Source organism: Ktedonobacter racemifer DSM 44963 (assembly GCF_000178855.1).
Classification (GTDB): domain Bacteria; phylum Chloroflexota; class Ktedonobacteria; order Ktedonobacterales; family Ktedonobacteraceae; genus Ktedonobacter; species Ktedonobacter racemifer.
Genome location: NZ_ADVG01000003.1, coordinates 171,625 through 286,967, shown reverse-complemented (window position 1 = coordinate 286,967; position 115,343 = coordinate 171,625). Strand labels below are relative to the sequence as shown.

Sequence of the window (115,343 nt, the reverse complement as noted above, 5' to 3'; positions counted from 1 at the left end):
CCATTATCTACCTGCTCTCTTCATGGTACAATAATATCTTGTCAGCCCGCTTCTGCATCAAGCGGTTCTCTATCTACGCATGGACGGCGTGACAGATGCGTCCAGGGGAGGTGCCTATGAAGACCACAATAATATCCCTCATTTTGATGCGAATGCCTCCTGTCACGCCGTACGTTTTTTAGTCCATGCAAGCATGGACCCTACAGGTTGTGTACATACTTCATTGATGAGGCGTGATGGCGAGAGCTTTCGATCCTGTTGAATATACTCTACAACAAGATGGAGAGAGCTATCATGCCTCATATATTAGATACGCTGGCGGATAGGCCAGCTTTTAGTGTTCCTTTCCCCGTAACGCATTCTATCCTCGCGCCGGAGGCCCTGCTTGCCGAGGTGCTATCCCTGTATGGCCTGGATGAGCAGGTCAGTTGCCTCTTCCTGACTCGTGGTGTCAACGATACCTATCTGGTACAGTCAGGCACGACGAAGTATATCTTGCGTGTCTATCGCGCGGGCTGGCGCTCGCTCTCGGATGTGCTGTATGAGATTGATGTTGTGCGCTATCTCGACCAAAGGGGGATTCCAGTCTCCATGCCTGTGCCTCAGAGGGATGGCAGCTTTGTCTGTACGCTCCAGGCACCCGAGGGACTACGGCAGATAGTGTTATTCACGTACGCACCGGGCGTGGAGCTGGACCGGCATGGTGCCAGGGATAGTTATCTGCATGGTCGTATGATGGGAGCTATGCATAACGCCACCAATGAGTTTACAAGCGCCCAGCAACGTGCTTCCCTGGACCTCACGCTCCTCGCTGATCAATCGCTTCAGACGATTCAGCCGCTCTATACTGGTTCTGCCAGTGATTGGGCTTATCTGGAGGAACTGGTGGAGTGCCTGCGAGCGCTGATACAGCAACTTGCGGCACAGGGCTTAGACTGGGGTGTCTGTCATGGGGATAGCCATATACTGAATGAGCATATGGACGAAGACGGTACGATTACCCTCTTTGATTTCGATTGTTGCGCGCCGGGCTGGCGGGCCTATGATCTGGCTGTGGTACGCTGGTGCGAGGGCTTTTATAACATGGACCCCGACGATACACTCTGGCAGTCCTTCCTCAAGGGCTATACCGAAGTTCGTCCACTGGCTGAGGTGGACCTGGCGAGCATTCCCGCGTTTGTCGCGCTCCGCGAGGTCTGGCATACCGCGCTTGTGGCCTCGCTCCAGCCCTCTTCTGGGGCCAGGGGCTTTGAGCGTATGATACAGAGAACCCTGCGTCTCCTGCGCGAGTGGGAGGTGAAGCAGCTTTAGAGGCAGTACTACTGCTCGGCGCTACTGGTGTACGCGCCTACTTTCCGAAGTGAAAGTAGGCGCGTACACCAGTAGCACTTTTTTTAATTTTTCCTCGTCACAGTTTTGCGACAAAGATGTGATTTTCGTGCCATGTCTTTCTTGTACTCTAACAGTGAAGCTTGTTGGGAATGCGTGAACGCTAGTGAAAAGCGCTGGGGCATGAGTGCAACAGGCATGTTACGAGGAGGGAAGATATGGCACTTGATCAACTACGTTACGAACTCCGCTTGGTGGGGCGCTGGGCATTTTTGACGCCATTGCTCATCGTTGTGGGCCTGGCTGTAGTAGGTTTTTTGTTGGCGTTGATGCATGTTCTGCCGCTTAGAATAGCGCAGATCTTCACGGGTGGCCTGGAGATGTTACTGCCTATGGCGGCGGGTGTTATCGTCGCCTCGCTTGTAAGCTACGATCCGGCTGTTGAGTTGCAGTTGACGATGCCACGCAAGTATCGCTTCACGGTCAGTGCGCGCCTGGGCATGGTGATAGGCTGGGTCGGAATTGTCTCACTTGTGGCGAGCACCTTCATCTACCATTGGAAATATTGGCGCATTCCCGTGCAGGTGCGAACCTGGGGTGTTATCCCCCAGGTGCTCGCTGAACAATGTACCTGGCTGGCACCGTTGCTGTGGTTCTCTGCTGTTGGCCTCTGCCTGGCCTTACTCCTACGTAGCCGCATGGCGAGCGGCGCCATCCTGGCCGGTCTCTGGATTATCGAGGCCATCTTCTATGGTTACTTCATCTTTATTGATTGGCTGAAGCCTCTGTTCCTCTTCCCAACCACGCTGGCTCCTACGATTGATTTCTGGTTGCTCAATCGTGGAGAGGTCACGGCTACTGCTTTCATCCTGCTAATTGTTGGCTGGTTTCTTCTACACAATACCGAAGCACTGCTGATGGAGAGCGCGAGCGAAGAATAAGATTGGACAAGAAATTCTATAAGGAGTTATGGTTATGCGCATCGAAATCTCTGCTCTACATAAAGAGTATCGTGGTGGCGTAAAAGCATTACAGAACCTGCATTTGACGATCCCTGGTGGTATGTTTGGCCTGCTAGGACCTAATGGCGCGGGCAAGACAACCTTGATGCGGACCCTGGCTGGCATTCTGCGGCCAACGAGTGGCAGCATTCGTGTTGGCCCTTATGATGGTACAACAGAACGAGGACGCGACGAGATTAAGGGTACCCTGGGCTATCTACCTCAGGACCTGGGGATGTATCCTGACCTTTCAGCCCGTGAGTTTCTGGATTATGTAGCAATCCTGAAAGGAGTGCCTGATCGGCAGGCACGCAGGCAACAGGTGGAGGAGCTATTGGAAATGGTCGCCTTGAGCAATGTCGCGAACCGCAAGCTCAAGACATACTCTGGTGGTATGAAACGCCGCGTAGGCATTGCCCAGGCGCTGGTAAACAATCCAGAGTTTATCATCGTTGACGAGCCAACGGCGGGCCTTGACCCTGAGGAGCGCATCCGTTTTCGCAATTTGCTCTCGGATCTGGGCGGCCAGCGAACGGTGTTGCTTTCGACGCATATTGTTGAGGATATCGCGCAAACCTGCCAGAACCTGGCTGTGATGCGCGCCGGGCGCGTCGTGTTTCAAGGAACGCTCTCCCAGTTGCTTCAGCAAGCTCAGGGACGGGTATGGCAGATGTCGCTACCAACAGGGGAGAGGCCAGACAAGGCACTGACTGTTGTTTCGGCATTGCATAATGGTCCTTTGGTACTCTACCGCATTGTAAGCGAGGAGGCTCCTGCTCCCAACGCGCTTGCAGTGGAACCGAGCTTAGAGGATGGGTATATCTGGCTGATGCGCGAGCAACGCCCTGATGACCTGGTCGCGGGAAGACCTGCGTAGTAGTAAGTTTGTAGCAAAGGATTGAAAATGATGAACCAGCTTGATGTTTTCCTGGGAGCACTACGCTATGAGTTTCGTATGCAGGCGCGTCGGCCTGCCATCTGGATTACCTGCCTGGCGTTGGGATTGATTCTAAGCCAGTTTCACCAGCCATGGGGACGCCCAATCTCTTCATCAGTGGGAGAGGCGATTGTCTACTGGACGATGGAGATGCATTCGATCCTGGCTATCGCGGTCGGCATTTTGCTGGCGGACCGTCTCTCGCGGGATCGGCGCACACGCGTAGACGAACTGCTTACGACGTATCGCTCCCCCTCCTCCATGCGTTTGTTTGGCAAATATATAGGGAGCACGCTGGCAACGTTGCTGCCTGTTATTATTGTCTACAGCGTCGGTGTGGGCTACTTGCTGGGGCGCTGGCAAACACTGGCGGGTCTGCCCATCGCCCTGGTGGCCTTTGCCACCATTGTCCTGCCCGGAATTTTCTTTATAGCATCCTTCTCGCTTGCCTGTCCGGCGCTCATGTGGACGCCACTCTACCAGTTTCTCTTTGTCGGGTACTGGTTCTGGGGCAACCTGCTGCCTGGCTTTGGTATCCCATCGCTTAGTGAGACGCCACTGACGCCAGTTGGAAGCTACATGTGTACCGCTTTCTTTAATGCTGCGAAGCACGAGGGCGTCTGTAATCCAGGTATCGAGGGAGTTACAACCTTGCAGGGCATCGAAAGCATGCTGCTCTTGATCTGTGTCGCGTTCCTGGTTATGCTTTTGTTACCGTTGCTTTTGCGATGGCAACAGGGACGGAGATCATAGAGGCGTATGGCACGACGCGTGCTTTAGCACGCGTCGGTCAATTTTCTGCATCTTGCTATAAGGATCGGGGCGATGACAAGCATATTACTGGTAGAGGATGCGCCAGAATTGGCGCGGGCCATTAAACAGGAGTTGGAGGCGCAGGATTACTGGGTCTTCCATGTAGGCGATGGGAAGAGCGCCCTGTCTATGCACAACAAAGAGCGACCAGACCTGGTTATCCTGGATTGGATGCTCCCCGAACTAGATGGCCTGGAGGTCTTGCGGCGCATGCGGCAGGTGGCACCAACGCCAGTCTTAATGCTGACCGCGCGCAGCGAGGAGATTGACCGTGTGATCGGCCTGGAAGTTGGCGCAGACGACTATTTGACCAAGCCTTTTAGTATGCGTGAGTTGCTTGCACGCGTCCGCGCCATGCTGCGGCGCACTGAGCTGTTGGAGCAGATGTTGCGAGCCGATCGTACGTTAGCGGCGGCCCAGGTCCTGGTATATGAAGGATTGAGTTTGAATCTAGAGATACACCAGGCGATGTTAGAAGGGGTGGAGCTCGATCTCAGTCCGAATGAGTTTGCGCTCCTGCACCTGTTATTGCGTAATCCAGGGCGCGCGTTTCACCGGCCATACTTACTGGATCTTGTCTGGCAGAGCGAGGCTAATGTGACTGAGCGCGCAGTTGATACAACGGTCAAGCGTTTGCGGCAGAAGTTGGGTATGCTGGGAGACTGCATTGAGACCGTCTGGGGCATTGGCTATCGCTGGCGGGCCAGAAAGCAGGGAGCATGAAGTTGATGACATCTCTATGGCGTTCGCAGCGTGCGGCTTTATGGGCAGAACGATACTGGCGAGCGATGCTGGAAATGTTACTTCTGGCCGGGTGTGTCTGGGCGGGACTGGTGGTGCTGACCGTCCTGGTCGCACCTTCCGTATTGCGTTCGCTCTTCCTATTTATAGTGGGGCCATTATGCATGTTCCTCTATGGGCTGCGCTTCCCACTATTCAAGCAGAGACATTGGGGGCGGATGCTGGTCGAAGCCGGGTCAGGAATACTATGGAGCCTTGTCTTTGGCGGGATTACGTGGTCGCTAGACCTACTGCCGGGTGGCGGATTGGCTCCTGCCACGCATTGGAAGTTTACCGCAGAACAGGCGGTAGGCATCGCGAGCGTTTGTAATCTATGCGCCTTTGTCGTTACGCGAGGAGGAATGCGGCTCTGGCTGAACTGGAACCAGTTGCGGAGGAGGCGGCTGCTCTGGGCATTTACGCATGCGCATCTCTCTGGTGCGTTGTTTTTTATCGCCATATTTATAATTGCGGGTATATTATGGGCCTCTATTGTCACAGCCGATCTATCGCTGGTGATTCTGATAGTATTAGGTATGGCCCTGCTCGGCGGTTGCGTTTTACTTCTGATGCTGCCGCTCTCAATTATCATTGCCTACGTCATCGTGCGGCGCACCAAACCTCGTCTTAAAGCCCTGGCAATCGCTACAGGGGCGTTTCGTCAAGGCAACTATGCTATGCGCATCCAGGTGGAGGGCGAAGATGAGGTTGCTCAACTGCAAAGTGACTTCAACGCGATGGCTGAGACGTTGGAGGAGACTATGGACGATTTGCGGCGGGTCGTAGTAGAGCTACAGCAGGAACGTGATACTGTGACAAACCTACTGCAAGAGCGGCGTCAGCTCATGGCAAACGTCTCACATGAGTTGCGTACACCAATAGCAACGTTGCGTAGCTATCTTGAAATCACGCTTGGGCACTGGCAAGAGCAACCCATGCCAGCCTTACAGCGCAACCTCCAGGTCATGGAGGAAGAGATATTGCACCTGCAAACTCAAGTTGATGATCTGTTTACCCTCTCGCGTGAAGAGGTCGAACGACTTACCTTGCGCCAGGAATCCATAGATATTTTCTCCCTGGCGTCGCGTATTGTTGAAGCACGGGCGTCTCTAGTGAGGCAGACAAATCATATTGAGATGATCGTAGAACTTGCGCCCGAATTGCCGTCAGTCATGGGTGACGCCATGCGCCTGGAGCAGGCATTCCATAACCTTATTCATAACGCGTTACGGCACACGCCTCCAGGCGGAATGATCGCGGTCGCAGGTTATCAAGAAAGGGAATGGGTCGTGTTACAGGTAAAGGATACGGGCGAAGGGATTGCTGCTGAAGATATCCCTCATATCTGGGAGCGTTTCTACCAGGCAACGCATACTGGAAGTCATACACGCGGAGGCGCGGGCCTGGGCCTTGCGCTCTGTAAAGAGTGGATTGAGGCGATGGGTGGAGAGATCTCCGTCGAGAGTCGCCTGGGTGAAGGCAGTTGCTTTAGCATGCGCCTGCGCGTTGCCACCCCTGTCGTGGACTAAAAGCGTGGCCTATTAGCCCTTTTGGACAGTTGTTTCCTTCCCCTCCGTACAGTGTGGGTCGCTTGTGCTTCTGGTATGCTATATGCACCGCGAGTGGTTATCATCTAACACTCACTTCTCACATTGTATTGGAGGGCTGGTCAGTATGCGATTTACGCATTTAGAGCTTGCAACACATAAGCTCAAGGAATTGCGTTCCTTTTATATAGATACCTTTCGTCTACCCCTGGTAGAGGAGGATGCGAAGAGCTTTACCTTTGACGCGGGGGCGACACGTGTGACGTTTCGCGTGACGGAGCAGGCGGATAGCGTTTATCATTTCGCCTTTACCATTCCGCGCAATAAGTTTGAGGCTGCTTATGCCTGGATCAGTGCCTTGACAGAGCCAATAACGCAGAATGGTCAGAATCGCTTTCTCTTTGGGTCCTGGAATAACTCTTCGGTCTACTTTTATGATCCTGCCGGCAATAACGTCGAGTTTATTGCGTTACATGATCTGGAGAATGATGCGCCGGGAGCTTTTGAGCCGGCGCGGGACCTGCTACGTGTCAGCGAGATTGGTCTGCCGGTCCATTCTGTGCCAGCCGAGGTTGAGGTGTTGAAGCGCGACTTTGCGCAATCGGCTTTTCGTGGGAGCGAGGGTCCACAATTTGCCGCCATAGGCGACCTGGATGGACGCTTGATCGTGGTGGAGATTGGCCGATCCTGGTATCCAACGGAGGTGGGGGCGGTCGTGGCGCCAGTAACGGTGCGGATGCGGGGGCCACGCCAGGCTCACCAGCAGATAGAGGGCCTGCCCTACGTGCTGGAGCAGGTCTCAGAGTAAGCGTACTGCATTGGGACGAAAGGATTGCCGGGATGCAAGAAGTGTTACAGATGTATGTAAGCGAGAATTTTTGTTATCTCACGACGACGGGGCGTAAGAGCGGCAAGGCGCACACCATCGAGATCTGGTTCGCCCTGGTGGGTTCAACGCTCTACATGCTCTCTGGAGGTCGTGACAAGGCGGACTGGGTCAAGAACATTCAGCGCCAGCCCGAGGTGGAGGTGCGTATCAAGACCACACGTAAGCAGGGGCGAGGGCGGGTAGTGGCTGAGGGCAGCGAGGAGGATGCACGAGCGCGCCAGCTCGTCTTCTCCAAGTATGCCCCCCGCTCCAACGAGGACCTGCGTGACTGGTCGCGCCGCTCCCTGACTGTGGCAGTGGATATAGAGTAAGGAATGAGATGGTAGCCTGGCTGCGCCAGGCTACCATCTCATTCCTTACTCTATACAAGGTCCCAGAGGGTGGGAGTGTGGTGAGCTGGGGTGCCGCGCTTTTCGAGCTGGGAGACGGTGACGCCGAGGAGGCGTACATGGCCCTGGGGACCAACTTGATCAAGGAGGTCTTGAATATGCTGGAGCATGACCTCTTTCGCCTGGAAGGCTTGAGGGAGCGTGGCACGGCGCGTCATGAGCTGGAAGTCGCTCCAGCGGAGTTTGAGGACCACGGTTTTGGCCTGGAGATCGAGTTCGACCAGGCGGCGCTCGACCTTCTCGGCGAGGTCTGTGAGGATGCGTATGACTTCTGCATGCTCTGCCAGGGCGAGATCCTCCGCCAGAGTTGTCTCTTTACCGACCGATTTGCGCACGCGGATGGGTTCGACCGAGCGCTCGTCCTCTCCACGCACATAGCGATAGAACATGCTGCCGCGCTCCTGGAAGAGTTCGCGCAGGCGTTCCTCGCTCAAGCTCTTGAGATCCGCCCCGGTATGGATGCCATGCTCCTGGAAGCGCGAGGCGGTGACGCGCCCTACGCCAAAGAATTTTTGGATGGGGAGGCTTTCAAGGAAGCGTGAGGCCTGCTGGGGTGTGATGACCGTCAGACCATCGGGCTTCTTATAGTCAGAAGCTAATTTGGCAATAAACTTGTTATAGGAGACGCCGGCGGAGGCCGTGAGTTGGGTGTGTTCGTAGATGCGCTGCTTGATCTCGCGTGCGACGTGGGTGGCGGAGGGGATGTTGAATTTGTTGTGAGTCACATCCAGGAAGGCCTCATCGAGTGAGAGAGGCTCGACCAGTTCGGTGTAGTCGTGGAAGATCTGCATGATCTGCGTAGAGACGGCGCGGTAGACCTCGAAGCGTGGCGGGACAAAGATGGCGTGTGGGCAGCGCTTGAAGGCCGTGCGCGAGGGCATCGCGGAGTGGATGCCAAAGCGGCGTGCCTCATATGAGCAGGTCGCGACCACGCCACGGCGATTGGGGTCGCCGCCGACGATGACCGGTTTGCCACGTAGCTCCGGGCGGTCGCGCTGCTCAATGGAGGCGTAGAAGGCGTCCATATCGATATGAATGATCTTACGGCCTGGGTGTGGCATATTATGATTGCATACACCATGCCTGGATAAGGCGTTCAAGGCGCTCCTGGCCGGAGTGGAAGTGCTCAACTGGCAGGCTCTCGTTGGGCTGGTGGGCTTGCTCGATGAGGCCGGGGCCGCAGATGTAAGAATTGATGCCGATAGCCTGGAAGGGACCGCCATCGGTGGCGTAGGGCGCGCCGTGCTCGCTACGCTGCCCCATCACACGGCCCAGGACCTCGATGAAGGGATCATTGGCGGGCGAGTTCAGTGGAGGGACTGAGATGGCATCGCTGACCCAGGCGCCACACTCGGGCGCGGCCTTGCGCATCTCCTGTGAGATCTCACGCTCGATACGCTCGCGCAGAGTCGCGATGACCTGCTCGACGTTATCGCCGGGCGCGACACGCATGCTGGTCGTCAACTCGCAAGTCTCGGCGATCATATTCGCGGCGAGGCCACCCTGGATAACGCCATTATTGAAGGCCGTCGAGGGATTCTCAGGGAAGAGGCGCAGGTTTTCGGCCGTAACCTGCTGCTTTAGCTCAAGCCCGGTCTCCTTGATGATCTGAATGACGTCGCTCATGCGGTTAATGGCGTTCAGGCCACGGTCGGCGGCACTGCTGTGGCCTCCCTGGCCGCGAACGGAGATCTTGAAGGTCGCGTAACCCTTGTGGGCAGGGAAGATCTCAAAGTTCGTCGGCTCGCCGATGAGGGCGGTCCTGGGCAGGGGAAAGCCCTGGAGTATGCTTGGCAACTGCTTGACGAGGCGCTGCGAGCCCTGGCCCGCGACCTCCTCATCATATGTCAGGATAAACATCAGGGGGCGGCGCAGTTTGCTGAGGTCCTGCCGCTTCGCGGCCAGGATGGCCTGGGCGATAAAGACCTTCATATCTGTGACGCCACGGCCATACAACTTCTCGCCGTCCGTAATCAACTCCAGCGGGTCCGACTTCCAGCCGGGCTGGCCCTCGAAGGGAACGACATCGATATGGCCCGAGATAATCAGGCCGCCCTCGACCGCGGGACCAGCCCAGGCGATCACCGAGGCCTTGGTGACGCCCTCGATCTCGTCGCGAGCCACCTTCACCGTCAGGCCGCTCTCCTCAAGATAGCTGGCAAGATACTCGGCGGCCTCTAGATTGCTGAGCGCGCTAACGGTATTAAAGCCGATCAGGCGGCGCGAAAGCTCCCATAGCTCTCCCTGTTGCAGCGATGTCATAATAGTATCGTCTCTCCTCTGCATATTTGTCGCATAATGCTACTTTATCATAGCACGTCAGGGATGGGATAGCGGCTTTATTTATAGTGCGATAAATACAATTTACTTGATGTGTCATAAGTTTCTATCAAAATGCTCTCTTTCACGCTACTTTTTAAACTCTTGCATTAGTGCATGTATGTCGCTAAAAAGTGGTACCATCAGGCTACATTCTAAGCGGCGGGGTCAGAAACTATTTTGAGATAGGTATAATAGCCTTAGGTTTAAGAATGCCCATATTCTGGGGTGCTCTTGTGCGATTGTGAAAAGCTTGCCATTTATTCTTTAAAGATTGAAGAGCACGAGGAATTATAGTTGATCGCCAGGGGAAAGGCATTCGCTCGAAGCACTGTATGATGAGGTTTTACAGATGAACGAACAATTTCGTGGATATCGACTCGTCACCCAACTCGCGAAGAAAACGAAGAGTAGTCTCTATCTAGCCCGACCGATAACGGCACCTACAGAGAAAGTGACCATTAAGATCTTCGATTCTCTGGATTCAGGGATAGATCAAGAGTTTTTTTATAACGAAGTAGATCAATTAATACAACTGCGCCATCCCTTTCTTAATTCTCTTCTCGATGGAGGTATTGAGCATGGCAACCCGTATCTCATCAGTCGTTATGCGCCTAATGGCTCGTTACGTCAGCGCCTCAAGAGTGTCAGACCTCTCACATTGGAGAACTCTTTCCTGATCCTCATGCAGGTAGGACAGGCGCTCGCGTATACACATGGGTGGAACGTGGTACACACACACCTCAAACCAGAAAATGTGCTTTTTAATGCCCAGGATGAGGCTATGCTAGCGGACTTTATCCCGCCAAGCTTGCTCAAAAGTTATTTTTCCCACTCCCAACTTGAGCAAGAGGATAGCCAGTATCAGGCGCCTGAACAAAACAATGGCACTTCCCGTAGAGAGAGCGATCAATATGCCCTGGGATTTATGGCGTATGAACTGCTGACTGGTGAGCCTCCGCATGCGGCCACCACCTTCACCGAAGGCCAGTTTACCCAGATTTATCCTGTCCTACCGTCGCACATTGTTCCTGCATTGCCCCGTTATTTAGATGATGCATTACTTAAAGCCCTGGCAGATGATCCTTTGGAGCGTCACGAGAACGTTGCCGTCTTTATCGAGGCTCTTACCGCAGGTCACGTGAATGTAACAATGAACCCATCTCTAGAGATGCTCCTACCACTTTTAACTGGAGAAAAAGGGGCATCCACACCCGCTTCCCTGCTGACAAGCAAGAACAAGAAGAGTAGCCCTCTTTCACCCAGAGAGAGTATCGCTGTCGCTACGCCGCCCAGGCCGAAGGGCGGCAATGTTCGGCCGGAGGCTCAGGAGCGTGGGACGGACAAACCAGCGCCCCTTATACTCCCTCAGACAAGCAACGCGCCCATAATGGAAGCTCCAGAGAGCACCTTCCAGATTACCCAGAAAGAGCCTTCCCTGGTTCAGACAAAAACGCCGACTCAGCGTAGCAGAAAGGTCGTTCTCATAGGGAGCTTTCTGGCTCTCGCCTGTGTGCTGCTTCTTAGCATCGGCCTGCTGCTTCAATTCTTGTCATCAGGCAAACAGGAACAGAGACCTACCTTCCCCGCGACCGCGCCGTCTATGGCTGCGACAAAGACACAAACACAAGTACCGGTGGCGCAATCAACGATTACACCCTTGCCAACCGCCACGCAGAAAGCGCGAGTGACTCCATCCCCAACGGCCAATGTATTGCCTACGGCGACGGCAACTTCGCCAGGTCCCAGACCAACCCCCACCTCAGGTCCCAAACCAACTCCCACTCCTATATGTCAATGCCTGCTCCTATGTAAGTGCTAAACCTTGATGCTTATTTGCGGGATCCCAAAGACTTTAAAAGGAAAGCATAGATTATGCCTGGCCCCTACTTCTGGGGGAGGATTTCATAGTTTTGCTGGCGAGTGGTCGAAAGGGGATGGCAGGTGCTGAAATTGGAGGCTATTCACTCAGAAAACCAGAGGAGGCTAAGCGTGATCTGTTACCAGTGTATTTGTGAAGGTTCGACGGCTGCACATATGGCCTGCGCGGTCTGCTCGCGTTGTGGGGGTGGGGCCTGTGAGCGGCATGTGGTTGAGAGTGGACGCACGCATACCGGGTTGAGCGGGGCGGCGCAGACGTGGTTGATCTGTACACGTTGTTACTATGGCAATACCTCCGTGGCGGCTCAGGCAGAGAACGCCGCTTCTATGCAGGCGGAAGAGGGCGTGGCTCAGAGGATCTTTGCCCGCCTGCCCTGGAAGCGACAGCGCCAGGAGCCAGCACAGGAGCAGACATTGCCCAGCGCCGATGAGGCCGTTGAGACGGTCGAGGCCTTCTTGCGTATGATCAAAGTTGAGGCGCAAGACGTATTGGTGGAGGAGACAGAAGATGCTTCACGCGAACCAGGCGGGTCTGAGAGCTAAGGTGGGCGAGCGCAATAGCATAGGAAAAGCGAGATGGTTGGAGAAGGTCACTTCCTCAACCATCTCGCTTTCGTTTGCCTGTTTAAATGTAGGTGAAGCGCTATAGTCCACTTTGGGGCGGGGCAGTATGCTACCTCTAGTGACACTCAGCATCGGCTGAAGCCGAGCAGCTTCTGACACTGTGCCGTAGTCGGATGCGTGAGAGGTGTGGCCTGGCCACTACTCAAAGTGCATCCGTAGTTGGGACGCAATATCTAAGAGGGGCGCACCCATCCGGCGCCTTCCTCTCTGGGCGGTGCCATGCTCGTTGGCATGATCTCCACGCCTTGCCACAGGAAGAGATGGTCTCTGGTGGCGTTTGGCATCCTGGGAGATCCCAACACCTGAGCCTTTCGGCTCCCTCGTCGCACGTCGCGAACAAGCATGAGGCTTTTCCTTCAATGGGTCTTGCATGCGCTTGAGCAAGCGCTGCCCGATATTCAGACTGGCATTGCGATCCGCATGGCCGCGCATCTGGCACTGTGGGCACAGGCACAGGGGCGCCCCGGGTGTGTATCCCTCAACTGGTTCGCCCTCCTGGTAACGAATGACGAGCCCATGGCAGCGATGGCACTCCCGACTCGTATTGCGCGGATTGACGCGGCAGGTGATGATCCCGCCTGCGTTCCACGCCTTATACTTCGAGTACCTGAAGATGCGCCCTTTCATCCAGTAGGCGCGCTTGAGGTTGCCGCGGCGCGAATACCGCCCTTTGGCCGGGCGTAGGGAGCCCAGATGCTCGAACACCAGGATGCTGGCGTGCTGCTTCAGAGCAAACTGAACAATGCGGGCGCTTACCTGGTGCGCGATGTGCTCATCGAGGTGCCTGATCTTGCGCCAGAGCGCCACATTGTCCTGTTCCCCTTCGGCCAGGATGCCGGTCTGAGATCGGTTGCGTGCAATGCGTCCAAGCAGTTTCTTCCTACAGCCCGCTATCGCTGTGCCATTCCCAATGAAGGAGGTGGCCAGGATGGTGCCGTCAACGGTTTGGACGCTGCAGACGGCGAGATGCTGGTCGAGATTGAGATCCACCGCACAGATCCGCTTCTCGCCAGTGGTGAGTTGTTCTCTAACGTTTGCGGGAGCTTCAAATGTCTTCTCGATGGGGATATGGAGCCACCATCGAGCTCCCTTGCGGACGAGGTGCGGACTGCCCATCTCGAAGCCATCGGGAAGCTCACGAGAAAGCGTCCCGATTTTGAGCCAGGACCAGCGTGAGCCGGTCCAGACTTTGAGTGTGATGGAGTGACTCGTGCGTTCTTTCCACAAGCCGGCGTAGAAGGGAGCCGATTTGTTCCAGGTGCGCGGCGGGACTGGTGGCCGCTCTCTGAAGGGCTGCTTCTTCTTCCCCGTTGTGCCTGCTTTGGCCTCGTGCCTCTCTTTGCGTGCTCGCCATGTGTTGAGCGAGGAGAAAAAGGCGCGCGCGGAGCCAAGGGCCGCATTGATAGCGGCACGGCGAAACATAGCAGGGACATCGGGAGCGAGATCAGAGAGTGGCACGATGGGGCGGGGATTTTTCTCCGTCGCATGGGTGAGTCGCGCCAGGGTAGTGAGGGCCTCCTTGTTCTTGAGAGAGAGGATGCCTTCATGAGCCTGGATGACCTCAACATAAAAGGCCACGACACGGTTGAAGAGGAGCTGGTTTGCCGCGAAGTAGTCAGCATACTGCGGCGGATAGTGTAACGCCTGTCGAAGCGTTTTCAAGGCTTTTGCCATGCCCAGTACCTCCTCTCGCGAAGTAGATGGTATCGCTCTTTGATACTACCAGACTGATGCCACATTGTCAAACGGACGTTCTAGAAAGTACTCCTTTGAGAAGGGCTCAAGCCCAAGAACACGCCTCACCACGGTCTCAAGAACCGTGGCTTGCGGCGGGCTAAAGCCCATTTACGTCAGCGGGTTGTTATCTCAATAATTGTGAGCGAAAAGAATTGGGAGGCATATATGCAGTTTACGCAACAGCACAAGCAGCGTTTACAGGCCTGTGTGGGCGCGACTAGAGATCTCAGTAGCAATCTGGCGGTTGCAAGCACGCTCTGTTTCTATGAGGGTTCGGAGATGCTCAATGCGGGTATTCCCTTAGCTATTGGTTCAGTAGCCAGCGCTGTGCTCAGTAGCGAATATGCTCATCTCTCCGGTGATGTCCAACCTGGAGATATGTACGATGTCGCCTATACTGAGCCTCCTCCGCACGCAAGGGGACAGGTTGAGACCGCTTTTGAAGAGGTTTTTCGCGCGTTGGCACTCTGCCTTCTCCAACTTGAGGTCGTTTTACGTAATCTCCATTACTCCTACACGCGCCTGCATGCGACCGAGCAGCTACTAATGGCGCAGGCTAGCAATCCCAAGGGTGGTGAGTATCAGGATGCGCAAATGTTCTCGATCCTGCATCTACAGGCCCTCTGGCGCAACCTTGAGTTGAGCGAGCACCTGCATGCACTGCTTCTTTTAAACGCGCCTCGCGTGAATATGTACTGGTATCGGGCGAAGCAGCGGCTCCCCAACCAGCAGCACTTTACCTACCAAGAAATTGAGCAGGTCCTGACCTCCGCGTGGCAGAACCAGAGGCAGAGCATTGCGACCTACCAGCTTGCTGCCTTTGATATTAATGGACCTGAACTCGCTCTTCAACTACTCTCGCAGCAGGGTGAGTTCTCTTTTCCAGCCCTCCTGATTCAGCGTCAATTCCACGAAAGCGTGTACTACCTCAACCAGGCCTTACGTTCCTGTCGGGATCATTTCTATGACGATCTCAAGTAGACCGAGATAGCCCAGGAAGCGAGCTTCCTGGGCTATCTCGATTTTGTTTTCTCTACTTCTGCAAAAAGGTCCTTACGGGTTGCTTGCAGGTCCCTGTGGGGATTGCCAACCATCTGTGCGGGTACTACGACCCGGTCAAACTCGTCGGCGCTGATGTAGCCGCTGGCAAGCGCGGCCTCGCGCAGGGTGGTATGAGTGTCAAACGCCCTATGGGCGATGGCTGAGGCTTTATCATAGCCTATGACCGGACTCAGGGCTGTTACCAGCATCAGCGACTCATTGACGTAGGTATTGATCCTCTTTGCATCTAGCGTGATCCCCTCAATGCTGTACTGGCGCAGTTTCTCGCAGGCATCGCCCAGGATGCGTGCTGAGTGGAGCACATTATTGATGATGATGGGTCGCATGGCGTTTAGCTCGAAGTTTCCTTGAGAGCCAGCGATAGCGACCACATTATCATCGCCGATGACCTGAATACACACCATGACCATGGCCTCTTCTTGCGTGGGATTGACCTTGCCAGGCATAATGGAGGAGCCTGGCTCATTGGCCGGGATGTTCAGTTCGTGCAGGCCCGCGCGAGGACCACACCCAAGCCAGCGCAGATCGTTGGCAATCTTCATGAGTGCGACTACGAGGGCGCGCAGGGCCGCGCTGGCATTGACCATGGCGTCCAGCGATCCCTGGGCGGCAAATTTGTTGGGGGCGGTGATAAAGGGATGCCCTGTCAGGTGGGCAATTTCCGCGGCGATCCTGGGTCCAAAGTCTGGTAAGGTGTTAAGCCCTGTCCCCACGGCGGTTCCACCTGCGGCGAGTCTGTAGAGACCCTTCATGGATTGCTTAACGAGGTCGAGCGCATCCTTGAGTTGGGTGACATAGCCCGACCATTCCTGTCCGACGGTGAGAGGAGTGGCGTCTTGCAGGTGGGTGCGGCCAATCTTGACGACATCAACCCACTGCTGAGCCTTCTCCCACATTGCCTGGATGAGAGCCTCCACTTTGGGGATGAGATGCTCTGTGAACATGAACACGGTTGCTATATTCATCGCCGTAGGGAAGGTGTCATTGGAGGACTGCGACATGTTGACATCATCGTTGGGATGGATAGGCTTTTTGCTGCCTAATTTTCCTCCGGCGAGTTGAATTGCGCGGTTGGAGATGACCTCGTTCACGTTCATGTTTGACTGAGTACCCGAACCCGTTTGCCACACGTACAGAGGGAACTCACTATCAAGAGTACCCTTGATCACTTCATCGGCTACCTTGCAGATCAGGTCTGCTTTCTCCTGTGAGAGCTTGCCTGCTTCGGCGTTGACGATGGCTGCCGCCTTCTTCACATATCCATAGGCATGATAGACCTCCTTTGGCATGTGGTCATCGCCAATAGAGAAGTGGATAAGGGAGCGCTGGGTTTGCGCTCCCCAATAATGCTCTGCTGGAACATCAATGGCACCCATGGAATCAGTCTCCTGGCGAGTACCAGTTGCTCCAGTATCAACGGGTAGATCATGTTCAACGACGGTTTGCGTGCTCTTTTTCGGACTGCTCCTACGAGGCGTGCTCATACATGGACCTCCTGTCTGACGACAACCTGGGGATAGACAGGCTGCCACATCGCGTCCTGCACTTGCTGAATGATATTGGGAAGCTTGGCCCTGGCGAGTCCTTCGGCAGCGGCTGTTTTGGCGACTTCTACGGCGACAGTCGCAGAGACGGCGCGTAGGTTCTCCACATGTGGCAAGAGTGAGGCTCCAGGCTGATTCACCTCGACGAGGCTGGCTACTGCTCTGGCGGCCGTCATAAGCATGCCATCGCTGACACGCTGTGCTCGTGAAACAATCGTTCCCAACCCAAGCCCTGGATATACGAGGGCGTTATTGGCCTGGCCAATCGTGTAGGTTGTCCCCTTGAGCGTGATGGGATGCCAGGGGACGCCTGTCGCGACGAGCGCGCGTCCATCGGTCCAGGCGAGCAAGTTGGTCGGCGTAGCCTCCATCAGGGTTGTGGGATTGGAGAGGGGGAAGATGATGGGGCGCTCTGTATGGGCTGCCATCTCTTTGACTATGGCCTCGGTAAAGGTCCCTGGAGCCGTCGAGGTCCCAATCATAGCGGTGGGATGCACCTGGCGCACGACTTCGGCCAGGCTGATGCCTCCACCGGGCATATCGTGTTGCCATCCGGATACCTCGCTGGCTGGACGGGTATAGGCAACCTGGAAATCACGGAGCGCCTCGCCCATGTTATCGACGAGGAGGCCCTGGATATCGACGCACCAGAAGCGTCGTGTGGCCTCTTCTTGCGATAATCCCTCGCGCATCATGGCGGCGCGTATCTGGTCGGCATTGCCAATTCCGGCGGTGCCCGAGCCAAAGATGACGACCCGTTGATCGCGTAGAGGCTGCCCAGAGACCTTCATGGCTGAGAACAAGGCGGCCAGGGTGATCGCTCCGGTGCCTTGCATATCGTCATTGAAGGTGCAGATCTGTGAGCGGTACTTCTCCAGAATGCGGCGCCCGTTCCCAGGTCCAAAGTCTTCCCAGTGCAACATTGCATGAGGAAACAGCTTTGTTGCGGTCTTGATATAGGCTTTGATAAAGGCATCATAGCGTGCGCCGCGTACCCTGGCGTGTCGATTGCCCAGGTAGAAGGGATCATTGAGCAGGCTTTCGCGGTTGGTTCCTACATCGAGCATGACTGGAATGACGCGAGCCGGATCGATGCCAGCGGCGGCGGTGTAGACGGCGAGCTTGCCAACTGAGATCTCGATGCCGCCCACACCCCAGTCGCCGATACCAAGGATCTCCTCCGCATCGGTCGCCACAATCAGGTCAATCTCATCGGGTTGCGCCCCGAAGTTGCGAAATGCCGCCTCGATGTCTTCGGGGTGATCGATGGAGAGGTAGACCCCGCGTGGTCGCCGGTATTCATGGCTATAGTGTTCGATCGCGTGGGCGATGGTTGGGTCATAGACGATTGGTAACATCTCGTAGAGGTGTTCGGAGAGCAGGCGATAGAAGAGGACCTCGTTACGGTCCTGTAGGGCGGTTAGAAACAGATTTTTCTGTACATCGCCCCCTTGTTGTTGATACTGGGTGTAGGCGCGTTTGACCTGCTCATCGATGGTCGTCATCGCGGATGGCAGGAGACCGTCGAGGTGAAAGGTCTTGCGCTCCTGCGCTGTGAAGGCAGTTCCACGATTTAACATGGGATCGCTCAGGAGATCCAGGCCATACACTTCAGTCTCCAGGCGACGGTTTCCACCAGATGCGCTGGGGAGTAAGCGATAATTTCTCATAGTGGTATGCCCCATCCTTATTTTCTACACAGTACAACCTTCTAACTTTACTTTACGTCACCAATCAATCACGGCAGCATCAAAGGAAAGGCAAGATTGTGAGCCGAGATAGAGAGGTGATGAATTTTCTCATCCTCTTGACATTCTCCGTGAATGTAGGTATATTGCTTACATCCAGATGTAGTAAATATCATTACACCGGAGACCTTAGGAGTGAGGCCCACAGTAGAGTGGATTGAGGAAAAGAGTATGAGTGGCAATAGTCGCTTAACACTGGCGGTCCATACCCTGACCTGGATGGCGCGGAGAATGGCGAATTATGGCGATCAGTATGATTTCTCCACGTCGCGAGAAATTGCTGAGAGTGTCAATACCAATCCGGTCATACTGCGCGAATTGCTGGGAATGATGGAGAAACAACACCTGGTCAGAGTACAGCGCGGGAGTAACGCGGGCTGGAAGCTGGCGCGCAAACCAGAGGAGATTACGCTCCTTGAGGTATACCAGGTCGTTAAGCCGCATACCATGTTCACGCTCCATCACACGCCCCCCAATCCACAATGTCCTATAGGATGCGGCATAGGCTCCGCTTTGCAGGGAATCTACGCCAATGTCCAGGACGCCATGGAGCAAGAATTGGCGCGCACAACGATTGCCGATGTTTTGCGTGATACGCTTGCATCCACCGCTACCCTTTCTCGGCAGAATGAATGATTGATCTATTCGCCAGATTCCTCGCTGTGCCAATTATCACACTGTCAAGCTGACGCTGGCATAAAACTCTTTTTTTATGCCCTGGTGTAACAAAAATTATTACACCGCATTGAAAGGCTATTATTTTAATGTCGCAAATGACTCAACAACGCTCATTGGCTGGAGCCAGCCGGGCGACTCGTATAAATCCGCGTATTCTCTTGCTGGCGCTGGGCATGTTTGCGCTGGGGACTGATGCTTTTGTCGTAGCTGGAGTTCTGCCTGTGATCGCTCATGAAACGGGCGTTACGGTCAGCGTGGCCGGGCAATTGGTTACCGCCTTTTCGCTTACCTATGGGCTGGGGGCGCCGTTGTTGGCTGTACTCATCGGGCGCTGGTCGCCGCACCGCGTATTGATTGTCTCTCTCGGTCTTTTCTGTCTCGCAAACGTCGGGTCAGCCCTGGCGCCGACCTTTCCGCTCTTGATGCTGACGCGTATCTTGACTGGCTGTTTCGCCGCAATCTATGCGCCGCAGGCCTATACGATGGGAATCGCGCTTGCTCCGCCAGAGAAGCGTGGTCAGGCTCTAGCGCTGGTTGTTATCGGGCTTACCGTCGCGACTGCCCTTGGCTCTCCGCTGGGAACCTGGGTTGGTGAGCATTTTGGCTGGCGCCTCTCCTTTGGCCTGGTCGCGGGCCTGGCCGGAATAGGATTTCTGGCCTTTCTGCTCAGCGGCCTGCCCAGAATTGCGACGCCGCCAGCGGTATCGCTGAGGCAGCGCCTCGCACCCATAACTCAGCCTCGCCTGGTGTTGAGTTTGCTGCCCGCGTTCCTGTGGAACCTGGCAATTTACACTATCTATACCTATATCGGGCCGCTCTTGCAGCAAAATATGCATATTGTGGATCTCAGCGGTATGCTGGTTGTCTTTGGCCTGGGCGTGGTGGTTGGCAACTGGTCGGGTGGTATGATCGCAGACCGTGTCGGCTCACAGCGCCCGTTGCTTGTCTCCATGGTCCTATTATTGATTATGGAAATTGTTGTTCCGCTGGTAACGACAACGTGGCTGGGGGGGCTGCTGGCGCTCTTTGTCTGGGGGATATCGGGATCGTTGCTCTTCATTCCGCAGCAGCATCGCCTCCTGAGCGTGGCTCCTGAGCACGCGAACGTGATTCTGGCCCTGAATAACTCTATGTTCTATCTGGGCATTGCCGGGGGAGCGGTCATTGGAGGACTGTCTCTCCGCGCTGTCGCGGTGACACAACTTGGCTGGATTGGGATGGCCTGCGTTCTCCTGGCTCTGCTACTGTTCTTTGGGAGTATGCGGTTGAACAGGGATAAGCTGTGGGGACATAAGAAGCCCACTGAAGAACTAGTGGTTGTCCCTGAGTAAATAGAAGATGCAGAATATGTTGTGGGGTCCATGCCGGCATGGACCCCACAACATATTCGGTAGCCCCAGGCAATAATCCAGTCAAGCAACTTGCTATTTTCTTGCTGATTTAAGGGGTGGCGGAGGACGCGCCGAGGGCGCGTCCTCCGCCACCCCTTAAATCTTTCTTTATTTTGCAGAGGGGACGTCGCGAAAGCTGATGCCGAAGCGGTTCCAGGCGTTGATGGTGGCGATGAGCAGGGTCAGGTTCACCAGTTCTTCATCGGAGAAGTGGGGGCGGACCTGCTCGTAGACCTCATCGGGTACGCGATCGAGGGAGATCAGCGTGAGCTTCTCGGTCCAGAGGAGGGCGGCGCGCTCGCGGTCGCTGAAGAAAGGCGTCTCGTGCCAGACGGGTAGCGCGTAGAGGCGCTGCTCCGTGTCTCCACCCTCGCGGGCATCAAAGCTATGCATGTTGACGCAATATGCGCATCCATTGATCTGCGAGGCGCGCAGGCGTACCAGCTCCTTCAAAGAGGCCTCAAGCCCGCAGTTGTTGATATATGTCTCAAAGCCATTCATAGCCCTCATCGCTCCAGGCGCAGCTTTACCGTAGTTTAGTCTTGTTCCCATGATTGAAGCTCCTTTTAATATCATCAGATTGTTTCGTGTAGTTATCTTCTATCTGGTGGTAGTATACACCAATAATGGACTTGTTAAAAGAACCAATTTATATTATTATAGAGGTGCCATTTTTAAGCAAAAAAACTTTCAGAGCTTTCAGCAAAGGGAGATATGTACCAGGTATTGACAACGTGTGTGAAAGTGAACTAAAATTATTATATGTACTCAGTCGCACAGTTTGCCAAGCAGGTGGGTGTCAGCGTGAAAACGTTGCAGCGCTGGGACCGGGAAGGCAGGCTCAAAGCCAAACGAACGCTTTCTGGGCGTCGCTATTATACTGAGGCCGATCTGGCCACGGCGCTCAACCTTCCGAAGCCGCCAGCCGCTCGCCGAACGATCGCCTCTTGCCGGGTGTCCAGTCCTGCTCAACGACCGGACGTGCAGAACCAACGGGCAGCGCTCTCGAGCTACGCGGTCTCCAAGCAGCTTGTGGTGGACGACTGGATTGTGGAGATCGGTGGAGGTCTCAATGTTGAGCGCAAACGGTTTCTGGCTCTGGTGGATGCCATTGTGGCAGGAGAAGTGGAGCGTGTGCTCATTGCTCACCAGGATCGGCTGGCGCGCTTTGGCTTTGCTCTGATCAAGCACCTGTGCGAGACCCACCACACGGAATTGGTCGTGATGAACACGGAGACGCTCTCTCCAGAACACGAGCTTGTCCAGGATGTGATGAGCATTCTCCACTGTTTTTCATCGAGATTGTATGGTCTGCGGAATTACCGCAAAGCGTTAGAAAAGGCGCTGAAGGATGAAAACCGCGCACAAGATCCGGATGAACCCCACCCCTGAACAGGTGGAGTATCTCAAACGAGCCTGTGGCACCAGGCGATTTATCTACAACTGGGGACGGGAGCAGTGGGAAAAGCAGTATCAGGCGTATAAAGCTGAGCAGGAAATCGTTCCTGAAGAGCAGCGCGTGCTCAAACCGCCACATGCCCTCGCACTCAAGCAGCAATTCAACCAGATCCGGGAGCAGGAATATCCGTGGACCTATCACGTGACGAAGTGTGTGGTGGAAGGTGCGTTCGATGACCTCAAAAACGCCTACGACAACTTCTTTGCGGGCCGAGCGAACTACCCTCAGTACAAGAAAAAGGGGAAGTCGCACGAGTCGTTCTATCTCTCCAACGATAAATTCGTCTTGGGGACCCATTGGGTCTCCATTCCTGGCTTGGGTCGCTTCATCCTCGATCAACGCCAAACGAAGAAGGACCGAGGCAAGCTCTTACGCAGACTGGGAACGGTGAACGTCGCCGAAAAACTGCGCTTCGTCGAAAAGGGGAAAGCCACCACTCCCACGAAGAAGCGAAACACGCGCAAGCACGTCGTGTGCGAACGAGTCAAGATCCTGGGGGCGACGGTCTGCTGTGAAGCGGGCCACTGGTACGTCTCCATCCAGGGAGAAATCACACGGGAGCGCCCCACAACGCCCGAAGCAGTGGTGGGGGTAGATGTGGGTGTAAAGCAAGCAGCTGTGGTGAGCGATGGACGCAGGCTTGAGAACCAAAGGCCATTAGCGCTCCATCTCAAGAAACTCGGCAAGCTGCAACGCCAACTCAGTAAAAAACAGAAGACGAAAGACCCGGAAACCAAGCGAACCGTGTTCAGCAAGAATTATGAGAAACAACGGCTCAAGGTAGCGCGCAAGCATCAGCAAATTGCCACTCTTCGCCGAGATGTGCAGCACAAATTCACGACGGAGGTGGCGCGCACCTGTGGGGTCATTGGCATCGAAGACCTCAACATCCTGGGAATGATGGCCAATCGGAAGCTCGCCAGAGCCGTTGCCGATGCAGCGATGGGGCAACTGTTGCAATTCTTGAAGACCAAGGTCGCCACCGCAGGAGGAGAGCTCTTCATCGCCTCTCGCTGGTTTCCTTCGACCAAACGCTGTTCGTGTTGCCGGCATGTCAAGAAACGCATGCCGCTCAAACACCGCACCTATGAGTGCCAGATCTGTGAACTGGTGATCGACCGGGATGTGAACGCCGCTTTGAACCTGGCCTGGTTCGCCATGGAAATGCTTCGCCAACGAGCAGAGCCTCAAGTTGGCCGTCCTGGGTAGTGGCTACGACCGTGACGTTAAATGCCTGTGGAGCTGGTGTGAGACCGAAACGAGAGGGCTGATCCAAAGGTTCTCGTGCGATGGCAACTGGCTGAGAAACAGGAACAACTGACCGCTCGGGGGTGTTCCCACACGTTCGAGTATGAGAAAGGTAGCAGCAGTAACTTATGCCAAAGCGGGCGAGGCCGGTGGATAAACCGGAGATTATACTTGATCAGAACGCGCAGGCGCCACTTTATCGCCAGCTTTATGAGCGATTGCGGGCGCAAATCCTGGCGGGCCAGTTGGAGACGGGAGCGCGTCTTCCCTCGACGCGGATACTGGCTAGCCAGCTAGGGGTATCGCGTAATACGACGGCTCTGGCCTACGAACAGTTATTGCTGGAGGGATATCTGGAGAGCCGGGTGGGAGATGGGACGCGGGTGGCTCTTTTAGAGCCGGAGCAACTGGCGCAGGCAAGCGGGAAGGTGTTAAAACAAGGTCGGAAGGGGACGCCAGCGACTCAGCATGCTTTGCTGGCGAGGCGTGGGCAAATCCTACTCGACGAGTTTGCTGCGGGACATGAGGTAGAGGTAAGCCCAGGAAAAGATGTGTTCCTAGTGGGCGAGCCTGAAGTGGCGTACTTTCCCTATGAGATCTGGGCCAGGCTGATAGCCAAACATGCTCGGCAATCATTGCAAGCTTATGCACGTTACCAGGGCGTACAGGGCTACGCGCCCTTGCGCGAGGCCATTGCAGCCCACATTGGCATTACGCGTGGCGTACATTGTATGGCTGAACAGATCGTGCTCACAGCAGGTGCGCAAGGCGCACTCGACCTGGTGGCGCGTGTACTGCTTGATCCTGGCGAGCAGTCCTGGGTAGAAGATCCGGGCTACTTCGGGGCCAGGGGTGCGCTAATGGCCGCAGGAGCTGTTATGGTACCTGTGCCGGTAGATGGCGAGGGCATCGATGTGGCGGCTGGACGAAGGCTTAAAGGCGGAGCACGCCTGGCCGTGGTTACCCCCTCGCACCAGTTTCCTACCGGGGTCACCATGAGCCTGGGACGGCGCCTGGAGCTACTAGAATGGGCGAGAGAGGCGCAAGGCTGGATCGTAGAGGATGACTATGATAGCGAGTATCGCTATAGCGGGCGGCCGCTAGAGGCGCTGCATGGTCTCGATCGTGCTGGGCGCGTGATCTATATTGGCACCTTTAGCAAGGTGCTCTTTCCCTCGTTGCGCCTGGGATATATGGTTGTGCCACCGCAGTTGGTGGAGGGCTTTCTCGCCACCCGCCGTTTCGTCGATGTACACCTGCCGCTGCTGGAGCAGATGGCCCTGACCGATTTTATTACCGAGGGGCATTTCGCGCGCTACCTACGCAAGATGCGTGGACTCTACATGGAGCGGCGCGATGCCCTGGTGAAGGCCTTGAACCAGGAGCTGGGCAATATTCTGGACGTTACTATACCAGAGGCTGGCATCCACCTGGTTACCTGGTTGCCGGAGGGGGTAAGCGCCCAGGGAGTGGTCGAACTGGCTGCAAAACAAGGCTTGCGTATACTGCCCGTCTCGCGATTTAGCATGCAACCCCTCAAGCGCGACGGCTTCGTGCTTGGTTTCGCAAATGCGACCCCAGAGGCGCTACGAGCAGATGTGCACGCCCTGGCGCGTGTTTTGCGGAGTACGCTTACATAGGTGGCTACTTGAATCAAGCAAGCTAAGCCAGAACCTCGACCAGGAATCCGCCTGGCGCTTGAACATAAAACGTCCAGGCATGACTCCGTTCCGGGGGCTTCATTTCAAATCCGTCGTCTTTCAAGCGTTGATAGATCTCGTTAACGCACTCCTCGCTTTCTTGGACAAAGCCGATATGAAATGTGCCTGGATAGCTCACCTGACCAGCTTTCATCAAGGTGAGTACCAGATTATCGTCGTCGAAGAGCACAGTAAACCCTTTGTTGCCGCCCTGGTTGCGTAACCCGAAGTACGTTTCGAGAAAGTTGGCCGCCGCAGGAACATCAGTGACGGTCAGATTGATATGATTCAGTTTCATAGTCGCTAGATACTTCCTCACACAAGGTAGGGAGAGAAGATGTTTTCTCTCCGGTCGACACTTTCATTCGACAAATTTTCGCTTCTTATCTTAACATAAGTGCACGATCTAATCACGTATCGCTTCTCATCTTAACATATGCGTACGCTAGTAGCGCCGAGCCGCTCGTGCAGGGCGGCCCGGCGCTATGTTTAATAGCGGTTGGTGAGCTCGACAGCCTGGTGGCTGGGGAGCGTGAGGGTGATGCTGTTGCCCTGGAGCTGGTAGGCGGTGCCGGTCAGCTCATCGTGGAGCGTCTGGCTGCTGGCGAAGTTGTCCAGGTTGGGGATGGTGACGGTACGGGTGCACCAGCAGTTGTTGAGAGCGACAAGGACATTGCTGCCGCCGTTCTCGCGCTCGAAGGCGTAGAAGCTATCGTCAACCCACTTCTCATACTGCGCGCCGTTTTGCAAGGCGGCGTTGAGGTTGCGGGCGTAATTAAGCTTGGCGACATAATTGTAGAGCGTGCCGCTAGTGTTGAAGGAATTGAACAGGTCCTCGCGGTTAGCGGGATCGGCGCAGCCGCTGAAGCCCTGCTCGGTGCCGTAGTACATGATCGGGATGCCACGGCTGGCGAAGGTGAAGGCCAGGGCCATCTCAAGCTGGGGATATTTGTCCCAGGTCTGTGCGGGGTTGCCCGAGGCGTCGCAGAGGAAGCGATCCTGGTCATGGTTATCGATAAAGACACCATTGGTGCGCGCGTCGCGGTAGGAGCCGTCGGAGTTATAGCGATCGCGGATCTCATACATGCTCTTGTTCTGGGCGAAGACATCATGGATGGTGTAGTACATGGGATAGTCTAGCACAGCATCCAGGTAGTGGGTATAGTCGCCGACGTAGCCGGGATCGCCGCTATAGACTTCACCGATGGTAAAGGTTCCCGCGCTCTGAGCATAGTTGCTCCAGAAGGACTTGGAGACGTGCTTGACGGTGTCTACGCGCAGGCCATCGACGCCGGTTGTGCTGACCAGCCAACTCACGTTATTGAGTAGAGTGGAGTGGGTCGTGGAGTCGTCCTGGTTGAGATCGTTGAGGCCCGCCACATCCTGGTTCTCCAGGTCCCACTGGTTGTTGTAGTCCTGGATGTTGCCATTGTGATGATAGTTGCTGTAGTTGGGGAAGGTGGGCGCGGTGTAGTTATAGGAGCCGGTGTGGTTAGCTACGACGTCGAGCATGACCCAGATGTTGCGATTATGGGCCTGGGTCACAAGGTTTTGTAGATCGCTCATACTGCCGAGATGCCCATCGATGGAGTAGAAGTCATAGCCCCAGTAGCCATGATAGGCATGGGTGTCATGCTGCATCACCACAGGTGTAATCCAGATGGCGGTGAAGCCCATGTTCTTGATATAGTCCAGGTGGTTGATAATGCCCTGGAAGTCGCCGCCATGCCACGCGGTGGCATCCGAGCGATTGGTGTTGAAGCCGCCATAGTTATCGTTTCCGGTATTGCCGTCACTAAAGCGGTCAGTCATGATAAAGTAGATGGAGCGGCTGGTCCATTCATTGGCTGAATGGGCATAGGCCCGCCTGGATGGCGAGATGACGAGAAGAACGGTGCCCACAAGGGCGAAGACGAGTAAGAGGGTTGCCAGCAGCAGCGCCCGGCGCCAGAGGCCTCCGTGCCTGGTGGTCAATAAAGAACATCCTGTTCTCATGAATATCCTCCGCTTGTGCCAACTCAAGTCCGTGGTTGTGCACGTCCTAACGAAGAAAACGATCCTTATGCGGAAATTATAACATGGAAAAGAGAGGTAGTCGTGGCGAACGCCACGACCACCTCTCTTTTCCATGTTATATTCTTGCTTTTGGTTTTGTTGTGCTGTATATTTATTATTGTTGATATATGACCAGATAAGTTTATTTAGTCATATGATGGAAGGAGTATACTGTGGCAGAGTTGAGCCGGGAGGCAGGGCTGGAGGAGCAGGAGAACTCCAGGCGTGAGGCGCGGGCGCACCGTATTCTGGATGCGGCGGCGACCCTGATTCTGCGTTGGGGCTATAACAAGACAACCATTGAGGATATCTCCAGGGAGGCTGGAGTCGCGAAGGGTACCATCTATCTGCACTGGAAGACGCGCGAAGACCTGTTTGGTGCGTTGATGAAGCGTGAGAAGGTTGCGCTGACAGAGGATGTACAGCAGCGTGTAGCGCAAGATCCAGAGGGGCAAACACTACGTGGCCTGTTTAGGCATTCGGCGCTGGCACTGCTGAATCGTCCTTTGTTGAAGGCGGTGCTCCTGCGTGACATGGATGTTATCGGGAAGCTGGTGCATCGCGAGCATAGCAGTGAGCTGTACCAGGAGAAATTGCAGGGCTTCGTTGTCTACCTGGAATACCTGCGTGAACATCGCCTGGTGCGTACAGATATGAGCCTGCCAGCCCAGGTTTATACCCTATCGGCGATCTTTATGGGCTTCTTCCTGATCGCGCCCCTGATGCCGGAAGAGTATATGCTCTCCGATGAGGAACTGGCGCGATGGCTGGCCGAGGCTGTGCAGCGTGCGCTTGTGCCCGATGGGGCTGATATGTCAAATGAGGTGCGAGTTGCCTCGCATGTCTTTGGCCAGTACCTGGATCGCGATAGGGCGGCGAGCCAGCAGATGTTTCAACAAGAGGTTGAATGACATTCAGGAGAATATACTGTGAAAGATGCTGCAACTGTTCCCCTTGTCTTAGCTATGGATGCTGAGATGGCTTTACTGGAGCATGTGGGAGGGAAAGGGGCCTCCCTGGCACGCCTGGTTAAAGCTGGCCTGCCTGTACCCCCTGGATTTCATGTCACCACGGAGGCCTACCGCTGTTTTGTTAGCGAGAACGGGCTACAGGAGGAGATACTCGCTGCCGTCGCAACGATTAATAGCGAGCAGCCAGCGACTCTCGAAGAGTCCGCGAAGCGTATAGGGCATCTCTTTATGCAGGGCACTATGCCAAAGAGCATTGAGCGCGCGATTTGCCAGGCTTATGCGGAGCTAGGCGGGAGCCAGCTCGCCGTCGCGGTACGCTCCTCGGCGACGGCTGAAGACTTACCTGAGCAGTCGTTCGCGGGCCAGCAGGAGAGCTATCTTAACATTCGGGGTGAAGCAGCAGTGGTGGAGGCTGTCAAGCGCTGCTGGGCCTCGCTCTGGACGGCGCGTGCCCTTGGCTATCGCGCGCATCATGCCATAGCACCTGAGGATGTGGCCCTGGCCGTCGTGGTCCAGCAGCTTGTAAACGCCGAGGCGGCGGGAATTATGTTCACGGCGAACCCGCTCACAGGCTCACGCGAGCAGGTAGTGATCAACGCCGCCTGGGGGCTGGGCGAGGCCATTGTAGGCGGGCAGGTCACGCCGGATACCTTTATCTTTGAGAAGGCCAGCAGAGCGATAAGCGAGCAGCAGATAAACGATAAAAGAGTGATGACCGTACAGACCACTACTGGCACGCGCGAGGAACCAGTCCCTGGGGAACGGCGCACACAGACTGCGCTCACGCCTGAGCAGGCTTTGGAGCTGGCGCAGCTTGGTATGCGCATTGAAGCTCTTTATGCTCAGCCTACAGATGTAGAATGGGCTCTGCATGATGGATGCTTCTACATTGTGCAGGCGCGGCCAATTACGACCCTACATGCTCATGAGGCGAGGTTTGAGGAGTGGAACGATAGCTTGAGTGGCGACTACCTCTGGACGAACGGCAACGTTGGCGAAGCGGTGCCCGATGTGATGACGCCTTGCACCTGGTCGCTTATCAAAATCTTTATCGCCGACACAATGGAGCCACTGCACCTCACGGAGCATAAGCCGGTAGGGAACATCGGCGGCCATTTCTACCTCAATCTGAGTATTACCGCGTCGCTGGCCGCCCTGGCAGGCATGAACCAGAAGCAGTTTGCCAGGATCAGCGAGGGCATCTTTGGGCGTATTCCCGAAGGGCTGGAGGTGCCAGGGTTACCGTTGTCACGCTGGCGCTTGCTTAAAGCCCTGGTACCAGTCGCGATAAGGCTCAAGAAGCGCGTGCGCCTTAATCAGAAGCGCCTGCCTGCGTTTATCGCCGCGGCCCCGGCGCGTTGCGAGGAGCTACAAGCAAAGATCCGCAACGTCGTCAGCTCTCAGGAACTGCTCGCTTTGTGGCGCGATGAGATCACGCCCTTCTTCCGCGAATGCTGTCATATGCTGGAGGCGGGTGCCAGGCGAGACGGGAACGCGCTCGCCCTCATTCGGCGTGACCTGGGCAAGCTCGTAGATGAGGAGGAGGCTAACGCGCTCTTCTCAGGCCTGAGCGTAGGGCAGAACCACCTGGCGAGCCTGGGCCTGCTACTGGGCCTAGCGCAACTGGAGCGAGGCGAGATTGACCGCGAAACCTTTGCTCGAACCTATGGCCACCGGGGGCCGCATGAGTTTGAGGTCTCGCTACCACGTCCGGCTGAAGATCCCACCTGGATCGAGAGCCAGCTCGCTGGCCTACGCGAGGCACCGCTGGATGTCAACGCGCTCTTAGCTCGGCAGAAGGTCGTGCAAGCGGCGGCCTGGGAGCGCCTGCGCCAGCGTTATCCACGCAAAGCAGCGGCGCTCCGGCGGCGTGTAGACCGGGCCGCGGCCGCAGCTCATGATCGCGAGGCCGCCCGCTCAGAGATCATACGTGTCTTCTGGGTTCTGCGTACCTTTGTCTTGCGCGTGGGTGAGCTAACCGGCAAGGGCGAGGACCTCTTCTTCCTCTCGATTGAGGAAATTCTGGCCCTTCTGGGTGGGGATGAAGTAGCGCTCGCTACTGTACCCACGCGGCGCGCGACCTATGAACGCTACAGCGCTTTGCCGCCTCTGCCCGCGCTGATTCGTGGCCACTTTGATCCCTTCAAATGGGCAGCGGACCCACGGAGGCGCAGCGATGCCTTTGACGAGCGGGGGCAGACGGTTCCTGCTAGTCAAACCATCACAGGCTTTCCCGGCGCGGCTGGTATTGTCGAGGGGCGTGCACGCGTGGTCGTCTCACCCGAAGAGGGCGACCAGCTCCAGCCCGGCGAGATCCTGGTCACGACACAGACAAACGTGGGTTGGACGCCACTCTTCCCCCGGGCCGCCGCGGTCGTCACCGATGTCGGCGCGCCACTCTCGCATGCCGCCATCGTCGCCCGTGAACTGGGCATACCCGCCGTCGTAGGTTGTGGCAACGCAACCATGCGCCTGCATAGCGGCGACTGGCTGCGTGTAGACGGAGGTAAGGGCACCGTAGAGGTGCTGTAGCCAGCACCTCTACGGTACGCGCAAACGCTTACTCCTCGTTGAGGGTAACTGTGCCACTCGTGCCATCGATAGTGACGCGCTGGCCGCTGGTGATGCGTTCGGTCGCAGCGGGTACGCCAACCACAGCCGGGATGCCATACTCGCGAGCGACCACAGCACCGTGTGAGAGCATGCCACCCATTTCCATGATCAGGCCGCCTGCCGTCAGGAAAAGCGGCGTCCAACCAGGATCAGTGGAAGGGGCAACCAGGATCTCCCCGGGCTCTAGATGAGCACCGTTTGGATTGAGAATGACACGAGCTGTAGCCGTAATCTGTCCCGGGGAGGCGGGCGCGCCTGTCAGGATGTGTGCTGCCGCGTCACCCGTAGGGACGGGCGATGGCTCGGTGCCATCCGAGAGAAGCAAGCGAGGGATGTGGCGACGAGCCATTTCACTCTCGTAGCGGTCGTGTCGCTCGTGGACCAGGGGGCGCAGATCTTCACCGGCCAGCGCGCGATGGACTTCGGGCACGCTGAGGAAGATGACATCGTGCGCATTTTCCAGTTGTCCGCTAGCTGCCAGTTGTTTGCCGATAGCGAGCAGGAACTTGCGCAGGTGGGCCATCAGCAAGATGATGCAATATTTGGGCATTTCGCGAAAGCCAGCCAGGGCGCGGCCACGGCTCAGGAAGAAGCCAACAAGCTTGCCCCGTAGCCAGCCCCTGCGGCGGGCACGTCTGGTCAGTTCGGCGACCATAGCCTCAGCTTCACGCACTCCACGTTCAAACTGGACATCAGGTGAGGCGATGTTATCCTCCAGGCGCAGGTAGTTGGCGAGTACGCCGATGATATGCGTGGGATCTTCAGACCAGCGAGTAACGCCCATATCGATCTCGGCGACGGCACGATGTCCATAGCAGCGCAAGAAGGTTGTAAGCTCGTTTTGTAACAGCGCAGGCAAGCTACCAGATAGATAGCCTTGCACGATCTCGGCGGTGGAGGTTTCACGCGCAAATTGAGCGGTGGGGGGACTCGCTTTGATGCGTTGCGTCATGGTCCAGAGTTCCAGATCCATCTCGGTGGTGGGATTGTGTGGCAGGCCACGGAGCACGATCTGCATATCGGCTGGAGAGGCATCCTTGCCCAGGAGATGGGTGGCGATGGCGTGCGAACCCAGGCCAGCAGGGATGATGGGGACAATAGTTTGTAACATGCATTTGACTTCATGGCGAAAACTTTGCTCAAACTGTTGCAGCCCTTCAATGGCATCAGTTTCATGTTCTGCCGCGACCAGGGCTTCGAGGTGCTCGCGGAATTGTTTGATGCGTTTCTGTGCGTCCCTGGGATTGATAAGAGTTCGCAGGACGTTGATTGGCAGATGGATGTTCAGGAAGAAGGTGGCAAGTATGCGCCAGAAACGGAGCCGTTGTTTGGGAAGTAGGGCGAGGCGTGGATCGTTGCTGAGTTGTTCGATCAGTTCGACACTGCGTGTTTCACCAATCGAGGCCGCGTCCCGGAACAGCTTGCTCCCAAATTCGCTACGGATCACGCGGGTCAGATCAATATAGATACGCTCGCCTGCTTCTATGAAAATGGCTGGACCATCCCAGGGATCGCGGGGAGAGAGGCCCATGAAGGTGGCGACGGTACCTGTAAAGAGCTGGAGGGCTGAACGGCCAGCAGGCGTGATGGGACCAAAGACGCCCTGGATGATATTAAAGGAGAAATAGACGCGCAGGTCATCATCAGAGGTGGGAGTGTTGTCTGGCAGAGGATAGAGCGTCGTAATGGGGCGGGACTGCACAAGCCATAGTTTGCTGTTGGCGTCAATGGCCCATTCGATATCTTGTGGGGTACCATAGTAGTGTTCAACCTGTACACCGAGCCGCGCCAGTGCGCGCACCTGCTCATCGGTCAGGCAGGCTGTATCACTGGCGGCCTGGTTCTCGGCGTGGAAGGTGCCACCGCCCGCGATGGAGCTGATGACGAGCTTTTTGTCGCCGAGATGGTGCTCGACAATTTCGCCGGTGCTGCTATTGACGACAAAGTGGTCAGGGTTGCTGGCACCGGAGACAACTGCTTCGCCCAAGCCAGGGTTAGCGTCGATAACAGCCTGGCGTCGCTTGCCAGTGAGCGGATTGGCAGTGAAAAGCACGCCCGCGACCGTGGAATCAACCATTGTTTGTACGACGATGGCCAGGCGGACTGCGCGCTGATCAACCTTCAGATTGGAACGATAGCTGACGGCGCGGTCGCTCCAGAGGGAGGCAAAGCAGCGCTGTACCGCATTGAGCAGGGCCTCTTGCCCAACGATATTGAGGTAGGTGTCTTGCTGACCGGCAAAGGATGCTCCGGGCAGATCTTCGGCAGTGGCGGAGGAGCGCACGGCTACAGGAGTGTTCTCGCCAAGCTGCTGGTAGGCATGGAGGATGGCTTCAGCGATCTCAGAAGGAAGTGCTGTATTCAGGAGACGAGTACGAGCTGCTTCTGCCAGGATATTGTGGTCTACTGTCTGAGCCTCAGCCAGCAATGAATCCATTCCGGCATCAGCGGCGAATCGGGCATAGGCATGCGTGGTGACGCAGAAGCCCAGGGGAACGGGCAACCCGGCGCTGATCATTTCGCCCAGGTTAGCTGCCTTGCCACCAACCCGCGCTAGCTGATCTCGATGCAGCCCTGCCAACGGGATCACAAGGGCATCTAGTGCTTGCATAGTGTTGTCCTCTTGTCCTGGCAGCGGTGCGCTTGCTTGTGTTGCACTATTAGAATGAGAAGTCAGCTCAGCTTTTGCTTTCACAGCTTGATTGAGAGATGGTTGACTCTGTGGCTGGAGAGACATCATGCTCCCCCTTTCTTTTTCCTGCTTCAGCCAGGAGCAGCATTGCCTGCAATACCTGTGCCTGCTCCTCTGGTGAAAGATAAGCCATCACGGCAATTTGCGCATCGGCGCGTCGTTGTTCAACTTGTGCGATCAATGCTCGACCATGTTCGGTCAGTGCAACCTGTTTGGTGCGGCGATCGCGTTTGTCTTCGCGCCGACTTAGCAGCCCCTGCACCACAAGCTGGTCGATCAGGCGGCTGGTGGCTGAGAGTGAACGGCCTAGCTGTTCGGCGATCTGCTTGATGCTCAATTCACCCTTTGTCTCTAACGTGATTAAGGTAGCTACCTGCGCAAATGAGAGATCAAATGCTTGATCGGCGCGTAGCATACCAACAATAAAATCCTGGAAAATGGCCCGCCTGAGAGTGCGCATGCTCTGTGCGAGCAATTCCTGGTCAGTTGTATGAATTGACGGCCCCTTTCCTTCTTTAGTTGCAAACTTGCAATTTTTTTATTAGGTAAACTATAGCAAATGTACAAGCGATAAGTCAAGGAGCTCAGCCTATGCCAGCTCGTACCAGCCGCAGAAGGGTATCGGAACTGGTAGGCAGACCAATGAATTGAGCCAGACGAGCGCCAGCATTTCCTCCCAACAGAAGGCCAACCTTTTGCAAGTGAATGGTGCAGCGTCTAGTGCGTCGGGCGTAGGCTTTGATCTCCTGGCCAAGTCGCTCAGCAAACGTGCGCCGCCTACACATCTGGTTTGAACAGACGCGCACGGCGCACCCGCAGGGGGAGCCGCACCCCTAAATCGGCCCAGCAGAGATCGGTGATGGTACGCATATAATAACTATGTACTTGAGATGAAGTTGTTTGACACACTGGGCAGTTTGCCTGTGGACTCGTGCTAGTCACATGGAGAATGAGTTGATTCTTCGAGATTTCCACATCGGTCAGTTTCAAACTAGGGCAAGGTGGGAGTAAAAAATCTGTATCGATTTGAATGGCGAGATTCTCCTCACGCACGTCATATTGAAGAGCTTATCACGCAAAGTGAGGGAGAGCCGTTTCATTCCCAAATTTAGAAGCAAATAACCAGCCATGAATCTATCTCCTCTCTATGGGCTCTTCTTTCGATGTGCTCGTCTCTTCAAGTTCATCGCTGAGATAGTGCTGGCAGACGGAACCGACAATCTGGATGAGCTGCTCATCAGGGATCGCGCTCAGGGCCTCGGTGTGTAGCAAGCTACGCATAATATTGACGCCAATGAGTTGTGACAAGGCCAGTTCGGCGCGTAGATGCCCATCAGGACCGCCAACCTGCTCCGCGATAGGCTGCAGGAATTGTTCGTTTAGGGCCTGGCGGAGTATGTCAGAGCTATCATTGCTCGATGCTGAACGGATCATGATGAGGAGCGGATCGCTGGCATCCTGTTTGCTCCAATGCGATATGTAGTGGTGAATCAAACCATGACCCAGCCCCATACTCTCTCCACCAGGGAGGCTGCTACAGTTGCCTTTATCTAATGTTGCCAGGAAGAGATCTTCTTTTGAACCAAAGTAGCGAATGACCAAAGCGGGATCGATACCGGCTTTGGAGGCGATGTCGCGAATGGTGACGCACTCATAGCTATCATGTGCAAAGAGCGTGCGCGCCGCCTCTAAGATAGCCTGGCGTGTCGCAACTGCGTCGCGCTCGCGACGACAACGACGAGCAGTGTGTTTCGCTGTGTCTCGTAAACTCATCTCGATTCCTCGCATTCCTGGACCCACGTGTATCTCTCATGCTGTTCCTATCTCATCATCAATCATACCATAGTCAACAGGCGTTGACAAAAGCAGATGAGATAGTTTATAGTGTTCTTAGTTGTCAACAGGTGTTGACAAATGGAGAGAGTCGGGCTTGAGTGCCCGTAGAAGGGCGAATATGTATGTACTGGGTTGCACTTGTTTTGCAGGTATTATTGGCGCTGGCATTCCTCGCGGCTAGCTACCCGAAGGTGACGCGTAGTAAGCAGATGGTGGAGGGCTTTCAGAAGAACCATTTTCCTGTCTGGTTCTTGGTCCTGACCGGTGTGCTTGAAATTGTGGCTGCCCTGGGCTTGATTGCGGGTATCTGGGTGCCTATCCTGGCGACATTGGGCGCAGCGCTCCTAATATGTATCATGGTGGGTGCGGTCCTGACGCATATTCGTGCGAAGGACGCAATCTCTGGTATCGCTCCAGCGGCGGTCTTGCTCATACTGTCAGTTGCCCTGCTGGCCATTCATCATCCCCTGGCATAAGTCGAGTGTTGTGGACGCTGTGGCCGTGGGAAAGCCAGGCCACAACGTTTACCGATGTGTATCCGAACGGCGCTCAAGGCGACGAGGGCGCAGGCGCTTCTTCTCCTCGACAGGTGGCACGCTATGTGACTCGTCGGCTTCCTGCTTGAGAAGCCAGTTCCTTCGGGAACTCATTCAAGGGGAGAAGGATGAGAGCGCCTGGTCCCTATTTGAACAGTGCCTTTGAAATTGACCGGACCATACCCAACAAAACTATTCCCATTTTGGAGGAAAAATGAGTACTGAAATAACGACAAAAGAGGAATCATTCCAGCCAGATTACGCCGGACTCCAGTCCTATCTGAATTATGTCCAGAAACGGCGTTCTATACGTAAGCTTACATATGGCCCAGTCCCTGACGAGACGATTCGCGGTATAGTTGAAGCAGGCCGCTGGTCGCCTTCCTCTGCCAATTCACAGCCGACCCGTATTGCCATAGTGAAAGAGCGTCATATGGAGCTTTGGGATTTTATTGAGAGCACATTGAAGCAGAAATTACAGGGGGAGCAATTGCAACGTGCTCTGGACCGCCTTCCTGGCTATCGTTCAGGTGTTTTCACACTTGTTTTTTACGAGGACTCTGCCGTTGCGGACAACCCACCGTTTCCGGGAGGCCAGGAACTCTGGAAAAATTTCTCTGCTCAGGCTCTGGGTATAGCCCAGGCCAATGTATGGAATGCTATCGCTGCCGCCGGGCTGGCAGCCTCCAATCAGCATATTAATCTGCAAATAGAAGAGGAACTGCGTGACTTCCTCGGTGTGCCTGCGACGTGGAGAAGCTATAGTATTTTTCCTGTTGGTTATGCAGACGAGACACCAGAGGAAGGAAGCCGTCACCCTCATGAGGAAGTTATCTTCTACGAGCAGGGTCCCGCTGCGTAAGAACCTTTGCGACTTGACCAATCATCAGGCACTGGTTGTGAAGCATAGCATCAATCAGAATGGACTCAAACTGTGCTCAGAAGTCCATTGAAATAGGAGCGCACGGCAGCAACGATCTCGATGACTTCGGTATCGTTGCCTGCCGTCTTTTCCCTGGTGGGATCCCGGTCACGGCTGGAAAAACATCCTCAATGATCGACACAAGATCAACCCAAGCATTGATGTACCTGGCTCATCGCTACGTAAGGTGTCAATGGGCCCTTGAGTACAAACGGCCCGGAATACCACGCTAAGCGCTTAGCGTGGTATTCCGGGCACTCCCGCACTTTTCGTGAAAGCTCTAGAATACGTAAAGAACCAGTGGGCACAGATTGGCTTCTGAACGAACCTTTCTTTTTGTAGATCTGCTTTCAGCCACAGCACTGTTCCCTCGCGTTTCGAGAATACTCTGCTTCTTGAGCGTCTCTCGTTGCTGCTCATGCTCGTGTTCCTTCAAGGTCTGGTACGGGAGTCCAGTCCAGCTTGCTTGTTCCTCGAAGATAGTACATACTAGACGTGCTCTCGATTCGAGCAGAAATGCATCTTCTTTCTCAGGGATGGGGTACGTGAAAGGGAGAGGTACCACCTCTATGTCCAATGCCAAGCAGACCAAGCGTGTCACTCCTGGGTCGCGTGAGACGCTCCTCCACATGCTTGAGACCCTTCCGGATGCCGTATTTGTCGTCGATGACACAGAAGCGATTATCTATGCCAATGCGAGCGCCCGGACACTCTCCGGAACCACGCGAGAGGAGGCCTGTGGCACGTCCTTGTGGTGCGGCGCGCTCCACCTGGTCAGCCCGTCGCTCTACCAGGCCGTCCACAAGGCCAAAGAGACCCGAGAACCAACCGAAGTGACGTATGTGTCTCCCGCCACCAACCGCTGGCTGCACGTCTCGCTCTCTCCGACCGACGAAGGCCTCGCGCTCTTTTTCCACGAACAGCTGGAACCATTGCCCCTCCAGCATGCTTTGAGCCAGAACGAACACCTGTACCGTGATCTTCTGGACAGCGTCGGTGATGGCGTCATGATCGTGACTCCCGAGGGGCTGGTCCTCGACATCAATCAGCTTTCCCTGGCAGATGCCCACCTGCAGTGGGAGGTGGTGGTGGGCACACCGTTGACCGACCTACCTGCGTGGTCCTCTGACTCGGTTGTCCAAGAGCACTTGCGCACAGCCATTGCGAGAGCCGCCAGGGGAGAAACCGTGCGCTTTGAGGCTAAAATCCATCCCCGAACCGACCTGTCTCTGGATATTTTGATGACGATTACCGCCCTTCGGGATGCCAGCCAGCAGGTCGAGTATCTCATCTGTGCAGGCCGGGATATCACCGAACGCAAGCACGCCGAAGACGAACTGCGTGTCCTGATCGATGCCATCCCCCAACTTGTCTGGATGGCACGCCCCGATGGCTCGCGTGAATACAGTAACCGACGCTGGTGTGACTATACCGACATGACTTCTGAACAATACCAAGGGGATGGCTGGCTCCAGGCCATCCACCCCGACGACCAACAACACGTCCTGGAGGTGTGGCAGCGTGCTGTCCAAACCGACGGGCCCTATGAAACAGAACTGCGCCTGCGCCAGGGCACGACCGGAGCCTATCGCTGGTTCCTTGTCCGAGCAATGCAGCACAAGGATGATCAGGGGACGACATTGAAATGGTTTGGTACCTGTACCGACATCGACGATCAGAAACAGGCTGAGCAGCGGCTCAAAGCCAGCGAGGAGAACTGGCGGGTGCTGGCCGAAACGGTGCCTCAGCTCGTGTGGACCGCGCGACCAGATGGCGGTCTCGATTACGTGAATCAGCGGTGTAGAGACCTTGCGCAGACCGATGCTGAGCACCTCCAAGGCGATGGATGGAGTCAGTTCGTGCACCCTGAGGATCTTGAGCGAGTTCTAGCTCTGTGGCGGCATGCGTTTGCAACAGGTGAGTCCTTTGAGAGCGAACATCGTCTGAAGGATTGTCGAACTGGAGCCTATCGCTGGTTCTTAGTCCGCGCTATGCCGATGCGTGATGAAACCGGCCAGACCGTCAAGTGGTTTGGCACTGGCACCGATATCGAGGACCGGAAGCGCATCGAGGAAGCCTTGCGCCAGAGTCAAGAGCGCGCAAGCACCCTGATGGACTCCAACATTATCGGGATCTTTGCCACCGAGGGTGAGCAGATTGTGGACGCGAACGACACTTTACTGCGCATGACCGGCTATACACGCGAAGACCTGCGTGCCGGGCGTATCAACTGGATGAGCATGACAGCTCCAGAATATCTGGCTCGCACCAGGCAAGCACAGCAGGAACTTGCCACCCAGCAGTATCTGACACCCTATGAGAAAGAGTACGTGTGTAAAGATGGCAGTCGCCTTCCGGTGCTCGTGGGTCGTGTCGCCTTACAACATCACTCATCCCAAGCAATCGCCTTTGTGCTGGATAATTCGGCCCGCAAGGAACTGGAACAACGCAAGGATGCCTTTATCAGCACGGCCAGCCATGAGCTCAAGACACCGCTCACGGCCATGAAACTGCAAGCCATCTTGCTGCACAGGCAACTGGCCAAGCAAGGCCTCCAGGCTTCTGCTCCGACTCTTTCCAGCATGGAGACCCAGATCATCAAAGTCACCCGACTGGTGGAAGAGTTACTGGATGTCTCCAAGATCCAGGCAGACAGGTTGGAGTATCTCCAGGAGACGGTCGGTCTTGATGCGTTGCTTCATGAGGTGGTAGACACCATGCAACCGATCCATGCGACGCATACCATTGTGGTGCGTGGCGCGGCACCCTGCTCACTGGTTGGGGACAAAGATCGACTTGGACAGGTCTTCATCAACCTGATCAGCAATGCGATCAAGTATTCTCCCGGCGCCGAGACGGTCGAGATTGACCTGAGTGCCTCCGAAGAGACGGTCGCGGTCCGTGTGCATGATCATGGTCTGGGCATCCCACGAGCGCAATGCGACAAGATTTTTGAGCGCTTCTATCGGGCCACTGATCCCAACCAGAAAGCCATTCCCGGCCTGGGCATGGGACTCTACATTGTGGCGGAGATCGTCAGGCATCACGGGGGAACCCTGACGGTGGAGAGCGAAGTTGGCAAAGGCTCGACTTTTACGGTGACTCTGCCCTGCAAGCGCGGTGCCCGAGCAGATGGCGCGCACGCCACGCGTGTCATCTAAGCCGAGGAGAGCGGTGGAAAGTGTTGCGACACGGATGCGCGCCGCTCTCACCAACCAGATGCTTGCGTACGAGAGCGCTTGCCGGTCACAAGCTGCCTGCATCCGGCGGCTTTGCTGCGTATCACGAAGGCCAAGGGCGAATGACTGTCTTTGCTTCTGAGGGCAAGGCCCGCATGTTCGACTACCAGGCCGGTGACGTGGGCTATGTGCCATTCGCTATGGGGCACTATATTGAGAATACCGGTGACACACCGCTGCGCTTCCTGGAGATGTTCAGGAGTGAGCGCTTTGCTGACGTGTCGCTGAACCAGTGGATGGCGTTGACCACCCCCGCACTGGTGCAGGATCATCTGCATCTGAACCAGACGGTGATGGATGCGCTGCGCAAGGAGAAGCAAATAGTCGTCATTTGAGGTACATCGGCGAGGCTTGCGATCAAGGTCAGCCTCGCCATGGCGCTTCATATGAGATGAAACAGCACCCGAGTGGATCTGCCTTCAGCATTCCCGAATCACGGAAAGTGTGGAAGAGCCCGAAAAACAACGTTAAGCTCTTTACCAACTCAAAAGGCTGCGCAGACCGCGCAACGGCCATGAGCCAGCAGCGTTCGGGTGAGTAACGTCATATGTCACGATGGAGGAGAAACACCCACATGTGTACCATTTTGCAGAAACTCTCGCCTTAGTTCGTCCAGCACCGTTCGCAGCATGACATTGGCCGCAGTTCCAAGGATGCTAAAGCGACGTTGGACGAGCGCAAAAACAAAATCTTCCTTGAGGTCTGCGATAGGCAAGGCAATGACATCGGCCCTCTGACTTGGCCGAATCATGGAGGGAGGCGCAAAGGTCACGCCTACTCCCGACCTGACAAAGGCGAGGACGCCCTCCAGCATATCCACTTCCGTTATCGGTTGGACTGGCAGCTTCCGTTGCCCAAACACGCGCTCAATGACTCGCCGTGCTACAAATCCCTCATGCAAGAGCACTAGCGGCTCCCCAACAAGGTGCTCAAGCAGCAACGGAGTCCTGGGACGTTGCGCGAATGGATGGTGCGAGGCGACCAGGACATGCAACTGATCACGAAAGATGTCCCGCACCACAAGCGTCTCTGGCGGTTTCCCACCATCAAAGGTCATGCCAACCACCGCGAAATCCAGTTGCTGTTGCTCAACCAGTTGCAATAGTTCGTCCGTGCCACGTATATAGACTTGAAGACGAATATGCGGAAAACGGTCATGGAAGCGGGCAAATAAACGAGGGAGGATCTCCGTACCAAATCCCTCGATCCCTCCGATGCGGACCAAGCCACGTGCACCTTCTTGTAGTTCCGCCATAGCCTGCTGTCCTTGTTGTAATGCCTCCAATGCTTGCCGGGCATAGCTGACAAATTCCTGACCGGCCTCTGTTAACTGGACCCGTTTCTTGACACGGCTGAACAGTTCGATCCCTAATTCCCCTTCCAATGACCTGATTTGGCGACTCAAGACGGGTTGCGCCACAGAGCACAGTTCTGCCGCCCGGCGAAAATTGCAGGTTTGAGCCGCAGCCAGAAAATAGGTGAGTTTGGGAATCTCCACGGGACCCTCACTTTCTCTCAAACAGATGCTGATACCTCCAAGGTATCATAATTCCTACAAAAAAAGTATTGGACAAATCAACTTTCCCTCTACTATACTCAAAAAAGACGACGGTTGCCAGGAGGCAACGGGAACCTGTCGCTCCTGGGAGAGGAGAGAGACGAACCGACTGGCAAACAGGACGTCGAATGTGCTGCTACAAGAAGGAGACATGATGCGTTCAGATCAGATTAAGCTCGGCTTTGAGCGTGCACCTCACCGGGGTCTTCTCCGGGCAACCGGGGTGGTCAGCGAGCACGATTTTCGCAAGCCGTTTATCGCTGTCTGCAATTCCTATGTTGATATCGTTCCTGGACATGTTCACTTACAAGCCTTTGGAAAACTGGTGAAAGAAGCCATCCGCGCTGCGGGAGGCGTCCCGTTCGAGTTCAATACCATTGGGGTCGATGATGGCATTGCCATGGGCCATATTGGCATGAAGTATTCGCTTCCGAGCCGTGAGCTGATTGCTGATTGTATTGAGACCATGGTGGAAGCCCATCGCTTTGATGGCATGGTCTGTATTCCCAATTGCGATAAAATCGTGCCCGGCATGTTGATGGCTGCCATGCGCCTGGATATTCCCACCATTTTCGTCAGTGGAGGTCCAATGGCGGCAGGCAAACTGGCTGATGGGCGCAGCGTCGATCTCGCCAGCATTTTTGAAGGGGTCGGGGCCTATAAGGCCGGGGTGATTGATGAGCAACAATTAGACGAACTTGAACGCAAGGGCTGTCCCTCGTGCGGTTCCTGCTCAGGCATGTTTACCGCCAACTCGATGAACTGCCTGATGGAAGCACTTGGACTGGCACTCCCCGGCAACGGTTCGCGCCTGGCGAACTCGCAGGAGCGCAAAGCGCTGGCGCACGCAGCCGGGCAGCAGATTCTCGCCTTGATAGAAGCTCAGCTTACTCCACGCCAGATAGTCAACGAGGAAAGCATCGATAACGCTTTTGCGCTGGATATGGCAATGGGGGGGTCAAGCAATACCGTGCTGCATACCCTGGCTCTGGCTCACGAAGGGGGGATCAACTACGCACTTGCGCGTATCAACCTCATTGCCGAGCGCACACCCCATCTGTGTAAGGTCAGCCCCGCTGGTCAGTGGCACATGGAAGATGTTGACCGCGCAGGCGGCGTCAGCGCGATCCTCAAAGAGCTCTCACGCAAGCCTGGCGTCCTGCACCTGGATCGCCCCACCGTCACGCTCAAAACCCTGGGTGAAAATATCGCCGAAGCAAGCATTCAGGATGGAAATGTCATCCACACGATAGAACAGCCGTATAGCGAGCGAGGAAGTCTGGCGATCCTCTTCGGTAATCTCGCACCCAGTGGAGCGGTGGTGAAGGTCGGAGCGGTTGCGCCTTCCATGCTTCGGCATAGCGGCCCGGCGCGTATCTACAATTCACAGGAAGAGGCAAGTGCGGGTATTCTCAATCGAGAGGTCGAGCCCGGTGATGTCGTGGTGATTCGCTACGAAGGACCACGGGGAGGGCCTGGAATGCAGGAGATGCTGGCTCCTACGGCCAATCTGATGGGGATGGGACTGGGGGAGCAGGTCGCCCTCATCACCGATGGGCGTTTCTCTGGTGCGACACGCGGGATGTGCATTGGTCATATTTCACCAGAAGCGGCAGCGGGCGGACCTCTTGCCGCGTTGGTGGATGGAGATCGCATTTCCATCGATCTGATCGAGCATCACCTCCAGGTCGATCTCACGGCAGAAGAGATAGCACAACGCCTGTCGGAAGTTCGCCTGCGCAAAAGGCCGGTGAAAAGCTCCTGGCTACGTCGCTATGCAGCGCTTGTCACATCAGCAAATACGGGCGCTGTCCTGGCAGATCCAGAGGAGCAAGAAGGGGACTAATACCTGATACTCTCCTGATGGTTTAAAGAAGTGACTCATTTGAGCAGAGAAACAGCATTACTCGTCATTGACGTTCAGATAGGCATCTTTGAAGGCCATTCTCCCATTCATCGAGCGATCAAGGTCATGTTCGCCCCGTAGTTGCGGGTAATTTTGCCGACTGCACGCTCGCCTCGAGGCGCATAAGCATATCGAGGGGTCATATTGATCTGGGAGCCTGTCTCATCCACAACCACCAAATCCTGCGTGGGCAAGTGACTCGCTTGCCCACGCCAGGCCGCGCAAGCTGCTTCATTCTGCTCGCTTGCCGCGAACGTCTTTTTTTTCGCGTCCAGCCCAAAGCGGCCCGGGCGCGGCTGATACTGGCAGGACTAACCGTGATGCCATGCGCTGCTTGGAACAGTCGGCAATGCTCTTCTCGCCTCGCATCGGGATGGGCTTCTAACTGCGCTCTCAAGTGGACCTGCAATACGGCTCCTTTCACCGCAGGCCGACCTGGAATCGTTTTTGGCACCACATGACCAGTCTCTCGTCGTTGTTTGAGATAGCGTTTGATCGTCGCTACCGACACCATGAACGTCTTGGCAACCTCGGCCTAGCGCTGTCCAGCATCGACGGCTCGCAGCACTCGTTGCCGCAAATCTTGTGAGTATGGCTTCATGCCCACAGTGTATCACCCATAAACCGTTGAGCAGCGCTCTCGTCATGCTCCCTTCCTCATTAGCCCATTGGAATGCCCAGCTTACAACCGTCCGATGAGGTGAGTGAGGCGAGGGAGATTGGTGGGGTCGGAGCTTTGGAGGGGCATGATGAGCAGTTCGTCGAGGCCGAAGGAGAGCAGTTCGGCGAGACGAGAGGCAATCGTGGCCTCGTTGCCGGAAATGACCAGGGTGTCGATGAGGTCGTCGGACCAGGAGCCATCGGGGGAAACGGGAAAGCCAGCGGCAGTGAACATGGCGGCATACTCGGGCTGGTTACCATAAAAACGGCCATGGTCAAATTGGGCTCGAAAGGCGCTTCGGACAGACTGAGGATCAGAGTCAAGCACGACGAAGACTTGAGCTATCAGAGGAGGCGTGGGGCGCCCAGCGCGTTCCGCGCTTGCTCGCATAGTCGGCAGGGCTGTGTGCAGCAAATACTTCGGTGGACAAACCCAGGCAATCGCGCCATCGGCGAGCTCACCCGCGAGAGCAAAAGCTTTTTCACGCAAGGCAGAGATGAGGATGGGCACCTGGGCGCTTTCCGGGAGCGTCGCCTGGGTGTGGTAGAAAGAGCCGTGATGCTCAACATGACCAGTCCAGAGTGCGGCCCGCAAAATCGTCAGGTATTCGCGCAGATGAGCAAGGGGTCTGGACGGAGTGAGTCCGTAGCTTGACTCGATGGGTTGGCGATTGCCAGGACCGATGCCCAGACGCAAACGGTTTGGCGCAAAGCTGGCCAGGGCAAGAGCCTGCTGAGCCAGGGCAACGGGATGGTGCGCGTAGGTCGGCATGATGGCTGTTCCCAAACAGATGGTTGTGGTGTGGGTGGCTGCAGCGGCGAGCACCGTGAGCGAGTTCCAGAGCGGCGTCCCCTGAGTGCGCCAAACCTGATGTACGCTAGCGGCTTCAGCAGCTACTATCGTTGCCAGGGCTTCAGCGGGAGGCGTCTGATAGGTCAAGAGACCAAGGCGCTCACGGAGCGCACGCGACTTTGAATCTGGATGGGTCTGAGATACGGTCGGGATATGCATAGGATGCCTTTCTTTGTTTGCTGTGATAGAGCAAGTATAGCTTGTGGCAGGGGAAAATCTGGCATATAATCACTGGTATTTGCAGAGTTTAAGCGGAGAAACAAAGGGAAAAGCGAGCGATGCCGAAAGAATCGAGGGGTGAGTTGGATCAGATTGACCGAGAGATTGTGCGTCTCCTGGAAAAGGATGCGCGTTTGTCCTTTGCTGCTCTTGGTCGCAAGGTGCATTTATCGCTGTCGGCAGTTGCTGAGCGGGTGCGGAAGCTAGAAGATACGGGGGTAGTGACAGGGTATCATGCGGCTATAGATGCGACCAAAGTAGGGCTTGGCGTGCAGGCCATTTTGCGTATCGCAGCTGACAAAGAGCATTGCCAGCGGGTGGCAGCGTTAGCGGAACAGACACCGGAAGTACGCGAGGGTTATCAGATTACTGGGGAGGATTCGTACGTACTCATCATAGCGGTGAGATCGGTGGAGCATTTGGGGCAAATAGTCAAAAATTTTGGGGAGCTGGGGGAAGTCAGCACATCGGTGATCTTGGGGCGTGTGGGCCCCAAAGCGCAATGATCGAGTGGCTAACGATAAACGAATAACATGATGCTGTCAGTTATCTAGTAGATCAATGGTTATGAACAGCGCTCTAGTGCTCCGTTCGTGAAGTGGTGATAGAATCAGAAGAGAGGAAGGTGGAAAAGAGAAAGGAGCGCGAGAGATGCCGAAGATCCTGCGAGCGCGAGCAGCGCAAGATGAACGCGAAGAGAGGCGAGTGCGCAAACTGGCCGCCAGCCGGCATGGACCAGCGGATTGGATCCTGCATGCACAGATGGTCGTGCGCAGCTGGGATGGAGAACGCGTGGAAGCCATTGCGCAGGCCCTGCACTGTGACGCGCAGACCGTGCGCCGTCGGTTGCATCGCTTTGAGACAGAGGGGATTGAGGGGCTGGGTGATCGACCCAAAGCCGGCCGTCCTCGTCGCTTGACGACAGAAGATGACAGCCGGATCATTGCCCTGGCCAAGCAGCCGCCTCCCGGGCGGTTGGTCAGGTACACTGACGGAAGCCTGGAGGCCAGGGAGGAGCAAAAAGCCGCGCAGTGGAGCCTGGATGCACTGGCCCAGGCAGCCAAGGAAGCCGGGATTGCCGTGAAACGCAGCCAGATCCGTACGATCTTGCTGCGCGAAGGGGTGCAGTGGCGTCACACCCACAGTTGGGGGACCAGCGATGAGAAAGAGTTCGTCCCAAAAGGGTAGCGGTCGTCAGCCACTACACCGACCCACCCGCAGGCTCGACGACCATCTGTACCGACGAATTGGGGCCGGTCTTACCTCGGAGCTTTCCCCCAGCACCTGGCTGGTCGCCGAATGGGCACCGGATCAAAGCGCCTCTGGAGTACAGCCGGGGACTGGAGAAAACCTGGATCTACGGGGAGTTGCGTGTGCGCGATGGCAAAGAACTCACCCGCTGTGCGCCCGCGCGCAACTCGACGAATTACATCGAGCTGCTCAAGCTGATCGAAGCCGACAATCCGACGGGCGACATTTTCATTATCACAGATAATCTGAGCAGCCACAACAGCCTGGAAACCCGCACCTGGCTGGCAGAGCATCCACGTCTCCAGCACGTCTTCATCCCGAAAGGAGCCTGTTGGCTCAACCTGCAAGAAGGCTGGTGGCGGCTCTTCCGCCGCGATACCTTCGCCGGCCAGAGCTTTGCCAACCCGAGCGAGATTGATCTGGCCAGGCGCGTGGCGACCGCGCAACTCAACGCTCGTGCCAAGCCCTGGGTTTGGGGACGGCCTCCCAAGACTCGTCGCCACTATCGGCGGCTCTTTTCTCACCGCATTTAACGAACTGAGCACTAGTGCTGCGTTCGTTAAATCCGGTAACAAAAAGGATACGCCAATGGAGCCAACTCAGGTGAATTTCTCCGTGTTTTTGTTATATCGTATTTGATGAATGCAGCACTAGAAAAGGACGTATCCCCATGCCAGTTGATTTTCTCACGGACGAAAGGAAACAACGCAACGGACGTTATACTGGATAGCCATCATCCGAGCAATTGGCACGCTATTTTCATCTGAGCGACTCACGCATCCGAGAATGGGTCGTTGAACAAGTATGGCAGCGTTTGAGTACAGCCGTTAGGCCAGAGCATCGATCTCGCTTTGATCGTCTCCTGGAACTCTCAGGGAGAGGGGATACACGGCTGACCACACTGGAACGCTTACGTCGTGCGCCCAGCTACGCCAGTTCTAGAACCATGTCCGCTGCCCTCACTTGACTGGAAGAGATTCGCCAGTTTGAAGCCTCTGCTCTCAATCTGGGGAACGTTTCGCCGAGCCGTATTCGGACGCTCGCCGCATATGCCATGACCAGTAAAGCTTCGACGCTGGCCAGGATGACAGATGAGGGCCGCGTTGCAACGTTGCTATGCTGCGCTCGCTTCCTCGAAGTCACCGCGCTACAGCAATGAAGGGAAACCTTGAGCTATGTGGGAGGACTGATTTGACGGCCCGTTACAGGCGTACGCGACTACTGGTACCCCAACCGAGTAGCCGCGTACGCCTGTAGCAGGCCTCCCCTATTTGCGCGTCAGGGTGGTTAGCAGTCCCACGACGATGGCGGCGGTAATGATATGCATGGCCAGCATGGTCCAGAAGATGGGCAGGTTCATGCCGGGAGCGGGGAAGAGGCCGGTCAGGGCCATGATGGGCGTGAGCAACGAGAAACACAGAGCGATAAGCGCCAGAACGCGGTAGAACTGAATGGGTCGTCGCGCAAAGCGACTGACCAGTGCAAAGGCCAGCAGAGCCAGCAGCACAAAGAAAATGGTGCTACCTATGACTGAGGGTAACTGCAAGCTTGCAAAGCTCTCGGGAACCCCGAGGAAGGCGACGGCTAACGTACGGATAAGGCTATTCACAAGGGCCGCGACGATAAGCGTCAGTGGACCGACCCAGAGGAGCTTGCGTGAAGCTACTTGTTTGTGCGAGATCGTGGATGCCATGTATTGCTCTCCTTGTATTTATCTACCCAGTTGTAGGGATCGAGAGAAGTATAGCCTCAAGCGTATGCCGGGAGGAAGGATGGAAAGACACATTTCATGCTGTGTCGAAAGTCATGGTCTCCTCTGTGATAAAAAGTGGGTTTTTGTCAATTATGCTTTTAGTGACAGCGGTAGTTTTATTGCTAGTGTGATGTAGGAGCTTTACAGCCTCGGTCAGGAGCTTTTTGACTGAGAATGTATATACTTGATATCCATTTTTTGTTGCCCGTCTCCACCGATTCACCATCATTCTCGCTACAAGGTAAACACATGTAATCGCTAGAGTTGTAAGTGGGTTGAAGTGGGTTGATTTACTGCCCACACGTCCATTTTGTGGCAGAAGAATTTTATCTCGAGCGTGGCTTGAGAGAAATTGGGAGCAGGGTGATGAAAAAGTTGATGTCTCGATGGCGCCCAATGCGTATCATTCTTGTATGTCTCTTGATAGTGGCCGCGCTACCAGTCATCTATGTGACCGCAAGACTGGTGGTTGGGGCGAGGCATGCGACACAGAACGCGATCCAGATCGAGAATAGCAAACCGGGAACCGATGGCTGGAATGATTTTGCCTCTGATTTGCAGTATGATCTGATTTCTGGTTATGGCTCGAAAATTAGTGTTAATCATGGCGACTCGTTGGACTTGTATGTTACAACGACCGCGCCCAGCTTTAGCATTGATGTCTTTCGCACGGGTTGGTATGGGGGAATAGGCGCGCGTAAGGTGACTTCGCTGGGCAGTTTTACCGGCGTGCATCAGCCAATGCCTAATCCTGATCCCAAAACTGGCCTGATTGATTGTAACTGGACAAAGACGACCACGCTGAATATCCCATCTGACTGGGTGACGGGGGTCTACCTGGCGAAACTGACCACCTCGACGAATAAGTCAAGCTTCATCTTCTTTGTGGTGCGTGACGATGGCGGGCACGAGGATATCGTCTTCCAGACGAGTGTAACAACCTATCAGGCGTATAATACCTGGGGAGGGACCGGACTCTATAATAATGAGACCAATAGATCGATCTTTAGTGGAGCACATGCCTCGAAGGTTTCGTTTAACCGTCCCTTCCGTCCTGGCGATAGCAATGGCGCGGGCCACTACTTCTTTTGGGAGTATAAGTTCGTGCGCTGGGCGGAGTCGCGTGGCTATGACCTGACCTATACCACGGATATCGATACCGCCGCCAATACCAACCCCCTGACCAATCACAAGGCCTTCCTCTCGGTTGGGCATGATGAGTACTGGACCAAGTCGATGCGCGACAATGTCGAGAATGCCATCAAGGCGGGCGTGAATGTTGGCTTCTTTGGCGCGAATACCTCCTACTGGCAGATTCGTCTGGAGTCCGATAGCAAAGGTGTCGCCAATCGGATCGAGGTGGGGTATAAAGACTTCGCCCAATTTAACACGCCGCCGGGACCAGATCCCATGTTTAATGTGGATAACTCTGTGCTTACCGACCTCTGGCGTGATCCACATATTAATCGCCCGGAGAACGGCATGGCGGGCGTGATGTATGAGCAGCAGGTCTACCAGGACTATACCTTTGTGGCCAAAAATACCTCGCACTGGATTTATGCCGGCACGGGCTTTACTGATGGTAGCAAGGTTCCAGGCATCATTGGCTACGAGTATGACAGGGTGTTTGATAACGGCGCAACCCCACCAGGCCTGACCGTGCTGGGCTCCTCGCCAGTAAATGCCTGCTGTGGTACGGGCAATTCACATGCTGACACGACGATCTACACGGCTCCCAGCGGGGCACGCGTCTTTGCCTCAGGAACCATCCAATGGAGCCTCGGCCTGGATAATTCCCAGGGCAATACCTACGCCAACGCGGGCATTCAGCAGATGACTGCTAACCTGCTTAATAATTTCATCAGTGCCGCCCCTCCGGGAGTGAGCCTGAATCCTGGAAGCATCAACTTTGGCAACCAGAACGTCAATACCGCTAGCAGCCCACAGAGTCTGACGCTGATCAACAATGGCAGCAGCGCCTTGACGATTAATAGCATTGGTATTACGGGTGGTAGCGCGAGCGACTTTAGCCAGAGCAATACCTGCCCCATAAGCCCGAGTACCCTGGCGGCGCACTCTTCCTGTACCATTAGTGTCACTTACCAGCCGAGCGCGCAGGGGAATAGTAGCGCGACGCTGACCATCAATGACGATGCCAGCGGGAGCCCGCACACGACCGCACTGACGGGAGCTGGCGTTGTGCCCGCGCCAGGGAGCAGCCTGAGTCCCACGAGTCTGGACTTTGGAACGCAGAATCTCAGCATTGCCAGCGGGGCAAAACAGATTACCCTGACCAATAACGGAACCGCTGCTCTGACGATCAATAACATTGGCATCAGTGGCACAAATGCTAGCGATTATACGCAGAGTAATAGCTGTCCCGCCAGTTCAAGTACGCTGGCCCCCAATGCCTCCTGTACGATCAATGTCACCTTTACACCGGCCGGGCTGGGGAGTCGGAGCGCGACCCTAACCGTGAACGATAGCGCGGCGGGAAGCCCTTACGCGATTGCCCTGACCGGGACGGGCGTCAACTCCACGATCTACTTTAGCGATGGTTTTGAGGGTGGAAATACGAGCCTTTGGTCGCTACCCAATAGCGATGGCTCTGGAAGCATAACGGTTGAGTCGAGCCAGGTCCATAGCGGAACGAAGGCCGCGGCCATTACCAATGGCAGTAACCAGTATGCCTACCTGTATGCGCCGCTTTCCTCGGCCCAAGCACATACCTACACGCGCTTCTATGTACGCCTGGCAAGCACTACCTACGGCAGTATCGTGGCGATTGGGCGCAACCAGAATAATGGCTCAATCTGGGAGGTTGACTACGACAATGTCACGCACGCCTTCGACATCTACTTCTGGGGGGCATCGAATCAGGTCTATAGCATCTCGACGCTCAATAACTCGGTCAATGCCAACACCTGGTATAGCCTGGAGATCCAGGACTTCCAGGACCAGGCGGGGCACGCCCAGGTCTGGTTAAATGGAGCATCTCAGGGTAGCATTGACCAGAATCTCTCCACAGGCAATCCCTTCCAGCGCATTATGATGTATAGCAACGCCCAGACGACGCTCTACTTCGATGATGTGCAGGTCGCGAGCAACTACAACGGACCCACTTCTGGAGAATAGAGTTAATATAATCTGGGAAGAACGAGACAGGGCTGGAGCGCATTGCGCTCCAGCCCTGTCTCGTTCTTCCCAGATTATATTAATAAGCGCCGCAGGTGCTGAGAAGTGGCTTTTTTGGCGAAATATGCTAAACTTTAAGCCAGAAAAGTCTAGTGATGTCTGAACAGAAGCATTTCTAATAATAGATGGATTGCAGCATGCCAGTGTCATTTTTAACAGAAGAGCTCGTTCGTAGTAATGCGACGGGGAACTCGTATGAGCGCGGGAAGGTCTACTATAACCAGGGGGCGGTCACCTCGCTTGTATTGCGTGGCGATACGTATGAGGCGCGGGTGCAGGGTAGTGAGTACGAGCCATACCACGTTATGGTAGTTAATCAGCCGGGAGCCGTTAAGGCAGCGTGCAGTTGCCCATACAACTATGGTGGCCTATGCAAGCATATGGTCGCCGTGTGCCTGATGATCATGTATAAGCCTGATGCTGTGGAGGAGGCTCCCAGTCTGGATGAACTACTGGCGGGCCTGACAACCGAGCAACTAGTACAGATCGTGAAAAAGCTGGTTGCATCTGATGACGAGCTTATTGAGCAGGTAGAGATGATGGTAGAGGTCTTGAAGGCCACGCAGAGTCAGCCAGAGCCAAAGGCACAGGGGAAGCAGGAGCAGCCTGGAATAGAAGCTAAATTTGTGCGTAAACGGCTGAAAAAGGCCTTTGAGGAGGCCGCCGATTACTGGGATGGTTACGACGATTATTATGAGGAATATACCAATCCCGGCCTGGAAGAGGTAGACTCGTTTCTTGAGCTGTTTACCTCGATGATGGATGCGCGCCAGGAGCGCGGTGTGCTGGAGGCCCTCAAGGCGCTGCTTGATGTTTATATTGACTACTGGGGGAGTGCAGATGAAGATTATGCAGATCAAGATACTCTCTATTCAACCGGTATAAAAGCTACATCCTTGCTGGCGGAGGCCCTGTTGGGGGCTGAACTGACGAAGCAGGAGCGTGAGCAGTGGCAGAAGCAGATCAAGAAGTGGGAGAAGCAGCTTAGCGATGGCTGGGCGGGAACAGGCCTATTTTTTACAACGAAGCGGGTTCTGAAGGAGGGCTGGGAGGAGGAGTCCCTCAAGCGCATACTGGCGGGAGAAATCGCGGATGCCGAGGAGGTGGAAGGGGCCGAAGCAGTGGCAGACTTCTGGGGCGAGGAGCAAGACTTCGAGGATGAGGAGTATGTTGAGATCTCGGACGACGACGAGGTAGGCGATATCGTCGAGGTGCGCCTGCATGTCCTGGCACGTCATGAGCGCTGGGAGGAGTACCTGAACCTGGCGCGTGCTATGAAGCGCTATAAAGAATATGTGCAGCAGTTGCTGAAAATGGGTCGGCAGCAGGAGGCCATCGACTTTGGCCTGAAGCATTTGCAGAGCCAGAGTGAGATGTTGGAATTGGCACAGAAAGTCTATGCAAACGGTGCGGTCGCTGAGGCGCTCCAGGTAGCGGAGCATGGTCTCCAGCTTCCTGAACATACCCCAAGCTATAGCAATGTGAAGCTCTCCCTGGCAGAGTGGACAATGGGAGTCGCCAGGCAGGCGGGTCGGCAAGAACTGGCACTGGCATCGGCATGGTATGTCTTTTTAAAGCGCTGTACCCTGACCAGCTACCTCAACATCAAAGAGATCGCGGGCGAGGGTTGGCCAAAGTTGCGCTCAGAGGTGTTAGAGCATGTAAAGAAGGAAAAAAGCGAGGATGCGATACGGATCTTCCTGCGAGAGGATATGATCGATGACGCCATCAAGCTGGTCGAGAAGCTGGGGTATGCAGGAGGTGATAATCTAAGGAATATCAAGGCACAGATGGTATTGGAGGCCGCTGCTAGCAAGCGCCCAGAGTGGGTAATTGGCTATTGTCACCCTCTGGTTGAAGACGCTCTAGCAAGGGTACACCATTCTTACTATGCAGATATTGTGCGCTACCTGGGGTATATGAAGCAGGCATATATGTCTGCGAACAAAGGTGGAGAGTGGGGCGAATATATCAGGCGCCTGCGTGACAAGCACCGGTCGAAAAAGAAGCTGATCGAGTTGATGCAAAAGCTTTGATGATGAGTTTGCATATACTTCTTCGCCTGGTTCTGCATACTAGGAACAGAGTAACAAACCGAGCGGCGTTACGACAGTGTGACTGCCTATCGAAAACCTGAGCGCGTGAGCACTAGCCACTGTAGTGGCGTTGGTTTTCGTATAAAAAGATAGCGTCGCCGGGAAGCTGCTTTTGTTATGTCAGAGTGAGTATTTAAGATACAGTAGCTGTACGTGTGAAGCGTTTGCGTACCGGTACCACACTTTGGCGCAAGTGCCTCATGTGAACAAACTGCTGATTAGGAGGAAAAAGATGGCCCAGCAGCCAATTAATCCAGCCCAGGTTGAGAAGTGTATCAAAGGCCTTGACTTCCCCGCTGACAAGCAGGAAGTTATCGAGTATGCGAGCCAGCATGGCGCGACCAGCGAGATCCGCCAGGCGCTGAACAGCCTGCCTGAGAAAAGCTTCGACAGCCCTGTTGGCTTGACCAAGGCTATCGGTGAGATGAACCGCAGCCAGCGCTAACACGTTTTAAGCGCGTTATAAGCATGGTGCAAAAAAGAGAGGGTGGCGTGCCCATTGGGCACGCCACCCTCTCTTTTTTGTTATTCGCGGAGGCCACGGGAGGGCAGCGGGCGAACCAGCGGGTTCATGACGGGTAGGCTCTTCTTGCTGCGGGGGAGGCGCTGGCGGACCAGATAGTCGGGGGCCTGGGCCAGGTCCTGCTTCTCCAGGGTCACGTCCTCACCGAAGCGGTTGAAGAATGAGAGCTCGAAGTTGGGGGTCTCACCCAGCGCGCCGTGAGGGCAGACCTCGACACAGTCCCCGCAGAAGATGCAGCGGTCCAGCGCGAAGGCATAGCGCGTCAGGTGGCGCTCGGCCATCATCAGTGAGCCGGTCGGGCAGACCTGGACACAAGCGCCACAGGAGACACAGTCGGTGTCATGCAGGCTGACATTAAACGGGGTCGAGACGATGGTATCAAAACCCTTGCCAAACATGCCATAGCAGTCGGGGCCGATGACATCGTGGCAGACACGGACGCATTGCGTACAGTTGATGCACTTGTTGGGATCGCGCAGAATGAAGCTGTGCGAGAGATCCGTCTCGTAGTCATGGTAGTCGCTCGGCTCGCCGTCGTGGAAACGGTTGTCGGCCAGGCCATGCTCGATGCTGTAGCGCTGAAGGTCGCACTGTCCAGTCGCCGGACAGGCACACTGGAGACAGCGAGCAGCCTCACGTTGGGCCTGCTCCTGTAGATAGCCCATCTCGATGATACTAAAATTATGTTTGCGTTCCTCATAGGGAAGCATCGACATTTTAATCCTGGGCTCGACCGGCTTGTAGGGCACGATGTCGAAGAGGTCAGGCTTGCGCTCCTCCATCTCCAGGCGGTGCGCGATCTCGTCCATATCCTCGCCCAGCAGGAAGGCATGGATTGAGCGCGCGCCCAACTTGCCCTGCGCCACGCATTGAATAATTGTGCTTGCCCCGAGTTGACAATCACCACCGGCGAAGACGCCATAGCGGTCGGTCATAAAGTTAAAGGGATTGGTCTGGATGGTCTTCCACTTCGTCCATTGCACGCCAGCCCGCTCATTGAGCACAGAGGTGTCGACCTTCTGGCCGATGGCCGGAATGAGCGTATCGCAGGGAATAACAAACTCGGAACCGGGAATGGGGACGGGGCGGCGGCGCCCGCTGGCATCTGGCTCGCCAGGCCTTGTGCGCGCATACTCGACCCCAACGACTCGCCCATTTTCCGTAAGCACGCGCTGCTGAGCCGCGCCGACCAGGAGATGAGTTCCCTCAGCCTCGCCGTCCTCGATCTCTTCATTCGTGGCCGTCATATCCTTGCGTGTACGGTAGTAGGTCGTATGGACTCTCGCGCCCAGGCGCAGGGCGGTACGCGTGCAGTCAAAGGTTGTGAAGCCTCCGCCAATGACGACGACCTCGTTCCCCTCTTTGACGGGTGTGGCCTTGCCCTCAACCTTGTCATAGAGGAACTTGATGGCGTTGACCACGCCATGAGCGTCCTCGCCGGGGATGCGCAGCTGGTTGCTGGTCCAGCAGCCGATGGCGAGATAGACGGCGTCGAAACCCTGCGCGAAGAGGTCATCGACGGTAAAATCTCTGCCCAGCTCGATATTGGCTTGCAGGTCTACTCCCAGATCAAAGACATGTTGTAGCTCGCGGTCCATCATATCTTTTTGCAAGCGATACTCTGGAATGCCATAACGCAGCATCCCGCCCGGTTGTGGCTGCTTATCAAAGACCTTGACGTAGTGTCCGCGCAGCGCCAGGTAGTAGGCGCAGGAGAGGCCTGCCGGACCGGCGCCTACGATGGCTATGCGTTTGCCCGTCGCTGGATCTTTCTCGTAGGGTACAGGGGGATCAAGCAGGCAGGTCTCGGCGGCGTGACCATGCATGCGACAGATGGCGATCTCTTCATCAACGAGCTTACGGCGGCAGCCGTCCTGGCAGGGAGCCGGACAGGTCAGGCCCAGGATATAGGGGAAGGGCAAGACCTCTTTTACCAGGCGCGCGGCCTCCTTCATTGAGCCCTGCGCGATCAACTCCAGGTAGCCAGGAATATCGATATGCGTGGGGCACTCGACCTGGCAGGGAGGCTGGCAATAGGCGTTATGATCGGAGAGCATCATCTCCAGGTTGGTGCGGCGAATATGGAAGAGTTCATCCGAGTTTGTCTTTATCACCATGCCGGGTTGGGCAGGCATATTGCATGAAGGTAGTGGCCGCTTCTGGCCCTTGATATGCACCAGGCACATACGGCAGGCCGAGGTCGGCTCCAGCTTCTCATCATTACAGAGATTAGGGATATCTTGAATGCCATTATCAATGGCCACGCTCAGGATGGTCTGGCCCTCATAGGCCTGCAATACCCGTCCATCGATGGTCAGCGTAAAGGTCGGGTGCCCATGCTCATCACGTGTAGCCGCCCCGGCTGGAAGTGTAGTGGTGGCAGGTTGATAGGTAACGAGACGCGACATAGATCTTTTCCTTGCAACTATCTTGCTATTTTTAGTTCTCTTCTTAGAATAGGCTCCCATCTGGCGCAAAACAATCACAAGATATATCAGTTTATCTATCAGTTTCTGTTCGTATTAACACTTTGCATTTCGTGCACCTATTATCTGGATAAGTCACTCTATTCTCAGCGTCGTAGAGTCCGTGCCAGCATGGACCCTACAATTTGTCCAGTAGGGCGCGGCTGGCGAGGACTTCAGGATGGTCGGCGCCCCACACGCGTTCACGGAGGGCGAGGGCACGTTGGGCTAGGGGAAGCGCCAGTTCGCGCTCTCCTTGCTCTTGATAGAGCGTGGCCAGGCTGTCCAGAGTGTTGGCGAGGGCTGGATGGTCGTCGCCTAGAGCCTTTTCCTGAATATGCAGGGCACGCTTAAGGTGTTCCTCGGCCTGGGCAGCGTCACCCTGGAGGCTATAGATCATGCCAAGCGTGGCCAGGCCTTCAGCGAATTGGGGGTGTGTGTCACTGAAGACCTCAAGGAAGACCTGGTTGGATTGCTGGAGTGTCTCCAGGGCCTGGGTATATTTTTCCTGGAGTCCATAGACGAGTCCCAGCATATTCAAGCAGGTGCCAACCTCTGGATGATTGGCGCCGAGGCTGCTGGCGAACACCGTGCAGGCCCGGCGCAGAAATGCTTCTGCCTGGGACAGGTCACCCTGTAAGCGATAGACAAGGCCGAGGGTGCGCAAACTCTCAGCGGTCTCGGAATGGGTGTGCCCGGCTATTTGCTGACAGATGGCGAGGGCCTGCTTGAGAAGGGCTATGGCCCGATCATACTGCCCCTGGAGTCCATAGAGCAGGCCCAGGCCCCGCAGAGAGGGGATAGTCGAGTAGCGCGCGGTCTCGTCGTCGTTATCAAGCTGGAGAATGGTTTGCTGGTAGAGCTCCTCTGCTTGCTGATAGTGTCCCAGCAGCTTGTAGATGGTCGCGAGGCTGCTTACACTCTCGATGGTATGAGGATGGGTAGGCCCAAGTGTCTGTTGGCTGAGCTCAACCGCGTGCAAGAGGAGGGTTTCGGCCCGTTGATACTGACCTTGCTCATAAGCCAGGTTGGCGACGAGCTTGATAAGCGGAACAAGGTGTGGATGGCCTGGTCCAAGTTCAAGCTGGCGTAGTGTCAGGGCGCGCTGGAGCAGGTGCTGGGCCTGGAGAAGCTGACCCTGCTCCAGCGCGAGGCGCCCGCTATTTTCCAGGGCCTCGCTTAACTTTGGGTCTTCCGCTGGCAGCGTGCCCTCAAGCATCTCCAGGCTCCTGGCATAGGCCTGCTCTGCCTGCTGATAAGCGCCCCTGGCCTCATAGACGAGTCCCAGGCAATTATACAGATTAGCCTCCAGATTGGCCTCATCCTGACGCCGGGTCGATGTCTGGGGAGACTGATGAAGCAGCTCCAATGCCCTATGAAGAAAGCTCTCGGCATGGCTATATTGTCCACGTAAGGCGAGATAGCGAGCCGCCTTATAAAGGAGAGAGGTCGTTTCTGGAGGCGCTGAGTGTGTCTGTTTCAGGGATTCCAGACTCTGCAAGACCTGGGGGAGTAGTTGTTCATTCAAGCGTAGGGCCTCAGTGCTCGACTCCTCGGTGAAGACCCGGTTCAGGCCGCGCAGTATACGTGCTAACCAGGTGTCCTGCTGCTCCTGGGACAGAGCATCGCGCAGGATGGCCTGAACGAGGCTATGGACTACCAGGCTGTGCGTTGTGGCCTGGCGATAGAGAAGCGACAAGGCGCGCAGGCGGGCAATGGCGTCATCTAGAGCCAGGGGATCACTCAAGACCAGGGTCAGTTGTGTTCCCAATTCGGGGGCGAGCAAGCTCAAAAGCTCTTCTGTAATGCCTTCGCGATGCAAGAAGGCACAGCAGTACAGTAGCTCAGCGGCAGCCTGCTGCTCCTGTTCCAGGCGCTCGATGCAAAGGGAGATAGTGCCAGCGATGGAGAGAGGATGCTCCATGGGATTGTTGCCACGCCGGGCGAGCAGGTCTTTACGGTGGCGCTGATAGCGTGCCAGGTAATCGGCCAGGCTGCATCCCGTCTCCTCTATATAGGCGCCTGCCTGGTCGAGGGCCAGAGGGAGGCCACCGAGGAGTTTGCCGATGGCGCGTGCCTCATGCACGTCCTGTTCCTTAATAGTGTGCAAGGATGCAGACACGGCGAGATACTTTGCGCGGCGCAGGAGCAGGAGTGCGCTCTCCTCATCACTCATCTGTTTAAGGTCGATGTGCTGTGCCAGGGGGCCAGTTGCCTGAGCACGCGTGGTAAGCAGGATGTGACCATTAAAGAGAGAAGGCAGGAGGGGTTCGATGACCGCGACCTGTTCGACGTTATCCAGGATAAGTAGCCAGCTCTCATGCGTTTCAAGCCATATACGTATCAGTTCCAGGCTCGCCTCAGGAGCTTGTTCCTCAAGTATGGTAGTGGTACCGAGACGACGAGCGAGGCCCTGACAGCGCCGGGCCAGCATCTCCGCGGTCTCGGCAGGGAGCCAGAGAATGGATTGGTAGGCGCTATAGTAGCGGTAGGCGTATTCGAGGGCTGTCTGTGTTTTCCCGATGCCGCCCAGGCCACACAGGGCGTATATCTGTGTGGGGGATGCCTGCAAGCGGGTATGTAAGCGCTCCAGAAGAGCTTCGCGACCCGTAAAGAAGGGATTGCGCCTGTAGGGGAGATATTTGAGCTGTTGGGGAAGCTGTGGGTGATCGACGGGTGGCCCTGGCTCAGGGGACATGGCCTGTTCTGCTTGCTGGTCAGGAAAGAGGCCGAGCTCAGTTGCACTTTTCCCAAAGAGAGAGCAGAGCTTCAGACGGAAATAGGGGCTGGGGGCCGTGACCCCACGCTCCCAGCGGTTGATCGTGATCACAGAGACCCCAATGCGATCCGCCAGTTCTTGCTGAGACCAGCGCTTACGCAAGCGTTCAGCCCTGAGTCGTTGATTGGCACCAGCAGGAGCGAGTTTCTTCATCAGGCACGATCTTTCCAGAGGCCCGCTACTGGCGTACGCCAGTAGCGGGCCTCCACGGCACAAGAAATGTCTTCTGCGGCTATGGTATCTGCTTTTTCCGCTTTTGGCAAGCCTCTTTCTTCTTCCTGGCTCTACCAGACCGGGAAAGACCAGGAGCCAAACTTGGTGCGAAAAATAGCATGACCACATCAAGATGTTGAGCATATTTTTATGAGTTCTCTTGAGGCCTATACGTCTCGTTGATATACATAAGCCGATACTATAAATAGCTTGAGAACGCTTACGGAGAGGAAATGATAGGTAAAGGGAGAAAGCGTTCTCCTTATGGATGGGTGCAGGCATGTATGGAAATGTTGCCTGTATGGCATGTGCGGAGGGAAAGGATTCCACAATCAGTGAAAGAGGTTTTTCTACATCACTATGACATATCTGATATTGCTTACCAGGCTCTTCGAGCTATTAGCAATGATTGTACTCCCTCTATTGATTCCATATACTTCTGGTGCAATGGCGTCAGATATGCGTCATAATCGAGCGTTTGGCTGGGTGTTGGCTGTTCTTCTGGTATGCTGCTTACTGTTTTGTAGTGAACGAGTAGAACAGCGTAACACTACAAGGCTAGCATGGCCCTTACCACATTCCGCTATGACCAGGTCTAATAACAATCTGGCAGGAATGGAGGTGCGTTTGATGTTTTGGAATGGAAGAAGATGTGTCTCATTACCAACAGAGTTGGGATAAGAGATAGAAGCGGTTTGCGTACGTACGCAAACCGCTTCTATCTCTATGTATTTTATTAAGAGGGAAGGGAGCGGGCCAGGATGGCCTGGGAGTCGATGCCAGGAGGGAGGGTGCCGAAGGCGTGACCCCAGGTGCCACCCAGGCGCGAGGTGCAGAAGGCGTCGGCAAGCGGTGCAGGTGCGTGCTGGACCAGGAGCGCGCCCTGGAGTATCAGGGCCATGCGCTCTACGAGGAAGCGGGCACGCCACTCGATGTTATCCAGGTGCGAAAGCTCTTGTTGCAGAGCCTGGACCGCATCAGAGAGGTGTTTGTTCGCGGCGCGGGCGGGCGCGACCTCAGTAAAGAAGCTCTCCAGGACCTGGGGTTGTTTGGCGAGGGCACGCAGGACATCGAGGCAGTTGACGTTGCCAGAGCCCTCCCAGATGGAGTTAAGCGGCATCTCGCGGTAGAGGCGTGGCATGATACTCTCTTCGACGTAGCCATTTCCACCCAGGCACTCAAGTGCCTCCGCCACGCACGTGGGGCCGCGCTTGGTTACCCAGTATTTGCCGAGCGCCGTCCCCAGGCGCTTGATGTGTTCCTCATGTGTGCTGGTGGGAGCCTGGTCGCAGGCGCGAGCGAGGCGCAGCGCCAGGGTGATCGCCGCTTCGACTTCGAGCGAGAGGTCAGCGAGCACATTGCGCATCAGGGACTGATCGAGCAGAGGCCGGCCGAAGGCCTGGCGGTGACGCGTATGATGCAGGGCCTGGGTCAGGGCCTGGCGCATCATGGCCGTGCTGCCCAGGATACAATCTAGGCGTGTGTAATTCACCATCTCAATGATCGTGCGCACGCCCTGGCCCTCTTCGCCGACCAGGAAGGCCACGGTCTGCTGAAACTCGGCCTCGCTGGAGGCATTGGAGCGATTGCCAAGCTTATCTTTCAGACGCTGAATGAAGAAGGAATTGCGTGTGCCATCGGGGAGGACACGTGGCAGCAGGAAGCAGGAGAGTCCGCCGGGGGCCTGGGCCAGGACGAGAAAGACATCGCACATAGGGGCAGAGCAGAACCATTTATGACCAGTGAGCAGATAGGTGCCCGCGCCCAACTCGCCAGCAGGAACGGCGCGAGTCGTATTGGCGCGTACATCGGAGCCACCCTGTTTCTCGGTCATGCCCATGCCGCAGAGAAGGCCGCGCTTCTCTGTGGCTGGTCGCAGACCGAAGTCGTATTCGAGTGAGAGGAGGCCGGGGAGCCAGGTCTCGGCTAGCTCCGGCTGGTGGCGCAGGACCGGAATGGCGGCATGCGTCATCGAGATCGGGCAGCCGTGACCCGCTTCCACCTGGGTAAAGAGATAGAAGCCTGCCGCGCGTGCAACCTGCGCACCGGGACGATCCTCGCGCCAGGAGAGCGCGTGTGTTCCCCAATTCACTGCCGCTCCCATAAGCTGATGCCAGGCTGGGTGAAAGCTTACTTCATCGATGCGATGGCCATAGCGGTCGTGCGTGTGAAGCTCGGGTGGATAGGTATTAGCCTCAAAGCCCTGAGTGATAACCTCACTGCTGCCCAGGTAGCGTCCCAACTCGCTTAGGCGCTCTTCAGCCCAGCCAGCGCCTTCGCGTTGTATTCCGGCGACGAGCGCGCTATCGAGGGTAAAGGGGTTGTATTGAACAAGAGGTGGTGGCTGATTGGCAACAGTATGCGTCGAAATAGCTGGATGAGCGAATACGTCCATGAAGTGCTCCTTTGCAGTAAACGTCTATGATGAATGTGTGGGCACGCGTGCCCACGCATTCATCATAGACATATTTTACTCTCTTTTGACGCGCAGGCGATCTTTGACAAACGAGAGGAGGGCCTTTATTTGCGGGTCCTGCACGGGATCGCAGACCTGCAAACTATAGTGGTTGGCTCCATCATCGACTGTAAGCATATAGTGCATCTGGTCGGCCCCGCGGCACGTGTGCTTCGATGGTCGTGAGTGATCGAAGACGCGCACTTTGTCAAGCAAGCGTTGTAGCTCCTTAACCTCCTGAGGGGAGAGAGACGTGCTATCCAGAACATGCGACTTTGTCATGCCTGGGAAGTATGCCAGGCCGCCTTCAGTCCGCAGCGTCACTTTCATCTGGCTCCTCCGATAAATTTTGAGGTAAATTCTCAGGAGTATCCTGGGGAAACTGCCAGGGAGCATTGTCTTCAGAGTCATCTGGAATGGGCCAGTTTGAACTGCCTGTATTACCAGGCGTCGTAGTCACTATTCCAGTCGTTGCATCTGTGCCACCCGTGGGGATGGTGCCAATGCTGGTTTTCAATACCTTGACAGTCTCCCAGGCTTTCTGAATCGCCTGTTGTTCCTGGCTGTTGGCTCCATAGAGTGCGGACGCGTGCTTGACGGTCAGTGTCGCAAAGTCACTAAAGTTGGCGGACGACTTTAAGGCGCGATCACACAATGTTATATACCAGATGCGCCCCGTTTTCTCCCAGGCGCGACCACCTATCGCGATAGCAGCCAGGTAAAAGGCATGATTCGGAATTCCCGAGTTTACATGTACACCACCATTATCGTCGGTCATGTCAACATAGCCATCCATGGTGGCAGGTTGGGGATCTTTCCCCAGAATGGGATCATCGTAGGCGGTACCAGGCGCTTTCAGGGAGCGTAGCGCCTCTCCCTGAACCTTGTCTGTAAACAGGCCTTTACCAATCAGCCAGTCGGCCTGATCGGCACTCTGGTTGAGCGAAAACTGTTTGACCAGGGAGCCAAAGACATCTGAGATGGATTCATTGAGCGCGCCCGGCTGGTCATTATAGTCGAGATTGGCTTCACTACCTGTAACTCCGTGTGTTAGCTCATGCCCAATGACTTCAAGGGCAATGGTAAAGCGATTGAAGGTGTCGCCATCGCCGTCTCCAAAGACCATTTGTCCACCATCCCAGAAGGCATTGTTATAGCTGACATCATAGTGAATGGAGGCATCCAAGGATAAGCCTTTGTTGTCGATGGAGTTACGGCTATAGACCTGTTGGTAGAAGCTATAGGTCCATCCTAGGCCATCATAAGCTTCATTCCCCGCTTTATCAGTGATAGGAGTCTGCCCCTCATGGCGAATCAAGCTGCCGGGGAGATCGGTTGCCTGTTGCGCGTCGTAGATGGAGCGTTCTGGTCCGACGGCCTTGGCGACGGTGGTTTGTGGCAATTGCGCCTGTAGCAAGGGGATGGAACGAGAGCGGGCAGCACGTACGTATTGGTCAAGTTCCAGTGATTTCAACGCGCGGTCGCGTTGTTGGAGCGTGCCACGTTCCGCAATGGAGGAGAGTATGTGTGGTGGGACAATTGTGCGTAGAATGCGTGGCGTGAACTGCTGTTGCATGAGAAGAGTGTCTCCTTTCGTCTCACAACATCTTCAACCAACCCTGGTCAACACTCTGTGTAGGATGCGCAGTTTTGTGTCAGTTACTTGTACTCTAAATATAACACATAAAGCGGAAAAATGTACAAAAAAGAGTTAATGTGTGGCGTGAAAATGCCAGCGGCATCTTCACGCCACACATTAATATAAGCAAGCGAGCCACGTAGTAGTGAGAAGTCCCGCCGAGTAATTCCGGCTAGCCGCCTGGTTCGGATAAGTAATTTTGTCACACAATGATAAAAAGGTTCCATTCTGCACAAAAATAGTCTTGACGTTATGCCTTTCAGGGAATAGACTATCCCTATATGTTGTTTTTGATAACGTATGGCATCAGAAGGAATTGGATCGCTCCTGTGAGAGTTGGTTTCACGAGCATCAATTGTCGAGAGATGTCAGCACAGGAGCAGAATTAAGATGAGAATTTACGTTGGGGGCCTCCCCTACCAGTCAACCGAGCAGGATCTGATCCAGCTTTTTGAGCAGATCGGCCAGGTTACCTTCGCCACAGTCATCACCGATCGTGAGACCGGGCGCAGCAAAGGCTTCGGCTTTGTTGAGATGAGCAGCGATGACGAGGCCCGCGTGGCTATCGAGCAGTTGAACGGCTCAACCCTGGGCAACCGCACCATTACGGTCAACGAGGCGCGCGAGCGCCGCGCTCCCGGTGGTGGTGGTGGCGGCTACCAGAGCCGCGATCGTCGCTCAAATGGTGGTGGTGGCGGCGGTTACCGCGACCGCTACTAAGCACTCAGACCGCTAACAGCAAAAAAAACAAGAGACGCTCTCCCCAGGGAGAGCGTCTCTTTTACTCTTATAATGGGCATCTATGGGGGAGCGATCAGTCGGCGGCTTCCTCTTCGTGAGAATGGGACGTTGTGGCCCCAAGGACTTTGACGGTCTCCCAGGCTTGCTGTACAGCCTGTTTCTCGAGGCTCTTGGCGCCGTAAAGGGCTTCGGCTTGCTTGATAGTGAGCTGGGCGAAATCGCTAAAGTTGGCACTGGTCTCCAGATCTGGGTCAGTCAAGGTTTTATACCAGATGAGGCCGGCTTTCTCCCAGGCATAGCCTCCTAGCGTGCTGGCGACCAGGTAAAAGGCGTGATTGGGAATGCCTGAGTTGATATGTACGCCTCCATTATCGTCGTTCGTATCAACGTAGCCATCCATGCTCGCAGGTTGAGGATCCTTCCCCAGAACGGGGTCATCATAGGCCGTGCCAGGAGCTTTCATGGAGCGCAGAGCCTGCCCCTGAACCTTGCTGGTAAACAGTCCCTTGCCAATCAGCCAGTCGGACTCCTCTGAGCTTTGATTAAGAGAGAACTGCTTCACCAGAGAGCCAAAGACATCTGAGATGGATTCATTGAGCGCGCCTGGCTGGTCATTATAGTCGAGATTGGCTTCATTACCTGTAACTCCGTGTGTTAGCTCATGCCCAATGACTTCAAGGGCAATGGTAAAGCGGTTGAAGTAATCGCCATCGCCATCCCCAAAGACCACACACTTGCCCACATCATCCCAGAAGGCATTATCATAGTCCTGGTTGTAGTGAATGCTGGCTTTGAGGGCGAGACCTTTGTTATCGATAGAGTTGCGTTTGAATTTCTGTTTGAAGAGATTGAATGTCCAGCCCAGGCCTCTGTACGCTTCATTTACAGCGATATCGCTGTTAGAGCCCTGTCCCTCTCTTTGGACGATTTTTCCTGGAAGTCGACCGGTGTGTTGCGCATCATAGACGGTACGTTTAGGCTGTTGAGCCAGGATGGTGTGATCTTCCTTGTCGGACCTGGCAGGAGTATCAGCCCGTGCACTTATCCCACGTGTTGAGTGAATATGCTGCTGTTGCTGATGTTGCAGCGTCTTGAGGGCACGCACACGCTGTTCTGCCGTGCCATGATTTGCGATAGAAGACAGGATGTATGGTGGAACAATACCATACCTGGAGTGTCGGGTGGAGCGCTTCATGAGAGAGTCTCTCCTTTCATCTCACAACATCTTCTGCCAATCACCACAAGAGAACCCTCTAAAGGGGGAGAAAGCATCTAATTAAGGAAGACGCCTGTAGCATAAGTATAAAATATAATAATGGTTTTTACAACTCTGCTACTTTAAATAGAATTTGCTGTATGTTTTATACTACAATAATTTGCTAAGTAGCTTCACCGGATGTGGTAAATTATGAGGAGCAGTGTCAGTCAAGAAAGTTGAAGGAATATGCCGCAGATATTTTTGCCACTCATCCAGGGATTTGGTCTTGGCGCAAGCCTGATTATTGCTATTGGAGCACAGAATGCTTTTGTGTTGCGTCAGGGACTAAAAAAGCAGTATGTTTTTCTTGTTGCAGGTCTTTGTTCGCTGTGTGATGCCGCGCTTATCTTGCTGGGAGTTGGAGGACTCGGAGCAGTTATAAATGCGCTTCCTGTCTTAACCCTGGTGGCGACGTGGGGTGGCGCATTATTCTTGCTGATCTATGGCCTTCGCTCTTTTCGAGCAGCCTTTCAATCGGATAAACTTAACACGCATGAAGTGGCTGGAGAACCTACACGTACCCGCGAGATTATGCTGGCGGTGCTGGCTTTTAGTTTACTCAATCCACATGTTTACCTCGACACGGTAGTACTCATTGGAAGTGTTGGTGCCCATTATCCCTCTGAAGAGCGCCTGTTGTTCGCCCTGGGGGCTATGCTCGCCTCGCTCACCTGGTTCTTTGCCCTCGCATATGGCGCCCGCTGGCTGGCGCCCTTGTTTCGTTCTCCTCTAGCCTGGCGGGTCCTGGATTGCTTGATAGGATGTATCATGTGGTTTATCGCAGCCTCCTTGATCTGGAGCGTGCTTTATCGTTAGAAAATATGCATTGAGATTGACAGAAACATAGAGCAAAATCTATAATGCGATTCACCCAAAACGCCGCAGGATGCCCCTGCCCTTTCAGGCATGGGGAGGAATGCGGCGTTCCTTTGTCGGTGGCTTGGGTGGAATACGCCGTAGACATTCTCTCATCTGCTCATGTATTGTTGACAGTCAGATGAAAACTATGGTATAATTTAGCGTATGCAAACGGTAGTAACAGCGAAACTCAAATTAAATACAACGCCCGAGCAATTCAAGGCATTACGTACAACGCAACTGGCGTATCGGGATTCACTCAACTATGTGAGCCAGTACGCCTTTGCGCATGGCAAGATGAGCAATGCTGTTCGTTTGCAAGATGCCACCTACGAAGAGATCCGCCTCCGTTTTCATCTGCCTTCGCAAATGGCCTGTTCTGTTCCTCGCCAAGTTGGTGCCTCGTATAAAACCCTCTGGACAAAGGTCAAGAACAATGCTGTTCATCGTAAGGAAGGGAAGACCAAGAAACGCTACAAAGGGCTTGATAAGGCTCCCAAGTTCATCTCCCCCACGTTAACCTATCAGTACAAGAAAGACTACACCTTCAAGAAAGAGCAGCAGGTGAGCATCCTGACCCTTGAGGGACGTGTTATCGTGCCCTATACTGGCTACAATAAGCATGTGGCATTGATCCAGCGTGGAGCGGAGATTGGTGCATCGAAACTCTGGTATGACAAGCCCAAGAAACAATTTTACCTCCTTGTCTCTCTTGCAATTGAGACGGCTGATCCTACACCTGAAACACACAAGCAAGTCGTTGGCGTGGATGTGGGGATGCGATACCTTGCCGTCACGGCGACGATGCAAGGGGATTGCACCTTCCATTCAGGCAAACAGATTGTCCCCAAGGCAAACCACTCCGCACGACTGAGAAAACGTCTGCAAAAGAAAGGCACTCGTTCAGCGACAAGAAGGCTCGTTGCCATCAGTGGACGAGAGAGACGGTTGAAGCAGAATACCAATCATGTCGTGAGTAAGCGGATTGTCCTACAGCACCCTCAAAGCTTGATTGGACTGGAGCATCTGACAGACATTCGAGAGCGTACCAAACGACGCAAAGGCAAAAATGCAAAACAGCGAAAAGCCAATCGTACCTTCTCCAAATGGTCCTTCGCTGAGTTGCATAGCATGATTGCCTATAAAGCGCTCTTACATCGAAGTATGGCGATCAAGGTCGATGCCAACTCTACCTCGCAAGCGTGCCCCAAATGTGGGCACACCTGCAAAGAGAATAGGCCCAACAAAGGATTGCTCTTCGTCTGTCAGAATTGTCAGTACACGCTCCATGCCGATCTGGTTGGTGCAAGAAACATTGCGATGCGAACGCTTCTTATCCGGCAAGACTGGAGAGGAACGGGCCTCTTGTCAGTACGCGCCTTCTGTGTCGGACGATGAAGCCAAAGCAGCACGCCTGAAAAGGTATGCTGAATTGCGGTGGAGTTCAGACACAACTCCAAGCCCTCGGCTTTAGCCGTAGGGTACTGACTGCTGTGTAATCCCCCGCGCAACCCCCTATTTTTAGCAAGTAGAAAGTGAGATCCCTTCTATGGCTATGCCACCTGTATCTTTTGAAGATGATCCCATATTACGTGAAGCGCTTGTACGCTATGAGATAGATCCCGCGTCGCTGAGCTTTCTGGGCGGCTTTCGGAACCGGGTCTATGAGTATGGCCAGAATGAGCAGCGTTATATTCTGCGTATCTCGTCTGAGAGCCAGCGCTTGGCTGATATGATCCGTGCTGAGATGGATTGGATGCATTATCTGGCCGGGCGAGGCCTTGCGGTCGTTGACCCTCTACCTTCGCAGAGGGGGAATTTTGTGGAGGTCATTGAGCATGAGGGGCGGCAGGTTCCGGTTGTTGCTATGCGCAAGGCTCCAGGGAAGCATCCAGGTAAAGAAGAATGGACGCCCGAGCTCTTCGCGGCAATGGGGCATTTTGTCGGCCAGATGCACCAGGCAACCAGGGAGTATATGCCAGCCGTACCCACCCAGCGCAGGCCAGCCTGGCATGAGGACCTGGATGTCTTCGCGCAGGAGTATCTGCACGCCGTGGATGCCGATATCGCGGCGAAGTTTCAGGCCATTCGCGCCTATCCAAAAAGCCTACCCCAGGAGCGTGACGCCTATGGCCTGATCCACGCTGACTTTCACCGGGGCAATTTTCATGTGCAGGACGGGCGCATCACCCTGTTTGACTTTGATGATAGCCAGTACTCCTGGTTTGCTGAAGACCTGGCGATGGCCCTGTTCTACGGTATCTCGCCCCAGGCCCAGAGCCAGGAGGAGCTAGTCTTCGCGCGCCAGTTCTACCAGCACTTTATGGAAGGGTATAGCCAGGTCTACACTCTCGATGCCGCGTGGCGACAAGAAATTCCCTACTTCCTCAAGCAGCGCGAGATCAATCTCTACATTGTGCTGACCGCGCTCAAATATGAACTGCCGGAGGGTTCATGGTCGGAACGCTTTATGCAGAATCGTCGTCAGCGCATCCTGGAGGATGTCCCTTTCGTGGATATAGCGCTCTAAGTTGCCTCGCTACATACAGATAGAACACCCTGGACTTGTGTGCGGGGACTGTGCTTCCACCTGACATACCGTGCTATAATATGCAAAAATAAGCAACTACCTTCTGTAGGTGGTGCGTCCTGGCTGCCGCAGGCAGCCAGGACGCACCACCTACAAGGCGAGCGCCGCAGGCGCGAGGGGCTTGCCTGCCACAAGATACAAAAAGAGATAATGGGAATAGTATGACACTGCGTTTGATGAAAATATTGGCCATCCTGACCTCTATCGGCGCATATATAGTGGTGCTGATGGGGGCCATAGTTACCAAAACTGGAGCGGGCCAGGGATGTGGTACCTCGTGGCCGATTTGTAAGGGACAGCTCATACCCGCATATATGTCGGTTGATTCGGTGCTGGAGTACAGTCATCGCATTTCCTCTGGTATCGATGGATTCTTGATCCTTTTTTTGACGGTCTGGTCCTGGTGGGTCTTCAGGCATAATGGGCGTGTCAAACTGCTCGGCTTTATGAGCCTGTTCTTCGTCGTCGTCCAGGGTGCTCTGGGCGCGGTAACCGTCATGTACGAAGGCACCTTCGCCGAGGAGTGGATTCTCTCGCTGCACTTCGGTTTCGCATTGATCTCCTTTGCCAGCGTTATACTGCTTACCATTTATCTTTTCCAGATGAAAGCTGGTAAGGCTGTGGAGCAGCGCGAGGAGCGGAAGCCAGGCCTGGTGAGTAAGAGCATGCAGTACGTAGTCTGGGGCATCACCGCCTACTGCTACATCGTGGTCTACACGGGCGCCCTTGTGCGTCACTCCTCCTCCACCATGGGTTGTGGCACGCAGTGGCCCGGATGTAGCACACTTGTGCCAGACCTCGCCAGCCATCCCGGCGTGCAGATGTTCCACCGTTATGCTGCTACACTGATTGGCGTGCTTATCGTGGGCCTCCTCATCTGGGTTCTGCGCAGTTATCGCGAGCGCCGTGACCTCGTACGTGGTGCCTGGCTTGCGCTCATCATGGTCATCTTGCAGGGCGCGGCCGGAATGCTGACCGTCGTCACTGGCGGTCAGCTTGTCGTCGAACTGCTGCATACCACGCTGATCGCGATCCTCTTCGCGGTCCTCAGCTTTCTCTGCATGCAGGTTGGCTGGCCCTGGAAGACCCAGCAACCCGTCGAGCAAGTCCAGATGGCCTCCAGCCGCGGGTAAAGAATTTTCAGTAGAAGAAAAGGGGCTGGATGTAAGATAAATTGTCTTACATCCAGCCCCTTTTTTGTTATGTCTTGTAAATGAACGTTCCACTAGATGGCAGTTGCTAACGTCATTCAGGCCTGAGAGAAAGCAAAAATTCCCTTACACCAGTAGTTCCTTCTGCTTCCAATACGTTGAGTAATGTGCTCCCCACAATGGCAATATCACTTTTGTTGACGAGATAGCGAACATCATCTGGATGCTGAATGCCAAACCCGACTCCAATGGGAGTGGATGAATATTGACGGCATCGTAAGAGGAAATCTGTTGTCGCATCGCCAAAAGACGTTGGTGCTCCGGTCACGCCTTTTCTCGCAGCACAATACAAAAGTCCTTCCGTCTTGTTCGCTAGATACTCCATTCGAGTATCTGGTGTGTAGGGAGTAACCACCAGAATGGGATCAACATGCTCTTGCTTGCAGGCAGCAAAGTATTCATCGCTCTCCTCGGGAAATGCATCGGGTACTATCAGCCCACGAATTCCAATGGACCCGGCAGTTTCAACGAACTGTTTTACTCCAAATTGGAGTAAAATATTATAATACGTCATGAAAATACAAAAGAGAGGGAAATCCCTCGTTACTTTTTGTGCAAAGTCCAGACACTGTTCTATGGTTGTCCCTCGTTCCAATGCTTTTTGGTTTGCCTTCAGAAACAGCGGACCGTCCGCAATCGGCTCGGAGAAAGGAAGTTGTAACTCCACCAGATCCACGCCACATTCGTGGAACAGACGGATCATTTCATAATTCGTCTCGAAATCGGGATAGCCTACAATTTGATGCGCCATCAGTAAAATAGATTTTCTTTTACGCTTTTCCAGAATCTCCTGAGCAAGATTGCTGATATTGCGTGCTTTTCCGCTGGATAAAAGCCTTCCATTCTTCATCTCGTAATCCCTCCGCTATGTTAAAAATATCTTTATCGCCCCGGCCTGACATGTTGATGATGACACTCTCACCCTCCGAACACTGTTGCATCTCCCGAAAAGCCCCTGCAAAAGCATGGGCAGATTCTAATGCTGGAATAATGCCTTCTTTGGTCATGACAAGTTGGAGGGCATTCACAACTTCCTCGTTGGTCGCTGCTTCGAAGCGCACTCGCCCACGTTCTGATAAATTTGCGAGGAGAGGTGACACGCCTGTATAGTCAAGTCCTGCTGCAATACTGGAAGTCTCTAACATTTGTCCGTCTTTGTCCTGCAGAAAGAGGGATTTGTACCCTTGGGCGATGCCGGTCCTGCCTTGCCCATACGCGATTCGTGATGCATGCTTTCCGGCCATTGGTCCTTCTCCCCCGGCTTCTACTCCAACCAGTTCAACTTCTTCGTGGGGTATGAACGCTTGGAAAATACCAAGGGCATTCGACCCTCCACCCACACAGGCATAGACACGTTTGGGGAGCTTGCCTTCCAATCGAAGAATTTGTTCCTTGGCCTCGGTTCCAATGATCGATTGAAATAAAGCTACTAGAGCTGGAAAGGGATGAGGTCCTGATGCGGTTCCCAGCAAGTAATGGGTTGTTTCAAAACTCGAAGCCCAGTCTCTCAACGCCTCATTCATAGCGTCTTTTAAGGTGCGAGAACCAGCTTCCACAGGCACAACTTCCGCGCCGAAGCGTTTCATCCAAAAAACGTTCGCATACTGGCGTTCTACATCTTCACTCCCCATGTAAACGGTAGCCTTTAAGCCGAACTTCGCTGCCACAATGGCTGTTGCAACCCCGTGTTGCCCGGCACCCGTTTCAGCAATGACGCGTGTTTTGTTCATCCGTTTCACGAGCATCGCTTGCCCCAATGCATTGTTCAGTTTATGGGCACCTGAGTGATTCAAATCTTCCCGCTTCATGTAAATTTTGGGTCCACCAAAATACTTTGTCAGCCCTGCGGCATAGGTGAGTGGTGTTGGACGACCGGAAAAGTTCGCCAAGCTATCCTGATAGTCCTGCCAAAACACGGTATCATTTTGTATTTCAGCGAACTTTTCTTTTAATTCATGAAAAGCAGGGAATAAAATCTCAGGAATAAACATCCCTCCATATGATCCGTAGTAACCATTTACACTCAATTGCTTTATCTCCCTATTATCTATTGTGCTTATGAAAATCTAAAACCCGTTGGGCGGTCTCGAGATCCGTCACAAGAGTATCAATCCATTTTCCTCGCAACGTCGCCGTGATCGCTTTGACTTTGTCCTGGCCACCAGCGACGCCGATGACATGGGTATGTGGTCTCAACTCTGATACGTCAATGCCGAGCATTCTTGTTTTTGCAGAAAAAGCGATGTTCTCTCCTTGAACGTTGAGAAAGGACGCGCATACGTTTGCCACGGCTCCTTGTCGAAGGACATCGTTCAAATCAGCATTTCCAAAGTAACCGGTTTGGACAATCGTCGCCTCCTTTGAGACCTGACCAATACCGACAACCGCCACAGTACTCTTCCGAGCAATCTCAAGTACGTTTGCTATTTCTGGTTCTTTCATCAAAAGCTCTTTGGTTTCCTGGGAGACAACAACCGCAGGTGCATGCAGAAGCCAGTAGTTCGATTTCATCCTTTCCGCAAACATCATGGTATTCGAGTTTGCATGCCAGGATGAGCCAGTAGAACCCCAGCCACCGACAAGTGGAGTAAACTGTAGCCCGTTTCGTGCAAAATACTCTAGCTCAGCCGCAACAGCAGTAACCGTACGCCCAGCCATAACTCCCACAATATCGTTATCTTTGAGCATAGATTCGAGAAGCACTGCACAACTTCGCCCTAGTTGATGGAGAAGTCTTTGTTCAGAATGTTCTTCTATGCTTATGACAAAAGTATCGGGAATGCCAAACGTTTCAATGAGCTCCTGCTCAATGTTCTGCTCTCGTGAATAAGGATTGTTAATCGTGATGTTTACGATCCCTTCGGCTCTTGCAGCAGCGAGCATTCGACTCACGTGAGGTCGTGAAATACCTAATCGTTTGGCAATGTCCTGTTGATTGAGTCCATCTTCGTAATAAAGCCGACTGATTTTAACCAGTAATCGCACCCTTTCATTTTGCAGATCGGTCATTTTTTATCTCCACAAATTGCGGTAGCACAAATGTACATGGTGTGAAATATTGTACATCTCTATTATGTACCTTCTTTCGATTTCTGGCAAGTATCTGGTACAGTAAACATGAAGGCCTGTTAGCATATGCTCACTTACTCGGATGGCTCGCTAATCTAGAGCGGGCGTGGGCGGCGTGGCCTGGTTGAGGGGGACGCTGATCAGGGCGCCGTTGACGGTTATATGTAAGATGGCAGGCACAGGGTCGGCAGCATAGGGGGCGCGAGCCTCAGTCGATTGGCTTAGCTTGATCAGGGCTTCGATGCGCTTCGCGGCGGAGGGCGAGAAGCGCTGTGGCCTGTTGAAGTTGAAGCCGTTGAGCGCGGCGATAAGATGCTGGACGGCGATGAGTGCGTATGGGTCGCCTGTGAGTTGCATGGCGAGGCCATCCAGGTCGCGATAAGCTCTATGCGGATAGCCCTTCAAGATAATGATAGCCAGGATGGGCAGGCCTATGAATAGAACCAGGAAAATGGTGATATTAACCGTGGTGTGTTGGAAGGGCTGTACGGATTGAAGCCAGGCCAACCAGACTATAAAGATCACAACCAGCCAGAGGTGACGCTGGAATACCTTGCGGGCCAGGCGTTTCTGCTGCATGGCGATGCCCAGGCAGATGAGCGCGTCTTTCTGCCGCCAATCCGTAGCCCTCAGCAACGCCTCGCTGATGATCAGCAGCGGACTCTGTCCCATGCCAACGACGCGTACTGTATGTCTACCGACCATATCATGGGCTACCTGGATGGAGGTGAACTGAACATTGGCGAGCCTGCACCAGGCAGCGATCCTTGGCTCTAGAGAAGCCCAACGAGTTTGCTCTATTGGCTGAAGTATGGCCCTGCGCCTCTCATGCCAAAGCGCGAAGATGTCACCCGATAAGAGGAGCAAAATAAACGGTATGAGCTGTACGATGGGTGGAATGGCATCTGTATTAAGGCCTAATTGTTTGCTAATCCAGAGTGGCCCTCCCAGGATATAGAGGCTGGGAAGAAATATGAGCGCCTGTGGGAAGAGATAGTTGTAAAGGTAAACTTGCTTGTACTTGCTGTCGCCTGGCAGATCGTTGACATGAAAAGCACGCAGCGCCAGGGGATCGGTGGCCATGACTGTACTCAACCAAAGAAGCCAAAATGTAATAATAGATGAATTGATGAAATATGCCTCGATAAGTTGCATTAAATTTGAGTGATAAAGACTATCATTCAATACGATTGGGATGTCGCTTATAATCAGTAGCACAAAGAAACCTATAATATAGCTTACCGTAGTAGATGTCCAGGTGCGTGTATCTGAGCGGGTAGCCGCGTAGTAGAAATAGCCATCAAGGGCACTCCCCTGGCCGTAGTGGCTGTTCACGACTTGTTGGAGTTTACGTATATTGCGTCGCCCCATGATGCCAGAAATGATCACCGGGATAAGCAAGGCAGTGGCGAGCAAGGTTGTTGTCAGTGGCATGGTATTTTTTCTCTCTCTGGTTTACTTATGACGCTAGATCCCCATAAGCCACTTCCGGGACGGGCGCGGGTAATGTTGCCTGGTTAAGGGGGATTGTGATTGGTTCATGCTCGATCCTGATTTTTAAGGGCGAGGGCACAGGTAAGGTGGCATATGGTGCCTGTGGTGAGCCTGTGTGTAACGATGCAATTATGCGTTCAAAGCGACCTTTTGCAATCTTGAGATTATCTGATGTAAAAGGGCTCCCGTTAAGGGCTGCACGGACATGATGTAGAACAAGGAGCGCCAGAGGGTCGCCTGTCAGTTTGATGATGGCGGCGTTATGAGTGTCTACTTGCTTTAAACCGACAATGAGCACCATTGCCAGGATTATTGTTATAGGTATACCGATGAGAAGAATGTCGAAAACAACGTCACGTGTAAGTGAAGAGGGTAACTGTAGAAGTATTGGGGCCAGGAGGATCCAGGCTATAAATGTGCCGAACCCGGCGAGACCAGCCATAAGTGGTTTGAGCGCTGACTTTTGTTTATGCATGATGATACCCTGGCAAATGATGGTGTCGTGCACGCGCCAATCACTTGCATGCAACAAGGCCTCGCTGATGATAAGCGCTGGACGGCGACCGGGACCTGACAGACGCACTTCTTGCCCTCCAAAGAGATCCTGCGCTACCAGAACCGCTGAAAACTCTACACCTGCGAGCCTGATCCAGGTTTGGATGCGCGGGATTAGATTTGCCCACTGTGTCTCCTCAATAGGTTGAAGCGAGGAGCTCAGGTTCGCGTATGGCAAGGTAAAAATAGTTGTGAAGGCAAAGATTGCAATAACGATGAGTGTGATAAAGATGAAAAAATAGACATTGGCGATGCTACCAAATATGATTGAGAAGATTGGTGGTTTAAAGATGATATTGATAAGGAGAGTTCTAGGTGGATACAGCAAGAAATAGATCAACATGCTTAGGAGGAAGGCCGCAGCGGAGATGTAGGTGGAAAGTATCTTGAACAGGTCAGCCTTGATGAAGAGTGAACGTTCAAGGGGATTGAACTCAAAGATGCGCATAGCTGCAAGGTCAAGCCTGACATCACTAATAAACTCAAATAGTCCCACGCCTATCACGAGTCCTACCAGCGCTGACCGGGTGGCGATCCCTATAGAAGCCTGTGCTGAAGTGTCAACCCTGATGATACTACTGGCAAGCAGGTTGCCAATTATAGCGGGCAATGGAAGAAGTATACCCCATATCCAGACCTGGTTATGTACCTGCGAGATGGTCTTTTGGCGAACCTGGGCATAGCGGCAGTAGGCTCCGAAAGGAATTTGCTGAGTGTAGAGCTTTAAGCCCTCTTCAAATACTGTACGCTTGCGTTTTCTAAATCCCCAATAGCCGATCAGGCAGCCAGCAATCATTGATAAAATCAGGCTACAGGCCATAACGGTTAGTTGTAACAACATACGAGTGGACCTCACTACGCCTTCTTGTAATTATATTGAAGAGTTTTATTTTACACTATAGAAGACGTAAGCGATAGCATTTCTTCAAAAGCAGAACATAATAAGAAAAGTGGATACAGTAGGCGGCGCATTCTCGCCGCCTACTGTATCCACTTTTCTTATAGTCTAAATGGCCTGAGCGGTCTGGGGATCTTCCTCGTCGTCGGCCTGGGAGAAGGGTTTGGCGATGCTCTCCAGGGACTTGCGCTCGGCGTCGACGCCGAAGAAGATGGCTACGACACCCGCAGCCGCCATGAATAGCGCGCCCGCATAGTAGCCGTAGGAGAGGATGACTGGCTGGTTGGTCTGGATGAGTAGACCAAAGATGAAGGGAGCGAAGGCGCCTCCAACACCTGTTCCAATGGCGTAGAAGAGAGCGATGACCATCGCGCGCATCTCTAGGGGAAAGACCTCGCTGACAGTCAGGTAGGCCGAGCTGGAGCCGGTGGAGGCAAAGAAGAAGATGATCGACCAGCAGATGGTGATCGTGACTACGTTGAGCATACCCTGGGCGAAGAGCCAGCTCGTAATGGCCAGCAGCACGCCGGAGATGATATAGGTGAAGCTGATCATCTTGCGTCGCCCAATCGTGTCAAACAGACGACCGATGGTCAGTGGGCCGATCACGTTGCCTATGGCGAAGGGAATCTGGTAGAGTGGCACGCTCTCGGCTGGCAGGTGGAAGAAGGTCGTCAGCACCAGGGCATAGGTAAAGAAGATGGCATTGTAGAAAAATGCCTGCGCGGACATCAGCGAGAGGCCCAGAATTGTGCGTTTGGGGTAGAGTCTGACCATTGTCTTCGCGATTTCACCGAAGCCAATCGCGCCGCGAGGGCGGATATAAATGGCACTCTCTGGCTCAGGTAGTGGCTCCCCTCCTCGCTCTCTCCGTACTTCCTGCTCAATTTCGTCCACCACCTTGTTGGCCTCCTCAAAGTGGCCATGCATCATCAGCCAGCGTGGACTCTCGGGCACGTAACGGCGTACCAGCAGGACGGCCAGGCCCAGAACCGCGCCCAGAGCGAAGGAGAGACGCCAGCCTACATTGATGGGGAAGAGATTGGGATTGAGCAGTACGCCGGTCATGGCCGCGCCAAAGGCTGTACCAATCCACCAGGTGCCATTGATCACGAGGTCGGTCCAGCCGCGCGCCCGCGCCGGAATAAGCTCGTCAATAGCCGAGTTGATGGCTGCGTATTCGCCACCGATACCCGTGCCCGTAATGAAGCGACAGGCGGCGAACCAGTAGAAGTTAAAGGAGAAGGCAGTTGCGATGGTCGCGCCCAGGTAGACCAGCAAGGTAATCATAAAGAGCTTCTTGCGACCCATTTGATCGGTCATCCGACCAAATACCAGGGCACCGAGCACCGCGCCAATGAGATAGACTGTACCAGCGCTGGAGGCCTCCACCGTCGAGAGATGAAGGGTCTGAGGCTTGCTCAGCACGCTGGCGATAGAGCCAACGATGGTGACTTCAAGACCATCCAGAATCCAGGTGATGCCCAGCGAGATGACCACAAGCCAGTGCCAGCGACTCCAGGGCAGGCGATCCATCCTGGCGGGGACATCGGTCTTTACCGCTTTAGTTTTACTCTGCATTGTCTCCATAGCGCCATTGCTCTTTCAAAAATGAATGAACGATAATGTCTACGCATTACAAAGATACCTTACACAGACGCTTGTATTTAGCATATCAGGGCCATGCTTATTTCAGCATAAAGAGAAAGGTTGCAGATGCTGAGAACGGCTTCGGTAAGAAGATAGGAGTAGTTGTAATATTTTTATGTAAAAATGTGAAATGCGTCACAGTAAGAGAAGGTCGATTTTGGGTATCATGGCAACGTGATGCGCTTTTGCCTGAAAAAGGGGCGTGCCTAAAAGGAAACCCGAGCGTCAGCTACAAGAGCGGTGCCTCGGCCGAATGAGGGCATGCCTCTAGAATGGGGTCGGTTTCCGCATAAGAAGAAGAGGAAGCATTGTGAAACTCTGTACCACTCGCGTGCTCGTCCTGGGATCTGTCCTATGCCTGATCTTCATCTGGGGCGGCATCGATAACATAGATATTGGCAACATCGTCATTGGCCTGCTTGGCATCCTGCTTGCGTTCATCCTCGTTGCAATTCTCTTCCTCAGCTACAAAGGGATCGGGCAGGGCGAACTCTAATCATCTGCTCAACTGCGTAGGGTCCATGCTGGCATGGACTCTACTTATAGTGCTTATTGCAAAGGGGCGCTATCAGTGCTACCCTGAAGCAATGCACTGTATTTGGATTAGCTAACCCTCTAGTACAAATTATTTTTGGTGAGTCGTATGGTCGAGGAGTCAAGCAAACACCTTGCTCATGGTCTGGCTATATAGATAAAAAGGAAAAGAATGAGTAAACTCTCTCTCTGTATTCGTGTGGATGATGAAATCGAATTACGCTTGAATGAGCAGCGGTATGTGAATGAGTATCATGCCCTGGTGGTGCGCAACATCAAGCACTTGCGGGAGTGGATGTCCTGGGCGGCCTTCAAGCAGACGCCTGAAGTCATAAGTTCATATATGCGAGGCAGTATGCAGCAGTTCGCGGGTGGAGTAGGGCTGCCAACCAATCTCTGGTACCGGGGACAAATGGTTGGTTCAATCGGTTTCCCCAGGATGAGCTGGGAGACGCGTGTGGCGGAGATTGGCTACTGGCTGGATAAAGATATGCAGGGCAAGGGAATCATTACCAGGGCCACAAAGGCGCTTACCACCTATGCCTTCGAGGAGTATGGCCTCAACAAAGTCGAAATTCATGCCGCCGCTGGTAACAAGAAGAGCCGAGCCGTGCCAGAGAGGCTGGGCTTCACACAGGAGGGAATCCTGCGCCAGGCCGAATGGCTCAATGGCAAGGCCCATGACATGATTGTGTATGGCATGCTCGTGGACGCGTGGAAGTAGTGACACTCCACGTCCCGTTTACGGGACGGGCTTCTAAGCCACGTCACCGGTTTGGCCTGTCTCCGAGGAGACCGTATCCGCGATACGTGGTTGGGCCGGTTCCTTGCTTAGACAACGTTGGGGCGTGTCTGCCCTCCTACTACTTCGCCTGGACGAGCCAGGTGGACGTAGATACGTGAAGGATTGAGGAAACTTCACTTGAAAACCAAAGCTAAGTTGATGCATATTGACCGAACCCACCAGGTCCCGATGCCCGGAAAACTGGCAGTGTCGGCACACCCAATTTCTTCCCTTGGGCTTGTGTCTATGCCCACATACAGGACACTGGCTCGATGTTCCTCGTTCCGAGCCGGTGAAGCTCATGATGTGAGCAGCCTTGCTTTTGTGCGTGAGATAGTCAATGTCCCTGCCATACTCCCACAAGGCCAGACGCTGATTGTGGTGTCTGCCACTCTTCTTGTCACGAACGCTATGAGGATTGCCGATGAAGAGGGTCCCAACCTGGTGCTCAACACAGAAGTTGATGACGTTGCGAGTCGCTTTGTGTCGCAGGTCGCGAATGCGTCGCTCGGCTCGTCGGCATTGTTTGTTCTTGGCGCGTTGCAATTTTTTCCAACGACGAGAAGACTTCTTGCATCGGGATTGCTTCTTGGCAAGCTGGCCCAGTTGCTTCGTTCGCTGGCGTTTGAGCGAACGGATGCCACGTCCGGTGACGATCATGGCCTTGCCTGTGTTCGTCGTGACGGCTGCCAGGTGGATCTCGCCCAAATCGACGGTGGCTTGGACGGTGCCTGGAGCCTCCTCGGCCTGTGGGATCTGCACACAGACATGCAGTTCAAACCCATGGTTCCAGACTAGTAGTCAGTCCAGTTTGATTTTTGGCGAGGGGTACAAATCATGCATCTGAGCACGAGCATCAGCACAGGTAAAGCGCCAATGGATCTGGCAGCGTTGTGCATTGCGTTCGCTGGCCAGGGCCTCAATGTGCTGCCACAGATGTTCAAAGCTTTTGACCCGTTTGGACAAACAGCCCCGCTCAAAGATGCTGATCTCGATCTCGGCCATATTGAGCCAACTCCCATGCTTGGGGGTATAATGCACTTCCAGCCGTTTCCAGATGCGCTGGGCTTCCTCGGGAGGGAACGCCTCGTAGAGGCTGCCCACCGTATGAGTGTTGAGGTTGTCCATGACCAGGCGAATGACGCGAGCATCAGGATAGACCTCATCCACCAGCCAGCGGATCGTCTGGGCTCGCATCTAGCCTGGTGCGCTGGTCGGTCATCTCGACACAACGGCGACCAGCCAGGGGCTCGACGAACACAAACAGATTGGCGGTCCCCAACCGCTCATATTCGTAATCAGAACGTTGGGGAGATCCCGGTTTCACGGGCAGAGGCTCACGAACCTCTCCATGGACCACCAGCGGCTTCTCGTCAAAACAGACCAAAGGTGCTTCTGGATCATACGGCTGGGCGTACAAATCCAGCACATCTTCCATGGCTGCCACAAAGGGAGCATCGACGTTTGGAATGCACCAGTGCTCGTGCTGCCACGGTTTCAACGTGTTTTTTTGAGTAACTGGCGCACGGTTTCCGGCGAGATCCTTCGGACATATCCCAATTCGACGGCCTGGCCTGCCAGCATGCGCACCGTCCAGTGGTCATGCCCATCAGGAACCTTGCTACACGCAATGGCAAAGAGATGGGCAGCTTGCTCATCCGCCAGTGCCTGGCGTCGGCGCTCTTGCCGTTTGTCGGTTAGCACTGCTTCGACGCCTCCCGCACGAAAGCGCTGGCGAATGTTGCGGATTGTCTGCTCCGAGATGTCGAAAGCCTGGGCGATTTCGGCATCCGTCCAGCCTGTATCGCTTTTTAACAGCACTCTCGCCCGTGTGAGGGTTCGCGCATTGGCTTTGCCACGTCGCACAAACACCTGCACGTGGTCTCGTTCGTCTTCGCTGAGGTGCATCGGAGCTGGTCGTCCCATGAGATCTTCTCCCGTTTTTCCTCAGCATACCATAAATTTCAATCTGGACTGACTACTAGGGTACATGCCCCGCTGTTTTCTGGAAGCTCGATGGGCAGGACGAGAGATGGGCGCCCTCTGCCCATGGGCAAGACCACCCGCCCGCGCTCTTTGCAGACAGCTTGCGAAGCCCATTTGACTGGGAAGAAGCGTTTAGTGCGCCAGGGGTACTTCATCTGCATATGGGGATGACTTTGACGAAGCTGGTGTGTCGTCTCAATGTTGGCAAGGAAGACGGCGACGATCATCTGAACCGATTGGCTATGCAGGGCAAAGCGGCCTTTGGTGGCCTTTTGCAACGCATCACGACTAGGCCATTGTGCATGGGTGAGGCGAGCCGCTTTGTGGGCCTCCATACACGCGTTCCAGACCTGCGCGGCCTCCACTTGGGCAGCTTTGCAGCGTTGGAATTGCCTGAGCGACAGGTGATTCAGTTGATATATTTTCACCGTTTTCATGGTAGAATCCTACCATGAATGAAAGTGGTTTATAAGCAGGTAAAACCAGATATACCCACTATTCGCTTGCTTATCATCTGGTATGGCTTCCAAAGTACCGACGCCGTATTCTCACAGGGGAGGTACAAAAAGAGACGAAACGGTTGATAGAGGAGTGCTGCCAGCGGCAAGGACTCACGTTGCTTGCACTGGAGACGGACGAAGACCACATTCACGTGTTTGTGAGCGCTCCACCACGTGCGCAGCCCGGCATTGATAGCGAATGTGCTCAAAGGGTACTCATCGCGCTCCTTGCGCGAGCAGTTCCCCAAACTCAAAAAGATGTGTGGAAAGGAACATCTTTGAACAAGCAGCTATTATGTGGGCACAACAGGCAACGTGTCGACAGAGGTCATCAAGCGGTACATACAGGAGTGTCAGGAAAAAAATTCTTGGGTGCCCTACCATCCTCTCCACCAAACAAGGAACGGTGTTTTCATCCCTCCTCCTCAACTGGGAGGGACTTCCCGCACCGGTTGTAGAAAGAGGCGTGTAGGTAGGGAATGGGACATTGTTCCATTCCTTACCTACACACCTCTTTTCGAAGGCACGTGTTAGCGGCCCAGGAAACGCGTTACCCAACTTGCGTGTCTTCTTCCAGGGTCATCTCTGTCTCGCTTAGGGAGCCTGCCTGGCGAATATCTTTGTTCAGGGTGGTCAGCAGAGCGAGCACGAACAGGTAGGCCGAGAAGCTATACACGGTGTTAATGGGACCAAACAACTGGAGCATGATGCCCGCGATGGCTGCTCCCAGCGATATGGCACCAACCGTCAGCAGGCGAATGCTGCTGGTGACACGGCCGAAAATACTGTCGGGAATGATCGAGGCCCGGTAACTCAACTGGGTGACGTCGAAAATGACGAGGGCGAAGCTCATCAGGGCGCCAATAAGCCCGAGTAGAAAGATATTGGGGGCGAGCGCGTAGAGCGGAAAGAGGAGCGCGGCAACCCACCCAAGGCCGATAGTGATGTGGGTAAAGCTCAGGCGTCGTTGTAGAGGTTCGATCAAGAAGGAGGCCGCGATCCCTCCCAGGGCATCAATGGTAAAGATAATGCCGATCTCAAAGGCAGAGGCATGTAAGTTCTGTGCGAGCATAATCAGGATGAGTGTGCTCCCTCCATAGGCGATATTGCCCGCGCTGACGCGAAAGGCCAGGAAGCGCACCAGTGGTTGCCGCCAGATCCAGGCAACGCCCTCCTGAATTTCCTGGCGAAAGTTGCGTTGCGTCGTCTGCCGGACCTGCTGAAACTGTGTCCTGATCGTGGAGAGCGAGAGAACGGAAATAAGATAGGAGAGGGCGTTCAGCAGAAAGGGCAGGGCTGCGTAGAAGGCGTAGAGCAGGCCTCCCAGGGGGGCGCCGATGATACCTGTGGCAATGGAGGTTGCGTAATTCTGTCCCATAGCAGCAGGCAAGTGCTCCTTGCTAACAACATTGGGCAGCGAGGCCGTTTCGGCCAGGGTGAAGAAGGTTGCCAGGGCGCCACAGACCAGGGCCATAAGATAGATGTGGGGCATGCTCAGGTGCCTCAGCCAGTAGGCCAGGAAGACGCTTCCCGCCGCCAGCGCCCGCCCGATATCACAAATGATCATCACACGCTTACGGTCCCAGCGGTCAATCAGTACGCCAGCAGGCAGGCTCAGAAAAGGAAAGGGAAGCTTTTGCAGCGTCGCCACGATGCCGGCCTGAGCGGGTGAGTGCGTTAGCGCCAGGATGAGCAAGGGGAGAGGGACATCTTGCAGCACATCTCCCAGAGATGATAAGCCCTGCCCGCTCCACAGCAAGAGGTAGTCGCGGTTCCGCCAGGGGGCATCCTGTTTTTTTGGGGTGTTTGATTGCATCTAGTGCACAATATTTTCGGTTACCTGATTCTTTTAGGCACCAATCTTTCGGTGCACCACTATAATACCTACTTCACGTACTAAATGCAAATATGTAAAGAATTTCCAGGTCCAGGAAGTAAAGTAGCTCTTGCATCCAAAGTGAGCAAGCTACAAGAAGTTTTTTGGCCTATAACAGTATATACTAAGTTGTGGAAATATGCGTTTATATCTACAAAAGTTGTAGAAGGAGAATTTTATGTTTTGTGCATCAGTTGCTTATCCAAATCAGCAAGGCGGCTCTTTTGATTTTGAGTATTTTGCATACAAACACGTCCCTCTGTTTGTTCGTTTTCTTGGCAAGAACTGTGTAAAATTCGAGGTTCATAAGAGCTTGAATGCACCTGGCGCGCCAGCCTCACAATTTCTTGCTGTGGCATATTTCTGGGTAAAGTCGGGTGAAGAATTTGGAGTGGCGCTGGCTCAACACAGCCAAGAGATATATTCAGATATTCCAAAATTTACTGATATTGAGCCTGTCCGGCAGTGGAGCGAGGTCGTGCAAGCAGCAGAGGCCTGACAATGTGCAGCTTTACACGTGGGGAGAAGTTTACTGCTTACAGTAGTGGTGCTCACAAAGATTGAGCCACATGGCAGAGAAGCTTGTGTTACTCTCCCAGAGACGGGATGGTAAACCAGAACGTGGCTCCCTGACCAGGAGCACTCTCTACCCCAACGCTCCCCTGATGCCGTTCAATGAACACCTGGCACAAATAGAGGGCCAATCCGAAGCTCAGATCCAGTTCATGTTGGACTGCATTGCCTTTGGCACGATAGAAGCGTTCCCAAATATGATCGAGCTCTTCTCTTGCAATGCCCGACCCCTCGTTATGGACTGAGACACGGGTGCGCGCTTCCTCAATCCCTAACTGCACCACCACAGGCCGTCCTGGGGGAGAATAGGTGAGCGCATTCGTCAGGTAGGTATTGAGAACGTGCTTGATTCGCCCGGCATCGGCGATGATGAGCACCCTTTGTTCCGGAGAAGGAATATCCAGCACGATGGTGCGCCCTGGCGCAGCTTGTTGCTGCCTGGCTACCACCTCTCTCAGCAGTATGAGCAGATCCTCAGGGTTCAAGGACAACGTGAGCGTATGGGTCTGGATACGCGCATCATCGATTAAGTCATTGATGATACGCTGCTGAAGCCGGGCACTCTGCGACGCAGCTGCTAAGGGGCGCTGAACATGGGCAATGGGTTCACGGATCTGAGCAGACGGAGGAGCGAGCTGCTTTTCTAAGGTCTCCAATCGGCGCTGCGCTAATTGCAGATTGCCCATGATCCCCGTCAGCGGAGTGCGCAGTTCATGCGTGGCCAGGGTCAGAAATTCGCCAGCCAGGCGACTCACTTCCTGCTGGGCAAGTGCTTTCTTCTGTTTCTCTCCCTGCGCGTAAAAACAGTGAATGCCCTCAATGAGCAGCATGGTCTGCGCGGTGACGGCTTTCGCCAGCGCGATCTCCTCTGGCGTGTACTCCCCCTCAGAAGTCGCTTTGATGACAATCAGCAGCCCAACCCACTGCTGCTCCAGAAACAGAGGAAGGAACAGGGTGGTCTCGGAACCAGGAGACGGGGGGTGAGGATACGCCGGAAAAGGCAGTTGTTTCCCGAGATATTCAATGATGCGCAAATGATCAGTTATCACCTCCTGATTGGCGCGGAGGCGAGCGAGTGCCGAGTAGTCAAGCATTTCTAAGGGATGGAAGCGTCCCCCAATTTCTCGCCAGTGCTGTTCTTGTTCAGCGGTAAAGCCAGTTCCTGCAACAAAATACAGATGGCCGGTTCGATGGCCAAAAGCGAGCATTTTCACTCGGAGACAATCCAGGACAGACTGGACGACATCCACCACCTGCTGGGCCACGAAGAGCACCGGAGGCGAGAGGAGGAAGGTTTCTTCTGGCAAGACGCAATCCATCTGCTCGGGAAGCTGCGCGATCGCGGTGAGCAGGTCCAACATGGCCTCGTGGACCCGTTGGAGATGGAAGATTTCAGGACAATAATGGAAGACCGAGATGGTTTCTTCCGGGTCGCGCCCGTGAGCACCCACGGGAAAGGAACGAACCGTAACCGAGATCTTGCGCCCCGAAGGCAGATGCAGCAGCATCTGGGCTGGCGAATAGGCTCCTGTTTCCCCAGCAAGGGCGAGATTCGTGAGCCATTGCTCTCTCGAAACGGATGGTAGCTGCTCATCGGAGCGGATGTAGGAGGTGAGAAACTGCTGATAGTTTCTTCCCTGGCATTGGGTCTCGGAACCCACTTCAAAGAGCGCGCGAGCAGCGGCATTGATCCGGACAATGCTCTGGTGGCGATCGCACGCAATGAGACCCTCCGGGAAAAGCTCCCAGATGGCTTCCATTTGGTTGAACTGTTTGTGTGCTCTCCTCAAAGGACGAGCGTAAGGAATGGGCTTCCCTCCAGGCATTCCACCTTGTTTCGGTTTGTGTGGTATGACATGGTGCGATCTTTTCCCCACCCTCAAAACTCCTTTTAACAATGCACCATCGCTCTCCAAGCTGAGAAAAAGAGCATCCGACTAAAGTTATTGTATGCTTCGTAGAGAAGAGATGCAATCTCATCACACGGAGATTGTCAGGGCGAGCACGCTGGTTTGAAAGACAGGCTGAATAAATAATGAGGTGGCTCCATCTTGGTGAACACCGTTGTAAATGCTTTGAAGCTTTGGTGTCTGTAATTGGTAGCGTGGTTAGTGGTGTAACCAGCAAGTTATTGAAGTTATGGTGGTTACACCACTAAATTTACCTTTTTATCAGGCACGCTGTGTTCAGAAGGTAATGGTCTCACCATCTTGAGGAATGGATACCTGTTTCTTCAGCCCTTCTTGCTCTAATTTGGCTCTCAATGCAGCACGTGTGAGGCGACAGTGATTGATTGTTTCCATGTGTACCGCTATGATGTTTGCCTCGGGAATGCTTTGACGTACCTGGCACACGTCGTTCTCATCCATGGTGATGGGGCCGCCGCCAGTGACAAAGGTTGGAGCACCAGCGTTGAGCACGACCACATCTGGTTTGTGCTGTGTGAGGACCTGTTCAACCTCTGAGCACCAGATTGTATCGCCCGCAATATAGAGTGCTGGCTCTCCCTCGGCTTTCAATACAACGCCAGAGACGGGACCCATCATTTTACCTAGCTCGCCTGTTCCGTGTTGCCCGCCAGTGCAGTCGATCTCCAGTCCACGCCATGTCAAGTGTTCACTTATCGGCAGAACCTGAGTGAAGCCTGCCTGTTCTAGCTTAGCCTGGTCTGCTGGCTGGCAGAGTAGAGGCAGGTCTTTGGGTAGCAGAGCCTGTGCGGCTGGATCCCAGTGGTCGCGATGCGTATGGGTTATTAAAACAGCATCCAGACTGGAAATTACCTGCTGCAACTCCTCATCGGAGAGTGGTAGCGGCACCATCGGGTTGCGTATCTGGTTGCCTGCGTTGGGAATGGGATCTATGGCCCCCTGAGGGCTGAGCATTGGATCGACCAGGATCTTGAGATTATGAATGGTCAGCACCAGGGTAGCGTGGCGCAGAAAGTGAATTTGCATTATGTTCCTCTTCTTCAGGTTAATCTATCTAACGAAATCTATCGTTTAGCTGCTCTTGTGATAAAATAATAGGACATTTCAAGCCCTCTGTACACAAAATATGGAAAGTAAGCGAACCTTTTGCTTTCCCTTTGTAAGGAAAGAGAGCATGGTTGCTAAACAGTTGTTATGGGATGATTATGGATACAACGGATATTGCTATTGTTCAGGCTTTGCGAGAAGATAGCCGCCTATCTATGCGTAAGCTTGCTGCGGTGGTTCATATGAGTGCGCCAGCCATGGCTGAGCGTGTGCGTCGCCTGGAAGAAGAGGGGATAATTACCGGGTACACTATTCGTGTGGATGAGCAGAAAATCGCTCCCAGGATGCTAGCGTATGTAAATGTGCATATGAAAACAAATCATCACCAGAGCTTTCTCCAGGTTATCGCGGGCAGGGAAGAGGTACGTGAGTGCCATCGTATTGCTGGAGGGAATGTCTATTATCTGTTGAAACTGGAAGTGATCAATCAAGGCACGCTCAATGAATTTTTAGATATCCTACTCCCCTATGCCAATTATAGCCTCAATGTTGTTATTGCCTCGACCATCAAACCATAGCGGTAGTTTTCCCCCTCTCTATTTAGTTAAAGTAATGCCTTGTCTTCTCTCGCCTGCGGTGCTCGCCCTGAATAGTGATGTGGTGCAGAATGGCAGCCACAGGCTGCTATTCTGCACCACATCACTACTCTAGAAAAAGGCTCTAGTCACATAATTGTAAGTGCTTCGTAAACACTGTTCATGGGCCGTTCCTGGCGCCTGTATACTGAACGTAGTCCGTCTATATAGAGAGATTGGAGTTTGGGTGATGGATTTACAGTTGAAAGACAAAAAGGCGCTTGTGACGGGTTCGTCAATGGGGATCGGCAAGGCTATCGCAGCCGCTCTCGCCCGCGAAGGGGCCTTTGTTATTCTTAATGGACGCTCAGAGCAAAATGTGCAGAAGTCCTTGCAGGAGCTTCAGGCCAGTATTCCACAGGGACAGTTCGCGACTATCGTGGCCGATCTGGGTACGAATGAAGGCTGTCAGCAGGCTATTCAAGAACAGCCAGAGATCGATATTCTGGTAAACAACCTGGGAATCTTTGAAGCATCGGACTTCTTCGAGACCAGCGATGAGCAGTGGCAGAAGATCTTTGATATAAATATTATGAGCGGAGTTCGCCTCTGCCGCCACTATCTCAAGCGCATGATGGAGAAACGCTGGGGGCGCATTGTCTTTATATCCAGCGAGTCTGGTGTCTCGCCCGCGCCCGAGATGGCTCACTATAGCGCAACCAAAACCATGCAGCTAGCGATCGCTCGTAGCCTGGCCGAGATCGCCAAAGGCACGAATGTGACGGTCAATAGCGTTTTGCCGGGTCCAACGAGGACCGAGGGGGTTAGTGAATTTATTCATTCACTGTTCCCTGGCGAGAAACCAGAGGTGGCCGAGCGCAAATTTATGCAGGAGAATCGCCCTACATCGCTGATCGAGCGCCTGATTCAGCCTGAAGAAGTGGCGGCGCTGGTCACCCTGATCTGTAGCCCGCTTGCTGGGATCGTCGATGGAGCCGCGCTACGCGCGGAAGGCGGTCTGGTACGCAGCGTCTTCTAAGTTTTGGATCGGCTACTCTTTTGTTCGCCTAAAGTATTCGATGAGATATGGATCGAAGTGTCTCTCAACCAGTTCCGTCATTTCCTCACTGGAGCGGCTTCCGTCTACCTCGACGACTGGGAGCGAGAAGGCTTCCGCCTGCTGCTTGACATACCGCGCAAGCTGGCAGTCGCGGGCGATGAGGTTGCGCAGGCGTTGCTCAGGGTTGTTGCCCTCGTTATAGACGCCATGCCGCTTCTGTCGCCTGCTCAGTTCGGCCTGCTTGCGGCGTCGAGCCTGGTCGCAGAAGGTATCGGTGGGAACCAGCCAGATCGCTTGCTGGGGACTGGAGAGATAGGGAGCGACGCACTCTGGAAAGAAGTTTCCTTCGGCAACAATAAAGTTCTCTCTGGGTAGAGCCAGGAGATCCTCGATGACCAGCGCGAAGTTCCTGGTCCACGATTCAATGGTTTCCTGAAACACCTCTTCGACTGAGCGCTGTACCCAGCGCTGGTCCATGCTCATACTTAGAAACTTCTGTGCCTCAACGTCGCCAGCGGCTATGCGTCGCGCAAAATGATGGCTTGCAAGCGCGTCGACATGATAATCGAGGAAGACATAGATCCGGGTGATAGTATGGCTGATCGTGGATTTTCCTGAGCAGGGGGAGCCGGCAATCCATAGAACATGCGAGAGCGCCTGGGCAATGTCGCTTTGTGCTGGCATCAAGTATCTCCTCTCTGGATAACAGTCTATAGCCTTTGTAGAGAGTATACATAAGTATTTGTGCAAAAACATTGTCCAAATGGCGGATGTATATTCTTGACGTATCTTGTACAATAAGGGAGGATGGCCAAATGCCCGGCGTGTACGTCAGTAGCGCCGGGCTAGTTGTTCTTCGCTGGTGTTATTTCTGTCCAATTTCTTGTTTAGAAGGCAAGTGGGAAGTAATTTGCGTGTGAAGGGGTTATATAGGGTGGAGCGCTTTCCAGTCTGCTAACTTTAGATTGATTTTCCACTGTCTCTCGGGTCGGTGTAGTTTGTAAGAAGTGAGGTTTTGCATGTCTTTTTCGTCTCCTCTCCAGTCACAGACATCCTCTGTATCAGCCGATGCGCTGCAAGCCTTGCCGCGCTCTCTGGCCCAGGTCGCGCCTTCAACACTGCTTTCTCAGTTACAAATAGAGGAAGCTATTTCTGAAGAGAAGGGGGCGCTTGCCGAACGTGTTACCTTGCAGCTTACGGCAGATGTGAGCGTTGGGCTTTTGGGAACGGATGTGCCAATCTTAAGCGAGAGCTTATTTCTGGCGACAGGAACGGTCGAGGTGCTGGCAAGCTTCTGCGGACAGTTCCTTGAGTTTCGCTACAACCGTCTCTCTGGCTCAGGCGAGGAGTATCCCATGCGCCTGCTCCTGCATGGAGCCGCGCTTTAAGATAGAAGTTTATGATGTATGGAGCCAGGTTGGCTTTGCTAACCTGGCTCCATACATCATGATTTGATGAGGCACGTTGTGTTACCTGGTTGGAAGTTTGCGTGCGCGCAGCCCCATAAACAGGGGAATTTCCTGGTAGGCTCTGTTCTCCGCCCTGGCGTGTGGCCCGCTGGATGTCTTATAGGTACATAGCTCGCGCATCTGATCAAGCACGAGACCACTGGAGGCGAGATCATTAATGTATTGTTGCAGGGGGCGATGAAAGCAGAGGCTCTGTCCCTGGCGCCCATTGGCGTATTCCTTCATGGGAACGGCCAGCGGGGTCAGATAGCGATCAATGCGCCGATATTGTAGTTGGCGTTCCTCCTGCCAGCCCCAGCCACTTTGACGCGGCACACGAAAACAGGGGTGAATCATCACAATTACGAGTCTCCCACCACCACGTAAAGCCCAGGCCGCCCCCTCTAATACTGAACTCAGAGGGTCCATATCCTGGATGCTGAGCAGAAAGACTATGCCATCAAAGGTCGCCTGTTCTATCCCTGAAACCTGGTCAAGGCGGCTGGCATCTCCTTGTAGGAAGGCACCTATCCGTCCATGATGTGCGCGAGCCCGCTGGAGTAGCCTTGTGCTGGCATCAATGCCTACATAGGAGGCACCCGCGCGTGTGATATGGGGCGCCAGGACGCCCTGGCCCGCGCCAATATCCAGGATGCGCTCACCGCGCCGGGGGGCCAGCAATTCCAGCGTGGCGGGGATCGCCAGCTCACGATGCAGTGTGCTGCCATCCTTGCCGACCCAGCCATCATACCATTCGGTATGTGCATCCCAACTAGTTCTTATTTTTTGCCCAGATGATGTGCCTTTGACTGCTGTTTGTCTATCTCGCACCGCTCTTTTCCTTTCGCTTGAAACCTGGGTTCTGCAAAAGAAGATAGATGTAACCACGGGGTTAGAGCACGGTGCTACGGGTCAGGAGAAACGGGGAAGAGCTATCAGGCGGATGGTGTAGGCGGTGTACGTAGAGACGAGATGTGTGTCGACTCAGGCGAATAGCGTACCACCTCAGACAGCTCTATCGGCTGCTGAGCCTGGCCCCGCTCTCCTTCGTCGGAAAGTGTCAAGCGATGTGAGGAAAAAGAGAAGAGGAATGTGATTGGAGATGTTGATGTTCAATCACTACAGGCTCTTAACAGCAGATGCGCTTCTTCTTGGCCTGTAGCATGTGTTTCCCACGATGGACATCTCCCCTTTACTAACGAAACAATCTTTTATGGGGTGTAGTATAACATAGTGCTTGCTTGAAAACAAGAGGTTAATGTGTGTGGGCGCGGACAACTGGCCTGCGGCCAGTTGTCCGCGCCCACACACATTGCTTTATAGGAGTTGTGTGGAATTGAGCTTGAGGAGTTAAGCAGCGAAAGAGGCAGGCAAGTATGCTCTTGAAATAGGGCAGGTTCGCGTGGTACAGTTGCCAGAAATCCCTGGCTTCCTGCTCTGCGGAAAGGGAGGCCATTACTAATATGAAGGAGTCGTCTTTTGTCCACACAGCCGATGGCGTTGCGAACGGCACGTTATGCTATTTCTCTTATGTTTTTCGCCAATGGGATGCTCCTGGCAAGTTGGGCGGCGCGTATCCCTACGATACAACAGCAGTTGCAGTTAGATCCAGGCCCGCTGGGTATTGCCCTCTGGGGGTTGGCGGTGGGGTCGCTCGTGGCCTTTTCCTACGTGGGATGGCTCATTGTTCACCTGGGAAGTCGTTTGACCACGACCATAGCGGCTATTGTGTGCTGTTGTAGTCTGGTGCTTCCGGCCCTCGCGCCTAATCTGCTACTCTTATGGCTCTCACTCATGCTGTTAGGTATGGGCAATAGTGTCATGGATGTGTCGATGAATGCCCAGGCCGCCTCTTTGGAAGAGAGCTATCGCAGACCAATTATGTCATCTTTTCACGGGCTCTGGAGTATTGGTGCCCTGGTTGGGGCCAGTGGCGGCAGCCTCATGGCCTGGCTCAATATTATGCCTTTGTTCCATTTCCTGCTTGTTTCTGGGCTGCTCCTTCTGGTGGTCTTGCTTGCCAGTCGCTGGCTTTTGCCAACTACAGCAAAGCCCAGCGAGAAAACGCCGGTCTTCGCGCGCCCGACAAAGGCCTTGCTGGGGCTAGGCATCATTGGCTTCTGCTCCTTTATGAGCGAAGGCGCGATGGCGGATTGGAGCGGCGTCTACCTGCATCGTTCGCTGGGTACCAGTGCGGGATTGGCCGCGCTAGCTTTTGCCGTTTACTCGCTTGCCATGACTGTTGCGCGTCTGCTGGGTGATTCTATTACAAAACGCATCGGACCAGTGCTCCATGTGCGCCTGGGAGGTCTGCTGGCAGCCCTGGGTCTGGGCCTGGCTCTGCTTTTCCAGCAGCCCATTCTAGCGCTTGTGGGCTTTGCGTGTGTGGGAGCAGGGCTTGCCTGTATGGCTCCGCTTGTCTTTAGCACCGCGAGCCGTACGCCTAACCTGGCTCCTGGCCTCGCCCTGGCCGCCGTGGCGACAATGTCCTACACCGGTTCACTGGTTGGTCCTCCTGTGATTGGCCAGGTCGCGGAACTCATATCCTTGCCTTATGCGCTTGGCCTGCTGGCACTTCTCGGCCTGGTCATTGTGCTGTTGGCTCCCACCCTTGCGCGTACTCCCCAGCATGAGGCCGAGGTCGCAGAATTAGTGTAGCTCTTTCGCTTTTTCAATGTAATACACAAACTACTTAGAAGTATGTTACTATGAAATAGGGTATCACCTATATGGCCTCTCTTCTATGCAAGAGTGGACTGTTCCTTGTATGGTTCATTCTAGTGCTCTGTTACGTTTTATTTGAAAGGTATTTATGCCGCCTGCGGCGGCACGGGAAAGGGACGCAGAGGGGCTGACGCCCTCTGCACTCCCCACTTTTCCTTTTTAAATGGTCATTGGTGACCAGGGATGGTAGTTATTTGAATGCCATCCCTGAAAGGCGCGAGAAGACACTATGAAGGTGTCTATGTCTCAAGGAGGACCCTCTTATGCTTCGTCGTTCTAGTCTCCACTTTGCTCCTCGTCTCATCGCACTTTGTATGTTTGCCCTGTTTGCCTTCCTGTAGCGGCTCCAGTAGTGCCGCTGTTACGTACAACCTCTCAAATTTCACCAGTGTAGGTGGAACTGCGACCCCCTATCAGACGACAGCGAGCACGAACCTGGCTCAATTGGCGAATATTAGCGTCTCAAACAAGTCGTTTACTGTATCGCTCCCTGGCCAATCGATTACAACGTTTGTCATTCCTAACGTAAGCTATACTGGCACAAACGCTGTGACCGAGGTTGATGACTCCGTTCAGAGCAGCGGGACCAACCAGTTCAATTATCAGGGCAGTGGTTGGGGGCATTGTACCAATTGTGGCGGCAATCTCTACAACGGCAGTGATAGTTGGGATGGACAGGCCGGCGATTCTGTCAGCCTGCAATTTACTGGCTCGCGCATCCGCCTTTATGGTGTGAAGGATACTAATGAGGGGATTGGCCTGGTCTCTTTCGATAATGGGCCAGCGCATGAAGTCGATTTCTACGCGGCCCAGAGAGCTGGCAACCAGTTCATGTGGGAAAGCCCCGCGCTGAGCTCTGGTACTCATACCTTCAAGTTGAGTGTGACCGGGCGTAAAAATCCCCAGAGTACTAACGTCTGGCCCGCGCTTGATCGTGTAGAGATTGATCCAGTGGCCACTGGTTACGTGAAGATTGTGAACCGCAATAGTGGGAAGGCTCTCGATGTGACTGGCCAATCCACCAGCGATGGAGCGTTATTGGAGCAGTGGGATTATTGGGGTGGTGCCAATCAGCAATGGCAACTGGTGGATGCTGGCGGGGGCTATGTCAAGATTGTGAGTCGCAATAGCGGCAAGCTCGTAGATGTCTCTCAGGGATCTACCGCTGATGGTGCATCAGCAATCCAGTACACGGATAACGGCGGTGCCAACCAGCAGTGGCAATTGGTGGATGTTGGTGGCGGCTATGTCAAGATCGTCAACCGCAACAGCGGTAAGGTAAGCGGCCAATCGACCAGCAATGGTGGCTCAGTCATCCAGTATACATATAATGGTGGCGCTAACCAGCAGTGGCAGGTGCTGTCTGTCTGAGTAGGTAGGTCCAGAGGGGCAACGCTTCCTCTCTTGTGAGGACACAGCCTTCCTGCTATTACGTTTGTCTTCTGAGAAACCGTCGCTTGAGGGAGGACTAGGAGGACCAGGTAACGTGGAAAAACCACGTTACCTGGTCCTCCTGGTAAATTGGGTGAATGCGAGAACGATCCTGGCGCTCGTTCTCCCGCATACTGCCCGGCTAATGGATTACATTGCTGCTTATTTACTGATGACCGACGATGGGATGGGGCACATACGACTCTTCCAGGTATGTGACCTCTTCCTGGGTCAGTTTTACGGACAGAGCGCCGACTGCATCTTCCAGATGCGTGATCTTCGTTGCCCCGATGATAGGCGCCGTCACCGGCTTCTTCTGTAACAGCCAGGCAAGCGCGATATGAACGCGCGGAACCTCATGCTTTTCCGCGATTTCCGCGACCCGCTTCACGACCTGTTGATCGGTTTCGGCTGTCGCATCGTACTTGCTTTTCGCGATTTGATCGGTTTCGGAACGAAGCGTGCTTTCCGAAGACCAGTCACGCGTCAATCTTCCGGATGCGAGCGGACTATACGGGATCACCCCGATCTTCTCCTCGCGGCAGAGCGGCAGCATCTCCCGCTCCTCCTCGCGGTAGATGAGGTTCAGGTGATCCTGCATCGAGACGAAGCGGGTCCACCCATGTTTCTCGGCGACGTGCAGCGCCTTCTGGAACTGCCACGCGAACATGGCGGAGGCACCAATATATCGGGCCTTGCCAGACCTCACCACGTCATGCAGCGCTTCCATTGTCTCCTCGATTGGGGCTTGGTAATCCCAGCGATGGATCTGGTAGAGGTCCACGTAATCCGTCCCAAGCCGCTTCAGGCTTTTGTCGATCTCGCTCAGTATCGCCTTGCGCGATAGCCCGGCGCCATTCGGTCCGTCATGCATTTTGCCGTGCACCTTGGTGGCGATGACGATCTCGTCCCGATTCGCGAAGTCCTTCAAAGCGCGTCCGAGGATCTCCTCACTCTTCCCAATGGAATAGACGTTGGCAGTATCGAAGAAATTGATCCCCAGCTCGAGGGCTTTCTTGATGATCGGCCGGCTGTTTTCTTCGTTAAGCACCCATTTGTGAGTCCAACGTTCCGCGTCCCCGAACCCCATGCAACCGAGGCAGATTCGAGACACATCCATTCCGGTGTTTCCTAGCTTCGTGTATTCCATGTGATCTTCCTTTCCTCCAGAACGAATGTGTTAGAATTCGAACCTTCCCTTATCGAGAGCCGACATTGCTGCCATTTTCTCCTGGCTCAGCTCGAATATTCTCGTTCTGTTCTATTGAGAAATGTATTATTTCTGACCTGGTTAGACCGCCCCTACTTTGACAAGTGACTTGATCGCACCAAGCTCAATGGCGCCCTTCCCCTTAAATAGTGCAGCTTTCATACTTCCTCCATCTCCTTCTCACTAGTGGTAAACCAAAATGCCATGTACGTCATACACCCTTTTTCTGAATTTCTCCACGCTGAATTGTTTTTGCTCACTCATGGTGCCTCGCGATCCCAGTTCTTGTGGTTTCCCGTGACGTGAGTGCCTGAGACATGGCGAAGAACATGTGCATGGATATTCGCATTTTTGTACAAGCCGATGAGGGCTCGACAGACCAACATATCAGTGCAGCGTTGTCATTTCTTGCAGAAGAGCCCAGCTTACGCGGCACAAGTCTAGAGGCATGTGCTCTGTCTGGAGAGTATTATAGACGCCCTCACACACAGGGTGATAGAATGATTGCGGAAAATGATTGGCAAATTCTGCAAATCTTCACGATGAGCGATGACGAAAGAAGAGGCCCCGATGGATATGAAAAATGATCAGCAGGCACAACGCGAGGCACAACGTATGCACGCCAACCGCGAGGAACTGGCTTGGCGCATTGCACAGGCCATCCGCGAAGATGGGACCCTTCAGCCGCTCACAGGGCTTCATCTCTCCCGCACCTCGGTGCCTCTCATGCGGGTTCACAGCGTTGTCGAGCCATCGGTGGCCGTGATTGCCCAGGGCAGCAAAGAGGTCCTGCTGGGTGATAACCGCTACCTCTATGACCCCTCACGCTTTCTGCTCACCACTGTCGATCTGCCCCGCGTCAGCCAGGTCCTCGAAGCATCCAAGGAGCGGCCCTACCTCGCTGTGCGCCTGGAACTCGCTCCCACCCTTGTCAGCGCGGTCATGGTTGAAGCCTCTCGCTCCTTACCTAGAGAGCGTGCCGAGGTGAGGGCTATTGATGTCAGTCCGGTGGATGGCAACCTGCTCGACGCCTTCGTGCGTCTCGTCCGGCTCCTGGATTCCCCCGATGAAGCGCAGGCCTTGATGCCGCTGATCACACGGGAGATTATCTATCGGCTCCTGATGGGAGAGCAAGGCGCTCGGCTCCGTCACCTGGTGATGGAAGGAGGCTACACTCCCCACATCGCTACAGTGGTCAAGCGACTGCGTCAAAACTTCGACCAGCCCCTTCGCATTGAGACCCTGGCGCGAGAGCTGGGCATGAGCGTCTCGAGTTTGCAACACCATTTCAAGGCTGTCACCGCGATGAGCCCCTTGCAATTTCAGAAACGGCTGCGGCTGCAGGAGGCCCGCCGTCTGATGCTGAGCGAAGCCCTCGACGCGGCGAGCGCCGCCTATCGCGTGGGGTACCAGGATGCCTCCCACTTCAATCGGGAGTACAAAAGCCTCTTTGGCGTCCCACCCATACGCGACGTGCAACGCCTGCGGGAAGGGGCTCTGCAAAGCGCAGGCCGATGAGCCAGAAGGCCCATCCGACTATCGTCCTCACGCAACAGACCACTGCCCCAGAGGGGCTGACCGTGTAAAGCAGCCTGGCAGGTTTGGGTTCCTGTTGGAGATGTCTAGAAGCGAGGAGAAGAAGTGGAGATTCGCACTATTGCTATCCTGAGTCCAGGTGATATGGGGCATGCGATTGGCGCGGTCCTTCACCGGCATGGTCTGCGCGTCATTACCAGCCTGCGAGGGCGTAGTGCGCGAACACAGGCCCTGGCGAAGACCGCTGGAATGCAGGATGTTCCTGATGATGAGACCCTTGTGCGCGAGGCTGATATCTTGCTCTCGATCATGCCACCAGCCAGTGCGTACACTTTTGGAGAGCGTATCGCCTCAACCTTGCTCCATGTGAAGACCGAGCTACTTTTTGTAGATTGTAACGCCATTGCTCCGCGCACAGCATTGGCTCTCGATCAGTTATTGACGGAGGCGGGAGCAGGCTTTGTGGATGCAGGAATTATTGGTGGTCCGCCTCGGCCTGACGAAGAGGGACCGCATATATATGTCTCTGGCACGCGAGCGGCGGACGTTGCCTGCTTGAGTGAGCATGGCCTGGATGTGCGTGTAGTGGGCGCGCAGAGTGGTCAGGCATCTGGCCTCAAGATGTGCTATGCCTCGGTCACGAAAGGCCTGACAGCCCTGGCGACAGAAGCCCTGACCGCCGGTCGCGCACTGGGTCTACAGGACACGCTGATTAACGAATTGCAGGATTTGCCCGCCTTTCGCTCCATCAAGCGCTCGGTACCTGGCATGCCGCCTAAAGCCTATCGCTGGGTGGGCGAGATGCAAGAGATCGCGCGCACCTTTGTGGACCTGGGACTTCCTTCACAGATGCTGGAGGGGGCCGCAGCCCTTTATCAGTTCGTCGAAAGCACCGAGCTGGGCCTTGAGAAGCCAGAGCAACGCCAGCGCGGCCAGACCCTCGAAGAGGTGACCGAGATTCTTGCGAACGCCTTGCAGAAGCAGAGGAAACCCGAGCAAGATAATTAACGACTTTCGATAAGTGGGAGGCCAAAGAGGGCTGCTCCAGCCAGTGCTCGCTCTTTGTTAGCTTTAGTAGTGAGCAGCCCCAGGTGTTCTGTGTCTAAGAAGTGGACCGCGCTGGTAAGCTGGAAGCCTGCGCGTTCGATGCCATGTTGTGATGCCAGGTTGGCTGCCTGGTGAATGATCCAGAAGCGCTCATTTGTGGCGCATTCATGGCGCAGGATATATTGAAGCAAACGCGGATAAATGCCGTGACCCCGCCATGCAGGAAGCGTGATAAAGTAGTAGAGGTAGCGGTTCTGTGGTGGTACCTGAAAGGTGACAAGCCCACCGCCAAAGGCGGCCTTGCCAGTGGCGGACCACCCGACGGCGACGGCGTGCGTACCTATGCGCGCAAGATAAGGCTCATGGCCTACTTGCCTCAGCTTTAAGACCTCTTCTTGAGTCGTCTCCATCACGAATGCAAGTTCCTCAAGATTTGTGGCTCTCTCCACCGAAAAATCAGGTAGTGGTGACAAGGCAGGCAGTGCATCGCCCTTCCACCATGTCCATAGGAGGCCCGCCCGGTCTCCTATGCTATACGTTTCTTGATTGGTGGTCATTGTGCGTGCTCGCTTACTTCTCGCAGTTCTTCTGTCATCTGCTGGACCAGTTCGGGCCTTCCATGTAATTGGGCCGGAGTGTTCTGGAGGGAGGCGATGCACCACTCGCCATTGTGCCTGGTGGCAACGATAGTCTGAATAGAATTCAGTGCGGGATCTATCTCTGTCTTGCCCGGTGGGACCATGCCAACGATGGCGCGGAGGGTGGCGACATCGGGCTGTAAGAAGCGCACATTTTTGATCTTGTAGATGTAGGGTGGCGTGGGATGATGGTCAAAAATATCTTTCAGCGTTGAGAAGATCTCTGCTTGCCCTATAAGCTGACTTCCATCGAAGCCGATGGACTCGCCATCTTCATTGAAGAGTGCAGCGAAAGCTTTTGCATCGCGTTTATCCCAGCTCTCCAATAATTTGCTGTAGAGTGCTCTGACTTCACGCTCATTGGTGGCCTGTTCGCCTGGTGTTTGAAACATTCTTTTGTTCATATAGGTTTGCTCCTGGAAATTTATACTAAGGGGGCTCACGCCAATAACCTGACCAACTTTTGCCGCCATCTACCCATGCCATGCGGCACGCGAGCATTCTACTCGTCATGTTATTGGCGCGAGAGCCCTAAATACCCTCTCTTCTGCTTCCAAATGTGGAGCGCAAAAGCGGAACTGACATTGGCGCGTACGCCAGTAGTACCTACGCGCTTTCGAGTTCATATATAGCTTTCAGGAAGGCCTGGTCTGAGGCTGAGAGCTTCAGGGTAGCCAGTTCGGCGCGTGGGCGGAAGACGGCCTCTAGCTCGTAGCCATCCTGCTCGCGGGACTCGGGATGAAAGGTCTCGGGAGTGGCGTGATAGATAACCTGGAGGAAATCGGGATAGGTCCGAAACGTTTCCTGGCGTGGACCCAGATAGCGGAAGTGCTTGAAACCCAGCAGGCGCGTGCTCGCCAGGGACCAGCCAGTCTCCTCCAGCAGCTCGCGTCTCAGGGTCTGTATCAGAGTCTCGCCATCCTGGCGCTGTCCACCGGGGAGGAGATGATGGTTCAAGGGATCGCGAATGACCAGTATCTGATCTTCCCGCGTCACCAGTGCGCGGACCGAGGTAATTAGTTCCAGGGGCGGCAGCTCCTGGCTGAGATAGCTCATAACTTTCAGAGGGATTGTTCCCTCGCCCCATAAGGCATCCTCTTCGGCCACAAGAGTGGCGCTCTGAAGTGTCTGTGCCAATTCTACGCTCATGTGAGCCTCCCTGCCATGTGATTCTATGTATGACCTTTTTAGTGATATCATAGCATAAAGCTCTGTAGGCTATCTAAATGAAGGGATTGCGAAAATGCTGAGCGAGATTGACCAGATTGTACATAAGGAGATTGATCTTCAAGGGCCAGGAGTCGCCATAGCTGTCGTGAAGGATGGCAAATTGATCCATAGCGCTGGCTATGGTTTTGCTAACCTGGAGTGGAGCTGTCCTATTGAGCCTGATACCGTCTTTCGATTGGCCTCTGTTACCAAGCAGTTTACGGCGGTAGCTATTATGCTGCTGGAGAAGCAGGGAAAGCTACGCCTCGATGACTCAATTACCACCTATTTGCCTGATTATCCGACGCATAGCCAGACGATTACGATTACTCACCTGCTAAATCACACTTCTGGTATCAAAAGCTATACTGCGCTCGATGATTTGTACCAGGAAAACAAGAAGGATATGTTGCCCGGTGATGTAGTTGCTTATTTCAAAGATCTGCCACTCGAATTTGAGCCTGGGACGCGCTACACATATAATAATTCAGGCTATCACCTGCTTGGTCTGATTATTGAGAAGATAACAGGTATGGGCTATGAGCAGTTTATCCAGCAACATATCTTTCAGCCGCTGGAGATGAACCGCTCCTATTATATGCATAACGAGACAATCATCCCGCATCGGGCCAGCGGCTATGAGAGGGTTGGGGAGATATACCGGCATGCAGAATATCTCAGTATGAGTATTCCCTACGCGGCAGGTGCACTTGGTTCAACGGTCGAGGACCTGGTACGCTGGGATGCCGCATTACGCGAGGAACGTCTGCTAGATACAGCCACGCTAGAACGGATGTATACGCCGACACGGCTGGCTGATGGACGGCTTGAGGAGTACGGTCTGGGCTTCCGTGTCACCGAATATGCGGGACATCGTCTTATTGGACATGGGGGTGGTATTCCTGGTTTCCATACCTTTATCGCGCGCTTTGTCGATGACCAGGCCATGGTCGTGGCGCTGGCGAACGTACCCGAAACGAACGTAGAGAGAATTACGCGCAAGATAGCCCGCCACATCTTTGAGTTGCCTCCTGTAGAGCGCACGCCTGTGACGCTGAGTGAGGTTACACTCGATAAAGCAGTGGGGGCATACGTTGGCGAAAATGGCTTCTCGCTAGAAGTGAGGCGCGACGGAAAGAGGCTGACCATACAAGGCTTTATCGCGGATGGCTTGCTGCCCATGAGCGAGCAGACGTATTATATCAGCCAGGACAACGAGTTCGAGCTCCATTTCTCTGAGGAACAGGAGGGCGTCTTTAACGCTCTGACTCTGCATATTCCCATCTACCGCACCTTTATTGCCATCAGGAAGCAAGGATAACCTTTTCTCGTGATAGGAGGTGTGGTGCGTTCTGGCAACCGCAGGCTGCCAGAACGCACCACACCTCCTATCACGAGCGAGCGCCGCAGGCGCGAGGCGTCACGCCAAAGGTTTGCACATCGCAGATTTCTTTAGTTAGAGCCTGTATAGGTGGCAAACCACCAGGTATTGCCAAAGCTATCTTTGACGCCCGCCCCCCGTTCTTGATAGGGCTTATCTCCTGGTTCGTCCACCGAGGTGGCGCCCGCCTGGAGTGCTCGTTGGTAGGTCGCGTCTACATCCTGTACATAGACATAAATCTGGGAGCGCATCGCTGTAACTTCAAACTCACCAACTTCCAGGACGACAACCGAATCACCAATCTTTACCTCTACGTGGAAGCCACCTCTTGTCTGGTTCCGTTCCAGCTCCTCAGCCTTGAATGTTTCCCGGACAAAGTCCAGAACAGCAGAATTGCCGTAGATATATGGACGTACGGTGCCAAAGCCATGCCTGGTATAAGTGTTTAAGCTGGTCATTAATTCTATTCTCCTTCAAAAAATGTGGTTTCGCTTACAAGGAGAATATACCAGGAAGGAGGACAGATGTATTGTAAAAAAACACACTTTAATTGGGTAGGATAATATGGTTACGGTACTCGCTGCGCTGTGCCTGGTAGGAGCGTGGAGTGAGTCCGCTAAAATCCTGAAAATCGTGGATAAAATGAGCCTGGTCGTAGTAGCCACAGTCCATGGCTAGCCGACTCAAACGCTCGGGCGACTCTTGTTCTAATCGACGTAGTGCCTCCTGGAAACGCAGAACACGATAGAACTGCTTTGGCGTTAAGCCCACGGCCTCGCGAAAGACCTGGAGGAAGCGTGTTTGACCGATGCCAATCTGCTCAATGATGGAGGAAATTGTTTGTCCAGATGATACGTCATGCAGAGCCTGCGTGGCAAAGGTAATAGCGGGATGTGCTTCTCGTGTGCCAATCAGCCTGGATAACAAAAACTGCTCCAGGAGAGAGAACTGGCGCTGTGGTGTAGCAGCTGCTAGTAAGCGCTCGCGTAGGGAGTGTGCCTCTTGACCCCATATTATCTCCAGGGAAACGACCTGGTTATGCAACTCGCTGGCTGGCAGTGGGAGAAAAGGCCAGGCTCCGCCCGGCTTGAAGTCAACCCCGATTACGGAGGTGAGGCTGAGTGTATCGATGAGCGTAAACGCTGAATGGGCGCCACTGATCACGCTGCCACAATAATCTTGAAACTGGTCGGGATTATGTGGATCATAGATCCTCGTCAGATCATCGTGGAGATTGATGATCAGCGCTACAGAGCCATCTGGCAAGCGACGCTCCCTGGTATGTGCTGGCCTCTCTCCCTGGTAATACCAGAAGCTTTTGATAAATGCCGAGAGTGGGGGCCGGGGATGAAAAGTGTGATGGATAGCCAAATGCAATCTAGTACAGATCTCCTTAAGCCCCGCTACTGGCATACGCGGCTACTGAGGCTGCGCCCTGGCGTACACCCCATTACTTACCAGCAATGATTGCGCATCGCGTTAGCTGTGTAAAAAGCGTACTCCATCCCTATACCAAAAAGCAAGACCTTTCGCGCCTGCGGCGCTTAGAGGTATGAGTTAGTGGGGCGTGGTGTGCGGGTTTAGTCCGCACACCACGCCCCACTAACTCATATACAAAGGCGAGCTTGCGAGCCGAGACGAATGGAGATGCTCTTCCTACTTGCAGTGAGGCAGGGGAAGAAGTACGATAGAGGTGAACATATTTGTAACAGCATCGATGATGGTGCTAGAAGGGTAGGCAAAATGCAGGAGGCCGTAAAGTGGCGTTCATTTATTCCAGGGCAGATCACGGGGCCAGACGAGGCAATTACGTTTGTGGAGGGGTGCGGCTTTTGTACGTGGGGACCGCTGCCGCGCCTGCCGTTCCCTAACCTGGCGGAGGCCATGGGGGAGACTGCGACCTCGATACTGGACCGCACCTGGTACTGGAAGGATGATCTGCATTTCTCGCGACAACTCTACTATGGCAAGATTATACAGGGCCAGCCCAGCTTTATCGCGCCTGAGTATCTCCCCGATTTTATCGCGGCCCTGGCTGGGCGTGGCCAGGAGCAGGAGCGAGATGTAAATCGGCTCTATTTCGCTGGCAGGCTCTCTGGTGAAGCTAAAACGATCTATGAATATCTGGACGAGCATGGCGCTCAGCCTTCGCGTGAGCTGAGGCGCGGCGCCAGGCTGGGAGAGAAATCCATGAAGCTGGCGACCGAGCGCGCACTTGTGGAACTGCAACGCCGCTTCCTGATCTGCAAAGTCGACCTGACGGGGCGCACACGCGGCACATACTCATATATCTGGGATCTCGCGGAGCGCTTCTGCCCTGAGGCCTTTGCCGATGCGCGCCAGACCTCGCCCACGGCTGCCCGCAGCAATATTCGCGGACAACTCCGTGAGTTCGGTATCGAGCCTACTTCCCAGCTAGAGAATCGGCTCTTCCTTTGGACATAGAGCAAAAAGCTGCCCGACGCGTGCTTTAGCACGCGTCGGGCAGCTTAATTTCTTTCACGGAGAGCTAATAAGCTGGCAGCATAGGCAGGCCAAAGCCCCATTCGAGGAGCGTTTTGGCGTCGCGAAAGCGCTGGTTGGTATCCGTGTTGGAGCTAAAGAGCACGGTGCCAACCAGGTGATGATGATCACGTGTCGCGGAGAAGACCAGGCAGTAGCCTGCCTCGTTGGTGAAACCGGTCTTGACGCCTGTGGTTGCTGGATACAGGTTGAACAGGTCGTTGGTATTCGCCCAATGGTAGGCTCCATGTTTTGGCGACCATGCAAGGTCATACTGCCTGGTGCCGACAATTTTGGCGAAGAGGGGATTACTCAAGGCATACGCTGTGAGGCGCGCTAAATCACGTGCACTTGAATAGTGTCCGGGGAGGGGATTGCCATTCGCATCGTAATATGTCAATCCATCGGGGTTGATAAAGTGTGTTTGGAAAAGGTGATGGCGCAGGGCAAAGCGGTTCATCATCCCGACAAAAGCGTCTGAGCTTCCCGCGACAGCGCGAGCCAGGACGATGGCAGCATCATCACCAGACGGCAACATCAAGGCGTATAACAGGTCATTGATCGTCAGGGTATCTCCAGGCATCAGTTTGGCATTACTGCCATTATGCTGAAAGACATATTGAGGTATGTCTGGAGAAACCGTGGCCTCCTTTTTGAGATTTGCGGCTTCAATGACGACCAGGGCCGTCATGATTTTGGTCGTGCTGGCCATGGGCAAGGGCTGTTCCGCGTTCTGGTCATCCAGTACATTGCCAGTATCAATATCAAGAAGGTAGGCCGCTTTGGCGTCGATTGGTGGCGCGCCTCCCATCACTGTCAGGACAGACGGAGGTATAGGCGTAGGCTCTGGCGTTGGGCTGGGCGTCACCGTCCCTGGGGCTGCATGTGTATTGGTTGCGCCCAAGGGGATTACTCCGGTGGATATGCAGGCAAAGAGTACGATACTCAGCGTTAGCAGTCCAGATAGGCTGGCAAAGGCAAGTGCCAGCAGGCGTTGCCTGGTAGAAGCTCTCTTCTCTCTCATTCTTCCGTCCAGCCGATCATTTCCAGTGTTCCTCCCTCTGCTATATTTGCGAACTGGGCGGGTATGCCTCCGCCTAAAACGCCGTAGTAAAGCTTATCTCCCTGCCCTTCATTGGAGGTAGTATGCAGCACATACATAGTGCCGTCGCGTGAGAAGTTCGACCAGGGATCGCGTAAGTCTGCGAAGGCGCTATATTCTCCATACTTGTTTGTGACCGCAATTGTGATATCTTCTCCAGAAGTCGAGATCATCCAGAGCCCGTTGAGTTCAGTGGGAATCTGCATGCCTGGAGCACTGTTCCCAATGATGGCTAGCAGTTGCTTGTCACTCTTCGCTGCAAATCGTAGGGCTGTAACGGCCATCGTGTTAGAGTGCCAGATCTCTTCTGTCTTGTCGCTTGCAAGATGAAACGCACTGATGGTGCTGGGTCCCCGATAAATGCTATTTCCGCCAGCGCACTCACTTATGTACAGTGTCTTTCCATCGCCGCTTGCCACATAGTCCCAACATAGCGGTGTTTCTGGCTGAAATATCTGCCGAAGCCCTGGAAGAGGCTTTTTTGTGATATCCAACACATAGAGTGCCTGTGATGATCCATCCTTTAAACTGTCCTTTACAAGGAGTTGCCCCGCATTGAGCCAGCTTCCAGGCTGGTAGCCTTTATAACGAGTTGCCTGCGCGACCTTCGTGATCTGCCCGCTGTGAAGATTGAGCAGGTAGAGATCTGGAAGCTTATCAGTCGCCGGGATCAGGCTCCAGGCGATATAGGTTTGATCCGGCGACCATTGCACGCTCTCCAGTTGTGCCCCATTGGGCGAACAATACAGGGTCTGCTCGTCTTTCCCATCCAGGCGTAGAAGACGGACCTCATCATGTCCGTTGCTGTGAACAAGCATAAGTAGCCATGTTCCGTTCGCCGAGACGAGGCTTTCCTTGATTTCTTCCCTCGTCACTTCAGAGCTATCATTGTGCAGCACGTCAAAATCGATCACACTTGAGGGGCCATTCATTATGTCGTTTGTTTGCAGGTAGAGAATATGTGGTAGTTGTCCATGAGCTAATGGTGTAACAACGGCCCTTTGTCCATGTCCTTCTGGGGGGCAGCCGTTCAGGGTTGTATGCCTACTGGGAGGAGTGGATCTCTTCGTCGTTCTCTGTTGATCTGCCTGGGCTGCAAATGAGCGTTGTGTCGGCGTAACGCGAGCATATATTGTTATTTCAATGATTAGCCCAAGTAAGACAATACACATGAGCGCAACAATGATGGAGTAGTGCGGTTTCCATCGAAGTTTGTGCATATGGTTTTCTTTCTAGCGAGAGCAAAAGCGCAGGGATCGATGCCTGGCTGTCACTTATGGTGTCGCTAGAGGAGCGGTTCTATAACATACATGTAAGCCTGGCCATACTAAAGTACCAGGCTTGTGGTGAAATAGGTGTATTTGTCGCGCCTTCTTAGTCTTTCTCTCTTCTTAGCCAGTCGCTCTGGCTGCATAGGAGGTGAATAAGGTATTCTTTTCGTAAACCCAGTGCTTCGCCTGCTTGAGCAGTGCCAGATAAGGGCTTTACCGCGTAACTCCCCAGAGGCGAACCGTTGCATCATCGCTGCCAGTAGCAATAATGGTACCCGAAGGCGACCAGCTCCCTGTAAATACACCTGCGTTGTGTCCCTGAATGGCGACCAGCTCTTGCCCGTTTTGCACTTCCCAGAGCTGTACCAGGCCATAGGCGCGTGCAGTGGCCAGGAGTGAGGTATCAGGCGACCACATGACGGGATAAGCCCAGCCCGTATCTGTATGACCGGTTAGAACACGTACAAGTTTGCCTTGTGCATCCCAGATCTGGACAGTTCCAGCGTCGTTTGATGTGGCAACAAACTGTCCATCTGGCGAGTAAGCAACGCCATTGGGCTGGTCCTGAGGTGGGAGCTGGTGGGTAATCTTACTACTTTGGGTGTCCCACATAAATGTGTACTTATCATAGCGGTTCGAGACGATATGTTGCCCATCAGGGGACCAGGCCACACCCCAGACCGCGTAAGGATAGCGTCCGCCTGAGCTTACATATTGGTTGGGTCCCTCCCAAAGCCCAAGATTTCTTCCGTTTGTGGTGTCCCAGAGAAGAAGCGCGCCATCGGCATTCCCCGCTACCAGTTGCTTTGATGTAGGGGACCATGCCACGCTCAATAGTTCTGGTCGAGGATGCGTCGATGTTGTTTGCCAGTTCAATAGTCTCTGGGTCTGCCAGTTGGTGGTTTGCCAGATCTGCACTATGCCTTTGTCGCCAGCAGCTGCCAGAGAGATGCCATCGGATGACCAGGCCATCCCATTGATGCTACCTGTTTTCCCTTGTAATGTGGCAACCTGTTTCAAGGAGGCGCTCTGCCAGATCTGAATGTGCTCGCCTGGAGCCACGGCCAGGAAGCTTCCATCAGGCGACCAGCAGAGGCCGCGTACCTTGTCCTGCATATTCTCCAGGACGCCGATTTGTGCCAGGTTGTGTGCATTGGAGGCGCTGATAGGCTTGAGCGTTGGGCGTGGTGTCGGCGTCGCTGGAATTTGCACAGGCGCGGGGGACTGGCAAGCGGCGACGAGGATGCTCATCGTCGCCAGAGAGCAGAAGTGGCGTCTGGAATATACTGGCAAGAAGAAGGGCTTTGCTCTTCTTGAGTGCATGTGAAGGAAATCATCCTGTTTCATAAAAAAAGAACCTCCCTGTATACTCGTTATGTGAGTAAGTACGCGGCTATCCTTGCTCTGCTTCCTGTCGAGAATGGTTTGTCAACTGCTCCACCATCCAACGACACCAGGCGACTGAGGCTTGCTCCGCGTACACGCCCGCATGGAGAGTCGCATAATTGCCAAAATCGGGCAGCGTAATATCCAGTTGCTTGCCATGCTCGTGCTCGATTCGGGCCAGGATGTGTTCATACTCAGCCAAGCGTGCAGTGTGTAACTCCTCCTGTTGCCGAAACAAAGCGATAGCCTGCGCGGGGTCAGCTAGCCAGATAGCGTAAGCTTTGAGCACAAGCTCATCGCGCGGTGGAGATGGCTCAATGGGTGTGGTCACCCATGTGCGTAAGGCTGCGAGACCACTCTCTGTCACGGAGAACAGCCTCTTGGCAGGGCGAGTAGGTTGCGCGACCACTTGCGGGGTAATAAATCCCCCCTCTTCCAGGCGGGCCAACTCACTGTAAATGTGGCTGGAATGAGCAGTCCAGAAGAAGCCAATAGGTCGTTTAAGGCGTTGAGCCAGGTCATAGCCAGAGGACTCCTGGCGAGCGAGGAGCGCCAGAAGAGCGTAGCCTAGAGTCGTGATAATCTTTCTCCTCCAATATGCTATTATTCCAATATTGGAATAATAGCATATTGGAGGAGAAAAGAGAAGCGGGAAGGCAGAAGGACCGGGTAACCGCGAACGGTTACCCGGTCCTTCGCAACTAGCGACCTTATTTAGTGACGGTAATCGTGATGCTGGCTTTGGTCAGGCCAGAGGCGCAGGTGATTGTGACGGTGCCGGGGCGGCGAGCCTTGAGCTGCTCCAGACATGCGAGGGAGGATTGGCGATGGGCATATCAGGGAATGTTGAAGGTATCATCAGCGTCTCGATCCTCTTCCGATGTCGCCTGTAGGTAGGTTTGAGCTTTTCTAACAGCTTGTCTTTAGCACTATAGCAGGCTAGTAGTCAGTCCAGTTTGTTATTGATGGCAGGATAGAGATCATGGAGCGTGTCCCGAGCATCGTTGCAGGTAAACCGCCACGAAATGGTACAACGCAGAGCATTGCGCTCTGCCTGCAATGTCGCGATGCGCTGGCGCAACTCCGTCAGACTTCGCACTCGACGCGAGAGGCAGCCACGAGCAAAGATACCGATCTCAATTTCTGCCATGTTGAGCCAACTTCCATGTTTGGGCGTGTAATGAAACTCCACCCGCTGCAAAATGCGCCTGGCCTCTGCGGGCTCAAAGGCTTCGTAGAGAGCCGCTGCGGTATGGGTATTAAGATTATCCTGCACGAGGCGAATGTACTCGGCGTGCGGATAGACCTCATCGACCAACCATCGGATGCAGTGCGCATAATCAATCTTCGTCCGCCGCTGGGTCATCTCGACGTGACGCCAGCCCGCAAGCGGCTCGACAAAGAAAAACAAATTGGCGGTGCCCAAACGCTCATACTCATAATCGATGCGTTCAACGTGCCCTGGTTCCATCGGCAGAGGAGGCCGCACGTCGGCCTCTGGGGCCACCAGTTTCTCGTCAAAACAAACGGTTGGATAGCGTGGATCGTAGTCTTCCTCGTACAGATCGAGGACGTCTTCCATGGCCGCGACAAACTCGGCTCCTACCGTTGGAATGCACCAGTGCTCGTGTTGCCAGGGTTTGAGTTCGTTTTTTTCAGGAGCTGGCGAATGGTTTCTGGCGAGATCGATTCGACAAAGCCCAGTTCAACGACTTTGCCTGCCAGCAAGCGCAGCGTCCAATGGTCATGTCCATCAGGAACTGGACTGCACGCAATGGCAATCAAATGGGCGGCTTGTCCTCCCGTGAGTGCCTGCCGATGGCGCTGCTGCCGCTTGTCGTGCAGAACCGCTTCGAGTCCTCCTTGTAGGTACAACTGTCGAACACGAATGGAGGTATTGCGGCTGATATCGAAGGCGTCACAGATCTGTTGGTCGGTCCAGCCTTCAGCAGCTTTGAGCAAGACGCGTGCCCGGGTAAACGTGCGAGCATTGGCTTTGCCTGCATGGATGAAGGTTTGCAGCGAGGCGCGATCGGATTCGGACAACGCGACGGGAATGGGATGCTTCATGGCGGGCTCCTTGCTTTTCCATCAGTATCTCACTCCTGTCAATTCCAATTTGGACTAATCACTAGGCACTCTCCAGATAACTGCCTTTTGAGCTAATGTAGGCGCAGAGGTAGTCGCCGCGCTGGCAGCGGGGGAGGCCGTTCTTAAGACCGCTGGAGATGCGCAGCGCGTTCCCGCTGGCCTGGTCGTTCCATTCGGCGATGACCTCGTAGCGCCAGCGACCGACCGCAGTTGGTATGTTATAGAGCGGGATATCCTGCACTTGTTTCGTTGCTTGATAGTAGTTGACCTGGACAACCCTGGCCAGGACACGCCTGCCCGTACGGCGAATGCGGTAGTGTTTCCCATAGTTGGCGAGCAGCAGGCAGACACCCAGTATGCCTACCATGATGAGGAATAGGAGTGTATCAGGCATTGTGGCATCTCTCCAGACACAACTTTGTGTCCCTTATCTTCGTGTTCGAGAGGTGTAATAAGTAAAAAATAGTATATCATATTGGAGAGGTGCAGGAGGACCTTCCCTGCCGGGGTGTTCTCCACAATTCTTTTTCTCTACTCGCTCGATGGAGATGGGTCAATCACTTAACAAAGAAGGAAGGAACTATGAAAGTACTTCGCACACCAGATGAGCGCTTCGTCAACCTACCTGATTATCCCTTTGAGCCACACTACCTGGAGGTGGATGGCCTGCGCATTCACTATATCGATGAGGGGCCGCGCGAGGCTGCGCCGGTTCTCTTGCTACATGGTGAGCCTTCCTGGTCGTATTTGTACCGCAAGATGGTCCCCTTGCTGTCCGCCGCCGGGCATCGTGTTATCGCTCCCGATCTCGTTGGCTTTGGTCGCTCGGATAAGCCTACACGGCGCGAGGACTATACTTATAAGCGCCACGTTGACTGGATGCATGGTGTTCTGAACACGCTCGACTTGCGGCAGATAACGCTCTTCTGCCAGGACTGGGGTGGGCTGATTGGCCTGCGCCTCGCGGGAGAACAACCGTCGCGCTTCGCCCGCGTCGTCGCTGCTAATACCTTTCTGCCCACGGGCGACCAGCCGCCCAGCGAGGCCTTCCTGCACTGGCAGCGCATGTCGCAGACCTTCCAGGGCTTTCAGGCGGGCCGTGTCGTTAAGGGTGGCTGTGTGACACCGCTCGCGCCCGAAGTTGTTGCCGCCTACGACGCGCCTTTCCCTGATGAAAGCTATCTTACCGGGGCGCTCCAGTTCCCGTTGCTTGTGCCTACAAGACCCGATGATCCTGCCAGTGAGGCCAATCGCGCCGCCTGGGAGGTCCTGCGCCGCTGGGAGAAACCCTTCCTGACAGCCTTCAGCGATAGTGATCCCATCACGCGTGGCGGAGACGCGGTCTTGCAAGCTCTCATCCCCGGTGCCAAGGGCCAGCCCCACACCACCATTACCAGCTCCGGCCACTTCCTGCAAGAGGACAAAGGTCCCGAACTTGCTCGCATCATCAACGAGTTTATTGCCGGATAAAGATGTAATATATGTTAGAGGAGCAACTTACTACTCTAAAGGGCACAAGGTACGCGCACTTTAGAGTAGTAAGTTGTGCATTTCCCTCTTTACTCCGTGTAGCTAATCAGTTTGTGGGCATGCTGGCGCAGGACCTCGCATAACTCAGGTGGGTGCTGGACGGTGAAGGTCATATCCAGGCTTGCTAGCAGGCGAGCCATCCAGGGCAGATCCTCGACCTCGACGCGTAAGAGAACTCCACCCGTTACCTCCGTGAAGAAGGCCTTTGGAATGTGGGTCTGTCGTTGAGCTTCCTCTAACGTCGCCTCCAGCTTTACCTCGATCTGCCATACCCTCGGCACTGAGGCGAGTGCCTGTTGCACCGCTTCGAGGGCGGGAAAGTTGACTCGTGGAGGAAAGGTTTCAGTAGTCATCTGGATGTGTTCGATCCGGTCCAGGCGAAAGAGGCGTTCACCTTCACGCAAGTGGCAGTAGCCGATGGTGTACCAGAAGCCTCTGTGATAGGCGACTCCATAGGGATCAAAGTCTCGTTCCGTTACCTCCGAACGCGGCGAGCGATAGTGCAGGTGTACCCGTCGCCCTTCCTGAATCGCCGAACTGAGGACCATTACCGCCAGGCCCGAGGGTGCCTCCGATGTGGCCCCGCTCTCGAAGGCCACCGTCTGCGCGACTGCCTGGATGCGTGAGCGGGTCTCGCTCGGCAGGACGCGCTCAACCTTGGCCAGCACCCCCTCAAAAGAGGGGACACTCTTCGACAGCCCCGATTGGCGGGCCACCAGCAGTGAGAGCGTCAATGCCAGGGCCTCATCCTCAGTAAATATTAGGGGTGGGAGCTTATAGCCAGCGCGCAGGCGGTAGGCTCCATAGCGGCCCCGTTCAGCCTCCACGGGAATGCCCAGATCAACCAGGGTCTCGATATAGTTGCGAACCGTGCGGACATCCACCTCCAGCCGACGTGCCAGCTCCGCGCCCGTCATGCGTCCATGCGCCTGGAGGAGTTCTAAGACCGTCAGTACGCGAGCCGTTGGGCGATAGACCAATTTCCTGCTCCTATCTCAAAGTGCTTTTAATTAGGAACGATTCTATCAGCTTATCAGGCTACAATCAAGCATGTAGAGGATAAATGCTGTATCAGAAAGGAACAGGAATATATATATGTATGCTGTGATGAGAAAAATCAAGGTCCAGCCACATTTGATAGATATGCTGACCCAAAAGACAAAGGATGTCTTTGTGCCAGTTCTCAAGAATGAGCCAGGGTTTATCGAGTTTATTGTGGTGCAGATTGCAGAAGGTGAGGCGGTGAGTATCAGCATCTTTGAGACACAGGAGGCGGCCGAAGAAGGCAATAGAAAGGCCTTCGCATGGGCTGGGGAGCATCTCTTCCCCCTGGCTGAGGGACCAGCAGAGATTGTAGGTCTGGGCAAGCTTCTACTCTATCAGCAAAAAGAAGTTGCAGGAGAAAAGAGTATCTCATGAAAAGCTATCATATAAACATGGGCGCAGGCCTTGAGGGGCTTGTAATGAGGGAACAAGATGTACCAGTACCTGGCTCGCGCGAAGTACTGGTGAGAGTGCGAGCCTGCTCGCTTAATTCACGAGAACTGCTGATCCTGCTGCTTGGCTACTATCCCTTGCCTGTGCGACCGGATGTGATTCCGGTCTCCGATGGCGCTGGAGAGGTCGTAGCCATCGGTGAGGGTGTGAAGAGGGTCAAGGTGGGTGACCGCGTGGCTGGCGTTGTCTTCCCTCGCTGGATTGATGGCCCCTTTCAGGCGGAGGTCGCCGACCAGCTCGGTGGCTCGCTGGATGGCGTGCTGACGGAATACGCCCTTTTGTCAGAGGATGGCGTCGTTCCCATTCCTGATCATCTCTCTTTCGAGGAAGCGGCGGCCCTACCCTGTGCCGCGCTCACAGCCTGGAATGCTCTCACCGGCGGGATGGGGCTCCAGGTTGGCGATAGTGTGCTCACCCTGGGATCAGGAGGAGTCTCGCTCTTCGCTCTCCAGCTCGCCAAAATCGCTGGTGCACGGGTCATCGCGACCACTTCGAGCGCGGAGAAGGTTGAGCGGCTCAAGGCACTGGGTGCTGACTACGTGATCAACTACCGCACGACGCCTGATTGGCATCTCGCGGTGCGCGAATTAACGGGTGGGCGAGGCGTCGATCACGTGGTCGAGGTAGGCGGACCCGGTACAATTGTTAAGTCGATCAGCGCAACCAGGATCTCGGGAGAGATTGCCGTGATCGGATCGGTGACGCGTGACAACACGGACGATAGAGGAATTCACCGCGCCGTCTTCATGGGGACCGCTACCCTACGAGGTATCTCCCTTGGCAATCGTGCGCAGTTTCTTGCCATGAACCGCGCCATCGCCGCCAATGGCCTGAAGCCAGTCATTGACCGCGTGTTTCCCTTCGCGGAGGCGAAAGCCGCCTACCAGTATTACAGCGAAGTCCAGCCCTTCGGCAAAGTAATTATTAGCCTGAGTTAAGGCTTTTTCCTGAACATCAACTGTTTGTTGATAATGAGGATGCGGGTTGGTAGCTCTAGAGCTACCAACCCGCATCCTCATTATTATTCTTAGCACCATTGTCCTGCTCCTGCTCATCACTGGCTGGTTTGCATGGACTTCCCGAGCCTCAACAATGCTCAAACAAGCGCGGCGATAAACTCCTCCTCACGCTCCGCCAGGCGTTCCAGCAATTCAGGCAAGGCAGCCCGTTCGTTGGCTGCGGATACGTGCTGGAGCTGGCCATAGAGCTGGCACTCTTCCCAACGGATGGCTGCGGCTGCGGGAAGCTTTTCACGAAGGAAGAAGGCGCTATCCAGGCAGCGTTGTGCCGATACTTGCCAGCTAAAGTACGGCAGCGGCCCCAGGTCAATCTCTGGCCATGCCTGTAGATCGCCTGCCAGGGTACGCATAGCGGTGGGGCCATAGAAGGCCGTGGGTCCACCGGGAAACAGTTCTCCTGCCTCCCACGCAACGTTCTCGCGGGCGCGGGCCAGCGTCTTTTCCCAGATCTCTTCCTCAGTTGGCGGCTTCCCCTGTGCGCCGATCTGCCATAAACCGTAGGGTTTGCCCGTGTAGATGTCGCGCTGCCAGGCAGCCAGAAAGTCGCTCAACGAGAGGGGGGTAGCCACATAGCCTGCTGGATCGTGGACAATCACCGCGTCGGGCTGCAAAGCCAGCACCACAATGGCATGGTCGCTGCCATAGAGTTGGGTATGATTAGGTATGTACGTGAGATATCCCATATCGAGCATGCCAGCCACGACCGGGCCCGACTTCAGCGCGTCCTCCAGGCTGGCCAGCGCGGCAGCGTCATCCTGGGAACTCGTATAGGTGTAGCTATAATTCAAAGTACGCAGCAGGTGTTCGCCTGCGCGATGATATACATAGCCATCGACGGCAAAAAAGCTCTGCTTATCGCGAATATACACAAAACCGAATGGTTCGCCACTCACACATTCCAACCACTCAACAGGATACGTATGCCCCTGATGGGCCAGAACCATCTGTAAACTTTTTATCAGACAATAGCTCATTCGTCCCTCAAAGGGAACCAGTGGAAGTGTCATCGTAATCTCTCCTGTTTCTGGAATACGTTAGCTCACATCGCAAGCGGGCAGCAGAGGATACTGGATTTCGGTAATGTAGGACGCCGGATCGTCTGTGTGCGTTGGATTGAGGTGATAAATCTCGCGGCATGGTCCCGCTATGCGATAGCTGCTTGTCGAGAGCCAGCGATCCAGCGCGCTATAAGCGCTGCTGATGTTTCTATAATCACCGCGATAAATGACGCACGCGACCTGCTCCCCGCCCGCAAGCCTTTCACAGCAGAGATCGGCCAGGGAAGGAGGCAAGGCAGTGACTGGCATGCCCACAAAAAGATCAAATCCTTCATCCAGTTGACTCTCATCATAGTAGAGATGGATCAGAGGGCCACTTGAGGTCACCGCGTGTTGCTCGCAATGACGCAAGACCATTTGCGCGAAAGGGCCGATCTCTGCGGTTGTCGCAACGCACTGGCGGAGACCAACCAGCGTAAGCGGCTCGGTCTGTTTAAGCGCGACATCATACAGCGGAACACTGTCAGCGTCGGCCAGTTGCTGTGTGCGTGCAATCATGCGCTGGAGACGCGCCTGCTCATCCGCAACGAGTTGCTCCTGAGCCGCTATCCGCTGGTGCAGCAGTGCCTCA

99 protein-coding genes and 4 pseudogenes (2 of these 103 only partly in view) are annotated in these 115,343 nt (G+C 54.5%); 52 read left to right on the top strand and 51 right to left on the bottom strand.

All coding sequences use genetic code 11. The annotated features are described in order from the left end of the window. On the bottom strand, nt 1-4 hold the 5' portion of the coding sequence (locus KRAC_RS30300) for a hypothetical protein (RefSeq protein ID WP_007913954.1). 491 nt of this gene lie to the left of the window's left edge; 4 of the gene's 495 nt are visible here — the first part of the coding sequence; it begins with the start codon at nt 2-4; its stop codon lies beyond the left edge, outside the window. A gap of 290 nt (nt 5-294) precedes the next feature. Here KRAC_RS30300 and KRAC_RS30295 point away from each other — a divergent pair, with 290 nt between their 5' ends. The 8 genes from KRAC_RS30295 (at nt 295) to KRAC_RS30260 (ending at nt 7,607) form a co-directional block, all read left to right on the top strand. Beyond that, nucleotides 295-1,311: a phosphotransferase enzyme family protein gene (locus tag KRAC_RS30295; protein ID WP_007913952.1), complete on the top strand. Its 1,017-nt coding sequence runs from the start codon at nt 295-297 to the stop codon at nt 1,309-1,311. 236 nt (nt 1,312-1,547) lie between these two features. After that, nucleotides 1,548-2,270, top strand: coding sequence for a hypothetical protein (locus tag KRAC_RS30290; protein ID WP_007913951.1), 723 nt, complete (start codon nt 1,548-1,550; stop codon nt 2,268-2,270). A 34-nt stretch (nt 2,271-2,304) separates the two neighbouring features. Next, entirely contained in the window at nt 2,305-3,207 is a 903-nt protein-coding gene (locus KRAC_RS30285; protein ID WP_007913950.1) for an ABC transporter ATP-binding protein, read from the top strand. Nucleotides 3,208-3,234: 27 nt separating this feature from the next. Further along, entirely contained in the window at nt 3,235-4,020 is a 786-nt protein-coding gene (locus KRAC_RS30280; protein WP_007913949.1) for a hypothetical protein, read from the top strand. Nucleotides 4,021-4,092: 72 nt separating this feature from the next. Beyond that, nucleotides 4,093-4,803 carry a response regulator gene (locus KRAC_RS30275; protein ID WP_007913947.1) on the top strand — a complete coding sequence of 237 codons (711 nt, stop codon included), beginning with the start codon at nt 4,093-4,095 and terminating at the stop codon, nt 4,801-4,803. Further along, nucleotides 4,800-6,389 (top strand): sensor histidine kinase, encoded by a 1,590-nt coding sequence (locus KRAC_RS62825; RefSeq protein WP_052568711.1) that lies wholly within the window; start codon nt 4,800-4,802, stop codon nt 6,387-6,389. Before KRAC_RS30275 ends, KRAC_RS62825 begins: the two co-directional genes overlap by 4 nt. Before the next feature lie 145 nt (nt 6,390-6,534). Continuing rightward, nucleotides 6,535-7,215: a VOC family protein gene (locus tag KRAC_RS62820; protein WP_007913943.1), complete on the top strand. Its 681-nt coding sequence runs from the start codon at nt 6,535-6,537 to the stop codon at nt 7,213-7,215. Nucleotides 7,216-7,247: 32 nt separating this feature from the next. Next, the gene (locus KRAC_RS30260; protein WP_007913941.1) at nt 7,248-7,607 is read left to right on the top strand and encodes a nitroreductase family deazaflavin-dependent oxidoreductase; all 360 of its coding nucleotides are present in this window, start codon (nt 7,248-7,250) and stop codon (nt 7,605-7,607) included. Between the two features lie 50 nt (nt 7,608-7,657). On the opposite strand, the gene dinB is transcribed toward KRAC_RS30260, so the two are convergent. Beyond that, nucleotides 7,658-8,746 carry a DNA polymerase IV gene (gene dinB / locus KRAC_RS30255; RefSeq protein WP_007913939.1) on the bottom strand — a complete coding sequence of 363 codons (1,089 nt, stop codon included), beginning with the start codon at nt 8,744-8,746 and terminating at the stop codon, nt 7,658-7,660. Nucleotide 8,747: 1 nt separating this feature from the next. Then, the gene (gene argE / locus KRAC_RS30250) at nt 8,748-9,947 is read right to left on the bottom strand and encodes an acetylornithine deacetylase (RefSeq protein ID WP_007913937.1); all 1,200 of its coding nucleotides are present in this window, start codon (nt 9,945-9,947) and stop codon (nt 8,748-8,750) included. Between the two features lie 409 nt (nt 9,948-10,356). Here argE and KRAC_RS30245 point away from each other — a divergent pair, with 409 nt between their 5' ends. Continuing rightward, a complete protein-coding gene (locus KRAC_RS30245) occupies nt 10,357-11,826 on the top strand; it encodes a serine/threonine protein kinase (RefSeq protein ID WP_007913933.1) in 1,470 nt (489 codons plus the stop codon). A gap of 170 nt (nt 11,827-11,996) precedes the next feature. Beyond that, nucleotides 11,997-12,428, top strand: coding sequence for a hypothetical protein (locus tag KRAC_RS30240; protein ID WP_007913927.1), 432 nt, complete (start codon nt 11,997-11,999; stop codon nt 12,426-12,428). Nucleotides 12,429-12,647: 219 nt separating this feature from the next. Here the strand turns inward: KRAC_RS30240 and KRAC_RS30235 are convergent, their stop codons facing one another. After that, nucleotides 12,648-14,183: an RNA-guided endonuclease TnpB family protein gene (locus KRAC_RS30235; protein WP_007913925.1), complete on the bottom strand. Its 1,536-nt coding sequence runs from the start codon at nt 14,181-14,183 to the stop codon at nt 12,648-12,650. Nucleotides 14,184-14,411: 228 nt separating this feature from the next. On the opposite strand from KRAC_RS30235, the gene KRAC_RS30230 reads away from it, so the two are divergent. Next, the gene (locus KRAC_RS30230) at nt 14,412-15,227 is read left to right on the top strand and encodes a hypothetical protein (protein ID WP_007913923.1); all 816 of its coding nucleotides are present in this window, start codon (nt 14,412-14,414) and stop codon (nt 15,225-15,227) included. A 32-nt stretch (nt 15,228-15,259) separates the two neighbouring features. Here KRAC_RS30230 and fumC read toward each other — a convergent pair whose 3' ends face one another. Together fumC and KRAC_RS30220 are read right to left on the bottom strand one after the other, a co-directional pair. After that, nucleotides 15,260-16,792 carry a class II fumarate hydratase gene (fumC, locus tag KRAC_RS30225; RefSeq protein WP_007913921.1) on the bottom strand — a complete coding sequence of 511 codons (1,533 nt, stop codon included), beginning with the start codon at nt 16,790-16,792 and terminating at the stop codon, nt 15,260-15,262. Next, nucleotides 16,789-18,522 (bottom strand): NAD-dependent malic enzyme, encoded by a 1,734-nt coding sequence (locus tag KRAC_RS30220; protein WP_007913919.1) that lies wholly within the window; start codon nt 18,520-18,522, stop codon nt 16,789-16,791. Before KRAC_RS30220 ends, fumC begins: the two co-directional genes overlap by 4 nt. A gap of 249 nt (nt 18,523-18,771) precedes the next feature. Here KRAC_RS30220 and KRAC_RS30215 point away from each other — a divergent pair, with 249 nt between their 5' ends. Next, entirely contained in the window at nt 18,772-19,236 is a 465-nt protein-coding gene (locus tag KRAC_RS30215) for an Rrf2 family transcriptional regulator (protein ID WP_007913917.1), read from the top strand. A gap of 128 nt (nt 19,237-19,364) precedes the next feature. Then, a complete protein-coding gene (locus KRAC_RS30210) occupies nt 19,365-20,609 on the top strand; it encodes an MFS transporter (protein WP_007913916.1) in 1,245 nt (414 codons plus the stop codon). 168 nt (nt 20,610-20,777) lie between these two features. Here the strand turns inward: KRAC_RS30210 and KRAC_RS30205 are convergent, their stop codons facing one another. Then, nucleotides 20,778-21,221 (bottom strand): carboxymuconolactone decarboxylase family protein, encoded by a 444-nt coding sequence (locus tag KRAC_RS30205; RefSeq protein WP_007913914.1) that lies wholly within the window; start codon nt 21,219-21,221, stop codon nt 20,778-20,780. A gap of 210 nt (nt 21,222-21,431) precedes the next feature. On the opposite strand from KRAC_RS30205, the gene KRAC_RS30200 reads away from it, so the two are divergent. The 3 genes from KRAC_RS30200 (at nt 21,432) to pdxR (ending at nt 25,016) form a co-directional block, all read left to right on the top strand. After that, nucleotides 21,432-22,061, top strand: a complete 630-nt coding sequence (locus KRAC_RS30200) for an IS607 family transposase (RefSeq protein WP_007913912.1) — start codon at nt 21,432-21,434, stop codon at nt 22,059-22,061. After that, nucleotides 22,021-23,337: an RNA-guided endonuclease InsQ/TnpB family protein gene (locus KRAC_RS30195; protein WP_007913909.1), complete on the top strand. Its 1,317-nt coding sequence runs from the start codon at nt 22,021-22,023 to the stop codon at nt 23,335-23,337. Before KRAC_RS30200 ends, KRAC_RS30195 begins: the two co-directional genes overlap by 41 nt. Nucleotides 23,338-23,504: 167 nt before the next feature. Continuing rightward, nucleotides 23,505-25,016 carry a MocR-like pyridoxine biosynthesis transcription factor PdxR gene (gene pdxR, locus KRAC_RS30190; RefSeq protein WP_007913908.1) on the top strand — a complete coding sequence of 504 codons (1,512 nt, stop codon included), beginning with the start codon at nt 23,505-23,507 and terminating at the stop codon, nt 25,014-25,016. Nucleotides 25,017-25,038: 22 nt separating this feature from the next. On the opposite strand, the gene KRAC_RS30185 is transcribed toward pdxR, so the two are convergent. Continuing rightward, a complete protein-coding gene (locus tag KRAC_RS30185) occupies nt 25,039-25,374 on the bottom strand; it encodes a VOC family protein (RefSeq protein WP_007913907.1) in 336 nt (111 codons plus the stop codon). A gap of 191 nt (nt 25,375-25,565) precedes the next feature. Continuing rightward, complete coding sequence (locus tag KRAC_RS30180; RefSeq protein WP_211221348.1) at nt 25,566-27,050, bottom strand: alpha-amylase family glycosyl hydrolase; 1,485 nt, start codon at nt 27,048-27,050, stop codon at nt 25,566-25,568. A 254-nt stretch (nt 27,051-27,304) separates the two neighbouring features. Between KRAC_RS30180 and KRAC_RS30175 the strand changes: the two genes are divergently transcribed. Further along, entirely contained in the window at nt 27,305-28,042 is a 738-nt protein-coding gene (locus KRAC_RS30175; protein ID WP_007913905.1) for a TetR/AcrR family transcriptional regulator, read from the top strand. Between the two features lie 18 nt (nt 28,043-28,060). Next, a complete protein-coding gene (locus KRAC_RS30170; protein WP_007913904.1) occupies nt 28,061-30,634 on the top strand; it encodes a PEP/pyruvate-binding domain-containing protein in 2,574 nt (857 codons plus the stop codon). Between the two features lie 28 nt (nt 30,635-30,662). Here KRAC_RS30170 and KRAC_RS30165 read toward each other — a convergent pair whose 3' ends face one another. The 3 genes from KRAC_RS30165 to KRAC_RS30155 form a co-directional block, all read right to left on the bottom strand. Further along, entirely contained in the window at nt 30,663-33,326 is a 2,664-nt protein-coding gene (locus KRAC_RS30165) for a PEP/pyruvate-binding domain-containing protein (RefSeq protein ID WP_040445338.1), read from the bottom strand. Between the two features lie 67 nt (nt 33,327-33,393). Continuing rightward, on the bottom strand, nt 33,394-33,867 hold the full coding sequence (locus tag KRAC_RS30160; protein ID WP_007913902.1) for a MarR family winged helix-turn-helix transcriptional regulator: 474 nt from the start codon (nt 33,865-33,867) through the stop codon (nt 33,394-33,396). A 674-nt stretch (nt 33,868-34,541) separates the two neighbouring features. Then, complete coding sequence (locus KRAC_RS30155; protein WP_007913901.1) at nt 34,542-35,180, bottom strand: TetR/AcrR family transcriptional regulator; 639 nt, start codon at nt 35,178-35,180, stop codon at nt 34,542-34,544. A gap of 185 nt (nt 35,181-35,365) precedes the next feature. Here KRAC_RS30155 and KRAC_RS30150 point away from each other — a divergent pair, with 185 nt between their 5' ends. The 4 genes and pseudogenes from KRAC_RS30150 to KRAC_RS30135 form a co-directional block, all read left to right on the top strand. Continuing rightward, nucleotides 35,366-35,719: a DoxX family protein gene (locus KRAC_RS30150; protein WP_007913899.1), complete on the top strand. Its 354-nt coding sequence runs from the start codon at nt 35,366-35,368 to the stop codon at nt 35,717-35,719. A gap of 274 nt (nt 35,720-35,993) precedes the next feature. Then, the gene (locus KRAC_RS30145) at nt 35,994-36,641 is read left to right on the top strand and encodes a nitroreductase family protein (RefSeq protein ID WP_007913898.1); all 648 of its coding nucleotides are present in this window, start codon (nt 35,994-35,996) and stop codon (nt 36,639-36,641) included. Between the two features lie 629 nt (nt 36,642-37,270). Further along, on the top strand, nt 37,271-39,862 hold the full coding sequence (locus tag KRAC_RS30140) for a PAS domain-containing sensor histidine kinase (RefSeq protein ID WP_007913896.1): 2,592 nt from the start codon (nt 37,271-37,273) through the stop codon (nt 39,860-39,862). A gap of 86 nt (nt 39,863-39,948) precedes the next feature. Then, nucleotides 39,949-40,275 (top strand): annotated as a pseudogene (locus tag KRAC_RS30135) (cupin domain-containing protein); the annotation flags it as partial. A gap of 215 nt (nt 40,276-40,490) precedes the next feature. Here KRAC_RS30135 and KRAC_RS30125 read toward each other — a convergent pair. After that, nucleotides 40,491-41,459: a LysR family transcriptional regulator gene (locus KRAC_RS30125; protein ID WP_083814896.1), complete on the bottom strand. Its 969-nt coding sequence runs from the start codon at nt 41,457-41,459 to the stop codon at nt 40,491-40,493. A gap of 193 nt (nt 41,460-41,652) precedes the next feature. Here KRAC_RS30125 and ilvD point away from each other — a divergent pair, with 193 nt between their 5' ends. Beyond that, nucleotides 41,653-43,344: a dihydroxy-acid dehydratase gene (gene ilvD / locus KRAC_RS30120; protein WP_007913892.1), complete on the top strand. Its 1,692-nt coding sequence runs from the start codon at nt 41,653-41,655 to the stop codon at nt 43,342-43,344. A 742-nt stretch (nt 43,345-44,086) separates the two neighbouring features. Here the strand turns inward: ilvD and KRAC_RS30115 are convergent. Beyond that, entirely contained in the window at nt 44,087-45,076 is a 990-nt protein-coding gene (locus KRAC_RS30115; RefSeq protein ID WP_007913891.1) for an LLM class flavin-dependent oxidoreductase, read from the bottom strand. Between the two features lie 119 nt (nt 45,077-45,195). Between KRAC_RS30115 and KRAC_RS30110 the strand changes: the two genes are divergently transcribed. The 3 genes from KRAC_RS30110 (at nt 45,196) to KRAC_RS73895 (ending at nt 46,920) form a co-directional block, all read left to right on the top strand. Further along, the gene (locus KRAC_RS30110) at nt 45,196-45,642 is read left to right on the top strand and encodes an Lrp/AsnC family transcriptional regulator (protein ID WP_007913890.1); all 447 of its coding nucleotides are present in this window, start codon (nt 45,196-45,198) and stop codon (nt 45,640-45,642) included. A gap of 145 nt (nt 45,643-45,787) precedes the next feature. Further along, nucleotides 45,788-46,324 (top strand): helix-turn-helix domain-containing protein, encoded by a 537-nt coding sequence (locus tag KRAC_RS73900; protein ID WP_052568707.1) that lies wholly within the window; start codon nt 45,788-45,790, stop codon nt 46,322-46,324. A gap of 59 nt (nt 46,325-46,383) precedes the next feature. Continuing rightward, the gene (locus KRAC_RS73895) at nt 46,384-46,920 is read left to right on the top strand and encodes a transposase (RefSeq protein ID WP_007913889.1); all 537 of its coding nucleotides are present in this window, start codon (nt 46,384-46,386) and stop codon (nt 46,918-46,920) included. A gap of 734 nt (nt 46,921-47,654) precedes the next feature. On the opposite strand, the gene KRAC_RS30095 is transcribed toward KRAC_RS73895, so the two are convergent. Further along, a complete protein-coding gene (locus tag KRAC_RS30095) occupies nt 47,655-48,080 on the bottom strand; it encodes a DUF6069 family protein (protein WP_007913888.1) in 426 nt (141 codons plus the stop codon). A 426-nt stretch (nt 48,081-48,506) separates the two neighbouring features. Between KRAC_RS30095 and KRAC_RS62815 the strand changes: the two genes are divergently transcribed. From KRAC_RS62815 to KRAC_RS30080, 3 genes are all read left to right on the top strand, one after another. Continuing rightward, a complete protein-coding gene (locus KRAC_RS62815) occupies nt 48,507-51,275 on the top strand; it encodes a N,N-dimethylformamidase beta subunit family domain-containing protein (protein WP_007913885.1) in 2,769 nt (922 codons plus the stop codon). 197 nt (nt 51,276-51,472) lie between these two features. Next, entirely contained in the window at nt 51,473-53,371 is a 1,899-nt protein-coding gene (locus KRAC_RS30085; RefSeq protein WP_007913884.1) for an SWIM zinc finger family protein, read from the top strand. 292 nt (nt 53,372-53,663) lie between these two features. Beyond that, nucleotides 53,664-53,876 carry a DUF2795 domain-containing protein gene (locus KRAC_RS30080; protein WP_007913882.1) on the top strand — a complete coding sequence of 71 codons (213 nt, stop codon included), beginning with the start codon at nt 53,664-53,666 and terminating at the stop codon, nt 53,874-53,876. Nucleotides 53,877-53,956: 80 nt separating this feature from the next. Here KRAC_RS30080 and KRAC_RS78475 read toward each other — a convergent pair whose 3' ends face one another. After that, complete coding sequence (locus KRAC_RS78475; protein ID WP_007913880.1) at nt 53,957-56,362, bottom strand: FAD-dependent oxidoreductase; 2,406 nt, start codon at nt 56,360-56,362, stop codon at nt 53,957-53,959. A 196-nt stretch (nt 56,363-56,558) separates the two neighbouring features. Next, nucleotides 56,559-59,351 (bottom strand): tetratricopeptide repeat protein, encoded by a 2,793-nt coding sequence (locus KRAC_RS30070; RefSeq protein WP_007913876.1) that lies wholly within the window; start codon nt 59,349-59,351, stop codon nt 56,559-56,561. A 420-nt stretch (nt 59,352-59,771) separates the two neighbouring features. On the opposite strand from KRAC_RS30070, the gene KRAC_RS79755 reads away from it, so the two are divergent. Beyond that, nucleotides 59,772-60,092, top strand: a complete 321-nt coding sequence (locus KRAC_RS79755) for a potassium-transporting ATPase subunit KdpA (RefSeq protein ID WP_075164415.1) — start codon at nt 59,772-59,774, stop codon at nt 60,090-60,092. 55 nt (nt 60,093-60,147) lie between these two features. Here the strand turns inward: KRAC_RS79755 and KRAC_RS30065 are convergent, their stop codons facing one another. The 3 genes from KRAC_RS30065 to KRAC_RS30055 form a co-directional block, all read right to left on the bottom strand. After that, complete coding sequence (locus tag KRAC_RS30065) at nt 60,148-61,806, bottom strand: isovaleryl-CoA dehydrogenase (RefSeq protein ID WP_007913872.1); 1,659 nt, start codon at nt 61,804-61,806, stop codon at nt 60,148-60,150. Nucleotides 61,807-61,881: 75 nt separating this feature from the next. Further along, nucleotides 61,882-62,190, bottom strand: coding sequence for a protealysin inhibitor emfourin (locus KRAC_RS30060; RefSeq protein WP_201391977.1), 309 nt, complete (start codon nt 62,188-62,190; stop codon nt 61,882-61,884). After that, on the bottom strand, nt 62,174-63,442 hold the full coding sequence (locus KRAC_RS30055) for a M4 family metallopeptidase (RefSeq protein WP_007913868.1): 1,269 nt from the start codon (nt 63,440-63,442) through the stop codon (nt 62,174-62,176). The genes KRAC_RS30060 and KRAC_RS30055 overlap by 17 nt, the downstream gene beginning before the upstream one ends. A gap of 453 nt (nt 63,443-63,895) precedes the next feature. Between KRAC_RS30055 and KRAC_RS30050 the strand changes: the two genes are divergently transcribed. Beyond that, nucleotides 63,896-64,225, top strand: coding sequence for an RNA recognition motif domain-containing protein (locus KRAC_RS30050; protein WP_007913860.1), 330 nt, complete (start codon nt 63,896-63,898; stop codon nt 64,223-64,225). 94 nt (nt 64,226-64,319) lie between these two features. On the opposite strand, the gene KRAC_RS30045 is transcribed toward KRAC_RS30050, so the two are convergent. Then, nucleotides 64,320-65,441, bottom strand: a complete 1,122-nt coding sequence (locus KRAC_RS30045; RefSeq protein WP_007913858.1) for a M4 family metallopeptidase — start codon at nt 65,439-65,441, stop codon at nt 64,320-64,322. A gap of 249 nt (nt 65,442-65,690) precedes the next feature. Between KRAC_RS30045 and KRAC_RS30040 the strand changes: the two genes are divergently transcribed. From KRAC_RS30040 to KRAC_RS30025, 4 genes are all read left to right on the top strand, one after another. Next, nucleotides 65,691-66,320, top strand: coding sequence for a LysE/ArgO family amino acid transporter (locus KRAC_RS30040; protein ID WP_007913857.1), 630 nt, complete (start codon nt 65,691-65,693; stop codon nt 66,318-66,320). A gap of 207 nt (nt 66,321-66,527) precedes the next feature. After that, complete coding sequence (locus tag KRAC_RS30035) at nt 66,528-67,760, top strand: RNA-guided endonuclease InsQ/TnpB family protein (protein WP_007913855.1); 1,233 nt, start codon at nt 66,528-66,530, stop codon at nt 67,758-67,760. A 157-nt stretch (nt 67,761-67,917) separates the two neighbouring features. Continuing rightward, a complete protein-coding gene (locus tag KRAC_RS30030) occupies nt 67,918-68,892 on the top strand; it encodes a phosphotransferase enzyme family protein (protein ID WP_169460964.1) in 975 nt (324 codons plus the stop codon). Between the two features lie 221 nt (nt 68,893-69,113). Next, a complete protein-coding gene (locus tag KRAC_RS30025) occupies nt 69,114-70,085 on the top strand; it encodes a COX15/CtaA family protein (RefSeq protein ID WP_007913852.1) in 972 nt (323 codons plus the stop codon). A gap of 112 nt (nt 70,086-70,197) precedes the next feature. Here KRAC_RS30025 and trpA read toward each other — a convergent pair whose 3' ends face one another. The 6 genes from trpA to KRAC_RS29995 all read right to left on the bottom strand — a co-directional run bounded on the left by trpA (nt 70,198) and on the right by KRAC_RS29995 (nt 77,769). Beyond that, on the bottom strand, nt 70,198-71,013 hold the full coding sequence (gene trpA, locus KRAC_RS30020) for a tryptophan synthase subunit alpha (protein ID WP_007913850.1): 816 nt from the start codon (nt 71,011-71,013) through the stop codon (nt 70,198-70,200). Next, on the bottom strand, nt 70,934-72,190 hold the full coding sequence (gene trpB / locus KRAC_RS30015) for a tryptophan synthase subunit beta (RefSeq protein WP_007913849.1): 1,257 nt from the start codon (nt 72,188-72,190) through the stop codon (nt 70,934-70,936). Before trpB ends, trpA begins: the two co-directional genes overlap by 80 nt. 16 nt (nt 72,191-72,206) lie before the next feature. Next, entirely contained in the window at nt 72,207-73,172 is a 966-nt protein-coding gene (locus KRAC_RS30010; protein ID WP_007913847.1) for a sugar-binding transcriptional regulator, read from the bottom strand. A gap of 150 nt (nt 73,173-73,322) precedes the next feature. Continuing rightward, a complete protein-coding gene (locus KRAC_RS30005; RefSeq protein WP_007913845.1) occupies nt 73,323-74,666 on the bottom strand; it encodes a hypothetical protein in 1,344 nt (447 codons plus the stop codon). A 25-nt stretch (nt 74,667-74,691) separates the two neighbouring features. Next, entirely contained in the window at nt 74,692-76,122 is a 1,431-nt protein-coding gene (locus KRAC_RS30000; RefSeq protein WP_007913844.1) for a hypothetical protein, read from the bottom strand. Nucleotides 76,123-76,287: 165 nt separating this feature from the next. Beyond that, the gene (locus KRAC_RS29995; RefSeq protein WP_007913843.1) at nt 76,288-77,769 is read right to left on the bottom strand and encodes an MFS transporter; all 1,482 of its coding nucleotides are present in this window, start codon (nt 77,767-77,769) and stop codon (nt 76,288-76,290) included. A gap of 370 nt (nt 77,770-78,139) precedes the next feature. Here KRAC_RS29995 and KRAC_RS29990 point away from each other — a divergent pair, with 370 nt between their 5' ends. After that, nucleotides 78,140-78,325, top strand: a complete 186-nt coding sequence (locus KRAC_RS29990; protein WP_007913841.1) for a hypothetical protein — start codon at nt 78,140-78,142, stop codon at nt 78,323-78,325. 210 nt (nt 78,326-78,535) lie between these two features. Continuing rightward, nucleotides 78,536-79,087, top strand: coding sequence for a GNAT family N-acetyltransferase (locus KRAC_RS29985; protein WP_007913839.1), 552 nt, complete (start codon nt 78,536-78,538; stop codon nt 79,085-79,087). A 33-nt stretch (nt 79,088-79,120) separates the two neighbouring features. Here KRAC_RS29985 and KRAC_RS66645 read toward each other — a convergent pair whose 3' ends face one another. The 3 genes and pseudogenes from KRAC_RS66645 to KRAC_RS29965 all read right to left on the bottom strand — a co-directional run bounded on the left by KRAC_RS66645 (nt 79,121) and on the right by KRAC_RS29965 (nt 81,570). Then, a complete protein-coding gene (locus KRAC_RS66645) occupies nt 79,121-79,909 on the bottom strand; it encodes an RNA-guided endonuclease TnpB family protein (RefSeq protein WP_075164414.1) in 789 nt (262 codons plus the stop codon). A gap of 39 nt (nt 79,910-79,948) precedes the next feature. After that, nucleotides 79,949-81,073, bottom strand: a pseudogene (locus KRAC_RS71810) (IS630 family transposase). A 38-nt stretch (nt 81,074-81,111) separates the two neighbouring features. Next, entirely contained in the window at nt 81,112-81,570 is a 459-nt protein-coding gene (locus KRAC_RS29965; RefSeq protein WP_040445331.1) for a hypothetical protein, read from the bottom strand. A 77-nt stretch (nt 81,571-81,647) separates the two neighbouring features. Between KRAC_RS29965 and tnpA the strand changes: the two are divergent. Then, nucleotides 81,648-81,993 (top strand): annotated as a pseudogene (gene tnpA / locus KRAC_RS79750) (IS200/IS605 family transposase); the annotation flags it as partial. 190 nt (nt 81,994-82,183) lie between these two features. Here tnpA and KRAC_RS29955 read toward each other — a convergent pair. After that, the gene (locus KRAC_RS29955; protein ID WP_007913835.1) at nt 82,184-83,449 is read right to left on the bottom strand and encodes an MFS transporter; all 1,266 of its coding nucleotides are present in this window, start codon (nt 83,447-83,449) and stop codon (nt 82,184-82,186) included. A gap of 238 nt (nt 83,450-83,687) precedes the next feature. On the opposite strand from KRAC_RS29955, the gene KRAC_RS29950 reads away from it, so the two are divergent. After that, on the top strand, nt 83,688-84,008 hold the full coding sequence (locus KRAC_RS29950; RefSeq protein ID WP_007913833.1) for an EthD family reductase: 321 nt from the start codon (nt 83,688-83,690) through the stop codon (nt 84,006-84,008). 88 nt (nt 84,009-84,096) lie between these two features. On the opposite strand, the gene KRAC_RS29945 is transcribed toward KRAC_RS29950, so the two are convergent. Further along, nucleotides 84,097-85,959: a sensor histidine kinase gene (locus tag KRAC_RS29945; protein WP_007913830.1), complete on the bottom strand. Its 1,863-nt coding sequence runs from the start codon at nt 85,957-85,959 to the stop codon at nt 84,097-84,099. A 309-nt stretch (nt 85,960-86,268) separates the two neighbouring features. Continuing rightward, on the bottom strand, nt 86,269-87,036 hold the full coding sequence (locus KRAC_RS29940) for an MBL fold metallo-hydrolase (protein WP_007913828.1): 768 nt from the start codon (nt 87,034-87,036) through the stop codon (nt 86,269-86,271). A 173-nt stretch (nt 87,037-87,209) separates the two neighbouring features. Between KRAC_RS29940 and KRAC_RS29935 the strand changes: the two genes are divergently transcribed. Together KRAC_RS29935 and KRAC_RS29930 are read left to right on the top strand one after the other, a co-directional pair. Next, nucleotides 87,210-87,635: a winged helix-turn-helix transcriptional regulator gene (locus KRAC_RS29935; RefSeq protein WP_052568702.1), complete on the top strand. Its 426-nt coding sequence runs from the start codon at nt 87,210-87,212 to the stop codon at nt 87,633-87,635. 247 nt (nt 87,636-87,882) lie between these two features. After that, on the top strand, nt 87,883-88,671 hold the full coding sequence (locus KRAC_RS29930; protein ID WP_007913825.1) for an SDR family NAD(P)-dependent oxidoreductase: 789 nt from the start codon (nt 87,883-87,885) through the stop codon (nt 88,669-88,671). A 12-nt stretch (nt 88,672-88,683) separates the two neighbouring features. Here the strand turns inward: KRAC_RS29930 and KRAC_RS62810 are convergent, their stop codons facing one another. Then, nucleotides 88,684-89,376, bottom strand: a complete 693-nt coding sequence (locus tag KRAC_RS62810; RefSeq protein ID WP_007913823.1) for a hypothetical protein — start codon at nt 89,374-89,376, stop codon at nt 88,684-88,686. A 335-nt stretch (nt 89,377-89,711) separates the two neighbouring features. Between KRAC_RS62810 and KRAC_RS29920 the strand changes: the two genes are divergently transcribed. Then, nucleotides 89,712-90,080 (top strand): hypothetical protein, encoded by a 369-nt coding sequence (locus KRAC_RS29920; RefSeq protein WP_007913822.1) that lies wholly within the window; start codon nt 89,712-89,714, stop codon nt 90,078-90,080. 81 nt (nt 90,081-90,161) lie between these two features. Here the strand turns inward: KRAC_RS29920 and KRAC_RS29915 are convergent, their stop codons facing one another. Then, nucleotides 90,162-90,971: a class I SAM-dependent methyltransferase gene (locus KRAC_RS29915; RefSeq protein WP_007913819.1), complete on the bottom strand. Its 810-nt coding sequence runs from the start codon at nt 90,969-90,971 to the stop codon at nt 90,162-90,164. 648 nt (nt 90,972-91,619) lie between these two features. Between KRAC_RS29915 and KRAC_RS29910 the strand changes: the two genes are divergently transcribed. Further along, nucleotides 91,620-92,798 (top strand): MFS transporter, encoded by a 1,179-nt coding sequence (locus KRAC_RS29910; protein ID WP_007913817.1) that lies wholly within the window; start codon nt 91,620-91,622, stop codon nt 92,796-92,798. A gap of 393 nt (nt 92,799-93,191) precedes the next feature. After that, nucleotides 93,192-94,235, top strand: a complete 1,044-nt coding sequence (locus tag KRAC_RS62805) for an RICIN domain-containing protein (RefSeq protein ID WP_169460963.1) — start codon at nt 93,192-93,194, stop codon at nt 94,233-94,235. Between the two features lie 226 nt (nt 94,236-94,461). On the opposite strand, the gene KRAC_RS29900 is transcribed toward KRAC_RS62805, so the two are convergent. Beyond that, complete coding sequence (locus tag KRAC_RS29900) at nt 94,462-95,445, bottom strand: aldo/keto reductase (RefSeq protein ID WP_007913813.1); 984 nt, start codon at nt 95,443-95,445, stop codon at nt 94,462-94,464. Between the two features lie 395 nt (nt 95,446-95,840). On the opposite strand from KRAC_RS29900, the gene KRAC_RS29895 reads away from it, so the two are divergent. The 3 genes from KRAC_RS29895 to KRAC_RS29885 all read left to right on the top strand — a co-directional run bounded on the left by KRAC_RS29895 (nt 95,841) and on the right by KRAC_RS29885 (nt 98,049). Beyond that, entirely contained in the window at nt 95,841-96,092 is a 252-nt protein-coding gene (locus KRAC_RS29895; protein ID WP_040445323.1) for a hypothetical protein, read from the top strand. Then, nucleotides 96,076-97,023: an AraC family transcriptional regulator gene (locus KRAC_RS29890; RefSeq protein WP_007913810.1), complete on the top strand. Its 948-nt coding sequence runs from the start codon at nt 96,076-96,078 to the stop codon at nt 97,021-97,023. Before KRAC_RS29895 ends, KRAC_RS29890 begins: the two co-directional genes overlap by 17 nt. 123 nt (nt 97,024-97,146) lie before the next feature. Further along, entirely contained in the window at nt 97,147-98,049 is a 903-nt protein-coding gene (locus tag KRAC_RS29885; RefSeq protein ID WP_007913809.1) for an NAD(P)-dependent oxidoreductase, read from the top strand. Here the strand turns inward: KRAC_RS29885 and KRAC_RS29880 are convergent. From KRAC_RS29880 to KRAC_RS62800, 3 genes are all read right to left on the bottom strand, one after another. Continuing rightward, a complete protein-coding gene (locus tag KRAC_RS29880) occupies nt 98,046-98,645 on the bottom strand; it encodes a GNAT family N-acetyltransferase (RefSeq protein WP_007913808.1) in 600 nt (199 codons plus the stop codon). The genes KRAC_RS29885 and KRAC_RS29880 overlap by 4 nt on opposite strands. Further along, on the bottom strand, nt 98,642-99,130 hold the full coding sequence (locus KRAC_RS29875; RefSeq protein WP_007913807.1) for an SgcJ/EcaC family oxidoreductase: 489 nt from the start codon (nt 99,128-99,130) through the stop codon (nt 98,642-98,644). Before KRAC_RS29875 ends, KRAC_RS29880 begins: the two co-directional genes overlap by 4 nt. Nucleotides 99,131-99,332: 202 nt before the next feature. Continuing rightward, nucleotides 99,333-99,875, bottom strand: a complete 543-nt coding sequence (locus KRAC_RS62800) for an NUDIX hydrolase (RefSeq protein WP_007913806.1) — start codon at nt 99,873-99,875, stop codon at nt 99,333-99,335. A 94-nt stretch (nt 99,876-99,969) separates the two neighbouring features. Between KRAC_RS62800 and KRAC_RS29865 the strand changes: the two genes are divergently transcribed. Further along, nucleotides 99,970-101,256: a serine hydrolase domain-containing protein gene (locus tag KRAC_RS29865; RefSeq protein WP_007913805.1), complete on the top strand. Its 1,287-nt coding sequence runs from the start codon at nt 99,970-99,972 to the stop codon at nt 101,254-101,256. A gap of 131 nt (nt 101,257-101,387) precedes the next feature. On the opposite strand, the gene KRAC_RS29860 is transcribed toward KRAC_RS29865, so the two are convergent. Next, a complete protein-coding gene (locus KRAC_RS29860) occupies nt 101,388-101,774 on the bottom strand; it encodes a VOC family protein (RefSeq protein ID WP_007913804.1) in 387 nt (128 codons plus the stop codon). 88 nt (nt 101,775-101,862) lie between these two features. Beyond that, nucleotides 101,863-102,693, bottom strand: coding sequence for an AraC family transcriptional regulator (locus tag KRAC_RS29855; protein WP_052568697.1), 831 nt, complete (start codon nt 102,691-102,693; stop codon nt 101,863-101,865). Between the two features lie 366 nt (nt 102,694-103,059). On the opposite strand from KRAC_RS29855, the gene KRAC_RS29850 reads away from it, so the two are divergent. Further along, nucleotides 103,060-103,761: an AlkZ-related protein gene (locus KRAC_RS29850; RefSeq protein WP_040445322.1), complete on the top strand. Its 702-nt coding sequence runs from the start codon at nt 103,060-103,062 to the stop codon at nt 103,759-103,761. A 64-nt stretch (nt 103,762-103,825) separates the two neighbouring features. Here KRAC_RS29850 and KRAC_RS29845 read toward each other — a convergent pair whose 3' ends face one another. From KRAC_RS29845 to KRAC_RS29815, 7 genes and pseudogenes are all read right to left on the bottom strand, one after another. Beyond that, entirely contained in the window at nt 103,826-104,842 is a 1,017-nt protein-coding gene (locus KRAC_RS29845) for a D-alanyl-D-alanine carboxypeptidase family protein (protein ID WP_007913800.1), read from the bottom strand. After that, the gene (locus KRAC_RS29840; protein WP_007913799.1) at nt 104,839-106,140 is read right to left on the bottom strand and encodes a TolB family protein; all 1,302 of its coding nucleotides are present in this window, start codon (nt 106,138-106,140) and stop codon (nt 104,839-104,841) included. Before KRAC_RS29840 ends, KRAC_RS29845 begins: the two co-directional genes overlap by 4 nt. Nucleotides 106,141-106,404: 264 nt before the next feature. Then, nucleotides 106,405-107,538: a WD40 repeat domain-containing protein gene (locus KRAC_RS29835; RefSeq protein WP_007913798.1), complete on the bottom strand. Its 1,134-nt coding sequence runs from the start codon at nt 107,536-107,538 to the stop codon at nt 106,405-106,407. Between the two features lie 46 nt (nt 107,539-107,584). Then, complete coding sequence (locus KRAC_RS66635) at nt 107,585-107,944, bottom strand: virulence activator alpha C-terminal domain-containing protein (RefSeq protein WP_052568695.1); 360 nt, start codon at nt 107,942-107,944, stop codon at nt 107,585-107,587. 30 nt (nt 107,945-107,974) lie between these two features. Then, nucleotides 107,975-108,094 (bottom strand): annotated as a pseudogene (locus KRAC_RS79745) (PadR family transcriptional regulator); the annotation flags it as partial. Between the two features lie 429 nt (nt 108,095-108,523). Then, nucleotides 108,524-109,647, bottom strand: a protein-coding gene (locus KRAC_RS79740) for an IS630 family transposase (protein WP_420795783.1) whose coding sequence is annotated in 2 segments (ribosomal slippage) — nt 108,524-109,233 and nt 109,233-109,647 — 1,125 coding nt in all. Because the reading frame shifts where the segments join, the coding sequence is not laid out codon by codon here. Between the two features lie 61 nt (nt 109,648-109,708). Continuing rightward, nucleotides 109,709-110,062 (bottom strand): hypothetical protein, encoded by a 354-nt coding sequence (locus tag KRAC_RS29815; protein WP_007913796.1) that lies wholly within the window; start codon nt 110,060-110,062, stop codon nt 109,709-109,711. A 188-nt stretch (nt 110,063-110,250) separates the two neighbouring features. Here KRAC_RS29815 and KRAC_RS29810 point away from each other — a divergent pair, with 188 nt between their 5' ends. Next, nucleotides 110,251-111,138 carry a haloalkane dehalogenase gene (locus tag KRAC_RS29810; RefSeq protein WP_007913794.1) on the top strand — a complete coding sequence of 296 codons (888 nt, stop codon included), beginning with the start codon at nt 110,251-110,253 and terminating at the stop codon, nt 111,136-111,138. Between the two features lie 89 nt (nt 111,139-111,227). Here the strand turns inward: KRAC_RS29810 and KRAC_RS29805 are convergent, their stop codons facing one another. Further along, nucleotides 111,228-112,178 carry a helix-turn-helix transcriptional regulator gene (locus KRAC_RS29805; protein WP_007913789.1) on the bottom strand — a complete coding sequence of 317 codons (951 nt, stop codon included), beginning with the start codon at nt 112,176-112,178 and terminating at the stop codon, nt 111,228-111,230. A 115-nt stretch (nt 112,179-112,293) separates the two neighbouring features. Here KRAC_RS29805 and KRAC_RS29800 point away from each other — a divergent pair, with 115 nt between their 5' ends. After that, nucleotides 112,294-112,617, top strand: a complete 324-nt coding sequence (locus KRAC_RS29800) for an antibiotic biosynthesis monooxygenase (protein WP_007913787.1) — start codon at nt 112,294-112,296, stop codon at nt 112,615-112,617. Further along, nucleotides 112,614-113,633 carry a zinc-dependent alcohol dehydrogenase family protein gene (locus KRAC_RS29795; RefSeq protein WP_007913786.1) on the top strand — a complete coding sequence of 340 codons (1,020 nt, stop codon included), beginning with the start codon at nt 112,614-112,616 and terminating at the stop codon, nt 113,631-113,633. The genes KRAC_RS29800 and KRAC_RS29795 overlap by 4 nt, the downstream gene beginning before the upstream one ends. A gap of 158 nt (nt 113,634-113,791) precedes the next feature. On the opposite strand, the gene KRAC_RS29790 is transcribed toward KRAC_RS29795, so the two are convergent. Further along, the gene (locus KRAC_RS29790) at nt 113,792-114,721 is read right to left on the bottom strand and encodes a BtrH N-terminal domain-containing protein (RefSeq protein ID WP_007913780.1); all 930 of its coding nucleotides are present in this window, start codon (nt 114,719-114,721) and stop codon (nt 113,792-113,794) included. A 27-nt stretch (nt 114,722-114,748) separates the two neighbouring features. Next, nucleotides 114,749-115,343, bottom strand: partial view of a MerR family transcriptional regulator gene (locus tag KRAC_RS29785; protein ID WP_007913777.1) — the 3' portion only. It continues 230 nt past the right edge of the window; the window shows 595 of its 825 coding nt (coding positions 231-825); its start codon lies off the right edge, out of view; the stop codon is at nt 114,749-114,751.

Coding starts and splice junctions, on each gene's coding strand:
- KRAC_RS30295 (WP_007913952.1), top strand. CDS start 295: ATGCCTCATATATTAGATACGCTGGCGGATAGGCCAGCTTTTAGTGTT.
- KRAC_RS30290 (WP_007913951.1), top strand. CDS start 1,548: ATGGCACTTGATCAACTACGTTACGAACTCCGCTTGGTGGGGCGCTGG.
- KRAC_RS30285 (WP_007913950.1), top strand. CDS start 2,305: ATGCGCATCGAAATCTCTGCTCTACATAAAGAGTATCGTGGTGGCGTA.
- KRAC_RS30280 (WP_007913949.1), top strand. CDS start 3,235: ATGATGAACCAGCTTGATGTTTTCCTGGGAGCACTACGCTATGAGTTT.
- KRAC_RS30275 (WP_007913947.1), top strand. CDS start 4,093: ATGACAAGCATATTACTGGTAGAGGATGCGCCAGAATTGGCGCGGGCC.
- KRAC_RS62825 (WP_052568711.1), top strand. CDS start 4,800: ATGAAGTTGATGACATCTCTATGGCGTTCGCAGCGTGCGGCTTTATGG.
- KRAC_RS62820 (WP_007913943.1), top strand. CDS start 6,535: ATGCGATTTACGCATTTAGAGCTTGCAACACATAAGCTCAAGGAATTG.
- KRAC_RS30260 (WP_007913941.1), top strand. CDS start 7,248: ATGCAAGAAGTGTTACAGATGTATGTAAGCGAGAATTTTTGTTATCTC.
- dinB (WP_007913939.1), bottom strand. CDS start 8,746: ATGCCACACCCAGGCCGTAAGATCATTCATATCGATATGGACGCCTTC.
- argE (WP_007913937.1), bottom strand. CDS start 9,947: ATGACATCGCTGCAACAGGGAGAGCTATGGGAGCTTTCGCGCCGCCTG.
- KRAC_RS30245 (WP_007913933.1), top strand. CDS start 10,357: ATGAACGAACAATTTCGTGGATATCGACTCGTCACCCAACTCGCGAAG.
- KRAC_RS30235 (WP_007913925.1), bottom strand. CDS start 14,183: ATGGCAAAAGCCTTGAAAACGCTTCGACAGGCGTTACACTATCCGCCG.
- KRAC_RS30230 (WP_007913923.1), top strand. CDS start 14,412: ATGCAGTTTACGCAACAGCACAAGCAGCGTTTACAGGCCTGTGTGGGC.
- fumC (WP_007913921.1), bottom strand. CDS start 16,792: ATGAGCACGCCTCGTAGGAGCAGTCCGAAAAAGAGCACGCAAACCGTC.
- KRAC_RS30220 (WP_007913919.1), bottom strand. CDS start 18,522: ATGAGAAATTATCGCTTACTCCCCAGCGCATCTGGTGGAAACCGTCGC.
- KRAC_RS30215 (WP_007913917.1), top strand. CDS start 18,772: ATGAGTGGCAATAGTCGCTTAACACTGGCGGTCCATACCCTGACCTGG.
- KRAC_RS30210 (WP_007913916.1), top strand. CDS start 19,365: ATGTCGCAAATGACTCAACAACGCTCATTGGCTGGAGCCAGCCGGGCG.
- KRAC_RS30205 (WP_007913914.1), bottom strand. CDS start 21,221: ATGGGAACAAGACTAAACTACGGTAAAGCTGCGCCTGGAGCGATGAGG.
- KRAC_RS30200 (WP_007913912.1), top strand. CDS start 21,432: ATGTACTCAGTCGCACAGTTTGCCAAGCAGGTGGGTGTCAGCGTGAAA.
- KRAC_RS30195 (WP_007913909.1), top strand. CDS start 22,021: ATGAAAACCGCGCACAAGATCCGGATGAACCCCACCCCTGAACAGGTG.
- pdxR (WP_007913908.1), top strand. CDS start 23,505: ATGCCAAAGCGGGCGAGGCCGGTGGATAAACCGGAGATTATACTTGAT.
- KRAC_RS30185 (WP_007913907.1), bottom strand. CDS start 25,374: ATGAAACTGAATCATATCAATCTGACCGTCACTGATGTTCCTGCGGCG.
- KRAC_RS30165 (WP_040445338.1), bottom strand. CDS start 33,326: ATGCAAGCACTAGATGCCCTTGTGATCCCGTTGGCAGGGCTGCATCGA.
- KRAC_RS30160 (WP_007913902.1), bottom strand. CDS start 33,867: ATGCGCACTCTCAGGCGGGCCATTTTCCAGGATTTTATTGTTGGTATG.
- KRAC_RS30155 (WP_007913901.1), bottom strand. CDS start 35,180: ATGAGTTTACGAGACACAGCGAAACACACTGCTCGTCGTTGTCGTCGC.
- KRAC_RS30150 (WP_007913899.1), top strand. CDS start 35,366: ATGTACTGGGTTGCACTTGTTTTGCAGGTATTATTGGCGCTGGCATTC.
- KRAC_RS30145 (WP_007913898.1), top strand. CDS start 35,994: ATGAGTACTGAAATAACGACAAAAGAGGAATCATTCCAGCCAGATTAC.
- KRAC_RS30140 (WP_007913896.1), top strand. CDS start 37,271: ATGTCCAATGCCAAGCAGACCAAGCGTGTCACTCCTGGGTCGCGTGAG.
- ilvD (WP_007913892.1), top strand. CDS start 41,653: ATGCGTTCAGATCAGATTAAGCTCGGCTTTGAGCGTGCACCTCACCGG.
- KRAC_RS30115 (WP_007913891.1), bottom strand. CDS start 45,076: ATGCATATCCCGACCGTATCTCAGACCCATCCAGATTCAAAGTCGCGT.
- KRAC_RS30110 (WP_007913890.1), top strand. CDS start 45,196: ATGCCGAAAGAATCGAGGGGTGAGTTGGATCAGATTGACCGAGAGATT.
- KRAC_RS73900 (WP_052568707.1), top strand. CDS start 45,788: ATGCCGAAGATCCTGCGAGCGCGAGCAGCGCAAGATGAACGCGAAGAG.
- KRAC_RS30095 (WP_007913888.1), bottom strand. CDS start 48,080: ATGGCATCCACGATCTCGCACAAACAAGTAGCTTCACGCAAGCTCCTC.
- KRAC_RS62815 (WP_007913885.1), top strand. CDS start 48,507: ATGAAAAAGTTGATGTCTCGATGGCGCCCAATGCGTATCATTCTTGTA.
- KRAC_RS30085 (WP_007913884.1), top strand. CDS start 51,473: ATGCCAGTGTCATTTTTAACAGAAGAGCTCGTTCGTAGTAATGCGACG.
- KRAC_RS30080 (WP_007913882.1), top strand. CDS start 53,664: ATGGCCCAGCAGCCAATTAATCCAGCCCAGGTTGAGAAGTGTATCAAA.
- KRAC_RS78475 (WP_007913880.1), bottom strand. CDS start 56,362: ATGTCGCGTCTCGTTACCTATCAACCTGCCACCACTACACTTCCAGCC.
- KRAC_RS30070 (WP_007913876.1), bottom strand. CDS start 59,351: ATGAAGAAACTCGCTCCTGCTGGTGCCAATCAACGACTCAGGGCTGAA.
- KRAC_RS79755 (WP_075164415.1), top strand. CDS start 59,772: ATGACATATCTGATATTGCTTACCAGGCTCTTCGAGCTATTAGCAATG.
- KRAC_RS30065 (WP_007913872.1), bottom strand. CDS start 61,806: ATGGACGTATTCGCTCATCCAGCTATTTCGACGCATACTGTTGCCAAT.
- KRAC_RS30055 (WP_007913868.1), bottom strand. CDS start 63,442: ATGCAACAGCAGTTCACGCCACGCATTCTACGCACAATTGTCCCACCA.
- KRAC_RS30050 (WP_007913860.1), top strand. CDS start 63,896: ATGAGAATTTACGTTGGGGGCCTCCCCTACCAGTCAACCGAGCAGGAT.
- KRAC_RS30045 (WP_007913858.1), bottom strand. CDS start 65,441: ATGAAGCGCTCCACCCGACACTCCAGGTATGGTATTGTTCCACCATAC.
- KRAC_RS30040 (WP_007913857.1), top strand. CDS start 65,691: ATGCCGCAGATATTTTTGCCACTCATCCAGGGATTTGGTCTTGGCGCA.
- KRAC_RS30035 (WP_007913855.1), top strand. CDS start 66,528: ATGCAAACGGTAGTAACAGCGAAACTCAAATTAAATACAACGCCCGAG.
- KRAC_RS30030 (WP_169460964.1), top strand. CDS start 67,918: ATGCCACCTGTATCTTTTGAAGATGATCCCATATTACGTGAAGCGCTT.
- KRAC_RS30025 (WP_007913852.1), top strand. CDS start 69,114: ATGACACTGCGTTTGATGAAAATATTGGCCATCCTGACCTCTATCGGC.
- trpA (WP_007913850.1), bottom strand. CDS start 71,013: ATGAAGAATGGAAGGCTTTTATCCAGCGGAAAAGCACGCAATATCAGC.
- KRAC_RS30010 (WP_007913847.1), bottom strand. CDS start 73,172: ATGACCGATCTGCAAAATGAAAGGGTGCGATTACTGGTTAAAATCAGT.
- KRAC_RS30005 (WP_007913845.1), bottom strand. CDS start 74,666: ATGCCACTGACAACAACCTTGCTCGCCACTGCCTTGCTTATCCCGGTG.
- KRAC_RS30000 (WP_007913844.1), bottom strand. CDS start 76,122: ATGTTGTTACAACTAACCGTTATGGCCTGTAGCCTGATTTTATCAATG.
- KRAC_RS29995 (WP_007913843.1), bottom strand. CDS start 77,769: ATGGAGACAATGCAGAGTAAAACTAAAGCGGTAAAGACCGATGTCCCC.
- KRAC_RS29985 (WP_007913839.1), top strand. CDS start 78,536: ATGAGTAAACTCTCTCTCTGTATTCGTGTGGATGATGAAATCGAATTA.
- KRAC_RS29965 (WP_040445331.1), bottom strand. CDS start 81,570: ATGAAAACGGTGAAAATATATCAACTGAATCACCTGTCGCTCAGGCAA.
- KRAC_RS29955 (WP_007913835.1), bottom strand. CDS start 83,449: ATGCAATCAAACACCCCAAAAAAACAGGATGCCCCCTGGCGGAACCGC.
- KRAC_RS29950 (WP_007913833.1), top strand. CDS start 83,688: ATGTTTTGTGCATCAGTTGCTTATCCAAATCAGCAAGGCGGCTCTTTT.
- KRAC_RS29940 (WP_007913828.1), bottom strand. CDS start 87,036: ATGCAAATTCACTTTCTGCGCCACGCTACCCTGGTGCTGACCATTCAT.
- KRAC_RS29935 (WP_052568702.1), top strand. CDS start 87,210: ATGATTATGGATACAACGGATATTGCTATTGTTCAGGCTTTGCGAGAA.
- KRAC_RS29930 (WP_007913825.1), top strand. CDS start 87,883: ATGGATTTACAGTTGAAAGACAAAAAGGCGCTTGTGACGGGTTCGTCA.
- KRAC_RS62810 (WP_007913823.1), bottom strand. CDS start 89,376: ATGCCAGCACAAAGCGACATTGCCCAGGCGCTCTCGCATGTTCTATGG.
- KRAC_RS29920 (WP_007913822.1), top strand. CDS start 89,712: ATGTCTTTTTCGTCTCCTCTCCAGTCACAGACATCCTCTGTATCAGCC.
- KRAC_RS29900 (WP_007913813.1), bottom strand. CDS start 95,445: ATGGAATACACGAAGCTAGGAAACACCGGAATGGATGTGTCTCGAATC.
- KRAC_RS29895 (WP_040445323.1), top strand. CDS start 95,841: ATGGATATTCGCATTTTTGTACAAGCCGATGAGGGCTCGACAGACCAA.
- KRAC_RS29890 (WP_007913810.1), top strand. CDS start 96,076: ATGGATATGAAAAATGATCAGCAGGCACAACGCGAGGCACAACGTATG.
- KRAC_RS29880 (WP_007913808.1), bottom strand. CDS start 98,645: ATGACCACCAATCAAGAAACGTATAGCATAGGAGACCGGGCGGGCCTC.
- KRAC_RS29875 (WP_007913807.1), bottom strand. CDS start 99,130: ATGAACAAAAGAATGTTTCAAACACCAGGCGAACAGGCCACCAATGAG.
- KRAC_RS62800 (WP_007913806.1), bottom strand. CDS start 99,875: ATGAGCGTAGAATTGGCACAGACACTTCAGAGCGCCACTCTTGTGGCC.
- KRAC_RS29865 (WP_007913805.1), top strand. CDS start 99,970: ATGCTGAGCGAGATTGACCAGATTGTACATAAGGAGATTGATCTTCAA.
- KRAC_RS29860 (WP_007913804.1), bottom strand. CDS start 101,774: ATGACCAGCTTAAACACTTATACCAGGCATGGCTTTGGCACCGTACGT.
- KRAC_RS29850 (WP_040445322.1), top strand. CDS start 103,060: ATGCAGGAGGCCGTAAAGTGGCGTTCATTTATTCCAGGGCAGATCACG.
- KRAC_RS29845 (WP_007913800.1), bottom strand. CDS start 104,842: ATGAGAGAGAAGAGAGCTTCTACCAGGCAACGCCTGCTGGCACTTGCC.
- KRAC_RS29840 (WP_007913799.1), bottom strand. CDS start 106,140: ATGCACAAACTTCGATGGAAACCGCACTACTCCATCATTGTTGCGCTC.
- KRAC_RS29835 (WP_007913798.1), bottom strand. CDS start 107,538: ATGAAACAGGATGATTTCCTTCACATGCACTCAAGAAGAGCAAAGCCC.
- KRAC_RS29815 (WP_007913796.1), bottom strand. CDS start 110,062: ATGCCTGATACACTCCTATTCCTCATCATGGTAGGCATACTGGGTGTC.
- KRAC_RS29810 (WP_007913794.1), top strand. CDS start 110,251: ATGAAAGTACTTCGCACACCAGATGAGCGCTTCGTCAACCTACCTGAT.
- KRAC_RS29800 (WP_007913787.1), top strand. CDS start 112,294: ATGTATGCTGTGATGAGAAAAATCAAGGTCCAGCCACATTTGATAGAT.
- KRAC_RS29795 (WP_007913786.1), top strand. CDS start 112,614: ATGAAAAGCTATCATATAAACATGGGCGCAGGCCTTGAGGGGCTTGTA.
- KRAC_RS29790 (WP_007913780.1), bottom strand. CDS start 114,721: ATGACACTTCCACTGGTTCCCTTTGAGGGACGAATGAGCTATTGTCTG.